Genomic DNA, 115,343 nt, shown 5'->3' with positions numbered 1-115,343 from the left:
ATTGGTGATAACTTGATAGTGAAAGTCCGCTTCAGACTTGGCAGTAGGAAATAGTAGATATATTTTAATCGTTTAGACCAACATTAGTTAAATACCTGACTCAGACTACTCGCATAGAAGAGGAAAAAGCTTAGTATCAAATTCAGGATGCTTATGGGAATATGGAATTTAAATATAGGAAAAAAGGCAAGTGACCTTGTTCCGCTTGTCCTAGGCATAACATAACATATAAAGAAACAGTAAGATTTTAGGAGGTGATTGTGTTTGCTTAACGATAAACAAGTAAACATTCATAACTATGGATCTTTCTTTCAGCCAACTGGCTATGCAAAATTAAATCGGTCATTAATATTGGAAATGGTGAAACAAGGGGCAAATATTCGGTTTACACCTTGTGTAAATGAGAGGGAGCCGGTGTCCATGGATCCAGCCGAAGTGACATTGTTAAAAAGTCTTTCCCATCGACCTTTACTGGAGAACCATCTTGTTTTGTATAACTTTATTCCAAGTTATTTAACAAAAGATCCAAATCACTTTAGTATTGGTTTGACAATGTTTGAGTGTAATAGAATCCCAGTGGATTGGACCCATGCATGCAATCAAATGGATGAAATCTGGGTTCCATCAACCTTTAATTATCATACCTTTATTCAAAGCGGGGTTCAGCCTCACAAGCTTAAAGTAATGCCTTTGGGAGTCGACACGAACACCTATCGGCCAGGTGCTCCACCTTTATATATTAACGGTAAACGCAGCTTTTCCTTTTTAATTATGAGTTCATCTGGGTGGGATGCACGCAAAGGATACGATGTACTGCTGCAGGCATTTGCTGAAGAGTTTAGGGAAGAAGAGGATGTTAGCTTAATCATCAAAATCCGCGCAAGCAGCCAAGAAGAGATTCGTCAGCAGCAGGAGAGGGTAAATCAATTTGTTCACCAAATAGCAGGTAGAAAAAGAGATTCAATTATATTTCTTTCTACAACCGATGATTGGAGTGAAGAGAGATTAGCACAGTTATATAACAGTGTGAATTGCTATGTTCTGCCTACTCGCGGAGAAGGGTGGAGCATGACAGTGATGGAAGCGATGGCAACAGGTCTTCCTGTCATTACTACTAATTGGTCAGCTCATCTTGATTTTATTAATCATACTAATGGCTATCTTATCGATGTAAAAGGCTATCAAAAGCTAAATACCGATCTTTCATGGGCAGAGCCAAATAAAGACCACTTAAGGTCTTTAATGAGACATGTCTATATGAATCAAAATGAAGCTGGATATAAGGGACAGCTTGCGAGAGATACCGTGTTAAATAGCTACACATGGTCTAAAAGTGCTGAAAGAATGATGGACAGGTTTCGAGAAATAATTATTTAATCATTTCGCAACGATGGAAAATGGAGAGATGATCGTGCAAATTGTCTGGAAAGGATCAGTTTATGATCATTCAGGTTATAGTAGAGCTACTAGGGAATATCTTCTAGCGCTACATTCAAATGGAATCGATGTAAAGCTTGATTTAATTAACAATGGATTTCAATTAGAACTCCCTATAGATCAAAGCATTTTGTTTAGACAATTAATTGAAAAGCCGAATGCTATCGGAAATCAAGTATATATCTTACATCAGCCCCCTGATTCATGGAGTCGGATGCCTGGAATAACTATTGGCTTCACTTATTGGGAAACATCAAAAATTCCTGATCATTGGATAAGCAAGTGTAATGAAATGGATGCTGTTTTTGTTTCAAGTGAACATAATGTTCAGGTCATGCGCCAAGCTGGAATAAGAGTTCCAGTATTTAAAATAAGACCATGTTTATCTCCTCAAATCTTACATTCTTTTTCTAGTCAAATTCCATTTTACATTCATCAGCTCCCTTCATTTCGTTTTTTATCTATTTTTACATGGATTGAAAGGAAAGGGTATGATTTATTGCTCAAAGCCTATTTCGAGGAATTTTCATCAAATGAAGATGTAGTGCTTATTATTAAAACTGGCGCACATAATAACCAAAAGATTGAAGAACTGGTCTCGGCGGAAAGCAGAAAATATAACGATCCTGGAAGATATTATATTGACTTGTCCATTAGAAATGAATTCGAAATGGAAGGTTTATATAATCATTGCAGTGCTTTCGTTCTTCCGAGCCGTGGGGAAGGAATTGGTTACCCAATGCTTGAAGCTGGTAAACGGGGTCTCCCGGTCATTGCGACAGCATGGGGAGGTCAGCTTGACTTTCTTTACGAACAAAACAGTTATTTAGTTCCCTATCACTTCGTTCCGGTAATGCCACAACCTCATTATCACGGCTATAGAAATGATCAGTTATGGGCAGAAGCTTCTGTTGAACATTTGAAGCAAGGGATGAGGAACATCTATGTAAATTATAAAGATGCAGCTAATAGAGGCAATAAATTAAAAAGCTTCATTGACCATACATTTACCTTTGACCTGGCTGCAAAGGATTTAACATATGCTTTAAATCAATTGACTGGTGGAAGGTTTCATGAGGGTTTAAATAAAATAAACTCGTATCACGAAAACGAATTTAGAGTGATGGAAAAAATTTACCAGTTATGTCGATGCGAGTACTCTGAATTCATTAATGGGTTATATAAGGAATTATTATTACGTTCGCCAAACCCAATTGAACTTGAGCATTATCGAAATCTATTATTCTCTGGCGTTAGCAAATTATCTATAATAGGAGCCATTTTACAAAGTGAAGAATGTAGTCGGCATTTCAACCAGCCTCTCAATGCTCTAATTAGATCTAATCAAACGATTATTGAAGTTTTAAGAACATTAAACGATTACGATGATACGATTTTTGTCAAATGCCTATACCGAGAATTGCTATTTCGTGAACCTGATGAAGAAGGAATGCAAGGCTTTTTAAATCTACTGATTCAAGGCGGAAGCAGGATGTCTGTTATTGCATCTATTCTGACATCTCCTGAATGTACAGCACTTTTACTAATGTAAATCCGACTTGAAAGTAATAAGCAAAATCTTTTATGTGTTTTTCAATCAATAATTTATTTTGTACATTTTTATTTCTCTGGGGTGGTTGAGTTGAGAATCATTCAAAAGTTATATGATATTTACCAAAAAGATGGACCAGATTTTGTTACTAGTTTATACAGAGAGTTGCTACTTCGGGAAGCGAATTCCATTGAAATCGAACATTATCAGAATCTTTTCATGTCTGGCTACAGCAAAATCTCCCTTATCCAATCTATCCTGCAAAGTAATGAATGTATGCAGTATTACAATCACCCGCCTGCCATTCTCGCCAGACAAAACCAAACAGTCGCTGGAATTTTAAGAACGTTCTTTCAATCGAATGAAACTTTATTTGTTCAGAGCCTTTACAGAGAATTGTTATATCGTGAACCTGATATAGGAGGGTTGTATGGATTTGTAGGAATGCTTAAGAAACGAGGCAGTCGGTTTACAGTTTTAGGAGATATATTAACATCTGAGGAATGCATGTTACTTCTAAGTTCACCTAATCCTCCTTGGAAAGGTGAGTTCGAAGATATTGTAAGCTGCATTATTCCAAGCTTTAATCAAGTTGATTTAGTCAAACAATGCGTAAACACTTTAAAATCGATGACCACAAAAACTTCTTACGAGATTATCGTCGTGGATGATGGAAGTACCATGCATATTCAACAGCAGCTGTTGGAATGGGGATCACAGGAAAATATTAAAGTCATATTAAAAAACCAAAACCAGGGTTTTAGCTGCACAGTCAATCAAGGAATTAGAAACGCTAGAGGTAAACATATCGCTCTCGTTAATAATGATATTATTTTTCATCAACCTGATTGGTTAGAGAAAATGCTAAGTACTATAAAAAGCTCACCAGAAATTGGTGTTGTTGGTGCACGCTTGCTTTATCCAAATCAAACCATTCAGCATGGAGGAATGGGCGCAGATCTTTACCATCGATACGTGGGATTAGCCGCAGATTACGCACCTGCCCTTGCCGTTAATGATGTTCATGCTGTCACAGGTGCCTTATTTCTAATTAAACAGGATGCCATTGCAGATTTAGGCCTTTTCTCTGAAGATTTTTTTACTGGTTTTGAGGATGTAGAATTTTGCTTCAGAGCAAGATTAAAAGGATGGAGGGTGGTTTACTGCGGCCCAGCAGCAGCTATTCATTTAGAAGGTCAAACAAGAGGAGGACATCAAAAAATTAAATACTACATGCTTAAGGATTTTGAAGCCGGTAAACAATTTGATTTGAAATGGAGGGGTTATTATCACATCCTTAAATCATAGAGAAATTGTATACGTCCTTGAAGCTAATGGTGTTTCAGGAGGAGTTAAGAATGTATTTGAACATATAAATCATTTACATGATTTGGGTTACCGGGTGCATTTGTTTTCATTAGATAATCACCCGCGATGGTTTCCGCTAAAGGTGCAGACAAGGAGATTTAAAAACTATCAGAAAATGCTGCAGCAGCTTAAGCTAATGGATGCGATAAAAGTTGCGACTTGGTGGAATACACTAGACACCGTGGTTGCTAGCTGCGATCCGTTTCAAAATGGACGGGGCATCCCATTTTACCTTGTACAAGATATTGAAGAGAGCTATTACCCACATTCACCAGAAATGAGGGCAAGAGTTCTTCAAACCTACCAGAAAAATATTCATTATATAACGGTAGCAGACTGGACAACTCAACAATTGGCGCAGCGTTTTCAAAAACAGGCTGCGAATGTTTCAATCGCTATTGATCATGATGTCTTCAGACCAAATAGAACGCACGATTATGATCCGCTTCGCATTTTGGCATGCAGTAGAAAAAGTCAACATTTAAAAGGCTTTCATGTAACCGCCGAGGCTGTACAAAAGGTTCATCAAATGTTAAACAGCGTATCTTTAGTTACATTCGGATTAGAACAGCCTAATATTCCCCATATCCCTTTACTGCATTTTTCTGTCCCTGATGATCGAACAGTCGCTTATCTTTACGCGAATTGTGGCGTTTTTGTCCAAACCTCTTTCCATGAAGGATTCGGTATGCCCATCCTCGAGGCAATGGCATGCGGTGCACCTGTGGTTACTACGAGAGCGAATGGAAATGAAGAATTTTGTATAGATGGGCATAACTGTTTAATGGTGAATAGTGGAGATGCTGATGGTGTAGCAAATGCAATTTATAGAGTACTAACAGATCGAGAACTGGCAAATTATCTTGCTGCAAATGCTATACAAACAGCACAAAAATATAACTGGCCGCGAGTAATGAGTAATCTAACTTCAGAGTTTAACAAATATTAAAGGAAACTTAATTCTGTTTGAACAAGCTCCTGGCATTGAAGTAATCTATTTGTTATTTCCGTTTTGTCTTTTCGATAATAAAGAAAGCCTTTATTTATCCAATTTAAAACTTCAATTAGAGCTTGTTCCCATTCTTCCCTTTGCTGCAAAAACCCATATTGTTTAGCGTTAACAACAAGATGAGTTAAATCTTCAATTCCCTCTACTTGTTTCATATATGACTGTAATTGCTGATCTCGGTGTAATCGAAAGCAGCTTAAAGGTTCTGAAATATAGGCTATGTTTCCTTTTGATAACAATAATATCCAAGAGGCCATATCTACACTGAAATGATATCTTCGTCCTCTTAACGTCCCAAAAGGCTCTTTTAAATCCTGTTTACGGAATAGTGGAGTTGTTGGTTCGCCTATATAATTATGGCAATTCATTAAAATTTGGTTTCCTATTTCAATTCCAGAAGCAATGGCATCTGTTTTGCTTATTTTTTGATTCAATTGCCCATCTGGAAGAGGCAATCCATATTCATTTATCAGGTTTCTATGAGAAGTAACTAGTGAAATTTCTTCATTGTGATCATTTAAAAAATAAGCCATCATTTTTTCTATCTTCTCTGGATAAAATAGATCATCATCCATTAAGTAATTAATGTACCTCCCATTTGCTTTCTCAAATAAGCTTAAGTTGTTATCCAAAGATCCGAGAGTGCGTGGATTGCGTACAAAGGTAATATTCGAATGAGCAGGTAAATATTTGGATAGCAAAAGGTTTTCTGTGTCATCATTTGAGCTATCATCGCCAACAAGAATTTCAATATTTGGATATGTTTGCTGCAAAGCGCTCGTTAAAGCTAATTCAAAATAATGTGGGCGGTTATATGTAGGAATTAAAATAGAAACGAGCGGATACCTTTCCTTGTTGTTTTCTTTCATTTATATCGCCCCTTTTTAATCATAATGCTAAAGCGTACATACTCTTTCAAAATATTAATAAATGAAAGTGAATGAAAATCAATGAATATATTTATAAATGATGCGAATAAAGAGGTGACTGCAAGTTGAATAACAAAAAAATATGCTTTATTTCTTGTGTGAATCATGCTGAAAAATACAATAGAGCATTACAATATATACATTCTCTAAAGATTCCAGAAGGCTATGAAATCGAAACAATTTCTATTGAGAATGCTTCAAGCTTGACATCAGGATACAATCAAGGGATGAAAAGAAGTGATGCAAAATATAAAGTATATCTGCATCAGGACACTTATATTCTTAATAATCATTTCATTCACGATATTATTTCGTTATTTAATAAATATCCTAAATTAGGAATGCTAGGAATGGTGGGAGCGAAGACGATTCCTAATGGTGTTTGGTGGAATAGTAAGCTCGTATATGGTGCGGTTTATTATACCCCTAAAGGCAAAAGTACAATAGGAACTTTAGCTAACCGCGCCGTCATAGAAGACTATGAGAAAGTTAAGGCGATTGATGGTTTAATCATGGTGACCCAGTACGATCTCGAATGGCGAGAAGAATTATTCCAAGGCTGGCATTTCTATGATGTTTCTCAAAGCTTAGAATTTGAAAAAGCGGGATATGATGTAGGAGTTCCAAGGCAAATACGTCCATGGTGTCTCCATGCAACAGGGACAGTAAACCTAAACGGTTACGAAGAAAACAGGATAATATTCGTTCAAAATTATGAAGGATATTTTTAGGGCTTAATATAGCTTATCCTTTACATTTGATAATTAAGTACAGAAGTACAAGCAAAAACTTAATTTTTTCATATTGTACATTAAGAAGGTGAGGTGATCCTATGTGTCTATGCAATAAAATTAATAAAATATATTCAGCTGATGGCAAGTATCATGGAAGACCAATGCAGATGACAAAAGTTGCTCCATCTCAAGTGATGATCAAGAAAACTCCTAATATGGCAACCAAGTATGGAAATAACAGATAAATAGACTTTGGAAAGCGATTGTCATCTCAATCGCTTCTTCCTAAAATAATTTATTGCCAGTTCCATTAGATGGTGGAATTACTAATAATATGAATTAATTTGTCAAGCCGCTTTTCAAATGTATGATCTTTTAATACTCGATTTCTGGCTTTAGCTGCCATACTTTGCCGCTCACTATCATTTTGCAAATAATAATCAATCTTTTTTAGAAGCTCATCATTACTTCTAAAAACTGCTATTTCCTCATCTTCAACGAAGTGGTTTGGTAAATCCTCTTTGAATTCAATCAATTGAAAGGCCTCACACGCGGCAACATCAAAGGTTCGATTGTTAATGCTTTTTCCTTTAATGCCAAGACGATTTTGATTATGTTTTAGGTTAAATGGACGGTGTGTATTTAAGGTGATTTTTGCGCAGTTATAAAAATCTGCTGCTATGGATGGTTTTACCCAGCCTTCATTTATGATTAGTTTTGGATTATGCTGATAATAATACAATGGTTTTTTCCAGTTTCCTACAACCCTAATAATGTATGGAGTGTTTTGTAAAAGGAATTGGATAGATTGTACCCGATCAGGATAAGGGTAGCCAACGATGCATAAATCGCTTTTTAATTTCTCTACCATCTCTTTAGGCATAAATATATCTGGTTCAGTGGCAAGCGGTAAATGGTAAGCGTGAGTGTGGCCGTTATTTCTATAAAAGTCAAGTGCTGCTGTATCGATGGTAAAAACAAAGTCGTAATGACGGGAAAGTTCAGCCGTTTGATCCATGAAATACGGGTCTTCTGTGAACCAAATCGCTGTCTTTATTTTATTTGCTTTTAGCCATTGGACCATGCTGACAGGCAGCTTAAAGCCTACCATTGTGATAGCAGCTTCAGGCATAAATGTTGTTGTCAGTAATTGTAATGAACGAAGTCCGTTTTTATTCTGAAAGTACCTTACTTCATGTTTTTTGCTTAACTCTTGTACTATCCATGCTTCAAAATGGTCGTAGATCCCATTATACCCTGAAGAAATAAAGAGGATTTTCATTGCATTCTCCTACAGATTGATAGAAATGTTATTCAAAGTCCCAATTCCATTTTTGATCTCATCACTATAGAAAAAGCCCTCAATCAAAACAAATTTTTCTCTTTTTGTCGTTGGAATTCGAATCTCGTTTTCAAATGTTAAGTTTTCACCAGGTTCTAATTTTTGGAGTCGGTTAGGCTTAAGCCAATGTTCCCCAGTTTTTTCTGCTTGTTCCTTCCAGTTATCATGGAAGTAATGCCATGCTTCGCTGTTCGTACCATCTATCATTAAAGCAGTATGTGTGACAGAACCGATTTTTCCGCCTAGCCGAACATCTTCAGGAGGCTTAATACGTATACAAACCATTGGAGTATTTAGCACAGAAGTACCTGTATTTTTGATTATCATATTGCCAATCACTGTCACTTCTTTGTCGTCCTCATCAATATCTGGGAGCATAACAGTGTAGCTGAACCATACACATGCCTCAGCAGTTTCCTTCGGCTTTTTTTTCAAAAACATATCGATCCCCCTTGCATATTCCGAAGATATCTTTACATTCTATGCATGAAATAAGATGAAATGTTTCGATTTATTTTTTCAATCAAAAAAGAGGAGCGGGAACTCCTCAGTTAACCAGCTGTATGAAATCAATTTCTTTTTAAATCCCTGTTGGTGTAGGTCCAGGTCCTGGAAACACTGTTGGACATTGAGGAGGGAAAGCCAATGGCGGACATACAAACGGCATATCAGGGCGTGGCTGACAGAAGTCTGCAGTAATTTCTAGTTTGACCATTGCCTCCATTTGAACGTTTTGGCATAGATTGATTGAGATATCAAGCTGCTGGAACTCGAATACTCCTGGAGTAATTCCAACTTGGCGGCAAATGATGTTTGCATCGCACTCAAAGTCAGTAATTTCACATTGAAGGAATGTACCTGGAGGTGCGCAAAGGAAGAACTTCTCAGATACAGCCCAAGCAATTGGATCAGAAGTACAGCTTAGACCAGCGGCGTTAGAAACTCGAACAACGATAAAGCCTTTTTTCAACACTTTTACCTTTTGAAGTGTAACAGTTGACCCATCAGGTAACTGGAATTGTCCACTCGCACGGCCTTCTGGCTGTGGGATCTCCTGGCAAAGAATGGCCCCAGGTGCTAACGGATCAATTGGATTTCCTTCTTCATCAGTAGGGAAGCATTCTACTGTCAGATTACCTCCTAGAAAAGCACATGGGTCACCTGCACCGCCTGGAGTAGGGGTTACGCCGCTTGGGCAATCAAATCCAATTTCAGGAAGAGAAGCAGGGCCGGTGAAGGCGATTAGTGGCACATCTGCTTGGCGAGTGACCCAGTCATAAACTTTATTTACTTTTATACATAAAGTTTCCTGGCCACCGCTTATTGATTTAAAATCCATGAAACAATCATCTCCTCAACTATTTTGTTAATAGGGCTGAGCCTACTGTATACTATGCGATTATCCTTGATCTGTGTTTAGGCTAGAGTGTATTTTTAGTTGTACATGTCGGGCGAAATTAGAGAAAGCAAATCTACGTACAGTTGACCCATACATAATATATTCCCTTCTTCTAGAGGTGTGATTTAAATTATCTATGAAATAAGCCTAATTCATTTAATGAAATCAGCTGTGAATCTCTAGTTTTTTGAACGTCAAACTTTTGATGAAAGGAGTATTCCTTCTATCCAGTTACACTTTTTCCCAGTAAGCATAGAATGAAAAAAAGAACTGGGCAAATGACTAAGGAGGAGAAACTGATGATTAGAAGGAATCAGTTTGAAAAGCTGACACATATACAGCTCCAACAGAAGGTAATTCATCTGGAATCTGAACTTTCCTTTTACCGAGCGGATAGTCAGACTAGAGATCGGAGGTATCTGGAACAAATCAATATGTTGAAAGGTGAAAATAAGCGGTTGAATTTAGAACTCTCTAAAATAACGAAAGCCGAAGGAACAAGTGATAAAGAAAGAGATGAATTAATAAATGATTATAATAAGCTTCTCATGGAAAATACAGCCTTGCAGCAAAGAATCACAATGCTTGAAAAAAATAATTTGTCCGAAGCGCATGAACAAATCCAACAGTATAAAGAAGAACTGAGGGAACGGGAGGAAGAATTGAACCAAAAAACTGAGGATTATGATCGGTTATTTAATCAATATGAAAAAATGGGCCATGACTTTCAGGGAATCAAGGAAAAACAGGAACAATTACAACAGAAAAACGTATCTTATCAACAGAAGATACCCCAATTGGAATTAGAAAAAATCGCTGCTCTTGAGTCTGCTAGTCATCTGCAAACGGAATTATCAGAAGCAAAATCCAAAATAAAAGAATTAGAATCACTGAAAATAGAAATGTTAAACCGTCTGGAGAACTATGTGAAAGATATGAGTAAATTAGAAGAAGCGAACAATCGGTATAATGAGGAAAAAATCACACTCCTAAATAAGATTGCTCATCTTGAAGAGGAAAATACTTCGATACATGAAAGTATTTCAAACATATCATCACAAAGGCAATCCGATGAAAAAAGACTAGAGAAAATCACTTCTAACTTAAATGAGGTTTTCGCAGAGACAAAGCAGTTAGTACGCATGACATCATCATTAAAACACCAATTGGAAGCAAAGACTATAGAACTTAGTCAAATAAGAAAAGAGAAGGAGATGCTCATGCAAGAAGTCAGTTTTCTTAAAGAAGAATATGATAAGTCTGAGGCTAAAAAGAATGAGTTAGAACACCAGATTGAAATCATGAGAAATGAATTGCTGAAAGCACAAAGTTCCTTATCGAAGCTTGAGAGATTTGAAACAGAGAAACTAAAGCTTAAAGAGGATTTAGAGTCAAAAATTGATGAATTTAATATGCTAACGGATCACTATCAGCGTGAGAAAGAATCGTACCTTAAAGTTCTTGAACACGTGCAAGATCAAGTAAATGTATATAAAGAAAGGTCTGAGCATTTCGATACCGAAAAAGGGTCTTGGTCAAAGCAAATTGATGAATTAAAAACTGAACTAAAAGAGACAAAAGCAACGATTGTGAAAATGGAAGAAATGGAACAGAATAATCTAAAGCTTACTGCAGAGCTTCAAGCGAAAGAGATTGAAATTTATAAAGCTAAGAAGGATGGAGAACGTGTACTCGCGCAGCAGCTAGAAAAATTCCAGGCAGAGATCGAACTTTATCGTTTGAAAATTAATCAGTACGAAAAAGACAGAGAAACTTGGGAAAAGCAAATGAAGCAAATGAAAGCTCAATTTAATGCTTTGGAATCTACTTTGGAGGAAAAAGAGAATTTTATTAAGCAATATATTAATCAGCCTATATCAAAATCAGCTCCTGAACACCGCCAGTCATACCAGCAAGTCGATTCAGCTAATCAAATGTATACACAAACTGAACAATCCGTGATAGATAAGAGCCACCCTAATCAGCAAAATAATTCCACACAGCAGTCAGATCAGATCCAACAACAGCAAGTTCAACAACAAGTCCAACAACAGGGCCAACAACAAGTCGATTGGTTTCAAAGAATGATGCAGCAGCAGCGTGGATACCAGCCCATTCCAAAAAGTCAAAGCGCCCAGCATGGTTCAATGGACTTTTTTACCTTACGTAATAAAACAACCCAGCCCACAGGAATGGGGAACTTCGGGAATCAAAGATAATTTGAAAAATTTAGACCTTCGTAATCCTGTTTTTAAAATAAAAAAAGCAGTTTATGAGGAAATGATATTACATTGTCAAGAAACACTGCCTTATGAAGCGTGCGGGTTACTATCAGGCATACAATCTAACGGCACAAAACTATGGAAAATAAAAAATGAATCTCTTAATTCTAACCGATTCTCTATGTCTAAAGAGTCAATTGAACTTACTTCAAAGAATGCAAATAAAATTGGTGAAAAGATTTCAGGTATATTTCACTCTCATCCAAGCTCACCTGCCTATCCATCTTCACATGATATTGGAAATACTCCTTATCCAGATTTAGCCTATTTAATTGTTTCTTTTTATAAAGGGAATGTAGAAGTCGGTTGTTTTCAAATAAATGATGGATTGGTAATCCCAATAAAATTAATCGTTGTGGATGAGTGAATGAAGACGGCGGGTCGAGCAGATCGCCGCTTCTTTTATTTATATCAGAGTTTTTCCTTGAAACAGAAAAATGGGTTTTAATCGAAACACGTCATATTTTTATGAAACATATAATTAAGAGTAAAGCACCTAAACATCCAGGAGGGAGAATTTTGATAAAAAAACAGGCAATAAAAATTCAAAAGAGATCTTTTGAATCTTACCAATCTCCGGAATCCATACCCTATATGGGAAATAAGATCAAGTCCAATACCATACCAGGTGGAGCGAATCCCATAAAACAGAAATATAAAAACGGTGGCTGTGGATGTGGAAGAAACCCAAAAAAGTCGTAGGACGAATGAATATTAGATATACCCAAGAAAAAGAAGCTACTCTATAATTTAGATAATAATTTTTATTAGTCGACCTTATTATGTAATTGCCTTTTTTGTAAACGAGCACATTATTCCAGTTGAATCGCTGATATAATGTGCTTGATTTTTTTACTGACGAACTAATTCAAATCCACTACCTACATATTGAAAATGGATTGTTGCGTATTGATAAACTCTATGCTCTATACCCTAAATGTCCTATAGTTATACTTCCTCCACTTTTACAAGTAACTAACTCTGTTATCAATTTGGCTTTGGTGTTTTTTTCAAAAGCATAGTAAAATAAAACAAAACAAGGAGGGAAACCAAATGAGCGAATGCAAATTAGATCATTCCCACGATGATGTAAAGGCTAAATACGAGCAGCAAATGAATTTTTTACCAAGTGATACAATCCACTTATTTGAGGACTTTTTTCAAAAGGAACATACTCAGGACATCTTAAATGAAGTTTTCCATCTATTAAAAAAGTACGATCTGTCATCAAATGAAGAAAAGGAAGAACGTATCAATCGTTTATATTTAGTATTAAAAAATGTATAAGAGATTTCTGCACCGCTGTGAGAATGTATGCAGCGGTGTTTTCTTATGTGTCAGTCTGATTCGAAGTTATGTACGAAGGTAAATCTGTATAGTGGAACAAAGCTGGTCATCATTCCATATGACTGATGCTTGTAATGATAGTTTTATTACCTGCATGAACAGGGATATTTAGAATAAATCGGTCTCCGAAACATATACTTGTACAAGAAAACGCATACATATTTTTACTCCATTAGAAATGAATGACTTATTTTAGGGGGAAATAAAATGCCAAAAACAATGTACAAGCTTGATTTAAGTAAACCAATGGAGGAGCAGATTCATCCTGGTCATAATAGATGGCATCCAGATATTCCGGCTGCCTTCTCTGTTGAACCTGGAACAGCTTTTCGAATGGAAGTTCAAGATTGGACGGACGGACAAATTAAAAATAATGATAGCCCAAATGATATTAGGGATGTGAATTTAGCACGAGTACATGTTTTGAGCGGTCCCGTTTATGTAAATGGCGTGGAACCAGGAGATCTTTTAGTAGTTGACATATTGGATATCGGCACATTTCAAGAATATGAATGGGGCTTTAACGGTATTTTTGCAAAAGAAAATGGCGGGAGCTTTTTAACAGACCATTATCCAGAAGCGGCAAAATCAATTTGGGATTTTGAAGGGATTTACACAACATCAAGACATGTACCGGGTGTAAAATTTGCTGGACTTATTCATCCTGGTTTAATTGGTGTTGCACCTTCACTTGAGCTTTTACAAAAATGGAATCAACGAGAAAATGAGCTAAAGATGTCAGATCCTGACCGGGTACCTCCACTTGCCAACACCCCTAACCCTGAAGCAGCAGTACTTGGCACCCTTAAAGGAGCCGAATTTGACCGAGTAGCAAAAGAGGGAGCAAGAACTGTTCCTCCAAGGGAAAATGGGGGAAATTGCGACATTAAAAATCTATCAAAAGGTTCAAGGATTTACTTCCCGGTTTTTGTTAAAGGCGCCAAACTTTCAGTAGGTGATCTTCATTTTTCACAGGGGGATGGGGAAATCACTTTTTGCGGTGGAATCGAGATGGCAGGATGGATAGACCTTAAGGTAGATGTCATTAAAGGGGGCATGGAAAAGTATAAAATTCAAGAAAATCCAGTATTCAAACCAGGTCCAGTTGATCCCCTTTATTCAGATTTCCTTGTATTTGAAGGAATATCAGTAGATGAAAAGGATGGAAAGCAGCATTATTTAGATGCTAATATCGCCTATAAAAGAGCCTGTTTAAATGCGATTGAATATTTAAAAACACTGGGTTATACAGGGGAGCAGGCATATATGTTATTAAGCACTGCTCCTGTTGAAGGACGAATTAATGGAATTGTCGATATTCCAAATGCATGCTGTACAGTTGCGATTCCAACACAAATATTTGATAAAGATATCATGCCGAAATAAATAGTTGGGAGGAGAGTTCTGATGCCCAGTTATACATTTTGCTGCCAAAATTGTGGTGATTTTACATTGGTTTTAAAAACAATGACTGGTAAAAAAGACCGGGCGGAATGTCCAGATTGTTTAGAAGAATCTACACGAGTGTATCTTCCGCCTAATCTTTTTTCTTACTCAAAAGAACTGCGAACCCGATTTGAAAAAGGAATAGAGCCACGCAGAATGACAAGGGAAGAATTGGGACCTAAGCAGAAAATAAAAAACAAATCAGCTAGCCGTCCTTGGCAAGTTGGAAATTGAAATAGTTTAAAGCGGCTGTTTAAACGGCCGTTTTTTACATATTATTTAAAAACTATTCAAAAGTAATTCCTATAACAATTGGGTTTTCTCACTGTGCGTTACCTAAGGTAATTTAAGTATCAAAAAAGCCATTTACAGCTAAAATTCGCAGGAAGAAAGAACTTTATAAAGGGCAGAAAATTCCTGTTTTACGTTTTATACATATTTCTTTTACAGTTGGGAAAATTATTTGTATCTTTAGGTTTAGGAGTTATTTAAATGGACAATAAAGTATTTATGCATATCAATCGATTATCTGGACGAGGTTCAGCAATTGATGTGCTGATGATTTGGATATCAAAAAGGATTCGTTTTGTATTTATATTTGTTTTGGTTTTCATGTGGTTTAGAAATGATTCCTACAAAAATGCTGCAAATAAAGCAGTATTGTCTATGGGAATTACATTGTTTATTCATACTTTAATTAAATGGTTTTATTTTAAACCACGTCCATTTGTAAAAAATCGTGTCGGTATACTTATTCCATCAAAAATAGATTCTACCTTTCCAAGTAAACATGCACTGCTAGTATTCGCTATTTCTACTTCTATCTTTCTTTATGACCGTTTCCTTGGTTCAATCATGTGGGTGCTATCAATATTGACGGGCTTCTCTCGTATTTGGGTAGGGCATCATTACCCATCTGATATAATCGGCAGTGCCTTTATTGCCTCCATAACCAGCATTATATTAGATAAAATCTCTCATTTAAATATTCATTTTATCCGTCAATAACATAATTCCTAATTGTATTTAATATGTGCGCACTGATTTTAATTCTATGTCTTCACCAAAAAATGCCCATCACAATGTGGGCATTTTTTGGTAAAGATTATTTATTTGTTAAAGACTTTAAATCAGGTCCTAATTCTTTCGCAAACTCTGCTAAAGCAAGATTGGTTTGTTTATCTCCATTTCTTCCCATTTGCATGCTATTCATAACCTTTTGAATAGGGCGCAACATATTGCTGCTTTGATTTCTTTTTAACCCATATGCAGCTGCACTAATTCCTAGACCTAATAAAGATGCCATGACAATACCTTTATTATTTTTTTTTCTGCCAAACATCTTCATCATGTTTTGCTTACTCATTGTATTGAAAAGCGCTGCTAGCCAGTTATTCATTTTCAAGCACTTCCTCTATAGAGAATTTAGAAGTGAATCTTTCACTTCCATTATCTAATATTTGCTTACAGGGGTTTGAAAATGCTGACATCTTTTTCAAAAGGACTTAATTTCATAAAACCAGCTGATAACTGCTTGAGACAAAAAATGTAATGAACAGACTCAAGCACATATAGGGAAAAAGATTTGGTACTATTTTTTCAGTCCATTAAAATATTGGTTATTATTTCTGAGGGTTCCTTTGAATAGATTTGAGAATGAAAATTTGCTACCTGAAGTTGATACCTATTTATTCCATCTTTATCTTGAAGAATGGAAAGGATTTGTTCACAAATATTTCCCTTGTTTAAATGAAACACAAGGCCAGCTTCCTTTAAATACTTTAAATTAATTTCCTCTTGACCAGGCAAAGCATCATAAATGAAAATAGGTTTCCGCTTAAAAAGACTTTCGCTATTTGTTACTCCTCCAGGTTTTGTTAAGATTGCATTTGCTTTTATAATTTTCATCATAAAAGACATAAATAACCATTCGTACAAGCGATAACGTTTATTTTTCTCTCTATTATTATAGCCAGAGTTTATATAAATGCTGTTGTATAACCTTGGAAATAAGTGAATCCATTTAAGGTAAATATGGGAAATGATTTTTTCTATTTTACCGTAACTAAAGCTTAAAATGGCGGTTTGGTCATGACGAGATGAAATTTGTAAAAAAGGCAGGAATAAAACAGTTTTCATTCGTTTTTCCATTTGACACCCCTACAGTTTAACTCAATCTTCAACAAATAAAATAATAGAACCAAATGGTACTTTTCCCATCTATTACTTATAAAAGTACCAGCATTCTTCCTGTATAATTTATCAGGAAGGAGGCATGACAATTGAACATATTATTCATTACTGTTTTAGTGTTTCTTCTTTATTATTTCTTTAAAAAAGGAAATAAAAACACGAAGGATGTCGTGATCAATAAATTGAAAATCAATGAAGAATTATCCAACGAACAACTTTCGAAATTAAATATTCTCCAGCTTTCTGATTTACACCTAGAAAATATTTCGATTTCTCCTAATGAACTTTATGAAAAATTAAAAGGTGAGCCTATTGATTTGATAGCACTTACCGGTGATTTTCTCGACCGAAAACGTACGATTCCGAAGCTAACCCCATATCTTGAAGTGTTGAATCAACTACAAGCCAAATATGGAATTTATGCTGTTTTAGGCAACCATGATTATGTCCTGCGTCAAAAGGATTTACAAAACTTAATTAAGACACTTGCTGCAAACAACTGCAAGGTTTTACAAAATGAAAATGACCTCATCTATGTACAGGGAACATGGGTTAATATCATTGGAATCGATGACTTTAGTACAAATCGAAGCAGCCTAGAAACTTCATATAAAGGAGTTACTTCAGGAACAAACTTAGTATTAACGCATGACCCAAATATTGTGCTGCACATGAAAAATTATCATTTTGATTATTTACTTGCCGGTCATTTCCACGGTGGACAAATTTGTTATCCCAAAGCCTATCACTTAGCCAAAATGGGAAAACTAGCCCGAATGAATATCATAAAGGGGTTTCATAAACAAGATGGAAAACCATTTTATATCAGTGAAGGGCTTGGTCAAACAGGTTTGAATATCCGTGTGGGGAGCCGTCCTGAAATCACCCTTCATGAGCTAACCTTAGTAATGGGCAAACAAAAAACTGTAAAAGCAATATAAAAGAAAAAGCTGTTTTTAACAGCTTTTTCTTTTTTTATAAAAAATTATCATAACAAAGAATTTTTCTCACTCCATGCCTGAACATATTTAGATAATTTATTTGTAGACATAAATAAATAGCTTGGATTATGGTGCTTAAGTACATCCCAGGCAGATGTTTTTTTGCTTGATAAAATCTCGATTGGCAAGAAAGCGAATCGTTTAAACCATTTATAGATAGGATGAGAAATGTCAATAATCTCAAATCCGAGTCTTTCACTGCCTTTGATTAACATGGTTATTCCAACGATCCCTTTGATCTTTTTAGAATGAGTATGATTTTGAATATAATTTTCTATTCCGGGTAAAGACATTTGAACGTACCTATAAATCATTTTTGCTTTTCTAATTTCACTGTTAATGTTTCTAAATTCCTTTAGCAGTCTTACATTGTGAAGATGAATCTTAACTAATGTATCATTTTTGTTTATCAATGTCCCATCTGAAAGAATAATTTTCCTGCCTTTATATTTTGTTAACCTCACTCTAAAAATGTTCCTCTCCTTACAAGAAGGGAATGTAAGACGAGTGCACTTCAAATAAAAAGGATCGATTATAAACCAAATGGAGATTAAGAAATCCCTCATGTTCCTATACTCCTTTTTCTTACCCATTTTTATATTATTTTTATCAAAAAAAGAAATCTTTACTTATGGTAATTTAGGCCTGAATTAGGTATCAAAAAAGATATTCAGCTATGTTGTTAATCACTTTTTTCTGTATAAAGTCGATAAGTAAACAAACTATAATTTTATAGGTTTAACAAATGAATGAAGTAAGTAAACAAGAATGGGGAGAGTTTATGGAATTCATTGAACGTTTGTTTGCTCAATATGGATATTTGGTGTTGTTATTCGGTCTGCCCTTGGAATTAATTGCTCTTCCGATACCTCCAGGAAACTCAACACTTGCATACACCGGATATTTAGCACACAAGAATGTTCTCGAACTTCTGCCATCTTTAGCAATGGCACATTCTGGAACGGTGCTCGGAGTATCAATAGCATATTGGATTGGAAACAAGCTGGGTATGCCACTTATCGAAAAATACGGAAAATGGCTATTCCTGAAACCAGAATATGTAAAGAAAACAAGAATAGCTTACGAGAAATATGGCAACAAAATGCTTTTATTTGGTTTCTTCTTGCCGGGAGTCAGGCAGTTTAACAGCTACTTTGCGGGCATTATTCAAGTTCCATATCGAACCTTTGCATTATATGCATATACAGGGGCATCCTTATGGGTTTCCATATTCATCGGTATCGGTTATGTGTTCGGTAATCAATGGCAGTTAGTTTTCACTTGGATAGAACATTTTATGAAGTTTATCTTAATCATATTATTTAGTATGTTAATTATTTTTCTCTTTTTAAAATGGCGTACTCAGGTGAAAAAGAGGTTGGACATTCAAAAAGGGAAATCGTAGGAAACTGTCAATGATTTATCCATTCCTTTTTGCAAGAATTTTATTATATTGAAGCGATGCTTTTTACATTACTCCTTTCAAATAATCTTTAAATTGGTGTGGGGAAGCATTTTTTTATCTACCTATTAAGTCTGGAGTTTTGAAAAATTTATATTTATTAATTTATGGATACTGAGGAATGTATCCTTAATAAAAACGGATCAAGTAATTTTTATGAAAAAATTAATAAACAAAAGACCTGTGTTTACCATTATGAAATCTAGGAAACGCTCAGTTTTAGTGTGGATTTTTTTCGTTTTACAATTTTTTTGTAGCTATTAAAATATTATTTTAACTATCTATTTTTTGTGGTATGATGGATCTATAAAGTGTTATTAACTTATATATATAGAAAACTGACATAAATGTAAGGGAAGTGTCTGAATTGAAGGAATCTCATCAGCCGATTTTTGATTTAGCAATTCGCACAGCCGATATGCTGGTTAAAATGTTCGGTTCCCGTTGTGAGGTAGCTGTTCATGATTTTGCTGATCTAAAGAAATCACTCATTCATATTGCTGGGAATGTGACAGGGAGAGAAATCGGATCTCCTATAACAGACCTTGTCCTAAATGAATTGGCAAAACAGAAAAGAGATATAGAAGATATTCCTAATTATAAAACGCAATCGAAGAAAGGGAATATCATGAAATCGGCTACTATTTTCCTGCGTGATCAGGAAAGCAAAGTAATTGGCGCATTATGTATAAATTACGATATCAGCCTCCTCATGCAATTCGGCGGAGAAATTGAAGAATTTATCAATTTTGATGAGCAGCAGGCAAAATCAGAAAGCTTCTTTACCTCTGTTCAGGATGTGACACATGAAATGGTGGAACAAGTTCTCCATGGCTTTAAAAAAGCACCTTCATTAATGAGTTTAGATGAGAAGGTGGAATGTGTTCGTCAGCTTGAAGAGAAGGGGACATTCCTTATAAAGGGAGCGACTGAATATGTCGCATCCGTACTAGGTGTCTCCAAGTTTACCGTATACAATTATTTGCAAAAAATTAGGACGATGAATGAGTTCCAGACAGAAGAGCTAGCTGAGCATAAGTAATTCTCATCCATTCAATTATAAATAAAGGAGCTTATGAAATGAAATATAGATCAGCTTTTGACATCATTGGACCCGTTATGATCGGTCCTTCCAGTTCTCATACAGCAGGTGCGGCGAGGATTGGACGTGTTGCCAGAACATTATTTAACCGTTTGCCGAAGAAAGCAGTGATTTCTTTATATGGATCTTTTGCAAAAACGTATAAAGGACATGGAACAGATGTGGCTATCGTCGGCGGGTTATTAGATTTTGATACATTTGATGAGCGTATCCCCACTTCGCTTCAGCTTGCAGAGGAAGCAGGAATGGAAGTTGTTTTTCAAGTAGAAGATACAGTGACAGAACATCCGAATACGGTTCGCATTAATTTATATGATGACAAAGGTGATTTAGAGGTGGTTGGAATTTCGATTGGCGGTGGAACGATTGAAATAACAGAGCTAAACTCCTTTGAATTGAAATTATCTGGTGAACATCCAGCGATTCTTGTTGTTCATAATGATCAGTTTGGTGTGATTTCAGCTGTTACGCAAATATTAGCGAATCATGAAATTAATATTGGGCATATGGAAGTTTCCAGAAAAGAAAAAGGAAAAATGGCATTAATGGTCATTGAAGTCGACCAAAAGATCGACCAAGAGATCATGAAAGAAATCGAAAAGCTGCCAAATGTAACGCAGACGATTAGAATGGTTGACTAAGAAAAGCGGAGGCGGCTCGTTCACCCCCGACAAGCATAAGACGAACTGGTTGGAAGGTTGTTCTTTAACCTTCTAGCCAGTTTGGCTTATGACCTCGAGGGGGTAGCCGCCAAAGCTAAACAATCCGAAAAGCGGAGGCGGCTTGCCCAGGGGCGACAAGCATAAGTCGAATCGGCAGGAAGGCTGCTCTTTAGCCTTCTTGCCGAGTTGGCTTATGACCTCGAGCCCCTAGCCGCCAAAGCTAGACAATTCTCTAACTCCAAAGTAATACAATCTTATCTTTTAAAAAAGTAAGTTGTGAATTTTTAACTAAAATGAAAGCAGCCAAGAATTAGGGGTGAAATCATGTTATTCAGAAACGTAGCGGAGCTTGTTGAACTTGCAGAAAGTAAACAAGTGAAAATAGCAGAAATTATGATTCAGCAGGAAATGGAAGTGACAGGTCTTTCAAGAGAAGAGATCATCGCTAAGATGGATCGAAACTTAACTGTGATGGAACAAGCGGTAGAGCGAGGATTGAACGGTGTGACTTCTGTTTCTGGTTTAACAGGGGGAGATGCAGTCCTTCTGCAGAAATATATTCAAAGTGGAAAAGCTTTATCCGGAAATATCCTATTGGATGCGGTAAGCAAAGCGGTTGCAACGAATGAAGTGAATGCTGCCATGGGAACAATCTGTGCAACACCAACTGCTGGTTCAGCTGGAGTTGTTCCTGGTACATTATTTGCCGTGAAAGAAGTATTAAACCCTACAAGAATGGAAATGATTGAATTTTTATTCACGTCCGCAGCCTTTGGATTTGTTGTAGCGAATAATGCGTCCATTTCGGGAGCTGCTGGCGGTTGTCAGGCTGAAGTGGGATCTGCAAGCGGAATGGCTGCTGCTTCGATTGTTGAGCTGGCTGGCGGGACACCTCGCCAAGCGGCTGAAGCGATGGCGATTACATTGAAAAATATGCTAGGTCTTGTTTGTGACCCTGTTGCTGGATTAGTGGAAGTGCCTTGTGTAAAAAGAAATGCTATGGGTGCTTCTAATGCGATGACGGCTGCCGATATGGCTTTAGCAGGAATTACAAGCCGAATCCCATGTGATGAAGTTATACATGCGATGTTCCTTATTGGGCAATCCATGCCATCAGCACTTAGGGAGACCGCAGAAGGTGGACTTGCTGCCACACCTACCGGAAGAAGGTTGGAAGCTGAAATTTTTGGAAAGAAAAATTAGTAGGATATTCAATGCCTAGGTCCTGATTAATAATAGGATTTAGGCTTTTTCTTTCTTAGTAGTCAGCAATTAATACTTCCAAAAATTTCATTGAACATTATAAAAAGTGTAAATAAATATACACAGATTCCTTATAGGAACAATGATAATATAAAATTACCAAAAAAATAGGGAGCGATTTTTATGGAGGAGATACTAAAGCAAATATTATCTGGGATGAATGAAATGAAGCAAGAAATAGCTGAAATCGGCAAAAACATTAAAACAGTTGAACATAGGCTGGACCGCTTAGAAAAAATGGACAGCATTGAACATAGAGTAGAAGTGAATCAAATTGACTTGACTGATATTAAAGAGATTTTGGAGAAAATGGATTCATTTCAAACAGATGTACTTAAGGACTTTTTCCAAATATTTAAAGGCAATTCATTTAATAAAGTCCTTCAAGAAGAATTAGGTTTAATCAATCAGCGATTAGATGCCCAATTAACGAAAATTGCAAAAAACGAAGAAGCAATCTTAATGATTGAAGGGAAAAATAATAAAGTGAGCTAAGCTATGCACAATCATCAGGCGCTTATATGGCGCTTTTTTTATTTTCCTAGAAAGGAACCTGTGTATTAAGGTAATAAATTTCTGATATAGAATTCAAGAGCTATAACTAGAAGTAACCCTTCTGAATTGCAGGAAGGGTCACTTATTATACTCTCTGTACCAATCAACAAATTCGGATAAACCTTTATCAATCGATGTTTGAGGATAAAACCCCACATCGGTTTGCAAATCGGATATATCAGCATAAGTTTCTTTTACGTCACCTGGCTGCATGGGCGCAAATTCTATTTTTGCCTTTTTGCCGGTTAAGTTCTCTAAAGTATGGATGAAATCCATTAATTTAACCGGTTGATTGTTGCCGATATTATATATTTTATATGGGGCATAGCTTGAGCTTGGAATTGGATTTTGCCTATCCCAATGTTCGTTATATTTTGGAGGGTGATCAAGCAAAAGGATTATGCCATTGACTATATCGTCTATATAAGTAAAATCTCTTCGCATTTCTCCATTATTAAACACCTTTATTGTTTTCTCCTCTATAATATTTTTCGTAAACGAATAATAAGCCATATCAGGTCTGCCCCAAGGACCATAGACCGTAAAGAACCGAAGCCCCGTGGTTGGTATATTAAATAGATGGCTATAAGTATGAGCCATTAATTCATTGGCTTTTTTTGTGGCAGCATATAAACTTACTGGATGATCAACGGAGTCATTAGAAGAAAACGGAATATTCCTATTAGCTCCATAAACGGAACTGGATGAAGCATATATCAAGTGTTCTACACTATAATGTCTGCATGCTTCCAAAATATTCATAAACCCAACCAGATTTGAGTCAATATAGGAATGCGGGTTCTCGAGGCTGTAGCGTACCCCAGCTTGTGCTGCCAAATTTACAACTATTTTAATATTTTTAGTTTTAAAAATTTCATTTACCTTTTCTCTATTTGTCAAATCTATCTTGTGAAATTCAAAGTCTGTGTTAGTTTCTAGCAGTTTCACCCGGTCTAGCTTTAAACGAACATTATAGTATTCATTTAGATTATCAACACCAATAACATGATAACCAAGAGTTAACATATGCTTTGATAAGTGGTACCCAATGAAGCCTGCTGCTCCGGTTACTAAGATATTCATTGTGTTTCTTCCAATTCTTCTTTATTGTTTTCATTCACTAGATTCATCACTTGTATTTTTTCAATGAACCTTCGACGGAATCGACTCTTCATGTTTCTGCTCCTTTAAAAGGGAATGTAGGTTTAAGCTTCCATATTTTATATTCAATAGATCACAAGATGTATATGCGTCAGCCTACCAGACATCAGGTTGGGCAAGTATATTTGTGCTCCACATAAAATCTGCCATGGCTGCGGTTGTATATATTGCTTCCAGTGATGACCCTTACGAGTTAAAAATTCCTTTTAGCCCAAGCTATCTAGTTAAATCGTGCATAATTTATTTGGAAAGGACCAGAAAATTTTCTGATTTTGAACGAAAGGAGAAGATTTTTTTGCCTACTGCTATGCATTTAAATTTAAGAGTTGATCCAACTCAATATATTCCACAGATTCGGCAAGTTCCTGGCTATGAATACATTCATTTAATCCGCCTGCCTGAGTATATCGTAGATAATTCTCTTCTGAATGAGAAGGTTCATTATTTAAATGAAATTTCCTCCCCAAAAGAATATGTAAATAAGAATAATATATCCCTTTTACATGCTCACCATGGCCAATTTGGCATATTGCTGCTCCCTTTTAAAGAAAGGACAAATCTCCCATTAGTAACAAGCATTAGGGGAAGAGATGCAACCCTGGCAAACCAGCCTGCAAATTATTATGAGAATATGAAATTGCTTTTTGATCATGGCGAACGTTTTTTTCCAGTTTGTAATTATCTTGCCGATAAAATTAGTTTATGGGGATGTCCCGCTGAAAAAATAAGAATTTTATACGGCGGTGTGGACCTTAATCAATTTAAATACCGTCCCCCGGTGCTAGAAGGCTCACAAAACATTTTATCAATAGGAAGATTTGTCGAAAAAAAGGGTCACCACATCTTAATGCAAGCATTTCAAAAAATAAAGGATAAATTTCCAAATGCCACGCTCACCATTATTGGAAGAGGAGAGCTTAATGGTTACCTTAAAACATTATCTAATCAGCTAAATTTGGGGGATTCTTTTCGGCTGGTAAATTATCTCCATAAAGACAAAGTGCATGACCATATGGCCAGTGCCGATCTTTTTTGTGCCGCAAGTCTGGAAGCCTCTAATGGTGATGTGGAAGGGATTCCTAATACAATCAAAGAAGCTATGGCAACAGGGGTACCAGTTATCTCTACTTTTCATGCTGGAATCCCTGAATTGGTCACACATAATGAAGATGGAATCTTGGTCAAGGAAAACAATGTGAATGAGCTGGCAGAGGCAATTGAATTTATGCTGAATAACAGACAACTGTGGAAAGAATACACAATCAGAGCCCGAAATAAAATTGAACAGAAATTTGACCAAAATAAGCAGCTGCTTCAGCAGGCGAAGTATTATGACGAACTGTTATATGGGAGTTAAGCCTTGGGAATGGCATACAGGAGAAAAATGTTTTCTTAGAATAAACATCACTGCTGCAAATGGGAACGGCATTAAATGACGAAAAACATTTATTGTTGTAACAAGATGAGTATAAGGGCTATCAAATGCTGTTATCCCTGCAATTAACAGCTTTAAAATGCATATCTAATTAATTTGTCCTATACAAATATAGTTTATAAACATAATTTATAAAAGATTCATGATACTTCAAAGGAGGAGTACTATGGAAAACTTACAAATCGTCCCATGGGAAGTTGATGAATTTGTGCACGAATTTTTTATTCCAGACTATATTACTGAACTAGCAAATGATGTTCTTCAATCATACGACTTTTCCGTTCAAAGCATGGAGGTGGTTACTACTAAGCCGGATAAAGGTGGAGCCATCTGGAAATTAGAAACGAGTTTTGGACCAAAAAGTTTAAAATTACTTCATCGAAGACCAACTAGAAGCCTATTTAGTTTAGGAGCACAGGAATATTTAGTTGATGTACAAAATGCAAGGGTACCGCCAATAATAAAAACAAAGGAGGGTGCTCCGTATGTTGAGACAGGAGGAAAGCTATGGTTCGTAGCTGAGTGGATTTTTCCATTGGAGCCTGTTACAAAAGATTTGGAAGGAGCTAAACAGCTTTGCAGCGCCCTCGGAGAATTCCACCGATTAAGCAAAGGCTATGTTCCACCTCAAGGAGCAGAAATTGCATCTAGACTATATAAATGGCCAAAAAGCTATGAAAAAGTATTAAACAAAATGGACTGGTTTCGAAATATTGGCAAAGCATATGAAGAAATGCCAGCAAGTCCATATTTACTGAATGTAATAGATGTATTCGAAGAACAGGCAAGAAATAGTTTTGAAAGATTGAATCAATCAAGCTACTGGGAGCTTGCACAGCAAGGAAATGAATACTGGGGATTAGTTCATCAAGATTACGGATGGTCAAATGGGCAGATGGGTCCTAATGGCATGTGGATTATTGATTTGGACGGTGTTGCATATGATCTGCCAATTCGTGATTTAACAAAACTGATTACTGGTACGATGGCGGACTTATACAATTGGGATGCAACTTGGATTAGAGAGATGATTAAGGCATACAATGAGGAAAATCCAATTTCATCGAAACTATATGATATCCTGTTGATTGAATTATCCCTTCCGAATGAATTTTACAAGAATATTAAAGAGGTAGTATATGAACCTGAATTATTTCTGGATGATACTGCTTCAGCCTTAATTCAAACGATTGTAGATACCGACCAGTCAAAGTGGCCTGTATTAGAAGAACTTAAAGACGATTGGAAGGGAGTAAATGAAGAGTGAAAGTTTTAATGATTTGTACCGAAAAGCTTCCGGTTCCGCCGATAATGGGCGGTGCAATCCAAACCTATATATCCGGCATTCTGCCTCACTTAAGTAAAGTTCACGATATTAGTGTTTTAGGAGTAAATGATGCATCGCTCCCTGATCAAGAAACAGTAAATGGCATCCATTATGTTCGTGTACCAGGAAAAATATTTGAAGTATATCGAGAAGAGGTCATCCGCTATCTAGAAACGAATCATTTTGATCTCATCCATATATTTAACCGTCCTCTATTAGTCTTGCCTGTTAGACAAGCGTCACCTCATTCAAGAATAACCCTAAGCATGCATAATGATATGTTCAATCAGGAAAAAATCAATCCCGAAGAGGCAAAATCAGCTTTGAATGAAGTCTCTAAAATCGCAACTGTCAGTGAATATATCGGAGATGTCATTCGAACGTTATATCCTGAGGCTTCGCCAAAGATTAGTACAATTTATTCTGGCGTAGATAGCAGCCGGTTTTTACCTGGAAGTCATCCTAAGATGCAAAAAATACGGAGTGATATTCGCAAAGCTCATGGCTTAGAAAACAAGACGGTCATTTTATTTGCTGGGAGGCTTTCAAATAATAAAGGAGTAGATAGGCTAATTAGGGCTATTCCAAATCTTTCAAGGAAATTTAATGATTTAGCCTTAGTGATAGTTGGCAGTAAATGGTTTAGTCAAGATGGTATTTCCGACTATATTGCCTATGTAAAATCATTAGCAAAGAAACTGCCGATACCCGTTATAACAACAGGTTTTGTTGCACCAGATGAAATTCAAAACTGGTTTGCTGCAGCTGATATTTTTGTATGTACATCCATTTGGCAAGAACCATTGGCAAGGGTGCATTATGAAGCTATGGCTGCTGGTCTGCCTATTGTGACAACTGCAAGAGGAGGAAATCCCGAAGTAATACTTTCTGGAGAGAATGGTTTAGTTGTGGAAAATCCAGAGGATCCTGGCTGCTTTGAAGAAAAAATTGCAGAAATATTGTCAAATAAGTCACTGATGAGGAGAATGGGGGAAAGAGGGAGAGAGCTTGCCGTTTCTATTTACAAGTATGATAGAGTTGCTTCCGAGGTTCTTGAAATTTGGGACCAATCCATGCAAATGCCAGCCGTTCATGTATCTCAGGAAGAAGCAGGTAAGACTGCTGAGGTACCTATTACGTTTGAAATACAGAACAAATTTGAACATCAAGGAGAACAAGAAATTGACAATGATAAGTTAGCTAGCTTCTTGGATAGCAAGCCTGAAATTGTGATGTCCAGTGAATCCGCTGATAAACAATCTTCTGCTCCTCACAGTAAACAGTACGATAAATCAGATATATATGATGAAAAAAATGAAGAATTATTGTTATACAGGTTATTAATGAGAAGATTGGGAAAGAGAGAAAAAGACCTTGCTACCGAGGTTCCAGAAATTAGAAAGCAATTAATACAATTGTTATCTAACGATGTACTAGAGGAGGATGCAGGAAAGACCTCAGAAGTTCCGACTATGAATGAGGTGCATGATATAGTTGAAAATCAAGAAGAACAAAAATTCGACAACGATACATTAGCTAGCTGGCAAGAAAGTAAGTCGGAAAATGAGGAGCCTATTGAATCCGCAAGTAAACAATCTGACGCCCCTCAAACTAAATTGAACAATAAACTCCATAATATTTTTGGCGGAAAAATTATAGATATTTTGTCAAACGAGCCATTAATGAAGAAAGTGGAGGAAAAAGGTAGAGTAATTGCATCCGAGGTAATTGTAATTTGGGAGGAATTTTTACAAACAATATCTAATTATGTAGTTCAGGAAAATACGGATAAAACGGCTAAAGCCCCAAATATGAACACCACACAAAACAATTTTGAGAATCAAAAAGAACAAGAAAATGAAATACCGAGTGAATATTCTAATAAACAATCAAAAGTCCCTCAAACAAATCTGCATAATAAACTCCACACAAAATCTCATATTGCTTCCCAAAGAAAGGGATTCTCTAGAAAAGACCGTTATCGAGGGGATAACTCATACTCAGTAATGAAAGGCCGCTACCGAGATGAAGAAAGTTATTCAGTAATGAGAGGCCGCTACGTTGCTGCCGACAAACACCAGGAGAAAGATAAATGATTGGATCATCATCCGGGATTACTAATCAAACAGAAGAAAGAGGGCAATTTGGCGGTTTAAGCATCCAATAGATTATATAAAACTCCATGCCCATTAGGGTAAAGGAGTTTTTTATTTCACGCTTTCGGGTAGTAAGTTCCCGTTGGCAGAAGAATGCCTGATTTAGGAATCGAAATCTAGCGTGTATCAGGTTTTCTGTATATAAATAAAATTGTTATTTATGCACAGTTGTTAGGCATTTAACGTAGCGGTAAAGATCCCCTTGCATATAAAAGATTAAGGAAAAAATAGGGAGGCAGTTTATGAACATTCGAAAAGCCATCATTCCTGCCGCAGGCCTTGGGACCCGCTTTTTGCCTGCAACGAAAGCTCAGCCAAAGGAAATGCTGCCGATTATTGATAAACCGACGATACAATATGTTGTAGAGGAAGCGGTTGCTTCAGGAATAAAGGAGATTGCTATCATAATAGGGCGTGGGGAAAAATCAATTGAGGATCACTTTGATAAATCATATGAAATGGAACAAGTGCTATTAAAGAAAAAGCAATTCGAATTATTGGAAGAAATCCAGAGAATATCTAACATGGCAAATATCTATTATATCCGCCAAAAGGAGCCAAAGGGTCTAGGAGATGCGATTCTATGCGCAAAAAGCTTGATTGGCAATGAACCCTTTGCGGTCCTGTTAGGGGATGACATAATGATGTCTGAAATACCTTGTCTGAAACAAATTATTAATGTTTACGAATACTACAATTCCTCAGTAGTATCTGTTCAAGATGTCCCGGCGAAGGATGTAAGTAAATATGGGATTATCAAGCCAAAAGGCAATCAAATTGAGCCGAATCTATTCTGCATTGATTCATTAGTAGAGAAGCCAAGTATAGAACAGGCCCCTTCAAGATATGCCATTATGGGTCGCTACGTGTTAAGGCCCGAAATATTTGACATTCTCGAAAGCCTTCCTAATGGACATGGAAATGAACTGCAGCTGACAGATGCCATTCATGAATTAAATAAACACCAGGCTGTATACGCTTATCATTTTGAAGGGACCCGCTATGATATTGGAGGAAAAATAGGGTTTATTAAAGCAACGCTTGATTTTGCTTTGCAAAGAAGCGATACAAGGGAACCAGTGCTTGAGTATTTAAAGAATATAAATCAAAAAGAAAATTATCTAAATAAAGAAAGAGAGCTTGAATAAGATGAATGTAGCCATTTTAGGTACAGGTTATGTTGGTCTGTCTACAGGTGTATGTTTATCGGAAATTGGCCACCATGTTGTATGTATTGATCTGGATGAACAAAAAATTACTAATCTCATTCAAGGGATCTCTCCTATCTATGAACCTGGCCTTGATGATTTACTTATTAAAAATATTGAAGTTGGTAGATTGAAATTTACAACATCACATCGGGATGGGCTAAAAGGTGCTGAAATCATTATCATTGCTGTTGGGACACCGCAAAAAAATGATGGGGGAGCTGATTTATCGTATCTTAAGCAAGCGGCGAATGATATTTCAATTCATTTAGAACAGAGTGCTATTGTTGTATTAAAGAGCACAGTGCCAGTTGGTACCAATGAATATATTAAAAGCATTTTAGATGAACGCTGCAGCAAACAGGCAGCCGTTGAGATCATTTCAAATCCGGAATTTCTCAGGCAAGGTTCTGCCATAGAGGATACCATGAAAGCTGACCGAATAATTATTGGCTATGAAAATAGAGAGGCCGCAAATAAAATATTAGAGATGTATCGACCATTGAATGTTCCAATTATCCTAACTAGCATCAGAAGTGCGGAAATGATTAAATATGCTTCCAATTCATTTTTAGCGACAAAGATTAGCTTTATTAATGAAGTTGCAAATTTATGTGAAGCAGTGGGAGCGGATATTACTGCGGTTGCTGAAGGGATGGGGAAAGATAAAAGGATAGGAGACGCTTTTCTTCGTCCAGGAATTGGATATGGTGGATCTTGTTTTCCAAAGGATGTTAAAGCTTTGCTTCATACTGCCGATTTACATGGAGTCCGCTTCTCTTTGCTAAAGGAGACTATTGCTATTAATGATCTACAGCAGGAAACCCTTGTCAGGAAAGCGGTGAAACGGTTTGGAGACTTAAAAGGGAAAAAAATTGCACTGCTTGGCCTTGCTTTTAAGCCGGAGACCGATGATATGCGGGAAGCGCCTTCTATTAAAATTTCGCATCTATTAACTAATCTTGGTGCAGAAGTAGCTGCTTATGATCCTGTTGCAAAGGAAAATGCGAGAAAGATATTAGGGGATACCATCACGTATTCCAGTTCAATCAATGAAGCTGCTTTAAATTCCGACGCTGTTTTTATTATCACAGAATGGAATGAGATTAAAAACCTGGACATGGCAAACCTGCTGAAGAATATGAGGCATCCAATCATTTTTGATGGAAGAAATTGTTTAGATGAAGAAAAAATAAGAGCATGTGAAGAAATAGAATATTATCCGATAGGAAGACCGTCTATATTGATAGAAAAATAAATGTATAGAAGTGGCTGGTCATTGCGTTTATATGCATGCTATTTCCTGATGGAGGAAGCAGTAAATGATAAAATAAAAAGAAAAGAAGTTGAATGAACACCTGTTGATTTTTAAACGAGTCAGCAGGTATTTTAATGTTTAAAATAAATTATTTAATTTTCTGAAAACTAATTGACTTTTACCTGTTTACACGGTATCTTTGTTTTAAATATATATATGACATATAAAAGGTATAACGTCTAATAAACGTTATATATAAATATAATAATTTTAATAAGGATTATTAGGAGGTGAAGGCATTGTCGGATGTTGTTTTTTTAAATCAACTAACAGAACAGGAAAAATACAGACATTTTTTAATGCGGATTGAGGCAGGTGAAAAAATTGAAGCTGATGATTGGATGCCAGATGAATATCGCTCTACACTAATCAAACTAATCTCCATGCATGGAATTAGTGAGATCATGGGGGCACTACCTGAAAAAGAGTGGGTGCCAAAAGCGCCTTCATTAAAAAGAAAGCTAGGCATTATGGCTAAAGTGCAGGATGAAATGGGGCATGGCCAGCTATTGCTTCGAGTGGCTGAGGACTTAATGAAGCCTTTAGGGAAAACACGTGAAGATATTATGGGAGATTTATTTAGCGGCCGTCTGAAATTTCATAATGTATTCCATATGGAGGCGCCCACCTGGGGAGACGCGGGACTAATTGGATGGCTTGTTGATGGGGCAGCAATTATTTCACAAACAAATATGCTAAATGCTTCTTACGGTCCTTATGCACGTGCATTAAAAAGAATTTGTGCTGAAGAAGTCTTTCATGCCCAGCATGGAGAGGCCATTATTATGGCATTGGCAGAAGGCACAAATGAACAGCGCACAATGGTTCAAGAGGCAGTCAATCGTTGGTGGGAAGCGCTTCTTATGTTTTTTGGTCCTGCAGATGCATCAACAACTGGGACATCTAAGCAGGATATTACAATTAAATACCGGATTCGAACAAAAACAAACGAACAGCTTAGACAGGACTTCTTTTCAAAATATATTCCAAGGGTGTTATCGCTAGGGCTGACCTTGCCGGATGAAACGCTTCATTTTGATCAGGAGCAAGCACTTTGGGTATATAAACAGCCGGATTGGAATCGCTTTAAAGAGATCATAAAAAATAATGGACCGAAATCAAAGGAACGTTTGGAGCTCCGCAAGACGGCATATATTGAAAATCAGTGGGTACGTGAGGCTTTGAACATGGCTAAATAAACACGTTTAAAAAGGAGTGAACCTTTTGGGCAGTGAAGGATTTTATCAGGAATTCGAAGTTTTTAGCAAGCGATCAGATACCTCTCCTCTTCAATATCAATTTTCTCTGCTGGCACCAAACAGTGAACTTGCCCTGATTTTGGCACAGGAGAATTTTATGAGGAGAGAACCAGTAGCTGATATTTGGGTCGTAAAACGTTCAGATATCCGCAAGATGAATTGGGAGGAAAAGCAAACATTGCAACGGCTTGATAATAAGGATTATCGAAATACAAAAGGGTATGGCTATTTAAAGAAAAAATGGCGGCAATACGAACAGGGAATGCTTGATGAGAAAGAAATTCTTTCATGGGGAGAGGAGGAAAAAAGTGAAAATGGTTGATGGAAAGCCAATGGATCAAGCATATCAATCGGCGTTACTTTCACTCCTTTACCAGCTGGCAGATGATGATTTCATCCTTGCTTATCGCGGATCAGAATGGCTAGGCCTTGCCCCCCATATTGAGGAAGATGTTGCTTTCTCTTCCATAAGTCAGGATTCAATGGGCCATGCAGCGATGTTTTATCAGCTTCTAAGTGATCTTGGGGAAGGCGACGTAAATCATCTCGCACATGCTCGTCCAGCTTCGGTTCGAAAGAATGCTATTTTGCTAGAAATGGTGAATGGACCAGGTCATTATTTATCAAAACCGCGCTATGATTGGGCTTTTGCGGTAGTCAGAAATTATTTCTACGTCCAAGCGAAAAAAATTCGGATGGAATCATTGAAAAACTCTTCTTATGTGCCGCTGGCAAATACAGCGCTGAAGGTGAATATGGAGCTATATTATCATCTTTTGCATTGGAAAACATGGTTTGGGCAATTAATGCAGGCTGGGGGAGAAGCAAGAAAGAGGCTGGAGGATGCTATTAAGCGAGTATATGCTGATTTTGAAGGGGTACTGTCATTAGGTTCTTTGAGTAAAGACCTAGCAGCATTCAAAATAATTGAATCGGAGGACATTCTAAAAGAAAAATGGAAGCTATCTATGAAGCCAGTCTTCGATTCTGTTCATCTTTCCATGCCAGACCGGTTTGGGATGCAAAGCGGAGACGGACGAAAAGGAGAGCATACAAAGGACCTGGAGGATGCTTTAATGACTCTTAGCGAAGTATATCAAATCGATCCCGCTGCAACCTGGTAGGAAAAAAGAGGAGGATGTTCCGGTAAAAATTGCAAAGGATTGATGCAGGATGCTTCGTGAGAGAGAAAATAGTGTAATGGAAGCGCTTAAGCAAGTTAAAGATCCAGAAATTGATTCGATATCAATCATTGATTTAGGAATGGTCGAAAAAGTAGAAGTATTTGAAGACTCTGTTTTAATTGAGCTTTTACCAACGTTTATGGGCTGTCCCGCGTTGGATATTATCCAAAGGAATGTAGTCAATTCTGTAGCTGAATTGAATTTTTTTAAACAAATCAAAGTACAATTTATTTATCATCCACCTTGGACATCGGATCGAGTTTCTGATGAAGGAAGATTGCGATTAAAAGAGTTTGGGATTGCCCCGCCTCCAACGCGAATAACTGAAACTGGCGAATGGCACGTGGATTGCCCTTATTGTGAATCTACCTATACGACGATAGAAAATATCTTTGGTCCTACTGCATGCCGAAGCATTCTATACTGCAGGACGTGCAAAAATCCTTTTGAAGCGATGAAACCTGTCTCAACGATGATGTAGAACTATGATTTGTAAAATAGTAAGAGGTAATTGCAAAAATAAATGATTAATTGCAAAAAAGTAAGAGGCATTTGCAAAAATAAATGATTAATTGCAAACAATATAGGTAATTGCAAAAATAAATGATTAATTGCAAAAAAATAAGAGGCATTTGCAAAAATAAATGATTATTTGCAAAAAAATAAGAGGCATTTGCAAAATAAATGATTAATTGCAAAAAAGTAAGAGGCATTTGCAAAAATAAGTGATTAATTGCAAAAAAGTAAGAGGCATTTGCAAAAATAAATGATTATTTGCAAAAAAATAAGAGGCATTTGCAAAAATAAATGATTATTTGCAAACAAGTATAGGAAATTGCAAAAATAATAGATTACTTGAAAAAAAACTAAAAAATCGAGAGGAAGTTGTCCGTATGGTAAAACTGATCGCTCTATACAAGCATCCTGAAAATAAAGAGGCATTTGATAAGCATTATTTTGAAACTCATGGTCCATTGACAGCAAAAATCCCGGGTCTTCGAAAAATGGAGGTTACTAGAATTGTTGGCAGTCCTATGGGGGGCGAAGGCAAATATTATTTAATGTGCGAAATGTTTTATGACAGTCATGAAGCATTGCAAACAGCAATGAGAACAGACGAAGGGAAAGCATCTGGAAAAGATGCAATGAAATTTGCGGGAGATCTCATCACGCTAATGATTGGTGAGGAAGTGAATGAATAACAGCTATGAATGTATTGAAGCTTCCATCCATGGGAAGCTCGGTCTCATCACTTTGAATCGTCCGAAAGTGCTAAATGCCATCAATCGTCAGATGGTATCTGAAATTCTTTCTGCAATGGAAGACTTCGAAGAGAATGATCAAATACGTGTGATCGTCTTAAGCGGAAATGGAAGGGCATTTGCTGCAGGTGCTGATATTGATGAAATGGCAAGCGATGATGCAATCAATTTTGAGCTTCGTAATCAATTCAAGGATTGGGATCGTCTTGCGATGATCAAGAAACCGATTATTGGTGCTGTACAAGGGTTTGCTCTTGGAGGCGGCTTTGAACTAGCCCTTTGCTGTGATCTGCTTTTAGCTGCTGATGACGCTGAATTTGGTTTCCCTGAGGTGAACCTAGGCGTTATGCCTGGTGCGGGAGGAACACAGCGATTAACAAAGCTGGTCGGTAAAACAAAAGCAATGGAATGGCTTTTTACCGGTAAAAGAATTAGTGCACGCGAAGCGCTCCAATTTGGCATTATCAATCGCCATGTCTCTAAAGAAGTCCTTATGGAAGAAACGCTGAAGTTTGCAACGGAAATTGCCAATCAGGCGCCATTATCCATCCGGCTTATTAAGGAATCCGTCCTTAAAGCAGTTGATGTATCGTTAGATGAAGGGATGCACTTTGAACGTAAAAATTTCTATCTATTATTCTCGACAGAGGATCAAAAAGAAGGAATGAGAGCTTTCCAAGAGAAAAGAAACCCTAATTTTAAAGGAAAATAGAGGGGGTGTACATACAAGCGATGTTTGAAACGGTTAAATATGAAGTGAATAAACAGGTCGCCTGGATAACGTTAAACAGACCAGAGAAGTTGAATGCTTTCACAGAGCAATTGAATAAAGAATTGCAGCATGCGGTAAAACAGGCAAACAGAGATACAGCCGTGCGCTGTTTAGTGATTACTGGAGAAGGTCGGGCGTTCTGTTCTGGAGAGGATCTTAGCGGGGTTAAGGAAGACATGGATCACGGTGATGTTTTGAGGAGAAGATACAATCCAATGGTGATGGAGCTTCACAAATGTGAGAAACCAGTAATAGCAGCTGTAAATGGAGTTGCCGCTGGTGCAGGAATGAGTCTAGCCTTAGCATGCGATTTCCGGCTTTTATCAGAAAAAGCCAGCTTTATCGAGGCATTCATTCATGTCGGCCTCGTACCTGATGCAGGGAATCTTTATTATCTGCCAAAGTTAATCGGACACGCAAAATCATTAGAATTAGCCGTTTTAGGTGAAAAAATCTCTGCACAAACAGCACAGGAACTAGGTCTTGCAACAAAGGTTATTCCGCTTGATCGATGGACAGAAGAGGTAACAGTATTTGCAGAAAAACTGGCAGCAATGCCGACAATAGCCATTGGGCTGATTAAGAAAAATTTGAAGGCGAGCTGGGGCCATTCCCTTGAAGAAAGTCTGGAAATGGATGCGCAGGCACAGCGGATTGCTGGACTAACAGCAGATCATAAAGAAGGTGTGCAAGCTTTTATCGAAAAAAGAAAGCCTGTATTTACTGGTAAATAAACTGTACGAAACGAGCACAATGGGATTTAGTGCTCGTCTCTTTATTTTGAATCATGATAGGGGTGAAATCTTTGAAAAATGTTGTTGTTATTGGTTCGGGTGTCATGGGAAGAGGGATTGCCTATGTGAGTGCTGCAGGCGGTTTTCTAACAACATTAATCGATATTAATGAAAATCAGCTGAAGCATGCTGAAAAAGAGGTCAATGCTATTTTTGAAAAAGGAGTTTTGCGAAAGAAGCTTACACTTGAATCAATGGAGGAGGCAAAAAGCAGGCTTCACTATTCGATAAGCCTTTCGCAAAATGTAAAGGAAGCGGATTTAGTCATTGAAGCAGTTCCTGAAGTAATGGAAATTAAAAAGAATATTTTTGAGGTCATCGACCAGCATGCAAAAGCCCAATGTGTTTTTGCAACAAACACCTCAACGATGAGCCCAACGGAAATAGGTTCCTTTACAAAAAGACCTGATAAGGTCATTGCTATGCATTTTTTTAACCCTGTGCATAAAATGCCGCTTGTAGAAATTATTAAGGGATTGGAGACGAGTGAGGAAACTGCGTTATTCATTAAACGAGCTGCGGAACAAATGGGAAAAGAAACAGTAGTAATTAATGAATTTCCTGGCTTTGTTACAAGCCGGATTAGTGCGCTCGTTGGAAATGAGGCTTTCTATATGCTCCAGGAAGGTGTAGGTACTCCAGAGGAGATTGATAAAGCAATTAAGCTTGGATTGAACTATCCGATGGGACCATTTGAGCTTGGAGACCTTGTTGGTCTCGATACTAGACTAAATAATTTAAATTATCTCCATGCAAAGCTAGGAGAGAAATATCGTCCAGCTCCTCTTCTTGAGCAATATGTTAAAGCTGGCAGGCTTGGCCGGAAATCTGGCAGGGGTGTTTATGATTATCGGAGCAAGGAGGATTGAAGATGGCAGAAGAGGTTGTCTTTGTTGATGCAGTAAGGACACCTATTGGACGCTACAATGGGATGTTAAAAAGTGTTCGTCCGGATGACTTAGGTGCAATCGTAATTAAAGCATTGTTAGAAAGGAATCCAGAAATCAAGCCAGCTGAGATTGAAGAAGTGATTCTTGGAAATGCGAATCAAGCAGGCGAGGATAACCGCAATGTTGCACGCATGTCTGCTCTCCTCGCCGGTCTTCCGGTAGAAATTGGCGGTTCGACCGTCAATCGCCTTTGCGGTTCAGGCTTAGATGCAGTTAATTATGCCGCAAGAGCAATTCTTGCTGGAGAAGGAGAAATATTTATAGCCGGCGGCACAGAGAGTATGACTCGTGCACCGTTTGTGATGGCAAAGCCACAGATGGAATATCCGAGAGGAAACATGGAGTTATATGACACGACGATCGGCTGGCGTTTTACAAACGAAAGCTTACGTACGGTCTATGGGGCAGAAAGCATGCCAGAGACAGCAGAAAATGTGGCTAAGGAGTATGCAGTTTCCCGCGAGGAACAGGATCGGTTTGCTTTAGAAAGCCAACAGCGAGCAAGAGTAGCAATTCAAAATGGTTTATTTAAAGAAGAAATCTCTCCAGTAACGTATAAAGATCGGAAGGGGAACGAATGTATAGCAGAAAAGGATGAACATCCCCGTCCAGAAACAACGTTTGAAAAACTGTCGCAGCTTAAGCCGATTTTTCCGAATGGGACGATTACAGCAGGGAATTCCTCTGGAGTGAATGACGGGGCATCCGCTTTATTATTGATGTCTTCCAAAAAGGCAGAGCAGCTTGGTTTAAAGCCATTAGCGAAATATGTAGTTTCTGCAGCTGCTGGTGTTCATCCATCTGTCATGGGAATAGGTCCAGTTATTTCAACGAAAAAAGCATTAAAGCGTGCAGGGCTCAGCATAAGTGATATCGATTTAATTGAACTGAATGAAGCATTTGCTGCACAATCAATCGCATGTATGAAGCTCCTTCATTTAGATCCTGATAAAGTAAATGTCAATGGCGGGGCTATTGCATTTGGGCATCCGTTAGGGGCAAGCGGAGCGAGGATTTTAACTACCTTATTATTTGAAATGAAAAGAAGAAATGCAAGATTTGGACTTGCCACGATGTGTGTAGGTGTAGGACAAGGAATATCGACAATTGTAGAAAGTGTATAGCATGCTTACCTGTATGGGGATATATTTCTTTATCTATCGTTATTTCGGAAAAATATTTTTGGAAAATAAAGAAATCATTTAGTAGAATAGTGGTATAACGTATTTTTTCCGAACAAGTTTGTAAATGAAATGAGGATGAGTCCAAGTTGAATACAAGATCAATGATTTTTACTTTATATGGAGATTATATTTCCCATTATGGAAGCAAAATCTGGATAGGAAGCTTAATTAGACTGTTAAGTGAATTTGGCCATAATGATCAGTCTGTCAGAGCAGCTATTTCAAGAATGAATAAGCAGGGATGGGTTCAGTCTGAGAAGATTGGCAATAAAAGCTACTATTCATTGACAGATCGTGGACAAAGAAGAATTGATGAGGCAGGAAAGCGAATATTTAAATTAATGCCTGAAAAATGGGATGGCAAGTGGAGAATATTCATGTACAACATTCCAGAGGAAATTCGGAATGTTAGGGATGAGCTGAGAAAAGAGCTTGTTTGGAGCGGGTTCGGCACACTTTCCAACAGCTGCTGGATTTCCGCAAATGACTTGGAAAAACAAGTGTTTGATCTAATTGATAAATATGAGATTGGTGATTACGTCGACTTTTTTATTTCTAAATATGCCGGGCCGCATGAAAATATCCGCTTAGTCGAAAAGAGCTGGAACTTAGAAGAAATCAATGCGAAATATCAGGACTTCATTTCTAAATACAGCCAAAACTACATTATTGATAAAAATAAAATCCAAAAAGGCAATAAAACGGATGCGGAATGCTTTGTTGAACGAACGAAGCTTGTCCATGAATATCGTAAATTCCTCTTTGTTGATCCAGGACTTCCAGAAGAACTGCTTCCGGAGAAATGGCTGGGCAGCCATGCTGCATCTTTATTCAGCGATTATTACAAAGAATTGGCGGAACCAGCTTCTCGCTTTTTTGAAAGTGTGTTTCAAGAAGGAAATGAACTGAAGAATAAAGATGAGGAGTATAATGTATTAACCCACCCCTTTATTGTCGACTAAAGCGGTGCCAGACATCGAATAAAATGACTAAGCGGGAGGCATGGAGATGAATTCTTTAACAAACCTATTAAAAATAAATTATCCCATCATTCAAGGGGGAATGGGGAATATTAGCAATGCCATTTTAACTGCAGCTGTGTCGGAAGCTGGGGGACTTGGTACAATTGGCGCTGGAACTATGACACCAGCTGAGGTGGAAGAAATCATTAAGGAAACAATAAAAAGGACTGATAGGCCATTTGCACTCAATGTGGCTCTTACAGTTTCTCCGTATGTACGTGAAATACTTTCTCTTGTGAAAAAATATACGATTCCCATCGTATCTCTTTCTGCTGGAAATCCCGCCCCTTTTATACCAAAGCTGCATGAACAAGGTGCAAAAGTATTAACTGTCTGTGCTTCAGTCAAGCAAGCAAAAAAAGCTGAAGCTGCTGGATCAGATGTGATAGTTGCAGAAGGATATGAGGCTGCCGGTATCAATTCTGCACTCGAAACGACTACACTTGTACTAATCCCGCAGATCGTTGAGGCGGTTAACATACCAGTCGTTGCAGCTGGCGGAATTGGAGATGGGAAAGGGGTTGCCTCCATGCTAGCTCTAGGTGCAAGCGGAGTTCAGATGGGGACGAGATTCATTGCTACGAAAGAAGCTCCTTTTCACGATAAGTATAAGCAAAAAATAATCGAAGCTTCTGATCACAGTACGTTAATAGTAGGGCGGTCTGTAGGAAGAATCCGAAGAGTTTTGGGGACAGATTATGCAAGGAAACTATTAAGCTATGAGGAAAAAGGAATTTCTCTTGATGATTTTAATAGACTTACCTCTGAAGAATTCCACCGAGTGGGTGCACTGGATGGAAAGGAAGGAGAAGGTTTTATGAATGGAGGGCAAATTGCCGGATTAATTACAGATATTCCGACTGTCCAGCAACTAATGGATAGGATGATCAATGATGCAAAGAAGCAGCTTGAACATGCATTTCTACTATTTAAATAGATATCAATTGGAAGCATATAGATTAATTTCTGTATGCTTTTCTTCTTGCTATCATACAATTACCATAGTAATCTAAAAATATAAAATTTTTAGAATATTATTGACCTTCCCTTCTTAAAGGTGTTAATATAACGTTATAAATACGTTATCCATAGTATTTATCATATAAATTAGTAGATAATCATCTCATTCAACATGTTCTCATTTACATAAGGAGTTCACACTATCGTCATTTGATAGTGTTTTATTTAAAAATATAAGGGGGTTTATAAGAGTGAAAAGATCTTTAAAAGCATTCTCTTATGTACTGGCAGCAGGTTTGCTTGTTTTAAGCGGCTGTGGGAAAGAGGCTGCAAACGAGCCGGCGAATGAACCGGCAGCAAAACAGGAAGAAAATAAAACATATAAAGTGGGAATTACTCAATTTGTTGAGCATCCTTCTTTAGATGCAGCAACAGAAGGATTTAAAAAAGCAATGGAAGAATCCGGGTTTAAAGAAGGAGAAAATGTTGAGTATGACTTCCAAAATGCTCAAGCAGATATGAATAACACCCAAACTATTGCAAATAACTTCGCTGGCGACAAGGTCGACCTAATTTTTGCGAATGCTACTCCAAGTGCGGTAAGTGCCTTAAATGCTACAAAAGATATTCCAATCGTATTTACGTCCGTTACTGATCCAATTGGAGCGGGACTTGTAGAGGCGCTTGATAAGCCAGGGGATAACATTACAGGTACGACAGATAATCACCCTGATGGAACAGAAAAAACAATTAATTTTATTGTTGAGGAAGCAGGTGCAAAGACGATTGGCGTAATCTATAACGCAGGTGAGCAAAACTCCGAAGTACAAGTTGCTCAAGTAAAGGAACTGGCAGCTAAATTCGGTGCTTCAGTTGAAGAGGCATCGATCTCATCTTCAGCAGAGGTAAAACAAGGGGCGGAGTCGCTAGTTGACCGTGTAGATGCCATTTATGTTCCTACAGACAACACAGTAGTATCCGCCTTAGAGTCAGTTATTGCAGTTGCAAATAGTGAAAAAATTCCTCTATTCGTTGGCGAGCTTGATTCGATGAAACGCGGAGCGATTGCTGCGAGCGGATTTGATTACTTTGATCTTGGCTATCAAACAGGGAAAATGGCAGCTGATATCTTAAAAGGAACTAAGAAGCCTTCTGAAATTCCAGTGGAGCTTCCAAGCAGCCTAACTTTAATGATTAATAAGAAAGCTGCAGAGGCACAGGGGCTAGAGGTGAAACAGGAGTGGGAAAACATTGCGGAATTTTATGAAGCCGAATAATAAAGGGTGTGATTCTTAATGCCTACAGCTATCTTTGGTGCCTTTGAATCTGGAATAATTTATGCCATCATGGCTCTTGGCGTGTATTTATCTTTTCGTGTGCTTGATTTTCCTGATTTAACGGTAGACGGCAGTTTTGTTACCGGTGCTGCTGTTTCGGCGACAATGATTGTCAGTGGTGTTAATCCATTTATTGCAACATTAGTCGCATTAGCTGCTGGCTTCATTGCTGGCTGTATTACGGGAGTTCTTCATACGTTTGGCAAAATAAATGCTCTCCTCTCAGGGATTTTAATGATGATTGCTTTGTATTCTATCAATCTCCGGATAATGGGGAAATCAAATGTGCCCTTATTGAATACAGATACAGCAATGACGAGCATGAGTGATGCTTCTAGTAAAATCGGATTGGATTCTTTCTTTAATGGCATATTTTCTGCTATTGGTCTTGGTGACAGTTTGCCAAGGACATGGGGAATTTTAATTTTTATGATTGTAGTCACGTTTGCTATTAAGTTTCTTTCAGATAAGTTTTTACAAACAGAGATAGGGCTTGCAATCAGGGCAACAGGCGACAATAAAAGAATGATACGCAGCCTGTCGGCTAACACAAATTTAACGGTCATTCTTGGTCTTGGCCTCTCTAATGCAATGGTAGCCTTTTCCGGCTCCCTCATTGCTCAGCAAGGAGGATTTGCCGATGTCGGAATGGGAATAGGGATGATCATCATAGGGCTTGCTTCAGTTATTATTGGAGAGGCACTTTTCGGCACAAAAACGATCGCAAGAACGACATTGGCTGTAATCGGAGGAGCAATCATTTACCGGATTGTTGTCACATTAGCCCTTAGAGTGGACTTTCTTGAACCTGGCGATATGAAGCTTATCACTGCTACGATTGTTATTTTAGCGTTAATTATGCCAAAATTCATTGATGCTTCAAAAGAGAAAAAACGAAAGGCAAAAAGAAAGGCAGAACATATGGTACTCAGCCAAATCCCATCTGAAAGAAAGGGGGAGGCCGATGCTGGAATTAAAACAGATTCATAAAGTGTTTAATGAGGGGACACCAGATGAGAAAATTGCCTTGGACCGGATCAATTTAACGCTGAATGAAGGGGATTTTGTTACGGTCATTGGCAGTAATGGTGCTGGAAAGTCGACGTTAATGAATATGATTTCTGGCGTTATGACTCCTGATGTTGGAACCGTTTTGATCGATGGTCAGAACGTAACTCCTATATCTGAATATAAAAGGGCTAAACTCATAGGCCGAGTGTTTCAAGACCCGATGGCTGGCACAGCTCCCAGCATGACCATTGAAGAGAATCTAGCGATGGCTTATTCAAGAAATAAGTCACGCAGTTTAAGAAAAGGGGTAACGAAAAAACGGAAAGAGTACTTTCAGGAAGTACTGGCAACTCTTCATCTAGGTTTGGAAAACCGTTTAACAGCAAAAGTTGGCTTATTATCTGGAGGGGAGAGACAGGCGCTTTCATTGCTCATGGCAACCTTTACAGAGCCCTCCATTCTCTTATTGGATGAGCACACAGCTGCTCTTGATCCGGCACGCGCAGAGCTAATTACGAATTTAACGAAAGAAATAGTGGAGAAATTTAATTTAACGACTTTGATGGTTACACATAATATGCAGCAGGCATTAGATCTCGGCAATCGGCTAATTATGATGGATAAGGGACAAATCATCCTTGAAGTGGATGAAAACCAAAAAGGAAGTTTGACGATCGAACAGCTATTATACGAGTTTCAAAGAATTAGAGGCGCTAAAATGGCAAGTGATCGCGCGCTATTATCTTAAAATTCAAAGGGATTAATTAGGCATTTGCAGCTAGTTAATCCTTTTTATTATGGAATTTATCTACGTAATAGAATGAATTTTTAAAGTTTTTACAATTTATTGACTATTTATTAAACGAAATGATATTATATCGTTAATAATACGTCATACATATATAGTGATACTCCTTTAATGGCTGTTAAAATCATGCAGTTTATTATTGTCTAGGGGGGAATGAACATGAGGCAACGACTGAAGATTGGAGATCATGCAACAGTGGAGATAATTGTTACGCCAGATATGTTTGCTCAGTTTGAAGGGGTAATTGTTCATCGGGTTTTTTCAACTGTATCAATGGTCTATCATATGGAGTGGGCTTCAAGAAAAATCATTCTTCCAATCCTAGAGGAACACGAGGAGGGAATGGGTGCAGCAGTATCTGTGAAGCATCTAGCCCCCTCGCCTGAAGGCTCACGTGTAACCATAACTGCAACGGTATCTGGTCTGGAAGAATATACAGTGATGACAAATGTTTCAGTTAAACAAGGAGAAAAGCTTATCGGGTCTGGAGAAGTGAAGCAAGTCATTCTTCCGAAAAGCAAGATTGCCAGTTTAGTTGCAAAATCAGATGAGTGCTGATTATTTGGCAAGATCTTTACTTTTTTAAAGGATGTAAGCGTTATCAAAACTTTAGGAGGCGCAATGGATATGAATATGTTTTCGAAAATAAGAGAGCATGAACAAGTTGTTTTTTGTAATGATGAATCTACTGGTTTGAAAGCAATTATAGCGATTCATAGTACAAGACTAGGCCCTGCTCTTGGAGGCTGCAGAATGCTTCCTTATGCAAGCGAGAGTGAAGCACTTGAGGATGTTCTTCGCCTGTCAAAAGGAATGACCTATAAATGTGCAGCGGCAGATGTTGATTTCGGCGGCGGGAAAGCTGTTATTATTGGCGATCCAAGGAAGGATAAAACACCTGAACTTTTCCGGGCTTTTGGGCAATTTGTGGAATCTTTGAATGGACGGTTCTACACAGGTACAGATATGGGGACATCTCCAGAAGATTTTGTGCATGCATTAAAGGAAACAAACTGTATAGTCGGTGTTGACGAAGTGTATGGAGGAAGCGGGGATTCATCGATTCCAACTGCTCAAGGTGTTATTTATGGGCTGCAGGCAACAAGTAAAGCGCTGACAGGTTCAGATAATTTAGCTGGGAAAAGCTATTCTATTCAAGGGCTCGGCAAGGTTGGAGCAAAAGTTGCAGATAGGCTGCTGGAAGAAGGCGCAGACCTTTATGTGACAGATATTAACCAGCAGGCAATAGATAGGCTGCTATCCAAAGCAAAAACATTAGGAGCTGGTGTAAAAATAGTAAATAAAGAAGAAATCTATCAGGCGAATGCAGATATATTTATTCCTTGTGCAATGGGCGGAATTATAAATAATGAAACGATTGAACAATTGAGGGTGAAGGCTGTTGTTGGCTCAGCGAATAACCAGCTTTTGGAGCTTCACCATGGGCTATCCTTGAAAGAAAAGGGGATTCTATACGCACCTGATTATATTGTAAATGCTGGTGGTTTAATTCAAGTAGCAGATGAGCTTTATACACCAAATAAGGAAAGGGTTCTCCAGAAAACAAAAGCCATTTATAATTCACTCCTTAATATTTATGAATTCGCGGAAAGCAAGGGGATAACAACAATCGAAGCTGCCAATCAATTTTGTGAAAATCGAATAGAGGCCCGATCACGCAGGAATAGCTTTTTTTCTCATATGAAGCGACCGAAATGGGCAGTAAGAACGTAATTTTTTCTAATAAAAACAACATTACTACAATAGTAAACTGTTAATCTTAGGAATAAAAAAGAGAAGGGTGAGAAAATGGATAATCAGTTTCCGATCCAGCAAATCATGGATCCAAACGGAATAATTGTTTCACCTGATTATAAGGAAAAAATCACTGCAGATCTCGCTAAAAACTTTTATAGGCAACTCGTAAGAATCCGGATGTTTGACCGTAAGGCAATTAGTTTACAGCGTCAGGGGAGAATTGGCACTTACGCACCTTTCGAAGGACAAGAGGCTTCTCAAGTAGGGAGTGCCCTTGCATTGCAATCATCCGATTGGATGTTTCCTACTTATCGGGAACATGGAGCCGCTTTCGTATTTGGCCATTCTTTGCGAAATATACTTCTTTTTTGGAACGGCCGAAATGAAGGCTGTATCCCGCCAGCTGGAAAAAAGATATTTCCGCCAGGTATTCCAATTGCAACGCAAATTCCTCATGCGGCTGGAGCAGCATTAGCGGAAAAGTTGAGAGGTACAAAAAATGCCGTAATTGCTTACTTTGGAGATGGAGCAACATCGGAGGGAGATTTTCATGAGGGGCTAAATTTTGCCAGTGTCTGTAAAGCACCTGTTGTCTTTTTCAATCAAAATAATCAATATGCCATTTCAGTTCCAATTGAAAAGCAGATGAACTCAAAGACAATTGCTCAAAAAGCAATAGCCTATGATATTCCTGGAATTAGAATTGATGGAAATGATGTATTTGCGGTTTATTTTGAAACATTAAAAGCGTTGGAACGTGCAAGGTGCGGCAATGGCCCGACATTAATTGAAGCACTTACCTGGAGGTATGGTGCGCACACAACAGCAGATGATCCAGCAAAATATCGGGATCAGGCAGCAAGCAATAACCGCAGAATGGAAACAGATCCGATCTTGCGGCTAGAAAGATGGCTGAAAAATGAAGGGATTTATGAGGAGGGTTGGGTTCGTGCTATCGAAGCGGATGCAGCAGCGGAAATAGATGAAGCAATTGCTGAAATGGAAGCCTTTCCCCCTGCAAATCCAGCAGATATTTTTGATCATGTATTTGCTGAACCGACTTGGCAGATAAGTGAACAAAAAGAGGAGTACCTCAGATTAATAGGGGGTGTAAGCACTTGAGTACAGCAGTTAGAACAAAAACGATGACGCTGATCCAAGCCATTAATGATGGTCTTGACATAATGCTTGCAGATCGCAAAGAAGTTGTATTGATGGGGGAGGACATCGGAAAAAATGGCGGCGTTTTTCGTGCAACAGATGGGCTGCAGGAAAAATATGGGGAGTCGAGGGTGATGGATACGCCATTAAGTGAGGCAGGCTTTGTTGGAGCAGGGATTGGCATGGCGGTTAGTGGGTTCCTTCCAGTAATTGAAATACAATTTTTAGGTTTTATTTACCCTGCCTATGAACAAATTATGACACATGCCACACGGTTAAGGATGCGCACGATGGGACATTACACTGTTCCGATGGTAATTCGAGCTCCATATGGAGCTGGTGTGAGGGCACCAGAAATTCATTGTGATAGTACGGAAGCCATTTTTACGCATATGCCGGGCATTAAAGTAGTTTGCCCCTCAAGTCCTTATGATGCAAAAGGATTGCTTATTGCAGCTATCGAAGATCCTGATCCAGTTTTATTTTTAGAGCCGATGCGCTCATATCGTTCAGCTAGAGAGGAAGTGCCTGAAGGTAAATACATGATTGAAATTGGCAAAGGGAAAAAACTGATAGAAGGTGATGACGTCACGGTTATATCATGGGGAGCCATGATGCCAATCGCATTAAGGGCAGCAGAAGACATGAAGGCAGAGGGAGTTCAATGTGAGGTCATTGACTTGCGCACACTTTTCCCAATTGATAGAGATATCATTGCTGAATCCGTCCAAAAAACGGGCAGGACCGTGATCGTTCATGAAGCCCACGCAACAGGCGGAATTGGGAATGATGTGTTAGCCATCATTAATGATACATCATTTTTATACCAAAAGGCACCAGCCGAGCGGGTAACCGGATTTGATGCCCCAGTTCCTTATTTTGGTTTTGAGGATCACTATTTGCCGAATGAAAAAAGAATTAAACATGCAATAAGAAAAGTGATGATGTTTTAGAGGAGGGAAGCAATGGAAATAAAACTTCATGACATTGGTGAAGGGATGACAGAGGCAGAGATTATTTGTTATTTAGTGAAGCCAGGAGATTTCGTTCAAGCAGATGATCCGCTTCTGGAAGTGCAAACAGACAAGATGACTGCTGAAATCCCTTCCCCAAGGGCGGGGATTATTCGAGAATTTAAAGTAAAACCAGGACAAACGGTACCCGTTGGGACGACACTCTTATTATTGAATGATAGTGAAGAGGATATGAACAGGAGTAATCAAAATCAGTCTAGTCAATCTGCCATTGAGAAAAAAGTTCAGTTAGCTTTTACTGGAAAAAAGCCAACATCCAAACAAATTTTAGCTTCACCTTTTACGAGAAAAATTGCTCGTGAAAATGGCATCGATATAGAGACCGTAAAAGGATCAGGTCCCAGCGGACGAATTACTGATGAGGATATTTATAAGTTCATTTCTGCTCTGCAGGAAACAGCAATTGCTCCACCAATAAATTCAGATGTGCCCCCAACTAAAGCCTCTTTGAAGAATAAAACGATCCCATTTAGGGGGAGAAGAAAGCAGATCGCCCAAAAAATGGTTCAGTCCATGTACACGATTCCTCATTGTACCCATTTTGAAGAAGTAGATGTGACAAGTCTTCTTCAATTTTGCAGTGAGCTAAAGAAATGTAACCAAAACATATCAATTACTGCTTTTTTCTTAAAAGCACTGTCCATTTGCTTAAAGGAGTATCCAATATTTAATGCGGTTCTCGATGAAGATAATGAAGTGATCCAGCTCCTGCATGAGCATCATATTGGCGTAGCGATTGATATGGATGAAGGATTAATCGTTCCTGTAATAAAGAATGTCGAACAGAAATCAATCCGTACCATTCATTCGGAAATGAAACAGCTTACAGAAAGGGCATTGGAAAATACATTAGCAATAAAGGATATTTCAGGAGGGACTTTTACAATCAGCAATGTCGGTCCACTTGGAGGAAGCTTTGGTGCTACACCGATCATCCAGCATCCAGAAGTTGCATTAGTTTCCTTTCATAAAACAAAAAAAATGCCAGTTGTTACAGATGACGATCAAATAGTCATACGCTCAATGATGAATCTTTCTATGTCTTTTGATCACAGAGTGGCAGACGGGGCAACTGCCGTTCGGTTCACAAACCGTTTTGCTGCACTGATTCAAGAGCCAAAATTGCTTTTGCTGGAGATGGTGTAATATGGTTGTTGGCGAACTTGCACATGAACGAGATCTTATGATTATCGGAGGAGGTCCAGGCGGCTATCATGCGGCCATTCGGGCGGCACAGCTTGGTCAAACAGTTACACTCATTGAAAAAGAGGCTCTTGGCGGTGTTTGCTTAAATAAAGGGTGCATTCCTTCGAAGGTTTTTACAGAGGGAGCGGCTAAGTTAGCATCTCTTCGAAAAGCAGACCAATTTGGAATTGAAAGTGAATCCATCCATTTTAATTTAAAAAAGCTTCAAGCACATAAAGTAAAAATGATTCACCAGCTTCGCAAAAGTATTGCCTCTTTATGTAAAGCGAATAAAGTGGAACTGCTAAACGGATCTGCCTTCTTTCTTTCAGAAGACCGGATTGGTGTTGAAAATGGGGATCAATATGACGTTTATCGATTTAAGCATGCGATTATCGCAACAGGGGGTTCTCCTACAGTCAATGCAAAAGTAGAAATTGATCATGAACGGATTTTAAATATATGGTCAATGACAAATCTTGAAATGATTCCTGAAAAGCTAGTTATTTTCGGCAGTGATTATATCGCTCTTGAAATAGCGATGGCTTATCACACTTTTGGCTCTCAGGTAACGTTATTAATTGAGCAGGAAGACTTATTGTTTGACTACTCGATCAATCGTGAGCTAAAGCGAGTGTTTAAGAAAAATGGGATTAATATAATTAGAAATGCAGTGATTTCTGCAGTGTCTGCTGACGAAAATCACGTTTCGATCCATCTAGAAAAAGAAGAAATACTCACTTGTACCCATATGTTTGTTTCCAAAGGACAGACTCCAAACGTTGAAAACTTAGGTATTAACCGGATGGGTATTGAAATGACAGAAAGCGGGTTCATTCAAGTAAATAAGCAATGCCAGACTTCAATGCCAGCGATTTATGCCATAGGAGATGTGACAGAGGGTCCTGCTTTAGCAGCAAAAGCGATCCGGCAAGGAAAAGCAGCGGCAGAAGCTATTGCGGGTATTTCCACTGAAGTTGACTTTCGTTTTCTACCGATAGCCGTCCATACATTGCCCCCAATTGCGAGTGTTGGTCTAACTGAACAGGAAGCGTATGAGCAAGGATATCAGGTTAATACTGGTCAATTTTCACTTACATCGAATGGGTTTGCTGCCTTAAGGGGAGAAAGGGATGGATTCATTAAAGTAATAACGGACAAGGAGAGTCATCTAATTCTTGGTATGCATATGATAGGATATGGAGCGATTGAGCTAATAACAAGCGGCGTTTTTACCTTGGAAATGGCTGCACGTGATGAAGATTGGCTGTTCCCAGCTTACCCGCATCCGAGTATAAATGAGAGTATGCTAGAAGCGGTTGAAGCTATTAAAAAGCAGAGCATTCATATTATGCCAGAAAAAGAGAGATTTCCCGTTTAATATAACGATATTTTCCCTTTAACGCAGATAAGCATCATAGCTTTAACTCAAACTCTTGAGAACGTTTACACGCTTCATATATTATTAATATAGTTCAGAATATTATTAATTTTTAAAATAGGAGGAATGAACATGCAAGAAGAAATGGCTTCTAAACAACTAAAGGTAGAGGAATTTTTCCCTGTAAAAGAGGTGGATTATTTAGAAATTTACTCTGGGAATGCTAGACAGTCCTGTCATTTTTATTGCTCAGCTTTTGGATTTAAGCCAGTCGCTTACTCAGGTCTTGAAACAGGGAATAGAGAGACAGTTTCTTATGTCCTTCAACAAAGGAAAATTCGTTTAGTCATTACTGGTTCCTTAAATGATAGCAGTAGAGTAGCTGAGTTTGTGAAGAAGCATGGGGATGGGGTAAAAGATATTGCCCTAACAGTTGATAATGTAGAAAAGGCTTATCAAGAAGCGGTTTCAAGAGGGGCCATTGAAATCTTGCCGCCATTTGAATTAAAGGATGAGCAAGGAACTGTTAAGAAAGCTGTCATCGGTACATATGGTGACACAATTCATACATTAGTTGAGAGAAATGACTACAAAGGGGTATTCATGCCTGGGTATGAGCCGCTGGAAATGAATGTTCCATTCGAAGATGCGGGTTTTATCGGGATTGACCATGTAGTCGGAAATGTGGAAAGAATGGAAGAATGGGTCAATTATTATGCGAATGTCATGGGCTTTAAAGAAATGAAACACTTCACGGACAAGGATATTACGACTGAATACTCTGCACTCATGTCAAAGGTTATGCACAATGGCGGCAGAATAAAGTTCCCGATTAATGAGCCTGCTGAAGGCAAGCGAAAATCGCAAATTGAGGAATATCTAGAATACTATAATGGTCCTGGTGTTCAGCATTTAGCGATTCTTACAGAAGATATTGTAAAAACAGTAAGCATCCTTCGAAAAAATGGCGTTGAATTTTTAAGTACTCCATCTACTTATTATGATGCTTTAGCAGAGCGTGTTGGAGAGATAGATGAAGAAATTGACAAAATTAAAGAGTTAAGTATTTTAGTTGACCGTGATGATGAAGGCTATCTGCTGCAAATCTTCACAAAGCCAATTGTTGACCGCCCAACACTATTTATTGAAATCATCCAGCGCAAAGGTGCTAGAGGCTTCGGTGAAGGAAATTTTAAAGCGTTATTTGAATCTATTGAACGTGAGCAAGAAAGAAGAGGAAATCTATAATAGAAGCGGACTCCCTTTTTAAAAAGGGAGTTTTGCAAATAAAATAGGACTTTCGCAAAAATAGTATAGATTATGCAAATAAACAGGGAATTTTGCAAATAAAGTAGGGGGTTTGCAAAAATAAATCAGATTTTGCAAATAAACAGGAAATTTCGCAAAAATAAATTGGGTTTTGCAAATAAAAATAAGGTTCCGTAAAAAATTGAGGTGTTTTAGATGGCAAACATTCAAACAAGACGTGCAATAGAAGGAATTGTCTCCTATCCTCTGGGAGATTCTCCGGAAGATATAAAAGAAAAATATCATCTTAGAACAGTGAGGAAAATGTCTGACAATGAGAATGTATATGGTTGCTCAAATCAAGTGAAGGATGCCATTACGCATAATTTGCATCAACTATCCTTATATCCTGATGGAACGACGTCAGGACTAATAAAAAAATTAACGGCATTTTACCAGCTTAGGCAAGAACAATTTTTAATCGGAAATGGATCAGAAGAGATTATTCGTCTACTGACAAGAGCCTATATAAATCCTAGTGATGAAGCAATCATGGCTTCGATGACATTTCCTCGATATGAGACGAATGTTGTTATTGAAGGTGGAATTGCCATTACTGTCCCTATGTTAAATGGCACTCATGATTTAATCGAAATGTATAACATGATTACTGAGAAAACAAAGATGATTTTTATCTGTAACCCGAATAATCCGACAGGGACGATCGTAGGGAAAGAGGAACTTTTCCGATTTATTAAAAATATTCCGCACCATATTCTAATTATATTAGATGAAGCTTATTACGAATATGTAAGCTCAAATGATTACCTTGAATCCGTTCCACTATTAAATAGTCACCCAAATCTAGTTATTTTAAGAACTTTCTCAAAAATTTATGGTTTAGCCAGTCTTCGTATCGGCTATGGGATCATGCACCCAGCGATTGTGAAGGAGCTGCACAAGGTGAAGGAGGTTTTTAATGTAAATCAGCTAGCTCAAGCGGCTGCTGAAACTGCTCTTGATGATCAGGAATTCATTAAAGACTGTGCGGTGAAAAATGCATTGGAGAGAGCGTTTGTTTGTGAACAATTGGATGAGTTGGGATTTGGTTATTTTCCATCTGAAACGAATTTTGTTTATGTCTACGCACATCAGCCTGTTGCCGAAAAGCTTCTAACTAACGGCATCGTTGTCAGGCAAATGAAGCTTTCAGGATCTGCTGATGCCTTTCGGATTACACTCGGTACACGTGCAGATAACGAATTTTTCATAAAAACGCTTAACGAAATAATTAGAGAGAAGGCGGTGTAAACATTGGAAATCACTCCGGGTAATCTGGAATGGAAAGATTCCTATAAATTGCTGGTTGGGTCCATTTTACCCAGACCGATTGCATTTGTGACGACAATGGATAAGATGGGGATCGTAAATGCAGCACCATTTAGTTTTTTTACTGCTATTTGTGCAGATCCGATGCTCATTTGCTTTTCGCCAATGAGAAGGGGAACAGACGGAAAGAAAAAGGATACGCTTGCCAATATTGAGGAAATGAAGGAATTTGTCATTAATATAGTCAGTGAAGATTGGATCGAGAAAATGAATATATGTGCGACGGAATTTACTGCAGAAACAGATGAATTAGAAATCGCAGGATTGGAAAAGGTAAGCAGTCAAATAGTAAAGCCGCCGCGGGTAAAAGAATCAAAAGTTCATCTGGAATGTACCCTCTATCAACTGCTTCATTTTGGAGAGCATGCAGGTGCAGGAAGTCTTGTCATTGGTAAAGTAGAGCATGTCCATGTTGCAGAAGAGCTATATGAGAAAGGCAGAATTAATACAGATAAACTAAAGCCTGTCGGACGTATGGCTGGACAAATGTATACGAAGCCGTTGGGTGATGTTTTTGAATTAATCCGAAAAACAAACCCGAGGTGAGACGATGAAATTTGTAACCTTTCAAAAGAAGGATGGATCGATAAGAGCTGGATGGATTGAAAATGATCACTTTGTCGTTGATATGCATGAAGCTTCAAACGGTTTATTACCGAAAGACATCCTTTCATTTCTAGAAAACCATTCCTTTTTCATGAAGTATCTCTCAGGTGAACGGAAGTCTCTATCTGCAAATAAAGGAGTATATTTGTTTAATGAGGTTGAATTAAAAGCGCCACTGCCAAATCCGAAAAGTTTTCGCGATTTTTATGCTTTTGAAGAGCATGTGAAAACAGCAAGAGAAAACCGTGGACTTGATATGATCCCTGAATGGTATGAAATCCCTGTGTTTTATTTTTCTAATCACTTAGCGATTAAAGGACCAAACGAAAGGGTTACTCGGCCGGAAAATTGTGAATGTCTTGATTATGAATTGGAAATTGCTTGTGTAATTGGAAAAGAGGGCATGGATATTAAAGCAGAGAATGCAGATGAACATATTTTTGGTTATTGCATCCTAAATGACTGGAGTGCAAGAGATTTACAAAAGAAGGAAATGAAGGTTGGTCTCGGACCTGCAAAAGGGAAAGATTTTGCTACCTCCATAGGACCATTTATAGTAACGAAGGATGAATTGGAGAAATATCGGGTCGAGAATGGCTATGATTTAACTATGAGGGCGAGAGTTAATGGTGTCTTGTTATCAGAAGGAAATATGAAGGAAATCTATTATTCTTTTGGAGAAATGATCGAACGGGCTTCAAAAGGGGTTACTTTGTATCCAGGAGAAATCATTGGATCCGGGACCGTTGGGAGCGGGTGTATATTGGAGCTTGGAATTGATGTTCATCGCTGGTTGATGCCAGGGGATGTAGTGGAATTAGAAATTACAGCTCTTGGAAAATTGACTAATACAATCATTAGTGAGTGAGGTGGGGAGATGTTTTATCGACAAATGGGGAGAATTCCGCATAAACGTCATACGGTGTTTAAAAAAAATGATGGCAGTTTATTCAGAGAACAGGTGATGGGAACGAAAGGTTTCTCGGGAACACAATCGATTCTTTACCATCACCATATGCCAACAGAGGTAGTAAGAACATCACTAATTGGAAAGTACTTACCGGAATATGAGGAGCAAGGTCCATTAAAGCACAGACATCTGATGACAAACAATATTGAGAAGTATGGCGATGCACTTAATGCCAGACAGTATCTATTAGGGAATGAAGATTTACTAATAGGGACAGGAAATATAACCGAACCAATGACTAGCTTTTATCGAAATGGCGACGGCGATGAAATGATCTATATTCATTACGGGAACGGGAAGATTGAAACAATGTTTGGAACGATTTCTTATCGGCCTGGCGATTATGTAATTATCCCGATTGGAACGATCTATCGGTTCATTCCAGATAATAGCGAAAAAACAAAGGCTTTATTTATTGAATCTTTTAGTCAAATAACGACTCCTAGAAGATACCGTAATGAGTATGGGCAATTACTCGAGCATAGTCCATTCTGCGAACGAGATATTCGCGGTCCAGAGATACTAGAAACATTTGATGAAAAAGGAGAATATGAAGTCATTACAAAAACAAGAGGATATCTTCATTCACACATACTAAATCACCATCCTCTCGATGTAGAAGGCTGGGACGGGTATTTATATCCATGGGTATTTAATATTGAAGATTTTGAACCAATTACGGGAAGGGTTCATCAGCCGCCACCGGTTCATCAAACATTTGAAGGTCATAATTTTGTTGTTTGTTCATTTGTGCCTAGATTGTTTGATTACCATCCAGATGCGATCCCTGCACCTTATACCCATAGCAATGTGAATAGTGATGAACTTCTTTACTATGTTGAAGGGAATTTTATGAGCAGGAAAGGGGTAAATATTGAATCCATTACGTTGCATCCAAGCGGAATCCCTCATGGACCGCACCCAGGGACTACGGAAGCGAGCATCGGAAAGAAGGAAACGCTTGAGCTTGCAGTTATGATTGATACATTCAGACCATTGAAAGTCGTCAAGCAGGCAATAGCAATTGAGGATGAAAAGTATATGTTTACATGGGTTTAATTATCAAAAAATGCCTGCGAGATAACGTTTAAAACGTGTATCCCCAGGCATTTTTTTATGAAATAGTATAACATTATTAAAATTAGAGAACTGTCTAGCGCAAGCAGCTTCCTCTTTTCTTATTCGTTATGCCACAATGTAGCAAGCGTACCCTCACCGGAATGTGCAGCAATAGTGGAGCTTATTTCACCGATAAAAATATCTAGTTTAGGGAACAGAGCTTTTATTTCATTCCCTAGCTCTTTCGCTTTTTCATGGACATTCCCGTGTAAGATTTGCACTTGTGAAATTGAATGTTTTTTATATGAATCGCCAAGTAATTCAAGCATGCGTTTGACTGCTTTTTTCTCTGATCGTACCTTTTCGAAAAGTTCAAATTCCCCATGATTGTTAATTCTGATAATTGGCTTTATATTTAAAAGGCTGCCTAATAAATAGGCGGTACCTGACATTCTTCCGCCTTTGTAAAATTGATCCAGGCTTCCTAGTAAAAAATAGTTTTCTGATTTAACAGCATCCTCTTGGAGGAAGCTTGCGATTTCTTTACTAGACATACCCTTTTCAGCAAGATCCATCCCTTTATTCATTAAGGTTGTTATTGCATAGGACATTGACTTGGAATCGACAGCTTCAACGGGGAAATCTGCGAGCGCAGCTCCAGAAAGACAGCTATTAATGGTTCCGCTTAGTTTACTAGAAATATGAACGGCAACAGCAGTATCATAGTTTTCCTTTAATTGTTCAAACAGCTCAGCAAAGCGTCCAGCAGATGGCTGGGAGGTCTTCGGGATTTCCTTTGCTGAAACAATTCTTTTATATAATTGATCTGTACTTAAATCGATTCCATCTTCAAAGGTTTCGTCTCCGAATGTGATTGATAATGGAATTACATACACATCAGGGTTTTTTTTCAAATCATCTGTAATATAGGCAGTACTGTCAGTAATCCAGGCAATCTTTTTTGCAGTCATAAATTAGTTAGTCCTTTATAAATATTTACCCGCTTAAAGGTTAGCCAATAAGAGAAATATTACTATTTTCTCATAGTTATAATTAAAAATTTTATCAATTTACGGGCTTTTTTTATTATACACTATTGTAATCGGTTGCACGAGTTTTATTAAATGTTCAAAAATTGGTCACAAATGCCTACATATAAATAGAAGCCCCCTGCTAAGCAGAGAGCTTCTATTTATGATTATTTAGATAGCTGCTGAGACCATTCCTCCACATTCCAAACCTTTGTGACCCAGTCTTCATAAAAATCAGGTTCGTGACAAACTAAGACAACAGTCCCTTTATACGCTTTTAATGCACGTTTCAATTCTTCCTTTGCGACGACATCAAGGTGGTTAGTTGGCTCATCGAATAAGAGCCAGTTGCTTTCATTCATAAGGAGTTTACATAGTCTAACCTTCGCTTGTTCTCCACCGCTTAATTGGTTTAATGGGCGGGAGATATGTTCATTTTTCAGACCACATTTAGCTAAAGCCGCACGGACTTGATGCTGATCCATTGATGGAAATTCATTCCATACATCATCGATTGGGGTGATATTCTCAGCTTTTACTTCTTGTTCAAAATAAGAAGGGAAGAGGAAGTCACCTCGTTCAACTTTTCCGCTCATTGGGTTGATTTTTCCGAGCATGGTTTTGAGTAGTGTCGATTTTCCGACACCATTGCAGCCAACAATGGCAATTTTTTCTCCACGTTCAATTGTAATGGACATTTTTGGCAATAACGCATGTGTATAACCAATTTCAAAGTCCGTACCTTCGAACACATAACGGCTGCTGCCCCGTGACTCTTTAAATTCAAAAGAAGGTTTCATGGCTGTTTCAGGACGGTCAATTCTTTCCATGCGATCAAGCTGCTTCTGGCGGCTTTTTGCCCGTCCAGTTGTTGAGTAGCGTGCCTTATTTTTTGCGATAAAATCTTCTTGTTTTTTTATAAAATCCTGCTGTTTTTCATACGCATTGATATGCTGATTTTTATTGATCTCCGCTAATTCAAGGAACTTATCGTAGCTAGCGGTATAGCGTGTAAGCTTCGAAAATTCCAAATGAAAGATCGTATTGGAAACTTGATTCATAAATTCTGTATCATGGGAAATAAGCACAAATGCATACGGATATTCTTTTAGATAATTTGATAGCCAGCGAATATGCTCGACGTCTAAATAGTTTGTCGGCTCATCTAGCAGCAGCACTTGAGGCTGTTCTAGCAGCAGCTTTGCAAGTAATACCTTCGTACGCTGTCCGCCGCTTAGGGCGGAAACATCACGGTCAAGTCCAATTGCATCTAAGCCAAGTCCGCGTGCAGCTTCTTCAATTTTAATATCAAGAGAGTAGAACCCGCCTGCATCCAAGCGATCCTGGATTTTTCCCATTTCATCCAGCAGTTCTTCTAACTCTTCAGGCGTTGCATCGCCCATCTTAGATGTAACCTCATTAAGTGCTTTCTCCTGCTCAAAAAGGGGAAGGAAAGCATCCTTAAGTACATCCCGCATAGTTTTGCCAGGTGTTAAAACGGTATGCTGATCTAAATAGCCATAATGAACACTCGGTGTCCATTCAACACGTCCAGAATCATGGATCAGCTGACCGGTAATAATATTCATCAAAGTTGATTTTCCAACTCCATTTGCTCCAACAAGCCCAACATGATCTTCTGCTAAAAGACGGAAGGAAACATCTTTAAACAATGTCCGATCACCAAAAGTATGGCTCAAATTTTCTACGTTTAATAAGCTCATTATAATATCCTCAACTTTCAAAAGTAATCCATTTTTACATCATACAAGATTTTTATAAATTCGACTAGACTTTCAGCGGGAGGGAAGAGGAAAAAGTAATGGAAAAAAGGCAAAGGTGAAAAAGCGTGCACCTTTGGCTGTACCAGTAATTTTAGTGACTTTTATGCCGATGCCATAGTTGAGTAAAAGAAATTACGTGCCTATATCTTCCGGGGAAGTGAAGGGTAGAGTTCAAAAAAGAATCTATGAACCAAATTTTTTTAAAAATTAACTACTATAGGCAAAAAAATTTAGAATAAGCAAAAAAGGCATCCATTATTATAAACGGATGCCTTTCTATATGAATCTATTACTTTACTTCTTGTGGAACCTTGAGTCCTAAACCTTCTGCAATACGAGTGCCATATTCAGGATCTGCTTTGTAGAAGTGCTGGATTTGACGAAGCTTAATCTCCTCTAGTTCAACAGGCTTCATTGCTGCAACAATGTTGGCAACTAAGCGAGTACGTTCCTCTTCAGACATTAAGCGGTAAAGGTCTCCAGGCTGAGTGTAATGATCATTATGATCATATGCAACATTTTCAGCAATTCCTGTAACTGGGAATGCTGCTTGCTTGTGCTCAGTTACTTCAGTGGGTCCTCCAAAGCTGTTTGGTTCATAGTACACAGAACCGCCGCCGTTGTTATCGAAGCGCATTTGTCCATCACGCTGGTAGTTCTTCACTTCATTTCTTGGACGATTTATTGGCAATGCTTGGTGGTTTGCTCCAACACGGTAACGATGTGCATCATGATAAGCGAATAGACGCCCTTGCAGCATTTTATCTGGTGAAACATCAATTCCCGGAACTAGAGTACCAGGTGAGAATGTTGCTTGTTCCACTTCTGCAAAATAGTTTTCTGGATTTTTATTTAATACCATCTTACCTACTTCAATTAATGGATAATCTTTATGTGACCAAATCTTTGTTACATCAAATGGATCAAAGCGGTAAGTGTTTGCATCCTCTAGCGGCATGATTTGCACTTTCAACGTCCAAGATGGATAATCACCATTTTCAATTGCGTTAAATAAATCCTCTGTATGGTAATCAGGATTTTCCCCAGCAAGTTTTGCAGCAAGGTTTACATCCATGTTCTTCACACCTTGATCAGCAATAAAGTGATATTTCACCCAAACGCCATCGCCGTCTTTGTTTGTCCATTTAAATGTGTGGCTTCCATATCCATTCATATGTCTTAGTGTTGCAGGGATACCGCGGTCTCCCATTAAGTATGTTACTTGATGAAGGGATTCAGGTGATAAACTCCAGAAATCCCAAACAGCAGTAGGGTTCTTCAAATGAGTCTTTGGATCTCTTTTTTGAGTATGAATGAAATCAGGGAATTTAATTGCATCGCGAATGAAGAAAATCGGTGTGTTGTTTCCAACAAGGTCATAATTTCCTTCTTCTGTATAAAACTTCACAGCAAATCCACGTGGATCGCGTACAGTATCTGCTGAGCCAAGTTCACCAGCAACTGTAGAGAAACGGATAAACATAGGTGTACGTTTGCCTACTTCTGATAAAAAGTCTGCTTTTGTATATTTCGTCAGATCATTTGTTACTTCAAAATATCCGTGTGCACCTGCTCCTTTAGCATGAACAACACGTTCTGGAACGCGCTCGCGGTTGAAATGTGCTAATTTTTCAAGTAAATGTACATCTTGAATTAATGTAGGCCCTCTAGAACCAGCAGTCATTGAGTTTTGATTGTCTCCAACTGGCGCACCCCAGCTTGTAGTTAGATTGTTGTTATTTGTCATTTCATATTCACCTCATATAAATTAAGTTGATTATTACCTCTTGGATACAATGATAACACTTCTCAACAAAAAATCAATACTTATTTATAATTAATATAAATAAAAAATAAATATAACAAAATAATTTATAAAATAACATACTTGAGATAGAGGATGTCCTATTTATGGCAACAGTATATTTATATGAAGAAGTTAGGAAATAAGAACAGATGAAAAAATTTAAAATTTAAATTTATTGAATATCTTGACTTTTATAATTATTGAAATAAAATAGAGGTTGATTCAGAAAATATAAATAGCAGCACATCACTTTCTTATCCAGAGAGACTGAGGGACAGGCCCAATGAAGTCTCGGCAGCAGGTTCTTATATGAACACTGTGCCAATTCCTGCAGATGCTATATGTATCTGAAAGATGAGAATGAGATGGTTTCGTAAAAAGAAGCCTTCTTTTTTTCATTGAGGATGAGAAAAAGGAGGTTTTTTCGTTCAATTACTAACTAATTACTTTTTATTAAAATGAGCAAACTAGGAAATGCAGCTATAAAATTTTACCGTCTATTCTGTCCATGAGATATGTACAAAGTTAAAAATTATGTTAAAGTATAATCTAAGAATCCTTTACATAACAAGGTTGCAGATGTCCTCTCTGGAAGTACAACTGTATACAGTAAGGTGACAATTAGTGTGAAAATATCTAACTGGGGGATTTAATAATGACAAGTAAAACTTTAGATGCATTTTTAAATGAGAATCTAGAAGATTTAAGAGGCAAAGGGTTATACAATGTGATTGACCCGCTTGAAAGCCCGAATGGTCCAGTGATTAAAATAAATGGAAAAGAATTAATTAATCTTTCTTCCAATAACTATTTAGGTTTAGCAACAGATGAACGATTGAAAAAAGCAGCAACTGAAGCAATTAACAAATATGGGGTTGGTGCTGGAGCTGTTCGTACAATTAATGGGACATTAGATATTCATATTAAACTTGAAGAAAAATTAGCTGAGTTTAAACACACAGAGGCTGCAATTGCCTATCAATCAGGGTTCAACTGTAATATGGCTGCGATTTCAGCTGTAATGGATAAAAATGATGCGATCCTTTCAGATGAATTAAATCATGCTTCAATTATTGATGGCTGCCGTTTATCAAAAGCAAAAATAATTCGTGTTAACCATTCTGACATGGAAGATTTAAGAGCGAAAGCAAAGGAAGCAAAAGAATCAGGTCTTTATAATAAAATCATGGTTATCACGGATGGGGTTTTCTCAATGGACGGTGATATCGCAAAGCTTCCTGAAATTGTGGAAATCGCTGAGGAATTTGACCTTATTACGTACGTAGATGATGCACACGGATCAGGTGTTTTAGGTGATGGTGCTGGTACAGTTAAGCATTTTGGATTATCTGATAAAATTGATTTTCAAATCGGAACACTTTCAAAAGCAATTGGCGTTGTTGGCGGTTACGTGGCTGGGAAGCGCGAACTCATTGATTGGCTAAAAGTTCGCAGCAGACCTTTCCTTTTCTCTACTTCATTAACACCTGCTGATGTTGTAGCGAGTACAAAGGCAATCGAATTATTAATGGAAAGCACAGAATTAAATGAGAAGCTATGGGATAATGCAAACTATTTAAAAACAGGCCTAAAGAAATTAGGGTTTGATATCGGGAACAGTGAAACACCAATTACACCTTGTATTATCGGTGATGAAGTAAAAACACAGGAATTCAGTAAAAAGTTGAATGAAGAAGGTGTTTATGCGAAGTCAATCGTGTTTCCAACTGTACCAAGAGGAACAGGCAGAGTAAGGAATATGCCTTCTGCAGCTCATACAAAGGAAATGCTTGATCAAGCAATTGCAATTTACGAAAAGGTTGGAAAGGAAATGGGCATTATCTAATAAATGGCCAGTTCTTAGATAGAGAACACTTTCGAAAAGGGAAGAGATGGAGGCAATCAATGAAAAAAATCTTTATTACAGGTGCACTAGGGCAAATTGGGTCTGAATTAACTGTTAAGCTCAGAGATATTTATGGTACTGATAATGTAATTGCAACTGATATTAGAAAAAATGAATCAGAAGCTGCACAGTCGGGTCCTTTTGAAGTAGTTGATGTAACTGACTCAAAAACGATGATTGAAGTAGCGAAGAAATACAATGTCGATACAGTTATTCATATGGCCGCACTGCTTTCAGCTACTGCAGAGGCAAATCCAGTATTCGCTTGGAATCTGAATATGGGCGGACTCATGAATGCATTAGAAACTGCAAGGGAATTAAACTGTAAGTTTTTTACACCTAGCTCAATTGGAGCGTTCGGTCCTTCTACACTAAAGGATTATACGCCACAGGATACCATTCAGCGGCCGACAACAATGTACGGGGTAAACAAAGTAGCTGGTGAGCTGCTATCTGATTATTACTATCATAAGTTTGGTGTAGATACGAGAGGATTAAGGTTTCCTGGCTTAATTTCCTATGTAACTCCTCCTGGAGGCGGAACGACGGATTATGCAGTAGAAATTTACTATGAAGCCATTAAAAATGGACGCTACACTTCTTATATCGATAAAGGAACATTTATGGATATGATGTATATGCCTGACGCATTAAATGCAATTGTCGAATTAATGGAAGCTGATGCATCTAAATTAGTACACAGAAATTCATTTAATGTAACGGCAATGAGTTTTGATCCAGAAGAAATTGCAGCGGAAATCCGCAAGCATATCCCAAGCTTTGAAATGAGCTATAACGTTGATCCTGTTCGTCAAAAAATTGCTGATAGCTGGCCAAATTCAATTGATGCTAGTGCAGCCAAGGAAGAGTGGGGCTTTAAAGCAGAATTTGACTTAGCGAAAATGACAGCAGATATGTTAGAGAAACTAGGGAAGTAAAATGGAAGGGACAGCTAGGATTAGCTGTTCTTTTTATATCTACTCCCTTATTGATTGAATGCAAGTCGTAATCTTTATTTGCAACGGTTCTGGAGTAGTTTCTAAAAAGATCATAAATAATAATTGGAAGGAAGAGGAAGCAATGGATTTTGAAACAGTTATGCAAGAATTAGAAGCCCTTGGGAAGGAACGAACGAAAAGAATTTACCTATCAAATGGGGCGCACGAGCCGCTTTTTGGAGTGGCTACAGGTGCAATGAAACCAATTGCAAAGAAAATAAAAAGAAATCAATCTTTAGCTGAAGAGCTTTATGCCACAGGTAACTATGATGCCATGTACTTTGCAGGAATAATCGCAGACCCAGCGGAAATGAATGAATCGGATTTTGATCGCTGGATGGATGGAGCGTATTTTTACATGCTGTCCGATTATGTAGTGGCAGTAACTTTATCAGAGTCAGATATTGCACAAAACGTTTCAGATAAATGGATTGCAAGCAGTGATGAGCTGAGAATGTCAGCTGGCTGGAGCTGCTATTGCTGGCTTTTAGGGAATCGCAAGGACAATGAATTTTCTGAAGATAAGATTTCTAGTATGCTTGATATGGTGAAAAATTCGATTCACAATTCGCCAGAACGAACGAAATCCGCTATGAATAATTTTCTGTACACCGTGGGGATTTCCTATTTGCCGCTACATGAAAAGACAGTCGAGACTGCAAAGGAAGTTGGCATAGTTGAAGTTAAACGTGAAAATAAAAAGAGCAGCTTCCTAAACTCTTATGAAAGTATTCAAAAAGAAATTGAAAGAGGGAAGCTTGGTTTTAAACGCAAATATGTAAGATGCTAAAATTGGCTTGCTTTCATAATTTAAACTGTACCTCCTAAATATTAAAATCCAATTATTCTTTATCTTTGGAAAATGGATCTTCGCTTTTGTCTACTACAAAAAGGCTATTGGCGGAGCCAGTAGAGTCTAATTTTAAAGCCCTTGATAACTCCAAATGGTGGTATCAAGGGCTTTAAATCTTTATTCTCCATCTCGAATAAACCACCATATATACAGAAACGCGGGTACTAAGGTACAAGAGTTCGGGGTTAAAGTCTTCCTTTGCTACTCAATCTGTTCTTATTGTAACTGAGTGTTTGACTGGGATAGATTTTTTTGATTATTTGCACTTTGTCCGCCGCTCATATTGGATAGCTGAGGAATCATATTTTGTAGTTGACCTCCCCGTCCGGTCATCATACTATATGCGGCAGCCCCGATTCCGATGGATGCAATAATTGGCAGTATTTGAATGTTATTTCTCATATATAATCACCTCTGCCTGATTGTTTTGCTCGATGAGCATTTATAGAATTTGTTATTTCCTATTTAAAATTTCATGTACTTCTTGGAGTAAACGGCAGTAACATTCACGAATAATAAAAGCCCTCAGCTATTATAATGGAATGCATTTTGTCATAGAATAAGTTTACAAATAAAACAGCTATTTGAAAAATAATGGCGGTAATTTAATATGACCAAAGAATTAGTTCACTTAAATTGATGGGGTGATTACAAGTTGCCTGTGTTGTATATTAGAGAAACGAGTTTGTACTATCATGTACAGGGTAGTGGGATTCCGATTGTTTTTATTCATCCTCCATTACTTACAAGTGCAAATTTTATTTATCAAGCGGAAGAGTTGTCTAAGAAATATAAAATTATTACTTTTGATATCAGAGGACATGGCAGGAGCGGGTTTTCGAAAGATCCTATTACATACCCCCTAATTGTTGAAGATATCATATTCCTTTTGGATTATTTAGGAATAGATAAGGCGTTTATTTGTGGTTATTCAACAGGTGGTTCTATTGTGTTAGAATATTTGCTTAATCATTCTTGTAGGGCATTAGGCGGCATTATTATTAGCGGGATGTCAGAAGTGGACGATTTGATTTTAAAGCAGAGAATATCTTTAGCGGTAAAAATTGCCAAAACAAAAACAATGCCTATACTGTCATTTGCGATTACATGGGGTAATTCTAATAGTAGAAGCATTTTTAGGAAGATGTACAAAGAAGCATTACATGGGTATGCAGAGAATATCCAGCAATATTACCGTTATAGCTTACAATACAATTGTACTGCAAAACTTCATAATATTGATTTACCCGTCTTACTTGTCTATGGGATGAAAGATAAATCTTTTCATAAATATGCTCGGATTTTACATGAAAAGCTACCAAATAATAAATTATTGTTCATAGAAAAAGAAAAACATCAAATTCCTACTAAGGCAGCATCTAAATTAAATGAAGTGATTAATAAATTTATTAAGGATTTATTCGAGATATGAAAAAGTAAAAGCTATTTTGAAAGTTTTAGATCCAGAATATAACAATGAAAACAAATATGATTTTAGACTTAAAAAGACTTCACCTGCAAAAAATATGTTTCAAATCAACAATTATATACTTTTTGTTTGAGTCCCAGTTATCTCGTTGTTTGATATTGTTATCGACAGATATACAGATTATTTAGAATATGGATACATGATGTGGTGGGTTACATTGGGTTTCTTTTTATGAAAGTCAATTCTGCTGTAATTGGTTCTTTAAGGAAAAAGCTATGATTCAAGCAGACCTATGGAGGATAAAATGAGAATTGAATGGTGGATATTGTTATTGGTAAACACAGTGGCAACAGGAATTCTTTTCTTCATTCCGAAAAATAAAATTCGACTTGCAATAGTCGCTTTTTTGTTTAAACAGCTGATTACTTTTCTAATAGGCTTGGTGGTTGTAGAGTTGGGGCTGCTTGAATATCCCGTTCGTTTATTTGCTTCTATTAATCGGACGAGCTTCACTTTTGAATACTATGCTTTTCCAGTCGTATGTGCTGCCTTTAATGTATGGTATCCAATTGGTCGAAGTACTCTAATTCAGTTGAGTTATTATGCTGGATATAGCTCTGTAATAACTATTATTGAAATCATTATCGAGAAATACACCGATCTTATCAAATATATCCATTGGGATTGGTATACTACTTGGATTACAATATGTCTTTCATTTTTGATATCCCGTTTATTTTGTATCTGGTTTTTCGCTAAGGGCACTAATTAAATTTATTTAAATACACTAAAAAAGGAAGGGATTGTAACCTAACAATCATTTCCTTTTTGTTTTAGCAACTCAATTAATTTGTATAAGTAATGTGCTCCACGAAGCTGTTGTTCAATTTGATAATCCATATATGCCAGTGTGTCCATCGTGATCTTTCTCGCCTCGGTGATGCTTTGCTGGTTGATTTTTTCCATTACATCTCTTACAACATCAAGTAAGTAAACGGATGATTGGACGGTACGAATGATTAATAGACGGCGTATATCTTCATGATTATACCTCCGATAGCCGCTTTCAGGGTCTCTGTTAGGTGTTATTAATCCTTCTTTTTCCCAATGCCTAAGAGTTGTAGCTGGAACCTCTATTTCTTGTTCCACTTCACCGATCGTATACCATTTTTTGCTTCTCTTCTCTAAAAAACTTTCCATATTATCGGGCTTCAATATTTCCAATGCTTTTACCGCTTGCTGCTTTCGCTGAAAAAGTTCAGCTTGATTTTTATTTACTACCCATAAGGCTTCTGTAAATTTATTTTTTTGAATCATAGGCATAATTTTTTTAACGGCTGCCATCCCGAATCCGGGATACATTGCTCGAATGCATTGGAAATAAGCCTCATGTTCTTCTGTATATGTTCGATAGCCATTTGGCTTTCGCTTAGCCGGTGGGACAATCCCCCATTCTTCATAATGACGTAAAGCACTTGTTCCTACATCTAATTTTCTGGCAATATCGATGGGTCTTAGTTCCATTTGAACCTCCGAACATCATATTATTAGTGAAAGCTTAAATTAAAACATTATAGCTCCATGACGGGTTTAAATGTTTGAAACTTCATCATAATAGTAACAAAATATAAAAAACCTTGCACTTGCATAAATGTTGTATGCTTGATTTAGAAGATGAAAAGGAGGAGTTACGTTTGAACGATGTAATAATTGTAAAAGGTGCAAGAGAAAATAATTTAAAAGATCTGTCTGTCTCTATTCCAAAAAATAAACTCATTGTCTTAACAGGTCCATCAGGCTCAGGAAAATCTACGCTAGCGATGGATACATTATTCAAGGAATGCCAGAGACAGTATTTAGAATCGATGGGATTGCAGGGGATAAATAAGCCGAAAGTTGATTCGATTAGCGGACTTTCTCCAGCAATCAGTATCAATCAAGAAATAACAAATAGAAATCCACGTTCGACTGTGGGCACGGTTACAGATATGTACACCAGTTTACGGATGATTTTTGAAAAGCTGGGAAAGAGACAATGCCAAGTTTGCTCTCATGAGATGGAGCCAACATATAATTCAGAGGAAATTGAAAAGGAAGAAGGCAGTTTTAAAGAATACATTTACTGTCCTAACTGTAACAATCGAATGGAAAGATTGACTAGGACTCACTTTTCTTACAATACGACAGAAGGAGCTTGTCCTACTTGTAAAGGTTTGGGCGAGGCACTGAGCATTCATCATGAATCTGTGTTTCACCAGCAACTTTCTATTGACGAGGGAGCGATTGATTTATGGAAAGGACGTTATGGAGAATATCAGGCAGCTGTTGTAAAAGCTGCAATGTTATATTATGGTGTTCCAATTGAAGACGGGCTGCCATTGCAAGAATATGGTCCTGAACAAAAAGCAATTCTGTATTATGGTGTTGAAAGTGATCAAGTGAAAGAGTTTTTTCCTCATATAAAGCCGCCTAAGACAGTAGATAAAGGGAAATTTGAGGGTGTATTAACTGGGATGTGGAGGAGATTCACGGAAAAGTCAGGCTCATCGGCTGAAGCAGAAGAGTATTTTTATTCTCAAATTTGCCCCGATTGTCATGGAGAACGATTAAATGAAATAAGCAGAAGTGTGACTGTTGAGAATATGACTATTCCAATGCTAGTGAATAATTCTTTAGAGGAAATGCTCAACTGGGCTCACAATTTGGAAAGAGTAATACAAAAAGAAAGCTATTTGCTAGTTGAGACTTTTATCTTGGATATCCTAACGAAACTTACTAGAATTATAAAAATTGGATTAGGCTACTTAACATTGGATCGTCAAGTAATTACACTATCCGGAGGGGAAGCCCAAAGACTAAGGTTAGCCGCACTTCTTGATTCTGCATTAACAGGTGTCCTTTACATCATGGATGAGCCGACAGTTGGTTTGCATCCAAAGGATACACTAGGTCTAGTAAGTGTATTGAAGAGGCTAAGGGATTTAGGGAATACTGTTTTACTTATAGAGCATGATGTAGATGTTATGAAAGAAGCAGATTACATTATCGATATTGGTCCAGAAGCAGGTAGTCTAGGCGGAATGGTAGTTGGACAAGGTACGCTGGAAGAGTTGGTCAATCAGCAAAATTCTGTGACTGGGAAATATTTGCGTGAAGAAGAAGGAATGAAGAAAATATACCGATTAGGGACTGGACAGGGAATTACCGTTCATCATGCATCTGTTCATAATTTAAAGGAAATAACGGTAACATTTCCTATTGGTTGTCTAACAGCTGTAACAGGTGTATCTGGTTCAGGAAAATCCTCACTTGTTTTTGATGTATTAGCAAAGGGAAATGATAAAATTCATGAAGGTTTTGATCGAGTTACAGGGCTGGATTATTTTAATCAGATGATTATTGTCGGTCAATCTCCGCTAAGCAGGATGAAACGGTCCAATATTGCTACATATATAGATGTATTTACACATATACGAAATATTTATGCTAAAGGTAAAGCAGCGAAAGAAAAAGGGCTAACAGCAAAGCATTTTTCTTTTAATACAGTCGGGGGACGCTGTGAAAATTGCCAAGGGCTGGGTTTTGTAACAACAAATATGCTATTCTTCCCAGATTTAGAGGTTGTTTGTCCAGTATGCCTAGGAAATCGATTTCAGAAAGATGTGCTGACTGCAAAATATAATGGATACTCTATTAACGATATTCTAGAAAGCTCTGTTCTAGATTGTTTAAGTATTTTTAAAGATGAGAGAAAAGTAAAGGAAGTTCTCAATTTACTCGTTGAGATAGGCTTAGGTTACTTGAAGATGGGACAATCATTAACTACATTATCCGGTGGGGAAGGACAACGGCTTAAACTGGCAAAGGAATTATTAAAACAAGGACATAAGAGTTCACTATATTTATTGGATGAACCGACAACTGGATTACACCCAAATGATGTTGCCCAATTATTAAAATTATTAAATCGACTCGTAGATGCTGGAAACACCGTAATTATGGTGGAGCATAATAGTCAAATGATCAAAGGAGCTGATTGGATTATTGATTTAGGTCCAGAAGGCGGAGAAAAGGGTGGTCATATTATTGCTGAGGGAACACCTGATGCGATAATGGCAAATCTAAAATCTCATACTGGGATGTATTTGTAGCATCTATTTATAATATGAGAACCTAAAGATCAATCTGGTTGGTTTCCTTGTGAAGCACGTTATTTATCATCACGGGTAAGTCCCAGCCCTTAAGCGTTAAGTATAAATTAAGACTCTTCGGGTTTATGGAACTTAAAGAAGATGGAGTCACTTAAAGTCAAATTATAGAGCAAAAATATGATAGGATTTAATCATTTCATATTTTTGCTTTTTTGTTTGAAATTTGATTGCCAAATCCATTTAACCAATTTAAATTAAGATATTCTTAATACTTTTCTTTATATTTTCTAAAGTTTTGCTAGTTGCAGCCGGTAAAGTAAATCTAGATACTCCGGTTGTCAATTTCATACCTTCTTTTAAATTACACGATACAAGAGGAGCAAAATACAAAAAACGTCCAAAATGGCATTCATTTTTTTATCTCCTTATTAGGCTGATCCCGCTCTTCCTGCTTCTTTATTCCGCAGTAAGCTTGAGGACAGATCCCTCAAGCTTAAATAGAAATTGTCAATAAGCATGAATATGACTGCTAAGGGCTCAAGGACTGCAACATTTGCTGTCCTTTTATATAGTAATGTGAAAATGTTTTTCAAGAAACTTTATTTTTTCTTCCTCTGAAAGCTCCCATTTTTTCTTTTGCCCATTTTTCGTTTGCGTGACGGTTAAACCAGATAAGGTGATTCGTCCATCTGCAGTCGCAATTGTAACAATATCGCCATGGGTGAAAGTAGAATCTGGAGACGTTTGATTATATAGACATCCTTCTGCAAAATCTTCAATATTTTTAACAGCGGTTGTAAATCGATAGAGTGTCTTCCATTGATTTTCATCAAAACGCTGTAAATCCAATGAACCTTGCCCAGTTTGACTTACTCGATAAGTCCCGCTTACATCCGTCCGTTCTTCTCCTGTTAAAGGAACCGGCTGCCGTACAGAGTCCCCGAAACCAACGTCTACAAGGTAGGGTTGGTCTAAGTGAACAATAATTGCAGCATGTGTATCAGCTTTTGCCCACCCTTCAGGCTTTTTTACGGTGCAAGCTATGAGATGAGAACGATACCCTAAATTTGTTAAGAGCTGTTGGAATAGCCCGTTAAGCTCATAACAAAATCCTCCTCGCTCATTTCCCATAACTTTCTCATGAAAGCGGTCGATGATTAATTTAATTTCCACTTTACGTGTGACATCTAAATTTTCAAATGGAACTTTTTCCATATGATTTTTCTGGAGTTTTGCCAGATAATCTAATGTTAACTGCTCTTCCTTTTCAGCAGAAATGCGTTTTAAGTATGCCTGAACATCCATAAAAACACCTTCACTTTCTCGCAGATTAACGGGCTGTAATTTCCCAACTTCATAAATTGAGGGATCATAAAATCTATGCAGGGGACTTTTAACAGCCTGTATGTGCCTGACGATGGACAGGGTTTCCTAGTCTGGCTAAGGCCGCAGGACATGGCGCCCTGGGTGTGATTAGTTCAACTAACAATCAGCGGGGGTTAAGGAACCTCCCACTGATTGAAGTTTCACTTTTTCAAATAAATAAGTTTTTCCTGTCTTTCGGATACTTTTCCAATAATAGAAGCATATTGTAGCCCAGCATGATGTAATTGTTGTACATATTGATTTGCCTCTTCTTTGCTCATGGCAACAAGCAATCCACCTGATGTAATCGCATCGCAAAGAATATATTGTTCCTCTGGATTAACAATGCCATATTCAACGTCATCCGCAAGCCACTTATAGTTTGCTTTTGTGCCGCCAGGAATGACTCCTTTCACAGCAAGTTCATATGTACCTTCAAGAATAGGGATACGATTATAATCAATCTCAAGGCTTACACTACTTCCACGTGCCATTTCACTTCCATGACCCAGCAGACCAAATCCAGTTACATCGGTTACCGCATGGGGTGTATAGGAAGTCAAAATTTCAGCAGCGATTTTATTTAGGGAAGCCATTGTTTCGGTTACTTCTTTTTCTTGTACTAAGGTCACAACTCCACGTTTAATCCCGGTTGTCATGATTCCTACGCCAATCGGCTTTGTTAGGACAAGGACATCATCTGGCTTGGCACCAACATTTTTCCATACATGGTTTGGATGAACTATTCCTGTTACAGAAAGACCAAATTTAGGCTCTTGATCATCTATGGAATGCCCTCCTACCGTAATTGCACCGGCTTCTTTCACCTTATCTGCAGCACCTCTAAGGATCTCTGCTAATATATCTGGTCCCAGCTTTTTTACAGGATAACCAACAATATTTAGGACTGTTTTGGGCTGTCCTCCCATAGCATAGACATCACTAAGGGCATTTGCAGCGGCAATTTGGCCAAACATATATGGATCATCAACGATTGGAGTAAAATAATCGATTGTCTGTATTAATGCAATAGAATCTGTTAATTGATATACGCCAGCATCATCGCTTGTTTCATGGCCAACAAGCAATTCTGGAACTGGATCTTGTTTCGGCAGCAGTCGCAAAACTTGCGACAAGTCCTCAGGACCAATTTTGCAGCCTCAGCCAGCTTTTGTTGACAATGAAGTTAAACGAATTTTTTCTTGCTCACTCACTGAAACCACCTCCAACCATCAGTATACCTCTAATACTGAGTAAAATCACTTGATTGGATTGCAACATTTGTGGAAAAACTGCATTTATACTACAATAGAAGTGAAAAAATATGAATGTTTCGAGAATTTATACTTGGAGGTAATATGATATGAAAACCTACGAAGTTAAAGTCGAATTTTGTATGCAATGAAACTATGCTCCGAAAGCCGCGAGTTTCGCGGAAGAGTTATTCACACATTTTCGCACAAATATTAAGAAAATGGAATTAGTCCCTAGCTCTGGCGGGGTTTTCGAAGTCACTGTCAATGGAGAAAAAATTTTCTCCAAAGATGAAACAGGTTTATTTCCTAAAGCACAAGAAGTGATAAAAAAAATGGAGGCTTAGCCTTTTAACAAACCTTCTCTTTTATAAGAGAAGGTTTGTTTTATATAAAAATATTATGTAAACTAAGAATTCATTCAGACTTCCTTTAGCCCTAAGTCAAAAATGGTATATAATAAATTTGCAAGAAAAGGAGGGGGCAAGTTGAAGCAATTACTAAGAAATATACCTCCTGTTCATGAGCTTCAAAAGGATTCGCGTTTTATTCTTTTGATGGAGAGGAACGGGATTGATTCAATACATATGACAAATGAATTGAAAAAAGTAATTGATGACGTTCGTACTGAAATCATTAATGAAAAATGGCAAGGATCGGATCCAGGGAGTCAGCAATTTGTAGATTTGCTTTTTCAGCGTTTGGAGGAATATGTAGGAAAGCATTATAGCTATACGATTAAACGAGTAATTAATGCAACGGGGACTATTCTGCATACAAATCTTGGACGTGCTAGACTTAGTGAACGCGCTGTAAAACATGTGGTTGAAACAGCCTTTCACTATACCAATTTAGAGTATAAGCTTGAAGAAGGTGAACGAGGCTCAAGGCACAGTCATATTGAAGAACTGTTGAAAGAGCTAACAGGCGCCGAGGCAGCTATGGTTGTAAATAATAATGCGGCAGCAGTATATCTTATACTAAAAGCACTAGCAAATAACCGTCAAGTGATTGTATCACGAGGCCAGCTTGTAGAAATTGGCGGCTCTTTTCGAATCTCATCTATCATGGAAGAAAGTGGTGCACAACTTGTTGAAGTAGGTACAACAAATAAAACACATCTTGCAGATTATGATCGGGCGATTAATGAACAAACGGCGATGGTTTTAAAGGTTCATACAAGCAATTTTAAAGTGATTGGTTTTACAAAAACAGTAGAAACAGAGGATTTAGCATTGCTTGCGCGAGAACGGAATATTCTCTTTTACGAGGATTTAGGGAGCGGAGCACTTTTTAATTTTGAAGAGAAAGGAATTGGCGAAGAACCTGTAGTTAAGGAAGTGCTGCAAAAAGGTGCAGATCTTGTTTCATTTAGCGGGGATAAGCTGCTTGGCGGTCCTCAAGCAGGAATTATTGCGGGAAAGAAGGAATTAATCAATCGCTTAAAGCAGCATCAGCTGGCAAGGGTTTTACGAGTAGATAAAATGACACTTGCTGCACTGGAAGGGACATTAATAGATTATTTAAAAGGGGAAGCAGGGATGAAAGATATTCCTGTCATTAGAGATTTATTAACTTCAAAAGAAGAACTGAAAAGACGAACACAAAGCTTTATCGGCAAGCTTTTAAGCAGCACAGATCAATATGATGCAACTTTGAAGGAAAGCATTGGACAAGTAGGCGGAGGCACGATGCCAGATGTTGAGCTCCATACTTATGCTGCTGTTATTAAACATAAGAAAATGAGTGCTGATCAGCTTGCAAGGAAGCTTAGAATTGGGTTTACACCTGGAATCATTGTTAGAATCCATAAGGAAGAGGTTTTAATCGATTTAAGGACAGTAACGAAGGAAGAGGAAGTCCATCTTCTTCATTCATTAACTTTGATATAGATAAAGATAACAGCTGAAGCGCTAAGCGACAGCTGTTTTTTTTATACCTTACATATCATGACTGCTGTTATGTTTTTGTCTTGTATGATTGCGGTTTTTTACTTTTTTTGATCCGCTAAGTGGTTCTGGCTGACCAGAGTTATGCCCTTTTGGAGCATTTTTTCGCATATCTTTGCCATCATTCTTATTCATTTCTTCATCCCTCCTAATCAATAGGATGGGATGTAAAATAGAATTTATGCGGAATATTTTTTAATTGGACTGCACAATTTAATTGTACAAAATTAAGAAGGAGTGAATTAGTATGCCTTATCATAAAAACAAACAGCAAGCATTTCAAGCAGCCCAGCAGGGGGTGGAGGATGCGGAAGAATTGTACCATGAAATTATTAGGGATACAGCAAGCTATGGTCATCAGTTAAAGCATTTAAAGCAGGAAGTGAATGAAGCCTATGAGCAAATTGAAAATGCCCTAGAAGTGGCTTCTGAAACACAGCGAGCACAGCTTGAGAAATTTCAACAGGACTTAAGCATGATGGTTCAGGAAGTAAATGAGTTTCAATAATTGTATTAAATTGTGATTTGCAAATAACAGAGAAATTTGCAAAAAGAAACAAAAAAACATAAAAAACTGCAAAATTATACTTTATAGGGGTCCTGCCGACAAAACGCAGAAAACATACGCTGAGGTGTTTTATTGGTAGAACAAATTCCAATTTCTATACGTTAAGAAGAATATTAACGTATAAAACAACAAGAGCGTGACTTTCAATTTTGTAATAGGGGTACCGTCAGGAAAATGCGGATTTACAACGCTAAGCCTATTTTCAAGACGATTACCCCAGTTTTAACAACGTTAAGAAAGTTTTAGTGGTCTTAGAGAATCTAACGCAACCATTTTTTCAGAATTAAAACGGTACTCTCCTAGTAAATTGAAATGCTCCCAGCCTAAAAGAGACATATGATGTAACAAATCTACATTAAAATTACCTAACCTTTTTGGTATTCAACTGCTTTTGTCAGATGTAGGGTATTCCAGACACTAATGGCATTGATAATTATGTTTAAAGCACTGGCTCTTTGCAATTGATGCTGTATGGTGCGTTCCCTAAGTTCTCCTTGTTTTCCGAAGAAAATAGCTCTTGCCAGTCCATTCATGGCTCTCTTTTATTCAATCCTTTTTGTATTTTTCTTCTTAATGATTCATCCGAAATATAATTCAAAATAAAGATCGTTTTTTCTATTCGGCCCATCTCACGTAAGGCTGTAGCCAAGCTGTTTTGTCTTGAATAAGAACCTAGTTTCCCCATAATAAGGGATGCTGAAACTTTTCTTTCCTTTATAAAATGAGCTAATCGCAAAACATCCTGATAATTTTCTTTAATGACCTTTGTATTTATTTGTCCACGTAAAATGGCTTCTAATTTTGGATATTCACTTGCTTTATCTATTGTAAATAATTTCGAGTCTGATAAATCCCTTATTCTTGGGGCAAATTTAAATCCTAATAAATGAGTCAGTCCGAATATTTGGTCTGTGTAACCAGCTGTGTCTGTATAATGCTCTTCTATGTTTAGATCCTTCTCATGTAGTAGATGAATGGCATCACCATTTTCCAAAGCTAATTGATGAAGGAGCTTAAATGTCATTCGATATTCTTTTAGAGTAAAAGTTACAAAGTCGTATTCATTTCGAATTTCTTTCAAATGATCGCAAAGTGTATTTTCTCTTTGAGGATAAAGACTAAGCGAAGATGGAGTAGAACCGATTTGTTTCGATATATAATGTATGACTGAATTTGGGATGCTTTTGATATGAGTGTATGGCCAACCGGGATACCGAAGAATGACCAATTGAACGGCGAACCCTAAACGGTTTTCTTCTCTCCTTCGCTTATTTATAATTTCTAAATCTCGTTTGGAAAAAGTGTAGTAGCTTCCTAGCACCCACTCATCTTCAGAAAAGGTTAAACAAGACTGACTTCACTCTATTCTTAACTTGTAATTATACAAATCAGTTAACTATAGGAGATATGGTTATTAAGATCAGGACAAATTGTGGATCGTGCATTAATTTACATGAATCTTTGCGAAAACCACTTAAGCTTTTGCTGCCGTTTGCTATGCATATACAAAGTTTAATATTTCAAGGAGAGCAGCATAGATTAAAATTTATAGAAGCATCTATAAAAATTAAAATAGAAGAATTTAAAAAAATTATAGATAATCCAACGCACTCAACCTCAATAAGCAAACAGTGGTTTAATATAACATCACTGATTTATGGAGAAGCAATACTGACCTCACAATATATTAATAAAATACAATGTAATCAAGGGGAAATTACCTGGGATAAATACATTGAAATTGTATAAGAGAAGGAAAGATAATCTCATAGCAAAATTCACTGATTCAAGTAGTTTATAAAAATGCAAAAATAATAATATCAAAAACGGAACACTCCTTATCATGATTATAGAATTCACTATATGCATGATAAGGGGTGCTTTTACTAGGAACCCGTGCTTTTATTGATAACCTATATGATTTACTAATTTTGAATAATTTGTGAATTTTCTGTATTTTAATTGTTATAATTATCCAAAAATGATAAATTGTGTAAAATAGGAAGGCGAGGTGTTCATTTTTTATTAGAGTAACTTATTTAAATTTGTTTAGACATACATATTCAGTCATAAAAAATAAAAAAAATAATTAACAGTAGGAGGAATGATTTGTGAAAGTAAAGAATAGAATAAATTATTTAATAGGTACCATTATTTTCACTCTCTGTTTTGTTTCCATTACAAATTTTCCTGCATCGGCTGAATCTATTACAAATGAACAAGAAACTGAAGTTTATAAAATAATTCAGGATTATTACGATGTTGATGAAACTGAAGCTAAAAGATTATACGAAGAAGCGCAAAAGGCACAAGAATTTTACGAATTTGATTCTAATGGAAACCTTTACTTTGATGAAGAAGGCGCGTTAAGTAATGGAGTAGACGAGGCATTAGTAGAAGAGATTACAGCTGTATTGGGTTCGGGAGACGAGATAAATAGTTTAGCTGCGTCTTGTAAAGGGCTAACCCTGTGGGACCCAAATAATTCACGAGCTTATTTTGATTCTTGTGGTACTGATGAATTAGTAATCGCTTTAGCTGGAGTAGGTACTCTACTTGCAATAGTCGGTATAATTGCTGCGCTTCAGCGTATGCCAGTAGTTTCTGCTTTTTATGAAATAGCAGCTCTTTTAATTGGATACGGAGCAACTGTATTAGCTGTAAGAAATAAAGGATGTGGAGTATTTATTTATTGGACGGGTCCTAATACGGGCATCCATAGTCAAACGATTGGATGTTCATAAGTAATAAACTAATTTTAATAATTATTATCCAAATTAACATGAAAAGGAGGTTACAACCAATGCCTAGAAGACAACTTTTGATAACAAACTTGGTTCTGTTAATATTAATTGTTAGCATCCTTGTATGGGGCTTTTTTGAAAGAAACGATTCCTTTTTTACCTTGTTTGGAATTAGCTTCATAATCATTGGTGTTATAAACTTCCTATTTTGTGTTACACACTTTAAAGAGAAAAAAAAAAGAGTAGCTTGTGTATATTTCATAATAGCTTTATCTTTTTGGCTACTATCCCTTGTTTATTTTAGCCTTTAGTTAAATTTACGCAATATGTAGGCATTAGTTTCGAAATAAGATAAAGCACCTTTAGCAGTTATCTATGCTAGAACTCGACAAAGTAAAATCTAGTTTGGGATTATGGCATTAGCTCGGCTTCGCGTTAATGGTCATGAATTTAAGAAAACTCACGCCCAACCACTAATGAAATAGGAAAATTTCTCATAAAAAAATAGAGAAAGGTGAATTTGCATTGGCACGAGCTATTTTCTTTGGGAAACATGGGTAACTTAGAGAAAGAGCATTTCAAGATCAATTACAGCGTGCCAGTGCTTTAAACCTCATTATCAATGCTATTAGTATTTGGAATACCGTGTATCTATCACAAGCAATTGAACATTTGAAAACGACAGGTAAATATAAAGAGGAATTACTACCTCATATATCTCCTTTGGGATGGGAACACATAAACTTTCTAGGAGAATATTCATTTATACCTGAGAATTTGAACTCGATACATGCCCTACGTCCACTTTGGATATAAAAAACCCTGATTTTTCTGCTTAGCGTAGAAAAATCAGGGTTTTCCTTCTAAAAAGTTCGTTAGCGTATACTATCTGCGTTTTGTCGGCAGGACCCCTTATAAAAAACAAGTGTTAAAAAGCCCGGCATGTAATTGTCGGGTTCTTTTAATTATCCTTCCTAAAAATAGGGAAGCAGAAATCTATCCACCTCCCAATCCAGTTTATTGGTTTTTCTTCCTTTTCTTGTTGTTTTGCTTTTGTGCTTCTGTTAGTGGCTCATTGGCAAATTCCTCGTTAAAACCGGCACCCATTCCTTGCCCTTTTGCAACATTCATACCGGGAATAATGTGATTTGCTTTTCTCTTTTTTGCCATTTTTAATCACCTCCATGTATAAGTTTGTCTTTTAATGGAGGAATTATGTAGTGTTTCCAGTATAAAAAATAGCTTTATTATTATTTTCCTAGGATAATTTTTCAAAAGAAGCGAATGAAAATCATTATCAATAAATCCACTCAAACTCACCTTTTTAATAAAAAAAGATAAAAACTTTCTTTTAATATAAGTTATTCTTATCGAAACCAATAACTTTCTTGTTATTTACATATAAAGAAGGTTGTATTAAGATAAGAATTGTGAGAAAAGTTAGGATAGATGAAAATTCCAACTTTTCGACAACTTCCTATATTTATTTAATTGTAAAATTGTAAAAGGGGGATATACCCATGGCAAAAAATGATGTATTTAATGCCCGTAAGTCATTTGAATTAGACGGGAAGCGTTATAACTATTACCATTTAAGCTCTCTTGAAGAGGCTGGAGTAGGAAATGTTTCAAAATTACCTTATTCTATTAAAGTATTACTAGAATCTGTATTACGCCAATATGACGGACGTGTGATTACGAAAGAACATGTTGAAAACTTGGCAAAATGGGGAACAAGTGAAGTGAAGGAAGTTGATGTTCCATTCAAGCCTTCACGTGTTATCCTACAGGACTTTACAGGTGTTCCTGCAGTAGTTGATTTAGCATCTTTACGTAAAGCAATGGCAGATATGGGTGGAGATCCAGACAAAATCAACCCGCTTAAGCCAGTTGATCTTGTTATTGACCACTCTGTACAAGTGGATAAATTTGGTACTGCAGAAGCACTAGATTTGAATATGGAGCTTGAATTTGAGCGTAACGCGGAACGTTATCAATTCTTGAGCTGGGCGCAAAAAGCATTCGATAATTATCGCGCTGTTCCTCCAGCAACAGGAATCGTTCACCAAGTGAACTTAGAGTATCTTGCAAATGTCGTCCATGCACTTGAAAATGAAGATGGCGAATTTGAAGCATTCCCTGATACATTAGTTGGTACGGATTCTCATACAACAATGATTAATGGAATTGGTGTACTTGGATGGGGTGTAGGCGGAATCGAAGCGGAAGCAGGAATGCTTGGACAGCCTTCATACTTCCCAGTGCCTGAAGTTGTAGGGGTTAAACTTACAGGAGAGCTTCCAGATGGTACAACAGCTACTGACCTTGCGTTAAAAGTAACACAAGTGCTTCGTGCTCATGGTGTTGTTGGTAAATTTGTTGAGTTCTATGGTCCAGGTGTGCCAGCGCTGCCACTTGCTGATCGTGCAACGATTGCAAACATGGCTCCAGAATATGGTGCTACATGTGGGTTCTTCCCTGTTGATGCGGAAGCACTTGAATATATGCGCTTAACTGGACGTTCGGAAGAACAAATTAAAGTAGTTGAAACATACAGCAAAGAAAACGGATTATTCTTCGATCCGTCATTAGAGCCTGTATATACGAATGTTGTTGAAATTAATCTTGCTGAAATTGAAGCAAATCTATCTGGACCAAAGCGCCCTCAAGATTTAATTCCACTTTCAGCAATGAAGAAAGAATTCAATCAAGCGATTACGGCTCCTCAAGGAAACCAGGGATTTGGTTTAGATGAGAAGGAAATTAATAAAGAGGTAACAGTTAAATTCAACAATGGTGAAACAACACAAATGAAAACAGGTGCCGTTGCAATAGCTGCGATTACAAGCTGTACGAACACTTCTAATCCATATGTATTAGTTGGGGCAGGCTTAGTTGCGAAAAAAGCTGTTGAGCTTGGCATGGAAGTGCCTAAGTTTGTAAAAACATCTTTAGCACCTGGATCTAAGGTAGTAACTGGATACTTGCGTGATTCTGGTTTACTTCCATACCTTGATCAATTAGGATTTAACCTTGTTGGATATGGCTGTACGACATGTATCGGTAACTCTGGTCCATTAAAAGAGGAGATTGAAAAAGCTGTTGCAGAGAGCGATCTTCTTGTTACATCCGTTCTTTCAGGGAACCGTAACTTTGAAGGACGTATCCACCCGCTTGTTAAAGCGAACTACTTGGCATCACCGCCGCTTGTGGTTGCTTATGCACTTGCAGGAACAGTTGATATCGATCTTCAAAATGAAGCAATCGGTAAAGATAAAGATGGAAAAGATGTATTCTTTAAGGATATTTGGCCAACATCTGCTGAAATCAATGAAGTAGTGAAACGTACAGTTACACCTGATTTATTCCGTTCAGAATACGAAAATGTATTTGGCGACAATGCCCTTTGGAACAAAATCCAAACAAGCAATGAACCGCTATACACATTTGATGAAACATCAACTTATATCCAGAACCCGCCGTTCTTTGAAGGCTTAAAGCCTGATCCAGACGAAGTAAAACCTTTAAATGGTTTACGTGTTGTTGGTAAATTCGGTGATTCTGTAACAACTGACCATATTTCTCCTGCTGGTGCAATCGGTAAAGATACGCCTGCTGGAAAATATTTACGTGAAAATGGTGTTGAGGTTCGTGACTTTAACTCTTACGGATCTCGTCGTGGAAACCATGAGGTGATGATGCGTGGAACATTCGCTAACATCCGTATCCGCAACCAAATTGCACCTGGCACAGAAGGCGGCTTTACAACTTACTGGCCAACTGGTGAAGTTACTTCTATTTATGATGCTTGCATGAAGTACAAAGAAGATGGTACAGGTCTTGTTGTTCTTGCTGGTAAGGATTATGGAATGGGCTCTTCACGTGACTGGGCTGCAAAAGGAACAAACCTATTAGGCATCAAGACTGTAATTGCTGAAAGCTATGAGCGTATTCACCGTTCAAACCTTGTATTAATGGGTGTTCTTCCACTTCAATTCAAGGATGGTGAAAGTGCTGAAACTTTAGGTTTAACAGGTAAAGAAACAATCGATGTTCAAGTCGATGAAAATGTGAGACCTCGTGATCTCGTACAAGTAACGGCAACAGATGAAGATGGAAACAAGAAAACATTTGAAGTGCTTGTTCGTTTCGATTCTGAAGTTGAAATTGATTACTACCGTCATGGAGGAATCCTGCAAATGGTTCTTCGTGAGAAGCTAGCTAACTAAATTGTTATGAAGCATGTGATTTCAGAAATGAAATTGCATGCTTTTTTATTTGAAGAATTGTCACATTTACCATGTAAAACACATAGGAAAACATCTTATTATTTATTTGTGTCTGGGTTACAATAACTCTATAAGGTTAAAAAGGTGTGGAATAGCATGATGAAAAAAGTAATAGCTATCGTTTTTTTATGCGGCTTAATGACGGTCGCAATTGTCCAGGCAATGGAAAAGAATACAAAGCAAGAGCAAGGAGTTGAATCAATTCAGACAAGTAAACTCCCTGGTCTAGAGGTAGGATTAAAGGCACCGGACTTTGAATTAAAGAATTTAGCGGGTGATACGGTAAGACTTTCAGATTTCAAAGGACAAAAGATTATGTTAAATTTCTGGGCAACATGGTGCCCCCCATGTAAAAAAGAAATGCCGGATATGCAAAAATTTTATGAACTTACAAAGAATGATGTCGTTATTCTTGCAGTAAATATTGATCCTGAGGCTGATGTAGAAGGCTTTGCAAAGAAGATGAACGTTCATTTCCCAATCCTTTTAGATGAAAAAGATAAAGTAAGTTCCATGTACAAAATACTGACAATTCCAACTACCTTTTTTATCGATGAGGAAGGAATCATTCAGCATAAGCATTTAAGTGCAATGACAATCGAAATGATGAAGGAATATTCGGGTTTTTAAGGCATAAAGCATCAGTATATCGCTGATGTTTTTTATTTTCAGCAAAACTAATAAATTTTCAAAAAGTTGTAATAATTACAAAGTTTTTTGTGAATAATAACTGTTAATATAGGAATAAAGGAAGGTGAAATAACAATGAGAAAACCTAGAAAACGTTCATTCGCCGATCTTGTTTTAGAAAATAAACGACAAATTTTAAAAGATCAAGCTGCTATGGATAGAATTGAGGCACGGTTAGAACAAAAGCGATTAACAAAAGCTGAATAACATTATTTACAAGAAATGAAACCCTCCTCAAGTGGAAATATTAATATTATTGAGGAGGGATATTTTTATGGGAAATCCAAAAAGAGATGCAAGAAAATTTAATCCAAACCATATTGGTACCCAACCAAGAGGATATGGAGGAAATAACGGCAAGAAAATGCAAAGTAATACAGGCGGAGTACCGCAAGTAATGCAAACAAAAGGTGAATAAAGATACGATCCTTATTGCCACCGTTTTCTTTTACGGTGGTTTTTATATGAAAACAACCACTATTTTCCGTTGATATTTTTGCTCTTAATTCACAAACTAAATTCGTATGACAACAACAATTTTAGGAGGAATAGGAGTATGGCGTATAATAATAAACCCAAACCAGATGATCGCAGTGACAATGTCGAGAAATTAGAAACGATGGTTCAAAATACAATTGAAAATATAAATAAAGCGGAAGAAACACTAGCATTTTCAAATGCAGAGGATCGAGCTAGAGTTGAAGCAAAAAATGAGCGCAGGAAGGAAAGTATTGATGCAATGCGCTCAGAAATTGAGGATGAATCTCAGGCGCGTCAAAATGGATACAATCAATAACAACAAATGAAATAAGTAGGAGACCTGTTCCAGATGGACAGGTCTTTTCCTATAAAGAATAAAGATAAATATGATATGATAGGTATGGAATTTGATAAGAAGAAGTGTGAGAATATGGAAAAGCAAAGACAAAATCATACAATTATAGAAAAATGGAAGCAATGGGAGCAGGAATTCGTTCAAAATAAGTACATAAAGAATGAAGCGGAATTATTATCAGCAATCAAATCATTAGATGAGGATTCAGATCCAAAGCTTGCCTCTGAACTATTAACAATTGCTTCCTTATCGAGAATGAATAAATTTAAGCAGGATTCATTGAGCTTGGCATGGCTCAAGAAAGCGAATCAATTAAATGAAAATAATGAAAGAGCAGCAGAAGTATTAGGCCAATTTGAATGGAAGAAGAAGGAGGGAGCACTAGATGCACTTGTGTTTCCTCCATTAAGAGAAACTGATAATCGGCAAGCAAAGAAAAAAACATCCGAGCAATTTTTGTTCATTTGCCAACAATTCCTTGATCATGCAGACGCAGAGAGGGACCAATTGCAATTGGGGATGGAAAATGCCAAAAAAAGAAGTGAACTTAACTTACAGCAACTGCATGAAAAAATGATTCTTCTATTGGAAGAAGTTATAGAAGAAACAGCATTGCTCTTAAAAGCATCAGAAGAGTATGATCAATCAATAGCGGGTGTATTCTATACCTCTACTTATTATAGTGATATGAAGAAACATTTAGATCGCATTGAAATGCTGAAAAAAGAGTGGGCAAACATTTTCTGTAAAGAGAAAGAAGATACAGTAGTAAAAATGACTCCACTTGAAGAGTTAGAGAATATGATTGGACTTGTCCATGTAAAAAAGAGAGTAAATGATTATTATCGCTTTCTATCCTACCAAAAGGAACGTAAAGCACTTGGATTTCAAGTAAAGGATGAAATGAGCTTAAACATGGTCATAACTGGGAATCCAGGGACAGGGAAAACAACAATTGCTCGTTTACTAGCAAAAATTTATCATGAGCTCGGAGTTCTTCCTCGTGAAGAAGTGATTGAAGCAGACCGTTCACAGCTTGTAGGTTCATTTGTAGGCCAAACGGAAGAAAATGTTCGTGCGATAGTTGAAAAATCTATTGGTGGAGTGCTATTTATCGATGAAGCATACAGCCTAAAAAGAGAGGGACAAACAGGAAATGATTATGGGCAAACGGCAATAGATTCACTCGTTTCATTAATGACTGGACCAGAATATGGCGGCAAGTTTGCGGTGATTTTGGCGGGCTATCCTGATGAGATGAGACAATTTTTAGATGCCAATCCTGGTCTAAGAAGCCGCTTTCCACAATCAAACCAAATTCAGCTTCCTGATTATTCGAATGCCGAACTCATTGGGATCGCAGAGAAACTTGCAAAAGAAAATGATTATGTGATGACAGATGATGCAAAGCAGGAGCTTGAAAAAAGAATGGATAAGGAACGTGTGGATGAAACGTTTGGCAATGCACGGACAGTTCAAGATCTGGTCTTAGGGGCAATTTTTAAAAAGGGTTCACAATTTTCAAAGGACAAGCATATTTTGACATATACATTGCTTGAAAAAGAGGATTTTGAAGAAAGTGAACAAGAGATGCAAAGGAATCCACGAGAACAATTAGAACAGTTAATTGGACTTGAATCAATTAAGAATGAAGTGAATATCCTCATTTCTTTTGTGCAAATGCAGCAAATGAGGCGCGAAAAAGGATTGCCAGTCGTTCCTATCCAGCTCCATTCTGTATTTACAGGCAACCCTGGAACAGGAAAGACAACAGTTGCTAAAATATTTGCGGAGCTGCTGAAGGAATGCGGAATGCTGAAAAGAGGGCATTTAGTCGTTACTAGCCGAGCAAATTTTGTTGCTGGTTATGTCGGACAAACAGCGATAAAAACAAAAAAAATGATTCGAGAAGCACTAGGCGGAGTCCTTTTTATTGATGAGGCTTATTCGCTGCTTTCTGCTGCACATGGGGATTTTGGTAAGGAAGTCGTAAACACGCTTGTTGATGAAATGACGAAGCATAATGAAAACTTAGTTGTTATTTTGGCAGGTTATCCAAAGGAAATGGATGAATTACTCAAAAGTAATCCAGGGTTAAAATCAAGATTTAAAAAGTTTTTCCATTTTGGTGATTATTCCAATGAAGAGCTGCTGCAAATCATCATTAATTATGCTTCTCACTTTCAATATCAATTAACATCAGAAGCACGGGCTTATTTAAAAGCTTCATTAAGTAATATAACAATAAACGGGAATGGCAGATTCGCAACAAATGTAACGGATGAGGCCATTCAGTCACAGGCTCTAAGATTAATGTCAGAAGAAAAGGAAAATCATACATTAGAAAAAGTGAATGATCTAGAAAAAGCAGATTTTGAAACTGCAATTTTTAGAATAGGAAAAGGGGAATAGGCATGTTCGTTTCAACAAGGGAAATTGAAGTCAGATATGCAGAGACAGATCAAATGGGTGTTGTGTATCATGCTAATTATCTAATCTGGATGGAGTTAGGACGCACTAAGCTTATTAAGGATTTAGGCTTTAATTATGCAGAATTAGAAAAGGATGGAATTCTATCACCTGTAATGGATATCCAAGCATCCTATAAAAAACCGCTCCTTTATGGGCAAAAGGCGATTGTGAAAACATGGATTGATGAGTATGATGGCTTACGCGTCAATTATGGGTATGAAATATTTAATGAAGATGGAGATTTAGCTGTTACTGGTCTTACCAAACATGTTTGTGTGAAAAAGGATTCTTTCCGACCGCTTTCCATTAGAAAAAAATATCCTGAATGGCATGAAGCATATGAAAAGGCAAAGAAACAACCGGTAGAAGCTAATTAATTTTTTGGATCGTTTACGTTAGATCTTCTTTATGATGATTGGTGGTGCAGGCATTGGCATTTGGATTAAAAAAGAAAGATATCCAAGAATGGAAAACTAAAATTGATCAAGGGGAAATTGCCTTTTTAACACATTATTGGCTAGATGACCGCTTTCCAGGATATAAAACTGTGACTAAAGTTGGCTGCAGCGATATGAATCGCCTGATTGAATGGGGGAGGAAACATCATTTGCGGCCCGAATGGATACATAAGCGGAAGGACGGCTATTCCCATTTTGATTTAATTGGAGAACATCAAGCGGAAATATTGGAAGCAGAAGGACTTGAAGAACATATTTGGGAAGAAATAAAGAGTTAGCAGTTAATAAGCGGAGAATTTCCGGCTAATGTATATAGTGGAAGCATTTGAAGCAGATATAAGCGGAGATATTCCGGTTATTTGCTCTAATTCAGACAAAATCCTATGATTTGGATAATATAACCGGAAAAATTCCCCTTATTTTTAAGGAAATATCGGTATTTCCCAATTTAAACGGAAAATCTCCGTTTATTTTTCAAATACCGTAAAATCAATATTCAATTTCTAACAGAAACAATTGGCATACCGTTAAAAAAAACTGCGATTTTAATGTAAAACCGCAGTTTTTTGTGAAAAATAGCCGTATTGATTCATTGAACAAGCCCATATGTACGAAATAAAATCTGTCAGTGAAAGTAGGCAGTTAGACTTTTCCATATTTGATTGTGAGCAGATGCTTATCACTCATATTTAAATTCTGGCTCTTGCGCTTTTTCATTAAATTCAACATATAGATTATGGTTATCAAAATACCACATATCTTTTTGCTCAATATAATAGGTAATCCCATCTTTTGTTGTTGATATGCCAGCATCATGCGGTTCTTCATTAGAAACGCCTAATGAAAATCCTTGCTGAACAGTGCTATGACCGCCATAACGTGCAAAAAATCGAACATAGTCACCTGCATTCAGCCCCATTTCCTCTTTATACCAGTTTGCAGCTTGATCATTAATTATTATTTTCATTATAAATTCCTCCTTTAAACAGCTCTATTTCATATTCCATCTGCTGCACTTATTTTCTGTTCTTATATGAAAAATAAATCACTGCATTCTAATTAATACCCTTAATTAATAAATGGAATCAATCCACTCAGGATCATAAGCCAATTAAATACAATATGCCAAATTACTGCGGGAAAAATGCTGCCTGAACGAATCGTTATACCCGCATAAAAGATGCCGCCAATTGCAAAGCTAAGGCAAATTGGAATAGTGTACCCAAGTATTAAGTGTGATAGGCCAAAGGCTAATCCCGAAAAAAGCAACGCTGCTTTTTCACCAGCAAGATTGACCATGCTAGTTAGTATGATTCCTCTCCAAAGTATTTCTTCCAATATCCCATTAATGATCGAAAAGGAAAACAGGAATAGCAGAAATGGGAGACTAAAACTAGGATTTGCTTTTACGATAAAGGGCATGAAAATCGCTATATTTACACTAATGGCAATGAGCAAAAATCCCTTAATAGAAATGGAGTGAAAACCATTCCAAATAAATGGGAATGATATTTTAGCTTGCCAATTCGGACATTCCCAATAAAAAATCGGCTTTTCACTAAATTTCTTTGCAACATAAAACATGAATAAGATAGGAAATAACATTAAACAACGACTAAGAACCATTAAGATGTTTACATGATAAGGGAGGCTATCTATTAGACGATCCCCAAAAAGAAAAAAGAGATAGCCGATGATATAGGCTGTTAAAACCCATAAAAATACACGTTTTTGTTTTGCAAAAATGGCCAAATAAAGAATACATGCAAGCAGAAGGGCAAAAGCAACAATGAAGTGTTTATATTGAACAGTGACAGTAATGATAATAAATAACAAGAGCTGTAAATAAGGTAAAATCATGTTTTGTTTTACGGATATCATCATTGTGTTCACCCTTTCAATTTGCTATCAAGTCATTTTACCACTTTTAACCTCATTTTTCTTATTTTAGCACTTATTAATAGTAGAATGTATGAATGAGAGAAAGAGCAAGACTGCTTTCTCTTGCTCTTTTTTTGGTACATATTTTATTTAATAGGTTTTAAAATGCTTAATCAATTCTCTTAATTCAAATGTTAGCTTATGCAACTTCTCAGAAATGGCCATTACCTCATGAACTGATTGCTCCTGTTCTTTTGTCATACTTGTCACTTCTTGAACTCCTGCAGAAGTTTGCTCAGAGACGGCAATGACACTATCAACCGAGCTTGTAATCGACTGACTGCTGGATGATAGGATGGTACTTGCTCCTGCTATTTCATCAATTTCTTTTATAAAATGCTCAATAAATTGAATCATATTGTCATAGCTATTTGCTGTATTCTTCACCATTTCTGCACCATGGACAGCGGATTCTCTGCCAAGATCAATATTTTTTAAAGCTTCTGAAGAATCCCCTTGAATATCTGTAATTAACGCTGATATTTTTTCTACAGAATCACTGCTTTGCTCAGCGAGCTTTTTGACTTCTTGTGCAACTACAGCAAACCCCCGGCCTTGTTCGCCAGCTCTTGCAGCTTCAATCGCAGCATTGAGTGAAAGTAAATTTGTTTGCTCAGCAACACCCTGAATGAATGTTGTAATTTCATTAATCGTTTGAAGTTTTTGATCCAGTTCTTTCATAATAGTGGTTGATCCAATCGATTGGGCGACGATTCGGTTTATTTCATTTCTCATGTTTTCCGTTGCTTTTTGACCTTCAGCAGTTACTGCCTTCGTTTCTTGAGCTTGTTCTACTATTTTACTTATTCGTTCCGACATTGAGCGGACGGCTTTATCATTTTTTTCGACATGGGCAGATATATTTACCATATCTGTAGTAAGCTGTTCAGAGCCGCTTGCTACATCATCCATCGCTGAGCTTACAATTGTCGTCACTTGTGTGGAAACCCCAGCTTGGTTATTTAATACTTTAGAATCTTTTTCAACTTCAACGATTAAATCATTCATTTTACTAGCCATGTTTCTTAAACTATCAATCATATGATTAACTGAAATAAATAATGAACTGATTTCATCTTTTGATTTCACATCCATTTTCCTTGTTAAATCTCCATTGGCAACGCCTTTTAAGAAATCAGAAAGCTTCTTTATTGGCTGAATAAAATATTTTGCAAAAAAGAGAGTAATCCCTATTGAAATGGCTAGCAGAATAAGGATAATGATGACTTGTGCTGATAATAATTTAGTAAAAATAGATTGCAATTTCTTGTCAGCATTCACAATTCGATTGCTCATATTCTGGGAAATTTGATTAGAGAAGGACTTGATTTCCTCCTGAGAAATGACAGAAAAAATCTCCCATCCTGTTTCTTCGTCCTTATCACTAACATATGTTACTTGATCAATGTCTAAATAAATATTTTTATCGTTTTTTTCTTTGAAAACAGGCAACGAGGAAATATTCTCATTTTTAAGTACAAGTTCTTTGTCCTTATATGCGAGAAGAGAACCTTCTTTGTCAGTTAAAATTACATAGCCAGTATTTCCAACCTTTGTATTTGCGATCGATGCGGTCAGTTTCTCAAGAGATAGGTCAACTCCTAGTACGCCATATAATTCATCATTCTTAAACAATGGCAAGCTAACAGTGACGAGATAATTATTTGTTCCAGCATCAAGATAAGCATCGGTAATAATAAATTGTTCTTTTTCTGCTGTCTTTGCAGGTGAGTACCATGGTCTAGACGTTGGATCATAATCAGGAGGCAAAGGGTAGTCGGCAGGATAAATCGTAAATTTCTTTTCTTCTGTCCCTAAATACATATTAGTGATTAACTCATTTTGTACAGCAATTTTTTCAAATAATGCTGCAAGAGCTGCTGGATCGTTTGAATACACTTCATTAAAATTTGAAACGGTAGCTAAATCACTTTTTGCTCTCGAAATAACCTCATTTATGGAAGCTTTCACATTTTTTGTCTCATGGTAGGTCAAAGTGCCTGCATAATGCTCAGCAAATCCATTTACATCTCTCATTGCATCTGCAGCTAAACCGTTAGTTAGCTCCTTTCCATTCTTTGAGAAGAGAGAAACGGATACATAAGTAAACCCCGAACTTACTGCTAAAATAAGCACCATTGTCGATAACACACCGACGATTAATTTAATCTTTAGTGACAATTGCTTTCCCCCCTAAAACCTATATGAAGCATTTCTATCTTACTTAATTATAATCTATAGGTAAGAGGTACTATTTTGAATTTTCGAAAGTTGTGTAACAATTATAAGTTTCCTAACATATGCTGTTGAATTTCTTCATATTTTGTTTTGGCATTTTCCAAGCCGAATTCGTCTGCATCCTGAAGGGGCACGACCAGGTAATTTCGTATACGTTTAATTTTTGAAACATATGTAGGGTAAAAGGCAGGGGCATTTAATGAAATTTTTACACCATCATTATCTAAGGTCTTTGTCACCTCAACCGTTGCCATGCCTCCGATATCTTTATAATTATTATTTTGTCCTGAAAGGAAGTTTCCTAAGGAGTAAATAACTAGTGTCTTGTGTCCATCCGCAGCTTTCCTCCATTCCATCGGCTGCAGCACATGCGGGTGGTGACCGAAAATAACATGGACACCTTCATCAGCAAGGAATTGAGCCAATTCTTTCTGTTCCGCAGTTGGAAAACGCTGATACTCATTACCCCAATGAATGCTCATTACTATAATATCCGCTTCCTGTTTGGCGCGAGTTATTTCTTCTTTCATTGCTTTTTGATCAATTAAATTTACAAGAAACTCTTTCCCTTTAGGAACGGGAATGCCGTTTGTTCCATATGTGTAGGATAAATAGGCAACTCTGATCCCATTTGATTCCAGAACTTGTAGTTTTTGCTTTTCATTAGCGTTCTTATATGTACCGACATGCGGCAAACGGATTGTATCCAGATAATGAAGGGAAGCAAGAAGCCCCTTTTCTCCTTTATCCAAAGAATGATTATTGGCTGTCGAGACAATGTCCACACCTGCATCTTTTAATGCGTCCCCAATCTCTTGGGGGCTATTAAATAATGGATAGCTGGATATTCCAATTTCTTTCCCTCCTAAAATTGTTTCCTGGTTGGCAAGCAGAAGATCTGGCTGATGGAGGGTTTGTTTTATATGCTGAAACATAGGGGTGAAATCATAACCATCAGCTGTTTTTGCATCATTATAAACCCAATCATGTATTAGAATATCGCCGATTGCACCAAGAGTAATCGTTTGACTGTAAGATTTTGCTTCAACAAATGTTTGTCTTGGCTGATGTGATTGAATGGGCTGGAAGACAAACTCACTTTTCTTTGAGTCTTTATACATATTTAGAATGAGAAGGGAGGATAGTGTAATTAATGCCGTACAGAATAAGATAGAGAATAAGAATGATAGCTTCCTTTTCATGACGTACTCCTTAGAATAATGTTTACGTTTAATATAATATAAAATCAGGAATTATTCTCTAATAATATGAAGATAAAAAAATAAGCGGCGCCATAAGGTGCTGCTTATTTCAAAGAAACTATAAATTTTTGTGAATGGGTAATACAATCTTAAAAGTTGAACCCTTTCCTAGTTCGCTTGTTATGAATATTTGACCTGAATGTTCTTCAATAATTTTCTTGCAGATCGGGAGTCCAATGCCCGTTCCAGAATTCTTTGTCGTATAAAATGGGGTAAATAGATGGTTTAATGTTGCATTTGTCATTCCACATCCATTGTCTGTTATATAAATGCAGACAGCGGATAAATCCTCTATTTCTAATAAGATATCAATTTTTCCAGGAATTTTTTCTTTGTCTTCTATAATTGCATCAATAGCGTTTTTTAAGAGATTTACGAATACTTGTTTCAATTGCGCTCCATCTGCAAATACAGAAGGAATATGATCTGGAAGCTGTATGTTCAGGTTGATGTTATGAAACAATGCTTCACTTTCATATAATAAGCCGATCTCATGAATAATTTTTAGCAAAGAAATTTCCTCTTTTTTATTCTTTTGTGGTTTTGCAGCATTTAAATACTCAAAGATGAGATTATTTGCCCTGTCTAATTCATCGAGTGCGATATCTATATATTGTTCCTTCCCGCTATCAATTAAATATGGTCGAAGCAGCTGGAGAAAGCCTTTTACAGATGTTAATGGGTTCCTGATTTCATGAGCAATCCCAGCAGCAAGTGCGTTAATATTCTCTAAATACTGCGGATAAATGGATGTTTCGAGCAATTTTTCCGAATCAATGATCATGTTGTTATCTTTCTCAAGGAACTGTTTGTTTGAATCTTTCATAATGAATCATCCTTACTATGATTATTTCTTAAAAAGCAATGGCAACTGACAAGAATTTTTTTCTTAATCTAAACTATGACGAAAAAAATCAAATTATGTTCAGTAATGTAATATTTTCTATGTAAGGAATGAAATAAGAAGATATAAGACTTTCTGACTATATTATACTAAATATTATTAAGTTATCAATAACGAACGATAATTACTTTTAATTCGAACGTCAAAATAATCACAAAATTGTAATAAAGGGAATAAGACAAAAGAAAAACAGCAGAGAACACTGCTGTTTACAAAGGATATTTAATATTCTATAACCATTTTATTTTTGGCTCTGTTTTATTGATAATTCGTTGAATATTTGACCGATGCCGATAAATGACAAAAGTGGACATGATCAAGACAACGATAATAAGCGGGATATCCCATATAATTAGCGAATAAATGACTGCAACAATTGCTGCAAGCATGGATGATAATGATACGTATTTTGTGATATATAAACAAATGAAAAATACAGCTAACATAATGATAAACATTGGAAATGCGTATCCTAGCAGTACTCCGCCTGAAGTGGCTACAGCTTTTCCTCCCTTGAAGCCAGCAAAAATCGGGTACATATGACCGATGACTGCAAAAATACCTGGAATTAGCTTATGCATGTCCTCCGAACCAATGATAAATGGAAGCAATACAGCAATGGTTCCTTTTAAAATATCTGCTATCGTAACCACTAATCCAGCTTTTTTTCCGAGTACTCTAAAAGAGTTTGTTCCGCCTAAATTTCCGCTGCCATGCTCACGAATGTCCACTCCATGAAAAAGTTTTCCAATAATTAAACCGGAGGGGATAGAGCCGAGTAAATATGCTAATACAATGATTATTCCGTTTGTTACCATGTAAACTCTCCTTCAATCTTTAAGTACGGTGCCTATATTGTACCATGAGGAAAATAAAAAATACTATGTACAATCGTAATGAAATCACCCAGAATAAATTTATTATTAGGAAATGGAAAAAAAGAAACTTTTATTTATCCAATTTCGTTATCATTAAAGGGTATTTCACCTTCCAAATTTCTGCATTTTTCGATACGATAGGTTTAAGGAGGAAATATACAATGGCTCGTGTTGAATATCATAAACAAAAATCGCATTCAATGGGGTGGATTATTACTGGCCTATTTATTGCATTTTTGTTAATTATTACAAGTATCACTTTATTGCTTTATCCATTTGCTTCCTCAGAGAAGGAAGTTTATTTTCAGGGGGAAAATCCTATTTTATTCGAAGGAAAACAGGCTGGAAATGCAATTGTTGATAATGAAAGCGTCTATATTCCATATACTTTCCTTAAGGAGTATATTGATGACACAATCACCTTTGATGAAAAATCTAATTCTATTATTTTGACAACAAAAAACAAGGTTATACAAATGCCATCTGATTCACTAACTTATTATGTGAATGAAGAACCTGTTCAATTACATTTTTCCATTTTTAAAGTGAGTAATGGGGAAAAGTATATTGCCCTTGAACCTTTATTGGCCTATTATCCTATCGAGTACTCGATTACGCCAGAAACGAATGCTATTTGGGTGAAAAAGGATGGCGAGACAATCGTTCACGGTCATGTGACAGATAAAAAGACAAACGAGGAGAAATTACGCTTACGAATGGATGCTACTTTACAATCTCCTTATTCGGCTGTAACTGTGCCAGATGAAAAGCTCTTTATAGAAGGGGAAAAGGAAGATTACTATTTTGTTAGAAAAGAAAATGGAATGGCAGGGTATCTAAAAAAAGATTTTGTTGAAAAAGAGGATCTTGTTCAAAAAGTTTCAATCCAACGTGAAAAAGTGGAAGTGAATGTTCCGAAAATAGATGGACCCATTCATCTCACTTGGGAAGCCGTTTATACGAAAAATCCAGATCCTGCGAAGATGCCTAAAATGCCTGGAGTTAACGTAATTTCACCTACATGGTTTGAATTAGGTGATAGCAGTGGGGCGATAAAGAATTTAGGTTCTCTTGATTTTTCCACATGGGCGCAGAAGCAGGGTTATCAGGTATGGGGACTATTTTCTAATGCGTTTGACCCCAAGCTAACCCATGAGGCATTTAAAGACTTTGAAACAAGACAGAAGATGATTAGACAACTCCTGCATTACAGTCAAATTTATCATTTAAACGGAATTAATCTTGATATAGAAAATGTAAATCCTGATGATGGTCCGCTGATTACCCAATTTGTACGTGAAGCTGTTCCTTATTTCCATGAAGCAGGTCTTGTCGTTTCAATGGATGTTACATTTATTGCAAGTGGAAATTGGTCTGCTTTTTATGAAAGAGATAAGCTTGCAAGTCTTGTAGACTATATGATTGTTATGGCATATGACGAGCATTGGGGATCCTCTCCAGTTGCTGGAAGTGTTGCCAGTCTTCCATGGGTAGAGGCTAACTTGCAAAAGCTGCTGGAAGTCGTTCCAAATGATCGCTTAGTATTGGGCGTTCCGCTATATGCAAGACTCTGGGCCGAAAAGGATAATGGCGAGGTTTCATCAAAAGCTCTATCGATGAGCAAAGTACAGGAGTGGCTGACGGAAAATGGATTAACGCCTGTATATGATGAAGCAAGCGGGCAAAACTATGCGGAGCTATATTCCGAAACAGAACAAATAACGTATAAAATTTGGCTCGAAGATGAATTGTCTTTAAGCAAACGTGCTGAATTGGCAATGAAATATGATCTGGCAGGTGTGGCCAGCTGGTCAAGGTTTTTTGCGGATGAATCCGCATGGACGGCACTTTCTTTAAAAGAAGGTCAAGTGACAAAGAAGTAAGTTAAAAAAGCTAGGGGTTTTTATTTACCCCTAGCTTTTCTTAAGTCCATCTATGTTTATATTCCAACATGAATATGACTAAATGTTTTTACATCAAATAAACCAAGATCCGTGATTTTAAGCTCTGGTATTACGGGCAGGGCTAAAAAGGAGAGAGTAATAAACGGATTAAATTCAAAAGTACACCCAATTTTAATTAATGCCTGATTTAATTCCTTTATTCGTTCATATATTTCTATTGACGGCATATCTGACATAAGACCTGAAATGGATAGCGGAAGGGAGGCAAGAAGTTCTCCGTTCTGAACGACAGCTAAGCCGCCTTTCATTTCCGAAGTATGAGCAATTGCTTCTATAAGGTCTTCATCTGAAGAACCAGCAGCAACGATATTATGTGAATCATGAGCAACAGTTGAAGCAATGCCCCCATTTTTAATGCCAAGTCCTTTAATAATTCCCAAACCGATATTTCCAGTCATTTTGTGCCGCTCGATTACAGCAATTTTTAATAAATCTTTCTCTAAATTATATTGAAATAGACCTTTATAAGTATCGACTTCCTCAACAAGATGCTTTGTTACAATCATGTTTGGCAAGATTTGAATGATATTTGCCATTCTTCCATTGACTATTTTAATTTGAAGCTGTTCACTTGAAGGCAGTTTTATTTTCACACTATCCATAATTGATGGAGCGGGTGCTATTTTAGAGATAGGAGAATTTATTACTTTTCCGTTTTTCGCAACGAGCTTACCAGATTTATAAACTTGATCGATTTCAATAAGATGGAGATCGTTAACTAGTAGGAAGTCAGCTTCATATCCGGGAGCAATGGCACCTTTAGACTTTAGACCAAAACATTCTGCTGCATTTAATGTGGCCATTTGAATCGCCAGTATGGGATCTAGCCCTTCGTTTATTGCCAGCCTAATATTATAGTCGATGCTGCCTTGGTCAATTAGTTCATCTAAATGCTTGTCATCCGTTACAAATAAACAGCGCCTAGCATTGCTTTCATTCACAGCCTTCAAGAGGGTGATTAAATCCTTTGCAGCAGAACCTTCTCGGAGCATGACATACATCCCTTTTCGAAGGCGTTCCAATGCCTCTTCAGCCGTTACACATTCATGGTCTGTCCGAATGCCGGCTGCCATATAAACATTAATTCCATCTGCATCTATACCCGCAGCATGGCCATCAATATGTTTGTCTATTGAACAGGCATCAAACAGCTTAAGGAGCATGTTTTCATCATTTTGCATAACAGAGGGGTAATCCATTACTTCCCCAAGTCCGATCACACGCGGATGGCTATAAAAAGGTGCTAAATCTGTATAGTCAAGGGTTGCTCCTGCATTTTCAAATGGAGTGGCAGGAACACAGGAGGGCAGCTTTATTAAAACTTCCAGAGGGATTCCTTCAGATGCATTCAGCATGTATTCAATGCCATTTTTTCCACTAACATTGGCAATTTCATGTGGATCAGCAATGATTGTTGTTACACCATGGGGGAGGACAACATTGGCAAATTCGGAAGGGGTAACCATTGCTGATTCAATATGCACATGGCCATCAATAAAACCCGGGATGATGTATTTTCCATCAGCATCAATCGTTTCATAGCCTTCAAACTGCCCTATCCCAGCAATAAAACCATCTACTATTGCGATATCATCTTCTAAAATTTCTCTTGTAAAAACATTGACGATCTTTGCATTTTTAATAACTAAATCAGCGGGAGCTCTTTTTGCTGCAGCAGCAACTCTTCTTTTAAGCATATCAATTGTGAGCTTCAATTGCTTTTCCCTCTTTCTTATATTTTTTCTATATATACTTCCATGATTCCGCCGCAAATTCCTCCATCCTCGTAGAAAAGCCCTTTTGTCAGATCGACAATATGTTTAACTGGATTACAGGATTGGATGACATCGATTGCCTTCTCAATGACTTCTGCTTCTCCACAGCCGCCGCCGATTGTCCCTTCAATTCTTCCCGATTGAAAAATAATCATCTTGCTGCCGGTTTTTCGGGGAGTCGAGCCTTTTGTTCGGATAATCGTTGCTAAAGCTGCGTTCTCACCGGCAGCTTTAATCTCCATCGTTCTTTTGATTATGTGAAGCTGTTCCATTTAATTGCCCCCTCACGAAACCCCAATTTCGTATATTTGCGGATCATCAAGCTTAGTGAGGAACCAGATGATTGATTTTTCAACTTTAAAATTTCTGCCAGAATACTTATTGCGATTTCTTCTGGTGTTTGTGCACCAATATCAAGTCCGACTGGTGTAAACAACTGATCAAAGCTTTCATTCGGAAAATCACCTTTTAATTGCTCAAAGACACCGGAAATTCGACGTCTGCTGCCAATCATTCCGATGTAGGCAGGTTTTTCTTTCCGATTCAGCAGTTCCTGCAAACTTAAAACATCGTATTTATGTCCTCTTGTCAGAAGAAGAATATAGGTTTGTGCTGTTATCTCGGTCTTCTTGAAAAAATGAAGGAACGACTGGCAGATAACTTCATCAACATGAGGAAATCGATCCCTGTTTGCAAAATCCTCTCGATCGTCAATGACAGTAACATAGAATCCGAGCATTTTCCCGATTCTTGCGACAGGCTCACAAACATGACCAGCACCTGCAATTATTAAATGGATCGGGACTGGAAAATATTCGGCGAAACATTCAACTAGTGAACCATTCCAGGTAAAAGTAAACGTGCCTGAGCGTTTTTTTCTTACTAGTTTTTCTGCATGATTCATGATCATTTGCTGTAAAGAAATGGGCGAGGGAGAATCGGCATAAAATTCTCCCATAGGCAATAAAAGTGCTTTAAAACCAATCAGCTCGTGCATGTCACAGTCAGTAATCGTAAGCAGAAAGATTTCTTTGCGCTGTTTTATTGATTCAGATAGTTTTATGAATAAGCTGTCGTTCATCATTTTTTCACCTTGAAGGTTGAGTATTTTGTTTTTTCAAGTCTTTTAGTGCGGTGAAGATTCTTTCCGGGGTTGCTGGCAGATGATAAATTCTAGCACCGACAGCGTCATAAATAGCAGACATAATGGCTGGAATGATTGGTATCATCACTACTTCTCCAATTCCTTTTGCACCGAAAGGACCCGTTTGTTCTTCATCCTCTACAGGGAAGGTTTCAATAAGGGGAGTCTCTCGAATAGTGGGAATAATGTAATCAGTAAAGTTTCTAGTTTTATGGAAGCCGTCTTCGATGATTACGTCTTCATAAAGTGTGTAGCCTATTCCCATAACAGCGCCTCCTTCAGCCTGACCTTCTAAACCTTGAGGATTAATCACTTTTCCAGCATCAGGGATGGAAACAACCCGAAGAACATCTGTTTCACCAGTTAAAGTATCAACCTCGACCATCACAACATGAGTTAAATAGCCGTACAAGTGGTGGGGAGCTCCGCCGGAACCTTTTATTTCTGCCTTCTCCTTTGGGAGGAGGAAATGTCCTTCTACTCTGGTTGATTTATGGTGGTTATACAGATATTCATAGATTGCTTCATATGTTAGATTTTGCTCCTTAGCAGATAAGCAGTCATGATTAACGATTACTTCAGATAAAGGAACTTGCAGAATTTCAGCAGCAGCATTTGTTAGAAGCTTGATCATATTCGGTGCGGCTGTGGCAACCGCTCTTCCGCCTGTATACGTGGAGCGGGAAGCAGTTACGGTCCCGCTATCAAGTGTTTTGGCGGTATCTCCTTGAATAATCTTGATTTTATTTATATCACAATTTAGTATTTCGGCAGCAACCTGTGCATAGGCAGTACTATTTCCGCCGCCAATTTCTTCACAGCTAACACCGACTAAAAATTTTCCATTAGGTAAAAGTTCAATGGAAGCTGCTCCATAGTCTGGCAGACCAATACCCATGCCGATCCCATGGAAGGAGGTTGCCAACGCAACTCCTCTTTTTTTCCAAGGCTCACTAGCTTCTTGTTTGTATTGGTTGCGATTCTTCCATAGGTCACAATTTTCCGCGACCTCGAGCGTTTTAAAGGTGCCGACACTTGTCTTTACGACATGCCCCATGCTTGAAATCTCTCCTTGGTGGTATACATTTTTTTTGCGAATTTCAACTGGGTCCATTTGAAGCTTTTCTGCAATCATATCCAGATGGGTTTCAATTCCAATGCAGACTTGATTGACGCCAAAGCCTCTGAATGCTCCAGAAATGCCGTTATTGGTATATACACAGAAACCTTCAAGATTCACATTTGGAATTTTGTATGGACCGCAGGAGTGTTCAATGGCTAGGGCAATCACAGCGCCGCCAAGAGAAGCATAGGCGCCTGTATCAGCGACCGCTCTTACTTCGTTTGCAAGCAAGGTTCCATCCTTTTTGGCTGCAGTTCTCATTTGTACCTTGAAAGGATGTCTTTTGATGCCTGCAATCACAGATTCTTCACGGCTTAAGTGGATTTTTACTGGTCTTCCGTTCGTATGCATCGCAAGGAGTGCCAGGTAAATTTGGACAGTAATTTCATCCTTTCCGCCAAAAGCACCGCCAATTGGACTGGAAATCACTCTTATGCGCTCAGGGTTATAAGCGAGTGCTCGAGCAATCTGCATCCGATCTCTATGTGCATATTGACCAGGGCAGCGGATTGTTATCAGCCCTTCATAATCCATCACACCCCATCCGCCTTCTGTTTCGATGAAGGCGTGCATTTGCCTAGGCGAATAGAATGTATTCTCAATTATGATATCCGCTTCTTTAAAAGCGTTTTCGGTGTTTCCATTTTTAATTTTCACATGGCTATGAATATTGCCGTCTGGATGTAACTTTGGTGCTGTATCAGACATTGCCTGTTCTGCATCTGTAACAGGTTCAAGCGGCTCATAATTTACTTCGATTAATCCCAGTGCTTGTTCAGCAATTTCCTGTGTTTCGGCTGCAACCAATGCAACAGCGTCACCTGTGCACCTGACAATATCGAAGGCAAGGACAGGCTGATCGGGAATGACGATGCCAAAGCCATTAAACCCTGGAATGTCCTCGTGTGTTAGAACACAAATGACTCCTGGAAGCTGCCGAGCCTTTTCTGTTTGTATCGAATGAATTTTAGCGTAAGGGTATTTTGCGCGAAGAACCTTGCCCCATACCATATTTTCAAAATGATAATCTGTCATATATTTTAATTCCCCGGTTACTTTTTCTGGTCCGTCCATCCGCTTGACTCGCTTGCCTACCCAATTTAATGATTGTTTCATTTACTTTCCCATCTCCTCATTAAGCGATAAAGACCTCTCGCAAGCAGTGCGCTTGCCATATCCCGCCGGTATTCAGCTGTAGCTCTCCCATCGGTAATCGGCATAACTTCCTTCCATGCAACCTTTGCAATATTTTCAATAATGTCTTCTGTTAAGGGATGTAAGGATAGGAGTGCTTCACATTTTTTTGCGCGGATAATGGTTGGTGCGACGGAGCCAAAAGCAATTTTTCCTCCTAAGCATTCGCGATCCTTAGCCATGCTAAGGATTATCGCAACATTCACAATTGAAATTGATTGAGCTTTACGCGGACCTAGCTTTTGGAAGATCCCAATTTCGTTTTCCGCTTGCTGTTGGATGATTATATTTGTGATCATTTCATTTTGTTTCATTACCGTTCGCCCTGGACCTGTAAAAAATTGATTGATTGGAATGAGTCTTTTGCTAGATAATGATTGAAGTTCAATAGCTGCATCCAAAACATACAGAGCCGGAATCGTATCACCTGCAGGGGATGCCGTTCCAATATTCCCGCCAATCGTGCCCATATTTTGCATTTGTACAGCTCCCACTTCACAAGCTGCTTCAACAAGTACATTCGCTTTCTTTTGTAAAAGAGAGGATTGGATGATATCTGTATGAGTGGTTAATGGACCGATATGTATCGCCCCATTTATTTCTTTAATATAGCGCAATTCCTTTAATCCTTTAATGTTAATCCAAGTTGCAGGGAGCCATTTTCCTTCCTTCATCCGCACAACTGCGTCAGTGCCGCCAGCTATTAAGCGATGAGCAGTTTTATTTTTTGATAGAATGTATAAGCAATCTTTAACAGTTTGGGGTGAGATAATATCCATTTCAGAAACTAGCATTTTTGTCCCTCCTTTTATTGTTCAAATCCAATGCTTTTTGATAATCGGATGGTGTGTTGATATTGAGGTTTATTAGTTCGTTATGAATGGGAACTTCGATAACGTTCGTATCATATTTTTGAACTAGATGGCGAAGCCCCATTGTTTCTTCGCTGATAGATAGTAGATCTTTCATGATTTTTGCAGAAAAAAGAATAGGGTGACCTCTTTTCCCGCTGAAAACGGGGACAGTAATCAAAGCGTTGTTTTGTTGAAGTGTGCTGATAAGCTGATGAATGATTGATTTGTCTGTTGGCTGATCAATGGCAGTAACTAAAACAGCTTCTGTTTCTTTTCTGACTCTTTGAAGTCCTGTCAATATTGAAGAGCATTTTCCGTTTAAATACTCGGTATTCATAATGGCTGTTACCGAGTAGCTGGCAGCGATCTGCATGAAGTGTTCCGATTTGTGGCCAGTTACAACAATGACTTGTGATAGATTAGAGGCATCTAATTCATGAAGCTGGTGTTCGAATAGTGACTTTCCTTTCCATGGGAGGAGACCTTTTGTGCTGCCCATTCGTGTGGATTGTCCAGCGGCTAAGAGAATGGCTGCAACTTTCATTAGATTGGTAAAGTTCCTTTTTCTATATTTTGTTTTTTTGCTGCAGTTTGGATGGCTTGAATAATTTTTGTGTAGCCTGTACAGCGGCAAAGATTTCCTCCAAGTGCGGTTTTAATTTCATCAATCGTTGGTACATGATCAATACGATTTAGAAATGCTCTTGAAGCGACGATAATTCCAGGGGTACAGTATCCGCATTGTGTGGCGCCTTCTTCTACAAAGGATTTCTGGATAATATCCATATTGGAAATGAAACCAATCCCTTCACAAGTTGTTATTTCTTCGTTTTCAACCTGACCAACTAGTACCAAGCAGGAACAGACAACCTCTCCATTTAGCAAGACAGAGCAGGACCCGCATTCGCCCTTCCCGCAGCACTCTTTACTCGCAGTCATCTGCAAATCCACCCGCAGTACATCCAATAATGTTTTTGCTGGGTGGCATGAGACTGAGTGGAGAGTACCATTTACAGTGAAATTTATTTTTTTCATCCTTTTTCCTCCTTGCTTATAAATAAATGATTCATAAAAAAATGTGCGAAATTGCGAGAAAACGTCGAACAGAAAACGGTTTTAGGTTACAGCATTTGACATATTTTCCGGTGAGGATTAGATAGAATAGTAGGTAATCTGCTAGAATGTTTCGTTCCTAGTATTTCGTTCTACTTCGGCGCCATTCTAAATATCCAATTCCGATACTGGTATGAAAAGTGGATTAATTTAATATAGTGATGAACAGGAGGCAAATATGTCTACTATTTCAACACATTTCCAGCACACCTTTAAAAAGGATCTTGCTTTTTTGTACAATCGTGTAAACCAAGAAATCTATGGTGTGGGTGTGAAAAAGCAGCGGATTGAAACATTTGATGACCGTGTCATTATTTTCGCTCAGCATAAACGTGTGCAGGCATTGCGAATGCTTAGCAAAAACTTTCACCACCTTACTATTTCGGTTGATTCAGCATTGATTGCTGAATTTAAATCTCTATTTAAGGGACAGATTGAAAGTACACTGAAATTAAAGGTAAAAACGATCTTAAAAGATTATGACCCTCTTACCGAAGAAGCGTGTACTATTATTTATTTTGCTGAATATACGTAAGAGAAAGAGTAAATTAGAGATTGATGTGCAGTGCGCATTTATCTTTAATCCCATATTGAAAGCGGTTACGCTAGCTTTTGTTGATCGAAAGTTAATTGAAACCGCAGCAATAGACCATTCTGCTTCAAGGATGTGCTCTATTGCTGCGGTTTTTTATATATAGTTCTATTCCAGTGCAGGAGGTGAGGGTTGATCATTGCGAATGGTTTTCATAGATAGGCTTAATAAAGAAAACTCGCCGATTGGCGAGACTTGAAAAGGCGAAGACGGAGGCGTAGTTGCACTTATACTTCATTCCTAAAATTTTCGACTGCGTCGAATATACTTCTCGCTGAAAATTTATTCTTTCTTAATGTACAAAGCAAAAACCAGGGGGGATGTCTTTGGAAAAGCTAAATTCTTGGAAAGTGGGTACATTAGGATTTCAGCATGTACTTGCCATGTATGCAGGTGCTGTAATCGTACCGTTAATTGTAGGTCCTGCGATCGGATTAAACGCCAAACAGCTTGCTTACCTAATATCTATTGATCTATTTACATGTGGGATTGCCACCTTGCTGCAGGTCATTGGCGGAAAACATTTTGGGATTAAGCTGCCTGTCATTCTAGGGTGCACGTTTACTGCTGTTGGACCAATGATTGCGATCGGGAACATGCAGGGGATAACGGCCATATATGGCGCGATCATTGCTTCAGGAATCATCGTTATGATTTTATCGCAGTTTATGAGTAAGATTATGCGATTTTTTCCGCCCATTGTTACTGGATCCGTTGTAGCGATCATTGGGGTGTCATTAATCCCTGTTGCAATGAATAACGCTGCAGGCGGCCAGGGAGATCCAAGCTTTGGAAGCTTAGAAAATCTGTTTTTAGCCACATTAACTCTAGTCTTGATTATTGTGATGAATCGATTTTTTAAAGGGTATATGCGTGCGATCTCGGTACTGCTTTCATTAATTGCAGGAACAGTTGTTGCCTATTTTATGGGGATTGTCAGTTTTGATGAGGTTTCTAATGCTTCGTGGTTCCATTTCGTGCAGCCTTTTTATTTCGGCTTTCCTACATTTAATGTGTCAGCTATTCTTACGATGACCCTTGTTGCCATTGTGAGCATGATCGAATCAACAGGCGTGTTTCTAGCTTTAGGGGATGTCTGTGAAAGAAAGCTAGATTCAAAGGATATTAAAAAAGGGCTGCGGGCAGAAGGCCTTGCGGTTGTTATTGGGGGAATATTTAATTCTTTTCCATATACATCATTCTCACAAAATGTTGGTCTTGTTGCGCTAACGAAGATAAAAACTAGAAATGTTGTTATTGCTGCGGGTGTCATTCTTATGATTCTTGGACTATTGCCAAAAGTGGCTGCCTTAACAACGATTATTCCGATGGCTGTATTGGGAGGAGCGATGATTCCGATGTTTGGCATGGTGATTTCGTCAGGCATTCGCATGCTTTCCAATGTCGATTTCAGTAAGAATGAAAATCTGCTCATTGTTGCATGCTCAATTGGAATCGGACTAGGTTCAGCCGTTGTCCCAGCTATTTTTGGAAATCTTCCAGAGAGCGTCCGTTTACTAGTTGAAAATGGGATTGTTGTAGGAAGTTTGACAGCAATTTTATTAAATCTGGTATTTAATTATAAAGAAATTAATAGTAGTAAGAGTGAGCAGCTTGAACAATTGAAAAATGATCATTCAATGGAGATCATTTGATATTTTAAAGTAGCCAATTATTTTAATAGATGGAGGTCATTATATGGATTTAATTTTAAAAAATGCAAATATCCCACAGGGGGATCGTCAAGTATTAACAAATATTCTCGTAAATGATGGAAAAATAGTTGGTTATTCAAATGACATTAGTTTTCTAAATGCAGAAAAAGTGATAGATATTGGCGGTAAGCTAGTTGTTCCTGGCTGTATCGATCCGCATACACACTTCATGGATCCTGGCTTTACCCATCGGGAAACGTTTGCGACAGGAAGCCGATCGGCTATTGCAGGCGGGCTGACGACGATTATTGATATGCCTTGCTGCAGCAAGCCTTCTGTTCGGGATGGGGAAAGCTTTCAAAAGAAAATTGGACCCATCCGTGATCAAGCATATGTGGACTATTGCTTTTGGGGCGGGATGACTGGAGAGGATGCGCGTGAAGGCTGGCTTGACAACGTTTACCCGCAAATAGATGAAGGGGTTGTTGCATTCAAAGTGTATATGACACCATCTGTCCCAACATTCCCTCGCGTTTCTGATGCAGAAATGCTGGAGATTTTTAAGGCTGTCTCCAAAACAGGCTTGCCGATCGGTGTTCACGCTGAAAACTATGATATTTGCACATTTAATTCAAAGAAACTAGAAAAAGAAGGCCGTTTTGATGGACCTGCATGGGCAGAAGCGCGCTCTACTCTTGCTGAAAAGGTGGCTATCGAATTAATCATTAGTTTTGCAGAAGCAACAGATGCACGTGTCCACGTTGTGCACATGACGACAAAGGAAGGTGCAGAGCTTGTTAAGGCAGCAAAAAAACGGGGAGTAAAGGTAACAGCTGAGACATGTCCGCACTATTTGGTGCTAAATGCAAAGGATTCGATGTCTGAACGGGGATCTTTTGCAAAAATTGCACCGCCATTACGCGGCAAGGAAGATAATGAGGCGCACTGGCAAGCCCTAGCAGACGGGACAATCGACTTTGTTGGAACCGATCATGCCCCTTATGAAATTGCTACGGAAAAAGATTTTCCAGGTGCAACAATTTGGAATACGTTCCCGGGCATCCCTGGTGTTGAAACGATGGTGCCGATTCTTGTAAGTGAGGGATTAAACAAAGGACGTTTATCACTATCAAGATTTGTTGAGGTAACGAGCCGAAATGCGGCAATCCACTATGGAATCTACCCGAAAAAGGGCTCTATGGAAATCGGAAGCGACGCGGATTTCACAGTGATTGACCTTGAAAAAGAATACGTAATCGACGAACAGAAAACAGAATCAATGGCAAAATATAACCCGCTGCACGGGATGAAGTTGAAAGGAAAGCCGGTTCAAACGATTATCCGCGGCAATGTCGTCTATGAAGATGGAAAAGGCGTCGTAGGGCAAGCGGGCTATGGCCAATATGTACCTCGCCAAAGCATTCAGCGTCTAGAAAGAACATTTAAGTATGAGAAATTTGAAGCAGCTAAGGTGGAAGCAAAGGAAATGGTTAAGCAGAATTAAGCAGAAATATGTTTAGTTTTGTCGAAACATCGATTTTTTAAAAATATCGTAGATAAATTTCGCGAATTCGTAGATATATTTCAAATTTCGCAGATAAATAGTTTCATTTCGCAGATAAAACTAGAAAGGATGATTTTTTAGTGGAGTTAAAAGGAAAAAAGCATTGTATTGTGGTTATTGATATGCTGAATGATTTTATTGACGAAAAGGGTGCGCTTTGCTGCAAAAATGGCGTGAAAATTGTGCCAAAAATAAGAGAACTTATTGATTTTGCATACGATAATCAAATTCAAGTTGTTCATGTACAGGAAGCACATCGAAAAAATGACCGCGATTTCCGGGTGAGACCCGTGCATGCAGTAAAAGGCACATGGGGCTCTGAATTTATTCCAGAGCTTACGCCGAATGAAGAGAAAGGAGATTATGTCGTCCAGAAAAGAAGACATAGTGCCTTCAGTTTTACAGATTTTGATCTATTTCTAAGAGAAGAAGAGATTGATACGGTGGTACTAACAGGGGTTTGGACAAATGTATGTGTAAGGAGCACGGCTTCAGATGCTCTATACCATGGCTATAATGTTATTTGCATTTCTGATGGAACCACTTCACAGGATGAGGATATGCATGTATCTGGCCTAAGAGATATTGATATTTTTGGTGATATTTTCACGACAGAGGAATATAAAGAAGCAGTGAAAAGTAAATTCTCCCAAGATGAACGGGTTGTCTAATTTCAAGCAAACAAGTGAGAGAAAAAAGCGGATATTAGTGGGGATTACTGGAGCAAGCGGATCAATCTATGGGTATACATTGGTCCGCGCCCTTCATCAATTAGATGTTGAGACGCATGTCATTGCGACGGAAATGGGAGAAAAAGTCATGCAATTTGAGTGCGGGATCGGGATGAAGGAGCTGAAAGAATATGCCACGATTCACAGCAATCAAAACTTGTTTGCTTCGGTAGCTAGCGGTTCTTATCTTACAGATGGAATGGTCATCGTCCCATGCTCCATGAATACGCTTGGAGCGATAGCAAATGGGGTGGGTGATACACTTCTAAGCAGATCAGCTAGCGTTGTTTTAAAAGAAAAGCGTGAATTCATTATCGTTCCACGTGAAGCACCCTTTAATCTCATTCATTTACGCAATATGACGAAATTAGCAGAAACGGGTGCCTGTATTATGCCAGCTTCTCCTGGTTTCTATCATAAGCCAACGGAAATATGGGAGCTAGCGAATTTCATGGTGGCACGTATTCTCGACATGCTTGGGATTGATCATCGTTTGCTTGAAAGATGGGGTGAAAAAGCATGAACGTTGTAACGATGAGAGCATTATTGGATGATTGGGAAAATAGAGGGATAGTATATCGAATAAAAAAAGAAGTAGACCCCCTATACGAACTAGGAGCGATTATCAATTCGAAAAAAGGGAAGCAGCCATTCCTCTTTGAAAAAATAAAAGGGTATCAATCACAAATGGCAGCTGGGCTAGGAGGAGACAGAGAGCTGCTTGCGGATAGCATGGGTATCCACTCTTCAGAACTGATTCCAAAAATTATTGATTCTATCGTGAATCCGATTCCAACGACTTTAAAGCAATCGGGACCTGTGCAGGAAAATTTAGTTACCGGAGATTTTGATTTAGCAGATCTTTTTCCGATTCCTTCTTACCATGCTGATGATTCAGGAGCCTATTATGTTTCCGGTATTCTTGTGGTTAAAGATATTACTGGACAGAAAAGGTATACATCGATTAGGAGAATGCAATATTTGGGCGGAAATCGGACAAATATCTTAATTACCTCTCCAGAATTAATGGAGCAATACGCTCATTATGAGAGACTAGGGCAGCCGATGGAAATAGCTGTTATGTTTGGAGTTGTGCCTGCTGTCGTATTAAGCTCTCAAATAAGCACACATCTCTACCATACGGATAAGCTTAATGTTGCAGGTGCTTTGCTTGGACAATCATTAGATGTAGTTCGCTGTAAAACAGTAGATTTGGATGTGCTTGCCGAAGCTGAAATTGTCTTTGAAGGGCATATGCTGCCACAAGAAAGAGAAATGGAAGGTCCATTTGGAGAATTAGCAGGTTATTATGGTACACGATCTCCACAGCCGGTCGTTGAAATATCAGCGGTAACTTATCGAAATCAAGCGATCAATCAAACGATTTTTCCATCCAGTTATGAAGAAAGGCTTCCGATGGCTCTTGTTCGTGAAGCAACCCTATTAAGCACTGTTCGGCAGGTTGTTCCGAATATTACGGGTGTACATATCCCCATGGGAGGTGTGGCCCGCTACCATGCTGTCATTCAGATAAAAAAGAAGTCTGAGGGCGATGGAAAGCAAGCGGCTCTAGCTGCATTCGCCAGCGATAAGGATTTAAAGCATGTGGTCGTTGTAAATGATGACGTGGATCTCTTTGATTCAGATGATGTGGAATGGGCGGTAGCCACGAGAGTACAGGCTTCAGAAGACATATTCATTGTTGCAGGTGCTAAAGGTTCACCGCTTGAATCGTCTCATAACTTGAGGGGAGTTTCTGACAAAATGGGGATTGATGCAACCTACCCGCTTGGCAAAGAAGAATTATTCCGAAGGACCTCCATTCCAGTAGAGATCAATCTGGAAGACTATTTATAGTGTCTTGTGTTTTTTAATAGGGAGTGAAAATGTATGAAGGCAATTGGCATGATCGAAACTAGAGGATTAATTGCTGCGATTGAAGCGCTTGATTCAATGGCAAAAGCGGCAAATGTCAGTTTAGTCGATTTAAAAAGAGTAGGATCAGGGCTTGTAACAGTCATTGTAGAAGGGGATGTAGCTGCTGTTTCAGCTGCTGTTGAAATTGGCAAAACAGCTCATAACAGAACCGGCGGGGAGCTTGTTTCATTCAATGTGATTCCTAGACCCCATTCAGAACTTAGCAAAATCCTTTAATGGTGGTGATTAAACGTTGTCCGATTTTATGAAAAGCATCGTCCAGGAAGTAATGAAACCACATCATAAACCAAAGGAGAATCCACTTTTTGGCGGAGAGACTCGCTTTATCTATTCAAAATCAGCAGCAGTAAATAAACCTCATCAGACACTTCCAGAAATGAACCGGCCAAACTATCAACAAAAAAACAGGCAGAAGAACTTATCCTTTATCGATGAAAAGTCAGGAGATCTAAGAGAAAAGAGCGGATCTATCGTTAATAATGAAAATGTGCCTCCTTCAAGTAGCTATAACAAAGATCCGTTAGCAAGACTCCAAACACTGTCACTCGTTCAAGGGAATCAGCCCATACTTCAACAGCAAAACCATTCATCCATTAGAAAAAATAATATTCAGGAAGAAAGTCAATTGATTGGGCATACACGGGATGGCATAAAAGCCTGGCTATATTCGAGCCCTCATCCAAAGATGCTGCAATATTTTCAGAGAGCCATTAAATCAAATGCAATCGGTGTTGTTACCTCTCAAAAATGCCAGGCAGGACAGCTTTTCATATTAAATGAACTATTAAGAGAGCACCCTGCTATGAAGTACTGTTTGTCATGGGACAAAGATAACAAGCACAGCTTTGTTCTCGAATTGTATGAAGATCATTTGGATCTTCTAAAGCAGGCACTTAAGACTTTGTTTCAGCGTCTCTCACAAAACTCATATAAGCAAGTACAGGTGTATCAGGCTCACTCACCAAGCCCTTGGCTAATGAAGCAATTAGATTTAAATTCACAAGTGGACGGTGTGGCTGTCCTTGAAGGGACAGAGTACTACTCAACTTTATTTCTGTTAGATCGGTTTTTAAAAAAATCACCGGATAAAAACATAAATTTTAAGATTGAAAGAAACTACTTATTACTGCACGGAAACTACGAAAACGTGAAAGAAGTATCGGAAGAATTACTAAAACAAGCCGAGCGTTTAAGCTAATTTGCATGTTGAAGGGCGGGAAAAAGATTGCAGGCACTTGGTTTAATTGAAACGGTTGGCTATTTAACAGCTGTTTCGGCCGCTGATGCTGCTGTTAAAGCAGCAGATGTAGAAATTGTCGGGATTGAGAAAGTAATTGGGGTGAGCGGCTATCTTGGAGTAACCGTTCATTTTAGCGGTGATGTAGCTGCTGTAAAATCAGCTGTTGATTCAGGAAGGGATGCAGCTGAACGAATTGGGAAGGTGATTTCCTCGCATGTCATTCCAAGGGCACATCAAGAGGTAGCTGGAAAGCTTTTGCCTCTATTTAAATTAGAAAAGAAGCTAGTCATTGAAGAATTACCGAATGATACAGGTTTAGAGGAAGATGAGGAATAATAAACAATTTAAGGGGGCTGCAAAATGGGTGAAGCACTAGGATTAATTGAAACAAAAGGGCTGGTAGGTGCTGTTGAAGCAGCAGATGCGATGGTAAAGGCAGCAAATGTGGAAATTTGTGGCTACGAAAAGGTTGGATTCGGACTTGTTACAGTAATGGTCAGAGGCGATGTTGGTGCAGTAAAAGCAGCAACAGATGCAGGAGCAGAAGCAGCAAGCCGTGTAGGTGAACTTGTATCTGTTCACGTTATTCCTAGACCGCATAGTGAAGTAGAAAGAGCCTTATTATCAAAAAAAGGTGAATAAGGATGGGTTCTGAAAAGCAGAGTGTACTGTTGGAGCATACTCTGCATGAACTTCTTGCTCACCGTTCGGGAAATAAAAAGCTGAAGATGACAGTTCTGGCTCTAATTACCACTCATCTGATTGGAATGGATTCAGGACTTTCTTTTTTAAGAGAGATTGATAGGGAGGAAGTAATTGTCCGTTTCAGTGCTGAAGAAGAGGTAACTGCACAGATGTCAATCGAGGAATTAATAAAGACCCTTCACAATGACAACTGGATGCCTCATCACTTGCTGTCGGAAAAGGTTCTCTCTCATACAGATGTTATCTTAATCCCTAATCTTTCTTTTTCTCTGGTGGCAGACATCCTTTCTTTTAATGAACAACGAATATTTGTCCGTCTGATTTTAACCGCCTTGTTAACAGGAAAAACGGTAATTGCTTTAAAAGCAGGTACAGATCCTTATCACCCGCTTTTGCGATTAAAAGGAATGGATAAAGGGTCAAACGGGTTAAAAAGAATGCTTTATAATCAAATGCTGCAATTGAAGGATATGGGGATTAACCTAATCGATGAAAACGAGAAATTATCAATTAAAAAAATAAAAAAAACGGTTATTAACGAGGAAACCATTCGTTATTTCCATCAGCAGAATATTAATAGATTTGTTATTTCAAAGGATATGATTATGACACCACTTGCCAGAGATAAAGCGAAAGAACTGAATATTACACTTGTGTTTGAATAAGGGGACGATGGAAATGCAAATGGGAGTTGTAGTCGGCCGGGTAACAGCAACAAAAAAAGATGAAAATTTAGTAGGAACAAAGCTTCTGATTACTCAGCCGATTGGAATAGATGGCAATGTGTTATCGAACCCCATAATTACAGTAGATACGGTAGGGGCTGGAATAGGAGAGCGAGTGATCTTTGTGTCAGGCAGCATGGCAGGCAGAGCCATAAAGAATAAAGAGGCGCCTATTGATGCAGCAATTATTGGCATTATAGATAGTTTAGAAGGAACGACGTTAGGAGGTTAAGGCTTATGGACGCACTAAAAGTTAAGAAAGCATTGCATTATCGCAAACTAATAGATGTATTACTAGATCCAAATCTTTACGCAGATATCGTACTACAGGGCGGTTATTTTATAAATGTCATTACTCGTGAAATTTATGAAGCAGATGTGGCAATCAAGGGTGAACATATTTTGATGGTTGGCAATGTGAAGGATTTGATTGGTCCGAAAACAATGGTTGAGGAAATCAAGGGCAAATTCGTCAGCCCGGGATTTATCGATTCGCATATGCATTTTGAGAGTGCAATGCTTACTTGCACTGAGTTTTCGAAGCTATCCATCCCGACTGGAACAACGACTTTAATTGGTGACCCGCATGAAATTGGAAATGTTCTTGGTGTTGCAGGCATGAAGGAAATGATTGAGGAAGCAAAAACGCTGCCGAACCGGATTCTCTTCACTGTTCCATGTGCAGTGCCTGATGCGCCGGGTCTTGAAACATCTGGGTATGATGTGACTGCAAAGGATATGAAGGATTTGCTAAACGACCCATATGTACAGGGAATCGGGGAGATTCAGAGTTTTAGTAATATCAAACCTGTTTATGAGCATGCACCTGAATTAATCGATGACCTTGTAGCTGCTGTAACTTATGCCAATGCAATCGGAAAAACAGTGGAAGGAAATGCACCAGGGTTATTTGGCCGTGAGCTAGCAGCACATATTATAAGCGGAGGTACGCATGTTTCCTGTCATGAAACGACAACAAAGGAAGAAACAGTTGAAAAGCTTAGGTATGGTGTAAGTGTTTTCATGCGCGAAGGTTCGTCACAGCGGAATATGGCTGAATGCATTCGTGCCATAACCGAGGAAGGGTTAGACTCCAGACGAGCTATTGTCGTTTCTGATGATATGGTTCCAGCGGATCTGATTAGAAATGGTCATATGAATGACATCATTCGCCGAACAATTGCTGAAGGAATGGATCCTGTTGAAGCCATCCAGATGGCGACGATCAATCCTGCGACGCATTTTGGATTCAAGGATGTAGGTGTGCTTGCTCCAGGAAAGCGTGCAGATATCGCGGTAATTAGCGATTTAAGAAATATGACGATTGACCAAGTATATTTAGCAGGGAAAAAAGCGGCAGAAAAAGGCGAATTAACTATGGAGATTCCCTCGTATACGTATCCTGAAAGTGTAAAGAAATCAGTAAAGCGCAAACATGTTAAGAAAGAGGAAATGATCATAAAAGCAAGCGGAAGCCGCGTGAAAGTGCGTGCGATTGAAGCCATTCCATTCCAAAACTTAACCGGCGGCGGTGAATTCACCTTAAATGTGAAAGATGGCATCATCCAGCCTTGTTTGAAGCAGGATGTGCTTCCACTACTTGTAATCGAGCGCCACGGAAGAACAGGGAAAATTGGCAAAACCTTTTTACAAGGCTTTGACTTGAAAAGCGGAGCCATTGCCGAAAGTATTGCCCATGATACACATAATATCATTGTAACGGGAACGAATTATGAGGATATGGTCACAGCGGTTAATCGGGTAATCGCAATGGATGGCGGAATTGCCATGATAAATGATGGAAAGGTCGTTGGGGATTTGCCGCTCCGTATTGGCGGATTAATGACAGATGAATTAACTGGAAAAGAAATGAGCGAGAAAATTGATGAACTATCAAGACTTGCTAAAGAGGTACTTGGCTGCGGAATGGAAGTTCCATTTATGCATCTATCCTTCTGGTCATTAGTTACAAGCCCAAAATGGAAAATTACTGATAGAGGCTTAATCGACGTGGATAAATTTGAGGTTATTCCGACGATTGTGTGATGAAAAATCTTATAAAATACTATTTATTTAGTAATTTAAGGTAGTTATCGAGCACTTATTTTTAATTATCTAGCAAACCTCGTAATTTAACTAGCACTTTTCAATTTTTATCGAGCAATTCTTGCATTTCCAGAAAAAAACTTTTGAGAGGAGATTTTCATGGGCGTCAAATTAGTTGATCTGACACAAGAAATCTATCATGGAATGCCTGTCTTTCCACTGCATCCAACTACTATGATTTTTCAAAATGTTTCGCATGAAGAAACGCTAGAAAAGATTGGATTCCCCTTCGCAACTAACAATTTAATCATCAATGAACACGGTCCCACCCACAGTGATGCTACATACGAATTTGACCCAAATGGAAAATATATTGATGAAATGCCGCTTGAATATTTTTATGGGCCTGCCGTATGTTTAGATCTTTCACATATTCCTGTTGACCGCTCCATTACAAGCCGTGATCTCGCAGCTGCCCTATCACAATCAGGCCAATTTATCGACAAGGGAGACATTGTTCTTCTCTATACTGGTCACTATAACCGCTCCTATGGAACTGATGAGTGGCTGACAACCTATACAGGGCTTGATTATCAAGCGGCTAAATGGCTTGCAGATAAGGGTGTCGTTAATATCGGGATTGATGCGCCTGCAATTGATCATCCGGATGACTCTAACTATTCAGGGCATCTTGTATGCAGGGAATATGGGATCACGAATACTGAGAATTTATGTAACCTCGATCAAATAGCTGGGATGCGGTTTCTTTATTTTGGTTTGCCCCTTCGGATTAGAAAAGGAACAGGATCTCCGATCAGAGCGGTTGCGGTGTTCATTGAATAAGAATTTGGCTGCTTGCCAAATTCTTATGACAGATTGCAAATAAAATCTATTTTACGCAAAAAAACCTGGTAGATTGCAAATAAAATTCATTTTACGCAAAAAACCTGGTAGCTTGCAAATAAAATTCATTTTATGCAAAAAAAACTGGTAGCTTGCAAATAAAATTCATTTTACGCAAAAAAATCTGGTAGCTTGCAAATAAAATTCAGTTTACGCAAAAAAACCTAGTAGCTTGCAAATAAAATTCAGTTTACGCAAAAAACCTGGTAACTTGCAAATAAAATTCAGTTTACGCAAAAAAACCTGGTAG

Annotated in this window: 110 protein-coding genes, 5 pseudogenes and 1 riboswitch; of the genes and pseudogenes, 83 read left to right on the top strand and 32 right to left on the bottom strand. The window is 37.9% G+C overall.

Translation table 11 applies throughout. The features are described from left to right. Positions 1–264 precede the first annotated feature (264 nt). From C1726_RS25565 to C1726_RS25550, 4 genes are all read left to right on the top strand, one after another. The gene (locus C1726_RS25565; protein WP_235822854.1) at positions 265–1,377 is read left to right on the top strand and encodes a glycosyltransferase family 4 protein; all 1,113 of its coding nucleotides are present in this window, start codon (positions 265–267) and stop codon (positions 1,375–1,377) included. A 34-nt stretch (positions 1,378–1,411) separates the two neighbouring features. Next, complete coding sequence (locus C1726_RS25560) at positions 1,412–2,989, top strand: DUF4214 domain-containing protein (RefSeq protein ID WP_235822853.1); 1,578 nt, start codon at positions 1,412–1,414, stop codon at positions 2,987–2,989. Between the two features lie 90 nt (positions 2,990–3,079). Further along, positions 3,080–4,297: a glycosyltransferase gene (locus C1726_RS25985; protein ID WP_142385113.1), complete on the top strand. Its 1,218-nt coding sequence runs from the start codon at positions 3,080–3,082 to the stop codon at positions 4,295–4,297. A 94-nt stretch (positions 4,298–4,391) separates the two neighbouring features. Beyond that, positions 4,392–5,306, top strand: coding sequence for a glycosyltransferase family 4 protein (locus C1726_RS25550; RefSeq protein ID WP_235822852.1), 915 nt, complete (start codon positions 4,392–4,394; stop codon positions 5,304–5,306). On the opposite strand, the gene C1726_RS25545 is transcribed toward C1726_RS25550, so the two are convergent. Further along, on the bottom strand, positions 5,303–6,235 hold the full coding sequence (locus C1726_RS25545; protein ID WP_102275726.1) for a glycosyltransferase family 2 protein: 933 nt from the start codon (positions 6,233–6,235) through the stop codon (positions 5,303–5,305). The two genes, C1726_RS25550 and C1726_RS25545, sit on opposite strands and share 4 nt — an antisense overlap. Before the next feature lie 125 nt (positions 6,236–6,360). Between C1726_RS25545 and C1726_RS25540 the strand changes: the two genes are divergently transcribed. Further along, positions 6,361–7,026 carry a glycosyltransferase family protein gene (locus tag C1726_RS25540; RefSeq protein ID WP_102275725.1) on the top strand — a complete coding sequence of 222 codons (666 nt, stop codon included), beginning with the start codon at positions 6,361–6,363 and terminating at the stop codon, positions 7,024–7,026. A 313-nt stretch (positions 7,027–7,339) separates the two neighbouring features. Here the strand turns inward: C1726_RS25540 and C1726_RS25535 are convergent, their stop codons facing one another. The 3 genes from C1726_RS25535 to C1726_RS25525 form a co-directional block, all read right to left on the bottom strand. Next, entirely contained in the window at positions 7,340–8,311 is a 972-nt protein-coding gene (locus C1726_RS25535; protein ID WP_102275724.1) for a CgeB family protein, read from the bottom strand. A 9-nt stretch (positions 8,312–8,320) separates the two neighbouring features. Further along, complete coding sequence (locus tag C1726_RS25530) at positions 8,321–8,812, bottom strand: hypothetical protein (protein ID WP_102275723.1); 492 nt, start codon at positions 8,810–8,812, stop codon at positions 8,321–8,323. A gap of 139 nt (positions 8,813–8,951) precedes the next feature. Continuing rightward, positions 8,952–9,710, bottom strand: a complete 759-nt coding sequence (locus C1726_RS25525) for a BMQ_0737 family morphogenetic spore coat protein (RefSeq protein WP_102275722.1) — start codon at positions 9,708–9,710, stop codon at positions 8,952–8,954. A 359-nt stretch (positions 9,711–10,069) separates the two neighbouring features. Here C1726_RS25525 and C1726_RS25520 point away from each other — a divergent pair, with 359 nt between their 5' ends. The 7 genes from C1726_RS25520 (at position 10,070) to C1726_RS25490 (ending at position 15,853) form a co-directional block, all read left to right on the top strand. After that, positions 10,070–11,989: a coiled-coil domain-containing protein gene (locus tag C1726_RS25520; protein ID WP_102275721.1), complete on the top strand. Its 1,920-nt coding sequence runs from the start codon at positions 10,070–10,072 to the stop codon at positions 11,987–11,989. Position 11,990: 1 nt separating this feature from the next. Further along, positions 11,991–12,419 (top strand): Mov34/MPN/PAD-1 family protein, encoded by a 429-nt coding sequence (locus C1726_RS25515; protein ID WP_180968303.1) that lies wholly within the window; start codon positions 11,991–11,993, stop codon positions 12,417–12,419. Between the two features lie 152 nt (positions 12,420–12,571). After that, positions 12,572–12,754, top strand: coding sequence for a hypothetical protein (locus C1726_RS25980; protein WP_142385112.1), 183 nt, complete (start codon positions 12,572–12,574; stop codon positions 12,752–12,754). 351 nt (positions 12,755–13,105) lie between these two features. Next, positions 13,106–13,339 carry a group-specific protein gene (locus C1726_RS25505; RefSeq protein WP_102275718.1) on the top strand — a complete coding sequence of 78 codons (234 nt, stop codon included), beginning with the start codon at positions 13,106–13,108 and terminating at the stop codon, positions 13,337–13,339. Positions 13,340–13,606: 267 nt separating this feature from the next. After that, positions 13,607–14,785, top strand: coding sequence for a formamidase (gene fmdA / locus C1726_RS25500; protein ID WP_102275717.1), 1,179 nt, complete (start codon positions 13,607–13,609; stop codon positions 14,783–14,785). 21 nt (positions 14,786–14,806) lie between these two features. Continuing rightward, entirely contained in the window at positions 14,807–15,079 is a 273-nt protein-coding gene (locus C1726_RS25495; RefSeq protein ID WP_102275716.1) for an FmdB family zinc ribbon protein, read from the top strand. A gap of 258 nt (positions 15,080–15,337) precedes the next feature. Then, positions 15,338–15,853: an undecaprenyl-diphosphatase gene (locus C1726_RS25490; protein ID WP_102275715.1), complete on the top strand. Its 516-nt coding sequence runs from the start codon at positions 15,338–15,340 to the stop codon at positions 15,851–15,853. Positions 15,854–15,950: 97 nt separating this feature from the next. Here the strand turns inward: C1726_RS25490 and C1726_RS25485 are convergent, their stop codons facing one another. Continuing rightward, positions 15,951–16,244: a hypothetical protein gene (locus tag C1726_RS25485; protein ID WP_102275714.1), complete on the bottom strand. Its 294-nt coding sequence runs from the start codon at positions 16,242–16,244 to the stop codon at positions 15,951–15,953. Positions 16,245–16,444: 200 nt separating this feature from the next. Beyond that, positions 16,445–16,996, bottom strand: coding sequence for a hypothetical protein (locus C1726_RS25480; RefSeq protein WP_102275713.1), 552 nt, complete (start codon positions 16,994–16,996; stop codon positions 16,445–16,447). Positions 16,997–17,127: 131 nt separating this feature from the next. On the opposite strand from C1726_RS25480, the gene C1726_RS25475 reads away from it, so the two are divergent. Further along, positions 17,128–17,979: a metallophosphoesterase gene (locus C1726_RS25475; RefSeq protein ID WP_102275712.1), complete on the top strand. Its 852-nt coding sequence runs from the start codon at positions 17,128–17,130 to the stop codon at positions 17,977–17,979. Between the two features lie 47 nt (positions 17,980–18,026). On the opposite strand, the gene C1726_RS25470 is transcribed toward C1726_RS25475, so the two are convergent. Further along, the gene (locus tag C1726_RS25470) at positions 18,027–18,605 is read right to left on the bottom strand and encodes a YkoP family protein (protein WP_102275711.1); all 579 of its coding nucleotides are present in this window, start codon (positions 18,603–18,605) and stop codon (positions 18,027–18,029) included. Positions 18,606–18,784: 179 nt separating this feature from the next. On the opposite strand from C1726_RS25470, the gene C1726_RS25465 reads away from it, so the two are divergent. From C1726_RS25465 to C1726_RS25445, 5 genes are all read left to right on the top strand, one after another. Then, positions 18,785–19,444, top strand: coding sequence for a DedA family protein (locus tag C1726_RS25465; protein ID WP_235822851.1), 660 nt, complete (start codon positions 18,785–18,787; stop codon positions 19,442–19,444). A 415-nt stretch (positions 19,445–19,859) separates the two neighbouring features. After that, a complete protein-coding gene (locus tag C1726_RS25460; RefSeq protein ID WP_235822850.1) occupies positions 19,860–20,543 on the top strand; it encodes a helix-turn-helix transcriptional regulator in 684 nt (227 codons plus the stop codon). Between the two features lie 38 nt (positions 20,544–20,581). Beyond that, positions 20,582–21,244: an L-serine ammonia-lyase, iron-sulfur-dependent subunit beta gene (gene sdaAB / locus C1726_RS25455; RefSeq protein WP_102275709.1), complete on the top strand. Its 663-nt coding sequence runs from the start codon at positions 20,582–20,584 to the stop codon at positions 21,242–21,244. 345 nt (positions 21,245–21,589) lie between these two features. Then, positions 21,590–22,468 carry an L-serine ammonia-lyase, iron-sulfur-dependent, subunit alpha gene (gene sdaAA / locus C1726_RS25450; protein WP_102275708.1) on the top strand — a complete coding sequence of 293 codons (879 nt, stop codon included), beginning with the start codon at positions 21,590–21,592 and terminating at the stop codon, positions 22,466–22,468. A 183-nt stretch (positions 22,469–22,651) separates the two neighbouring features. Continuing rightward, positions 22,652–23,023, top strand: coding sequence for a hypothetical protein (locus C1726_RS25445; RefSeq protein ID WP_102275707.1), 372 nt, complete (start codon positions 22,652–22,654; stop codon positions 23,021–23,023). A 138-nt stretch (positions 23,024–23,161) separates the two neighbouring features. Here C1726_RS25445 and C1726_RS25440 read toward each other — a convergent pair whose 3' ends face one another. Next, positions 23,162–24,166 carry an NAD-dependent epimerase gene (locus tag C1726_RS25440; RefSeq protein WP_102275706.1) on the bottom strand — a complete coding sequence of 335 codons (1,005 nt, stop codon included), beginning with the start codon at positions 24,164–24,166 and terminating at the stop codon, positions 23,162–23,164. 373 nt (positions 24,167–24,539) lie between these two features. On the opposite strand from C1726_RS25440, the gene C1726_RS25435 reads away from it, so the two are divergent. The 30 genes and pseudogenes from C1726_RS25435 (at position 24,540) to C1726_RS25290 (ending at position 56,022) form a co-directional block, all read left to right on the top strand. Further along, on the top strand, positions 24,540–25,601 hold the full coding sequence (locus C1726_RS25435) for a glycosyltransferase (protein WP_102275941.1): 1,062 nt from the start codon (positions 24,540–24,542) through the stop codon (positions 25,599–25,601). Between the two features lie 244 nt (positions 25,602–25,845). Next, positions 25,846–26,946: a CotS family spore coat protein gene (locus C1726_RS25430; protein WP_102275705.1), complete on the top strand. Its 1,101-nt coding sequence runs from the start codon at positions 25,846–25,848 to the stop codon at positions 26,944–26,946. Beyond that, a pseudogene (locus C1726_RS25425) lies at positions 26,943–28,133 on the top strand (glycosyltransferase family 4 protein); the annotation flags it as partial. The gene C1726_RS25430 and the pseudogene C1726_RS25425, both read left to right, overlap by 4 nt. A 1,271-nt stretch (positions 28,134–29,404) precedes the next feature. Continuing rightward, positions 29,405–30,310 (top strand): UTP--glucose-1-phosphate uridylyltransferase GalU, encoded by a 906-nt coding sequence (gene galU / locus C1726_RS25420; protein WP_102275704.1) that lies wholly within the window; start codon positions 29,405–29,407, stop codon positions 30,308–30,310. Position 30,311: 1 nt separating this feature from the next. Beyond that, positions 30,312–31,628: a UDP-glucose dehydrogenase family protein gene (locus C1726_RS25415; RefSeq protein WP_102275703.1), complete on the top strand. Its 1,317-nt coding sequence runs from the start codon at positions 30,312–30,314 to the stop codon at positions 31,626–31,628. Between the two features lie 359 nt (positions 31,629–31,987). After that, positions 31,988–32,887, top strand: coding sequence for a 1,2-phenylacetyl-CoA epoxidase subunit PaaA (gene paaA / locus C1726_RS25410; protein ID WP_407642082.1), 900 nt, complete (start codon positions 31,988–31,990; stop codon positions 32,885–32,887). Between the two features lie 25 nt (positions 32,888–32,912). After that, positions 32,913–33,269 carry a 1,2-phenylacetyl-CoA epoxidase subunit PaaB gene (gene paaB, locus C1726_RS25405; protein WP_102275701.1) on the top strand — a complete coding sequence of 119 codons (357 nt, stop codon included), beginning with the start codon at positions 32,913–32,915 and terminating at the stop codon, positions 33,267–33,269. After that, positions 33,262–34,071 carry a 1,2-phenylacetyl-CoA epoxidase subunit PaaC gene (paaC, locus tag C1726_RS25400; RefSeq protein WP_102275940.1) on the top strand — a complete coding sequence of 270 codons (810 nt, stop codon included), beginning with the start codon at positions 33,262–33,264 and terminating at the stop codon, positions 34,069–34,071. The genes paaB and paaC overlap by 8 nt, the downstream gene beginning before the upstream one ends. A 49-nt stretch (positions 34,072–34,120) precedes the next feature. Further along, positions 34,121–34,612, top strand: coding sequence for a 1,2-phenylacetyl-CoA epoxidase subunit PaaD (paaD, locus tag C1726_RS25395; protein ID WP_102275700.1), 492 nt, complete (start codon positions 34,121–34,123; stop codon positions 34,610–34,612). 412 nt (positions 34,613–35,024) lie between these two features. Then, positions 35,025–35,333, top strand: coding sequence for an EthD family reductase (locus tag C1726_RS25390; RefSeq protein WP_057764717.1), 309 nt, complete (start codon positions 35,025–35,027; stop codon positions 35,331–35,333). Further along, positions 35,326–36,105, top strand: coding sequence for an enoyl-CoA hydratase-related protein (locus C1726_RS25385; RefSeq protein WP_102275699.1), 780 nt, complete (start codon positions 35,326–35,328; stop codon positions 36,103–36,105). Before C1726_RS25390 ends, C1726_RS25385 begins: the two co-directional genes overlap by 8 nt. A 20-nt stretch (positions 36,106–36,125) precedes the next feature. Further along, positions 36,126–36,899 (top strand): enoyl-CoA hydratase-related protein, encoded by a 774-nt coding sequence (locus C1726_RS25380; protein ID WP_102275698.1) that lies wholly within the window; start codon positions 36,126–36,128, stop codon positions 36,897–36,899. Positions 36,900–36,970: 71 nt separating this feature from the next. Then, a complete protein-coding gene (locus tag C1726_RS25375; protein ID WP_407642068.1) occupies positions 36,971–37,828 on the top strand; it encodes a 3-hydroxyacyl-CoA dehydrogenase in 858 nt (285 codons plus the stop codon). Between the two features lie 2 nt (positions 37,829–37,830). Further along, positions 37,831–39,033, top strand: coding sequence for an acetyl-CoA C-acyltransferase (locus C1726_RS25370; protein ID WP_102275696.1), 1,203 nt, complete (start codon positions 37,831–37,833; stop codon positions 39,031–39,033). Positions 39,034–39,179: 146 nt separating this feature from the next. Next, positions 39,180–40,055, top strand: coding sequence for a phenylacetic acid degradation operon negative regulatory protein PaaX (paaX, locus tag C1726_RS25365; protein WP_102275695.1), 876 nt, complete (start codon positions 39,180–39,182; stop codon positions 40,053–40,055). A gap of 46 nt (positions 40,056–40,101) precedes the next feature. Continuing rightward, positions 40,102–41,052 carry an NAD(P)H-dependent flavin oxidoreductase gene (locus C1726_RS25360; RefSeq protein WP_102275694.1) on the top strand — a complete coding sequence of 317 codons (951 nt, stop codon included), beginning with the start codon at positions 40,102–40,104 and terminating at the stop codon, positions 41,050–41,052. A 274-nt stretch (positions 41,053–41,326) separates the two neighbouring features. Next, entirely contained in the window at positions 41,327–42,352 is a 1,026-nt protein-coding gene (locus C1726_RS25355; protein WP_102275693.1) for an ABC transporter substrate-binding protein, read from the top strand. Between the two features lie 18 nt (positions 42,353–42,370). Next, positions 42,371–43,402 carry an ABC transporter permease gene (locus tag C1726_RS25350; protein ID WP_102275692.1) on the top strand — a complete coding sequence of 344 codons (1,032 nt, stop codon included), beginning with the start codon at positions 42,371–42,373 and terminating at the stop codon, positions 43,400–43,402. Continuing rightward, positions 43,377–44,171 carry an ABC transporter ATP-binding protein gene (locus tag C1726_RS25345; protein WP_102275691.1) on the top strand — a complete coding sequence of 265 codons (795 nt, stop codon included), beginning with the start codon at positions 43,377–43,379 and terminating at the stop codon, positions 44,169–44,171. The genes C1726_RS25350 and C1726_RS25345 overlap by 26 nt, the downstream gene beginning before the upstream one ends. Before the next feature lie 219 nt (positions 44,172–44,390). Further along, complete coding sequence (locus tag C1726_RS25340; protein WP_102275690.1) at positions 44,391–44,789, top strand: thioesterase family protein; 399 nt, start codon at positions 44,391–44,393, stop codon at positions 44,787–44,789. Between the two features lie 69 nt (positions 44,790–44,858). Next, entirely contained in the window at positions 44,859–45,965 is a 1,107-nt protein-coding gene (locus C1726_RS25335; RefSeq protein ID WP_102275939.1) for a Leu/Phe/Val dehydrogenase, read from the top strand. A 75-nt stretch (positions 45,966–46,040) separates the two neighbouring features. After that, entirely contained in the window at positions 46,041–47,111 is a 1,071-nt protein-coding gene (gene pdhA / locus C1726_RS25330) for a pyruvate dehydrogenase (acetyl-transferring) E1 component subunit alpha (RefSeq protein WP_102275689.1), read from the top strand. Next, positions 47,108–48,103 carry an alpha-ketoacid dehydrogenase subunit beta gene (locus C1726_RS25325; RefSeq protein ID WP_102275688.1) on the top strand — a complete coding sequence of 332 codons (996 nt, stop codon included), beginning with the start codon at positions 47,108–47,110 and terminating at the stop codon, positions 48,101–48,103. The genes pdhA and C1726_RS25325 overlap by 4 nt, the downstream gene beginning before the upstream one ends. A gap of 12 nt (positions 48,104–48,115) precedes the next feature. Then, entirely contained in the window at positions 48,116–49,330 is a 1,215-nt protein-coding gene (locus C1726_RS25320) for a dihydrolipoamide acetyltransferase family protein (protein WP_102275687.1), read from the top strand. A 1-nt stretch (position 49,331) separates the two neighbouring features. Continuing rightward, positions 49,332–50,750, top strand: a complete 1,419-nt coding sequence (lpdA, locus tag C1726_RS25315) for a dihydrolipoyl dehydrogenase (RefSeq protein ID WP_102275686.1) — start codon at positions 49,332–49,334, stop codon at positions 50,748–50,750. A 132-nt stretch (positions 50,751–50,882) separates the two neighbouring features. Further along, positions 50,883–51,998, top strand: coding sequence for a 4-hydroxyphenylpyruvate dioxygenase (hppD, locus tag C1726_RS25310; RefSeq protein ID WP_102275685.1), 1,116 nt, complete (start codon positions 50,883–50,885; stop codon positions 51,996–51,998). 216 nt (positions 51,999–52,214) lie between these two features. Further along, complete coding sequence (gene hisC, locus C1726_RS25305) at positions 52,215–53,309, top strand: histidinol-phosphate transaminase (RefSeq protein ID WP_102275684.1); 1,095 nt, start codon at positions 52,215–52,217, stop codon at positions 53,307–53,309. 3 nt (positions 53,310–53,312) lie between these two features. Then, positions 53,313–53,933, top strand: a complete 621-nt coding sequence (locus C1726_RS25300) for a flavin reductase family protein (protein WP_102275683.1) — start codon at positions 53,313–53,315, stop codon at positions 53,931–53,933. Between the two features lie 4 nt (positions 53,934–53,937). Then, positions 53,938–54,861, top strand: coding sequence for a fumarylacetoacetate hydrolase family protein (locus C1726_RS25295; RefSeq protein ID WP_102275682.1), 924 nt, complete (start codon positions 53,938–53,940; stop codon positions 54,859–54,861). Between the two features lie 9 nt (positions 54,862–54,870). After that, positions 54,871–56,022 carry a homogentisate 1,2-dioxygenase gene (locus tag C1726_RS25290; RefSeq protein WP_102275681.1) on the top strand — a complete coding sequence of 384 codons (1,152 nt, stop codon included), beginning with the start codon at positions 54,871–54,873 and terminating at the stop codon, positions 56,020–56,022. Between the two features lie 119 nt (positions 56,023–56,141). Here the strand turns inward: C1726_RS25290 and C1726_RS25285 are convergent, their stop codons facing one another. From C1726_RS25285 to katA, 3 genes are all read right to left on the bottom strand, one after another. Further along, positions 56,142–56,993: a DegV family protein gene (locus tag C1726_RS25285; protein WP_102275680.1), complete on the bottom strand. Its 852-nt coding sequence runs from the start codon at positions 56,991–56,993 to the stop codon at positions 56,142–56,144. A 227-nt stretch (positions 56,994–57,220) separates the two neighbouring features. Then, entirely contained in the window at positions 57,221–58,777 is a 1,557-nt protein-coding gene (locus tag C1726_RS25280; RefSeq protein WP_102275679.1) for an ABC-F family ATP-binding cassette domain-containing protein, read from the bottom strand. Positions 58,778–59,126: 349 nt separating this feature from the next. Then, the gene (gene katA, locus C1726_RS25275; protein WP_102275678.1) at positions 59,127–60,584 is read right to left on the bottom strand and encodes a catalase KatA; all 1,458 of its coding nucleotides are present in this window, start codon (positions 60,582–60,584) and stop codon (positions 59,127–59,129) included. A 311-nt stretch (positions 60,585–60,895) separates the two neighbouring features. Then, positions 60,896–61,005, top strand: a riboswitch (SAM riboswitch). 294 nt (positions 61,006–61,299) lie between these two features. Here katA and C1726_RS25270 point away from each other — a divergent pair. The 3 genes from C1726_RS25270 (at position 61,300) to C1726_RS25260 (ending at position 64,338) form a co-directional block, all read left to right on the top strand. After that, complete coding sequence (locus C1726_RS25270; RefSeq protein ID WP_102275677.1) at positions 61,300–62,490, top strand: glycine C-acetyltransferase; 1,191 nt, start codon at positions 61,300–61,302, stop codon at positions 62,488–62,490. Between the two features lie 59 nt (positions 62,491–62,549). Next, entirely contained in the window at positions 62,550–63,488 is a 939-nt protein-coding gene (locus C1726_RS25265) for an L-threonine 3-dehydrogenase (RefSeq protein WP_102275676.1), read from the top strand. Between the two features lie 142 nt (positions 63,489–63,630). Further along, the gene (locus tag C1726_RS25260; protein ID WP_102275675.1) at positions 63,631–64,338 is read left to right on the top strand and encodes a DNA alkylation repair protein; all 708 of its coding nucleotides are present in this window, start codon (positions 63,631–63,633) and stop codon (positions 64,336–64,338) included. Positions 64,339–64,617: 279 nt separating this feature from the next. Here C1726_RS25260 and C1726_RS25255 read toward each other — a convergent pair whose 3' ends face one another. Beyond that, positions 64,618–64,803 carry a hypothetical protein gene (locus tag C1726_RS25255; RefSeq protein WP_102275674.1) on the bottom strand — a complete coding sequence of 62 codons (186 nt, stop codon included), beginning with the start codon at positions 64,801–64,803 and terminating at the stop codon, positions 64,618–64,620. 253 nt (positions 64,804–65,056) lie between these two features. Between C1726_RS25255 and C1726_RS25250 the strand changes: the two genes are divergently transcribed. Both C1726_RS25250 and C1726_RS25245 read left to right on the top strand, forming a co-directional pair. Next, complete coding sequence (locus C1726_RS25250) at positions 65,057–65,833, top strand: alpha/beta fold hydrolase (RefSeq protein ID WP_102275673.1); 777 nt, start codon at positions 65,057–65,059, stop codon at positions 65,831–65,833. 301 nt (positions 65,834–66,134) lie between these two features. After that, positions 66,135–66,602, top strand: coding sequence for a CBO0543 family protein (locus C1726_RS25245; protein ID WP_102275672.1), 468 nt, complete (start codon positions 66,135–66,137; stop codon positions 66,600–66,602). Positions 66,603–66,640: 38 nt separating this feature from the next. On the opposite strand, the gene C1726_RS25240 is transcribed toward C1726_RS25245, so the two are convergent. Beyond that, positions 66,641–67,354, bottom strand: a complete 714-nt coding sequence (locus C1726_RS25240) for a MerR family transcriptional regulator (protein ID WP_102275671.1) — start codon at positions 67,352–67,354, stop codon at positions 66,641–66,643. A gap of 170 nt (positions 67,355–67,524) precedes the next feature. Between C1726_RS25240 and C1726_RS25235 the strand changes: the two genes are divergently transcribed. Continuing rightward, positions 67,525–69,981, top strand: coding sequence for an ATP-binding cassette domain-containing protein (locus C1726_RS25235; protein WP_102275670.1), 2,457 nt, complete (start codon positions 67,525–67,527; stop codon positions 69,979–69,981). A gap of 564 nt (positions 69,982–70,545) precedes the next feature. On the opposite strand, the gene C1726_RS25230 is transcribed toward C1726_RS25235, so the two are convergent. Next, complete coding sequence (locus C1726_RS25230; protein WP_102275669.1) at positions 70,546–71,286, bottom strand: arylamine N-acetyltransferase family protein; 741 nt, start codon at positions 71,284–71,286, stop codon at positions 70,546–70,548. Between the two features lie 221 nt (positions 71,287–71,507). Next, a complete protein-coding gene (gene selD / locus C1726_RS25225; RefSeq protein WP_102275668.1) occupies positions 71,508–72,560 on the bottom strand; it encodes a selenide, water dikinase SelD in 1,053 nt (350 codons plus the stop codon). A gap of 203 nt (positions 72,561–72,763) precedes the next feature. Between selD and C1726_RS27025 the strand changes: the two are divergent. After that, positions 72,764–72,946 (top strand): annotated as a pseudogene (locus C1726_RS27025) (Rdx family protein); the annotation flags it as partial. A 141-nt stretch (positions 72,947–73,087) separates the two neighbouring features. Further along, positions 73,088–74,491, top strand: a complete 1,404-nt coding sequence (gene selA, locus C1726_RS25215; RefSeq protein ID WP_102275666.1) for an L-seryl-tRNA(Sec) selenium transferase — start codon at positions 73,088–73,090, stop codon at positions 74,489–74,491. A gap of 48 nt (positions 74,492–74,539) precedes the next feature. Here selA and C1726_RS25210 read toward each other — a convergent pair whose 3' ends face one another. After that, positions 74,540–74,683: a small acid-soluble spore protein P gene (locus C1726_RS25210; RefSeq protein WP_102275665.1), complete on the bottom strand. Its 144-nt coding sequence runs from the start codon at positions 74,681–74,683 to the stop codon at positions 74,540–74,542. Positions 74,684–74,795: 112 nt separating this feature from the next. Here C1726_RS25210 and C1726_RS25205 point away from each other — a divergent pair, with 112 nt between their 5' ends. Further along, on the top strand, positions 74,796–75,056 hold the full coding sequence (locus C1726_RS25205; RefSeq protein ID WP_102275664.1) for a hypothetical protein: 261 nt from the start codon (positions 74,796–74,798) through the stop codon (positions 75,054–75,056). Between the two features lie 291 nt (positions 75,057–75,347). On the opposite strand, the pseudogene C1726_RS25200 reads toward C1726_RS25205, so the two are convergent. Together C1726_RS25200 and C1726_RS27020 are read right to left on the bottom strand one after the other, a co-directional pair. After that, positions 75,348–76,098: pseudogene (locus C1726_RS25200) on the bottom strand (Tn3 family transposase); the annotation flags it as partial. A 39-nt stretch (positions 76,099–76,137) separates the two neighbouring features. After that, positions 76,138–76,437: pseudogene (locus tag C1726_RS27020) on the bottom strand (DUF4158 domain-containing protein); the annotation flags it as partial. Positions 76,438–76,523: 86 nt separating this feature from the next. Between C1726_RS27020 and C1726_RS25195 the strand changes: the two are divergent. The 3 genes and pseudogenes from C1726_RS25195 to C1726_RS25180 form a co-directional block, all read left to right on the top strand. Next, a complete protein-coding gene (locus C1726_RS25195) occupies positions 76,524–76,865 on the top strand; it encodes a hypothetical protein (protein WP_102275663.1) in 342 nt (113 codons plus the stop codon). Positions 76,866–77,227: 362 nt separating this feature from the next. Further along, entirely contained in the window at positions 77,228–77,860 is a 633-nt protein-coding gene (locus C1726_RS25190) for a hypothetical protein (protein WP_102275662.1), read from the top strand. Positions 77,861–78,343: 483 nt separating this feature from the next. Beyond that, positions 78,344–78,676 (top strand): annotated as a pseudogene (locus tag C1726_RS25180) (Tn3 family transposase); the annotation flags it as partial. 201 nt (positions 78,677–78,877) lie between these two features. Here C1726_RS25180 and sspO read toward each other — a convergent pair. Further along, complete coding sequence (sspO, locus tag C1726_RS25175) at positions 78,878–79,030, bottom strand: small acid-soluble spore protein O (protein ID WP_102275660.1); 153 nt, start codon at positions 79,028–79,030, stop codon at positions 78,878–78,880. Positions 79,031–79,380: 350 nt separating this feature from the next. Here sspO and acnA point away from each other — a divergent pair, with 350 nt between their 5' ends. From acnA to C1726_RS25135, 8 genes are all read left to right on the top strand, one after another. Next, positions 79,381–82,089: an aconitate hydratase AcnA gene (gene acnA, locus C1726_RS25170; RefSeq protein ID WP_102275659.1), complete on the top strand. Its 2,709-nt coding sequence runs from the start codon at positions 79,381–79,383 to the stop codon at positions 82,087–82,089. Positions 82,090–82,245: 156 nt separating this feature from the next. Then, entirely contained in the window at positions 82,246–82,779 is a 534-nt protein-coding gene (locus C1726_RS25165; protein WP_102275658.1) for a peroxiredoxin family protein, read from the top strand. Positions 82,780–82,914: 135 nt separating this feature from the next. Then, on the top strand, positions 82,915–83,046 hold the full coding sequence (locus tag C1726_RS25160) for an FbpB family small basic protein (protein ID WP_180968302.1): 132 nt from the start codon (positions 82,915–82,917) through the stop codon (positions 83,044–83,046). A gap of 67 nt (positions 83,047–83,113) precedes the next feature. Then, complete coding sequence (locus C1726_RS25155) at positions 83,114–83,257, top strand: acid-soluble spore protein N (protein ID WP_057764635.1); 144 nt, start codon at positions 83,114–83,116, stop codon at positions 83,255–83,257. 138 nt (positions 83,258–83,395) lie between these two features. Further along, positions 83,396–83,635 (top strand): small acid-soluble spore protein Tlp, encoded by a 240-nt coding sequence (gene tlp, locus C1726_RS25150; RefSeq protein ID WP_102275656.1) that lies wholly within the window; start codon positions 83,396–83,398, stop codon positions 83,633–83,635. A gap of 114 nt (positions 83,636–83,749) precedes the next feature. Then, entirely contained in the window at positions 83,750–86,086 is a 2,337-nt protein-coding gene (locus C1726_RS25145; protein WP_102275938.1) for an AAA family ATPase, read from the top strand. A 2-nt stretch (positions 86,087–86,088) separates the two neighbouring features. Next, positions 86,089–86,523 (top strand): acyl-CoA thioesterase, encoded by a 435-nt coding sequence (locus C1726_RS25140; protein WP_102275655.1) that lies wholly within the window; start codon positions 86,089–86,091, stop codon positions 86,521–86,523. 53 nt (positions 86,524–86,576) lie between these two features. Next, complete coding sequence (locus C1726_RS25135) at positions 86,577–86,882, top strand: hypothetical protein (protein ID WP_102275654.1); 306 nt, start codon at positions 86,577–86,579, stop codon at positions 86,880–86,882. 401 nt (positions 86,883–87,283) lie between these two features. Here C1726_RS25135 and C1726_RS25130 read toward each other — a convergent pair whose 3' ends face one another. The 6 genes from C1726_RS25130 to plsY form a co-directional block, all read right to left on the bottom strand. After that, a complete protein-coding gene (locus tag C1726_RS25130; RefSeq protein ID WP_102275653.1) occupies positions 87,284–87,571 on the bottom strand; it encodes a HesB/YadR/YfhF family protein in 288 nt (95 codons plus the stop codon). 101 nt (positions 87,572–87,672) lie between these two features. Next, complete coding sequence (locus C1726_RS25975; RefSeq protein ID WP_142385111.1) at positions 87,673–88,488, bottom strand: CPBP family intramembrane glutamic endopeptidase; 816 nt, start codon at positions 88,486–88,488, stop codon at positions 87,673–87,675. A 147-nt stretch (positions 88,489–88,635) separates the two neighbouring features. Next, positions 88,636–90,726 (bottom strand): methyl-accepting chemotaxis protein, encoded by a 2,091-nt coding sequence (locus tag C1726_RS25120; RefSeq protein ID WP_102275652.1) that lies wholly within the window; start codon positions 90,724–90,726, stop codon positions 88,636–88,638. Positions 90,727–90,827: 101 nt separating this feature from the next. Then, positions 90,828–91,985, bottom strand: a complete 1,158-nt coding sequence (locus C1726_RS25115; RefSeq protein WP_102275651.1) for a CapA family protein — start codon at positions 91,983–91,985, stop codon at positions 90,828–90,830. Between the two features lie 118 nt (positions 91,986–92,103). Then, entirely contained in the window at positions 92,104–92,871 is a 768-nt protein-coding gene (locus C1726_RS25110) for an ATP-binding protein (RefSeq protein WP_102275650.1), read from the bottom strand. 308 nt (positions 92,872–93,179) lie between these two features. After that, positions 93,180–93,767: a glycerol-3-phosphate 1-O-acyltransferase PlsY gene (gene plsY / locus C1726_RS25105; protein ID WP_102275649.1), complete on the bottom strand. Its 588-nt coding sequence runs from the start codon at positions 93,765–93,767 to the stop codon at positions 93,180–93,182. Positions 93,768–93,988: 221 nt separating this feature from the next. On the opposite strand from plsY, the gene C1726_RS25100 reads away from it, so the two are divergent. Then, positions 93,989–95,710, top strand: coding sequence for a glycosyl hydrolase family 18 protein (locus C1726_RS25100; RefSeq protein WP_102275648.1), 1,722 nt, complete (start codon positions 93,989–93,991; stop codon positions 95,708–95,710). Between the two features lie 56 nt (positions 95,711–95,766). Here the strand turns inward: C1726_RS25100 and ade (C1726_RS25095) are convergent, their stop codons facing one another. From ade (C1726_RS25095) to C1726_RS25065, 7 genes are read right to left on the bottom strand one after another with little or no spacing between them, the layout of a single operon-like run. Beyond that, on the bottom strand, positions 95,767–97,488 hold the full coding sequence (ade, locus tag C1726_RS25095; protein WP_180968329.1) for an adenine deaminase: 1,722 nt from the start codon (positions 97,486–97,488) through the stop codon (positions 95,767–95,769). A gap of 35 nt (positions 97,489–97,523) precedes the next feature. After that, the gene (locus C1726_RS25090) at positions 97,524–97,838 is read right to left on the bottom strand and encodes an XdhC family protein (protein WP_102275646.1); all 315 of its coding nucleotides are present in this window, start codon (positions 97,836–97,838) and stop codon (positions 97,524–97,526) included. Further along, entirely contained in the window at positions 97,820–98,647 is an 828-nt protein-coding gene (locus C1726_RS25085) for an XdhC family protein (RefSeq protein ID WP_102275645.1), read from the bottom strand. Before C1726_RS25085 ends, C1726_RS25090 begins: the two co-directional genes overlap by 19 nt. Before the next feature lie 7 nt (positions 98,648–98,654). Next, complete coding sequence (locus C1726_RS25080; RefSeq protein WP_102275644.1) at positions 98,655–100,949, bottom strand: xanthine dehydrogenase family protein molybdopterin-binding subunit; 2,295 nt, start codon at positions 100,947–100,949, stop codon at positions 98,655–98,657. Then, a complete protein-coding gene (locus tag C1726_RS25075) occupies positions 100,946–101,821 on the bottom strand; it encodes an FAD binding domain-containing protein (RefSeq protein WP_102275643.1) in 876 nt (291 codons plus the stop codon). The genes C1726_RS25080 and C1726_RS25075 overlap by 4 nt, the downstream gene beginning before the upstream one ends. Then, on the bottom strand, positions 101,808–102,425 hold the full coding sequence (locus C1726_RS25070; protein WP_102275642.1) for a nucleotidyltransferase family protein: 618 nt from the start codon (positions 102,423–102,425) through the stop codon (positions 101,808–101,810). The genes C1726_RS25075 and C1726_RS25070 overlap by 14 nt, the downstream gene beginning before the upstream one ends. Further along, complete coding sequence (locus tag C1726_RS25065) at positions 102,425–102,916, bottom strand: (2Fe-2S)-binding protein (RefSeq protein WP_102275641.1); 492 nt, start codon at positions 102,914–102,916, stop codon at positions 102,425–102,427. The genes C1726_RS25070 and C1726_RS25065 overlap by 1 nt, the downstream gene beginning before the upstream one ends. Before the next feature lie 256 nt (positions 102,917–103,172). On the opposite strand from C1726_RS25065, the gene C1726_RS25060 reads away from it, so the two are divergent. The 14 genes from C1726_RS25060 to C1726_RS24995 all read left to right on the top strand — a co-directional run bounded on the left by C1726_RS25060 (position 103,173) and on the right by C1726_RS24995 (position 115,033). Continuing rightward, on the top strand, positions 103,173–103,529 hold the full coding sequence (locus tag C1726_RS25060; RefSeq protein ID WP_102275640.1) for a Na-translocating system protein MpsC family protein: 357 nt from the start codon (positions 103,173–103,175) through the stop codon (positions 103,527–103,529). Between the two features lie 383 nt (positions 103,530–103,912). Further along, positions 103,913–105,241 carry a nucleobase:cation symporter-2 family protein gene (locus C1726_RS25055; RefSeq protein ID WP_102275639.1) on the top strand — a complete coding sequence of 443 codons (1,329 nt, stop codon included), beginning with the start codon at positions 103,913–103,915 and terminating at the stop codon, positions 105,239–105,241. A 43-nt stretch (positions 105,242–105,284) separates the two neighbouring features. Beyond that, on the top strand, positions 105,285–106,745 hold the full coding sequence (locus C1726_RS25050) for a dihydroorotase (RefSeq protein WP_102275638.1): 1,461 nt from the start codon (positions 105,285–105,287) through the stop codon (positions 106,743–106,745). Between the two features lie 140 nt (positions 106,746–106,885). Further along, positions 106,886–107,476, top strand: coding sequence for a cysteine hydrolase family protein (locus C1726_RS25045; RefSeq protein WP_102275637.1), 591 nt, complete (start codon positions 106,886–106,888; stop codon positions 107,474–107,476). Continuing rightward, the gene (locus tag C1726_RS25040) at positions 107,469–108,059 is read left to right on the top strand and encodes a UbiX family flavin prenyltransferase (protein WP_235822848.1); all 591 of its coding nucleotides are present in this window, start codon (positions 107,469–107,471) and stop codon (positions 108,057–108,059) included. The genes C1726_RS25045 and C1726_RS25040 overlap by 8 nt, the downstream gene beginning before the upstream one ends. Then, positions 108,056–109,393, top strand: a complete 1,338-nt coding sequence (locus tag C1726_RS25035) for a UbiD family decarboxylase (protein WP_102275636.1) — start codon at positions 108,056–108,058, stop codon at positions 109,391–109,393. The genes C1726_RS25040 and C1726_RS25035 overlap by 4 nt, the downstream gene beginning before the upstream one ends. Positions 109,394–109,426: 33 nt before the next feature. After that, positions 109,427–109,690: a BMC domain-containing protein gene (locus tag C1726_RS25030; protein ID WP_102275635.1), complete on the top strand. Its 264-nt coding sequence runs from the start codon at positions 109,427–109,429 to the stop codon at positions 109,688–109,690. 16 nt (positions 109,691–109,706) lie between these two features. Next, the gene (locus C1726_RS25025) at positions 109,707–110,672 is read left to right on the top strand and encodes a hypothetical protein (RefSeq protein WP_102275634.1); all 966 of its coding nucleotides are present in this window, start codon (positions 109,707–109,709) and stop codon (positions 110,670–110,672) included. A gap of 27 nt (positions 110,673–110,699) precedes the next feature. Beyond that, on the top strand, positions 110,700–111,050 hold the full coding sequence (locus C1726_RS25020) for a BMC domain-containing protein (protein WP_102275633.1): 351 nt from the start codon (positions 110,700–110,702) through the stop codon (positions 111,048–111,050). 24 nt (positions 111,051–111,074) lie between these two features. Then, positions 111,075–111,356 carry a BMC domain-containing protein gene (locus tag C1726_RS25015; RefSeq protein ID WP_102275632.1) on the top strand — a complete coding sequence of 94 codons (282 nt, stop codon included), beginning with the start codon at positions 111,075–111,077 and terminating at the stop codon, positions 111,354–111,356. Positions 111,357–111,358: 2 nt separating this feature from the next. After that, positions 111,359–112,084 carry a hypothetical protein gene (locus C1726_RS25010; protein ID WP_102275631.1) on the top strand — a complete coding sequence of 242 codons (726 nt, stop codon included), beginning with the start codon at positions 111,359–111,361 and terminating at the stop codon, positions 112,082–112,084. Positions 112,085–112,097: 13 nt separating this feature from the next. After that, complete coding sequence (locus C1726_RS25005) at positions 112,098–112,376, top strand: EutN/CcmL family microcompartment protein (RefSeq protein ID WP_053475957.1); 279 nt, start codon at positions 112,098–112,100, stop codon at positions 112,374–112,376. Between the two features lie 5 nt (positions 112,377–112,381). After that, positions 112,382–114,190 carry an adenine deaminase gene (ade, locus tag C1726_RS25000; protein WP_102275630.1) on the top strand — a complete coding sequence of 603 codons (1,809 nt, stop codon included), beginning with the start codon at positions 112,382–112,384 and terminating at the stop codon, positions 114,188–114,190. Positions 114,191–114,349: 159 nt separating this feature from the next. Then, entirely contained in the window at positions 114,350–115,033 is a 684-nt protein-coding gene (locus C1726_RS24995) for a cyclase family protein (RefSeq protein WP_102275629.1), read from the top strand. Positions 115,034–115,343: the final 310 nt, after the last annotated feature.

Source organism: Cytobacillus massiliigabonensis, assembly GCF_900199725.1.
Classification (GTDB): domain Bacteria; phylum Bacillota; class Bacilli; order Bacillales; family Cytobacillaceae; genus Cytobacillus; species Cytobacillus massiliigabonensis.
This window is presented reverse-complemented; position numbering and strand designations above follow the sequence as displayed.

What these genes read in the sequence shown, in the direction of transcription:
- C1726_RS25085 (WP_102275645.1), bottom strand. Translation starts at nt 98,647, where the DNA reads ATGAACGACAGCTTATTCATAAAACTATCTGAATCAATAAAACAGCGC.
- C1726_RS25265 (WP_102275676.1), top strand. Translation starts at nt 62,550, where the DNA reads ATGAAAAAAATCTTTATTACAGGTGCACTAGGGCAAATTGGGTCTGAA.
- C1726_RS25140 (WP_102275655.1), top strand. Translation starts at nt 86,089, where the DNA reads ATGTTCGTTTCAACAAGGGAAATTGAAGTCAGATATGCAGAGACAGAT.
- plsY (WP_102275649.1), bottom strand. Translation starts at nt 93,767, where the DNA reads ATGGTAACAAACGGAATAATCATTGTATTAGCATATTTACTCGGCTCT.
- C1726_RS25480 (WP_102275713.1), bottom strand. Translation starts at nt 16,996, where the DNA reads ATGGAAAAACGAATGAAAACTGTTTTATTCCTGCCTTTTTTACAAATT.
- C1726_RS25280 (WP_102275679.1), bottom strand. Translation starts at nt 58,777, where the DNA reads ATGAGCTTATTAAACGTAGAAAATTTGAGCCATACTTTTGGTGATCGG.
- lpdA (WP_102275686.1), top strand. Translation starts at nt 49,332, where the DNA reads ATGGTTGTTGGCGAACTTGCACATGAACGAGATCTTATGATTATCGGA.
- C1726_RS25050 (WP_102275638.1), top strand. Translation starts at nt 105,285, where the DNA reads ATGGATTTAATTTTAAAAAATGCAAATATCCCACAGGGGGATCGTCAA.
- C1726_RS25430 (WP_102275705.1), top strand. Translation starts at nt 25,846, where the DNA reads ATGGAAAACTTACAAATCGTCCCATGGGAAGTTGATGAATTTGTGCAC.
- C1726_RS25505 (WP_102275718.1), top strand. Translation starts at nt 13,106, where the DNA reads ATGAGCGAATGCAAATTAGATCATTCCCACGATGATGTAAAGGCTAAA.
- C1726_RS25345 (WP_102275691.1), top strand. Translation starts at nt 43,377, where the DNA reads ATGCTGGAATTAAAACAGATTCATAAAGTGTTTAATGAGGGGACACCA.
- C1726_RS25340 (WP_102275690.1), top strand. Translation starts at nt 44,391, where the DNA reads ATGAGGCAACGACTGAAGATTGGAGATCATGCAACAGTGGAGATAATT.
- C1726_RS25090 (WP_102275646.1), bottom strand. Translation starts at nt 97,838, where the DNA reads ATGGAACAGCTTCACATAATCAAAAGAACGATGGAGATTAAAGCTGCC.
- hppD (WP_102275685.1), top strand. Translation starts at nt 50,883, where the DNA reads ATGCAAGAAGAAATGGCTTCTAAACAACTAAAGGTAGAGGAATTTTTC.
- katA (WP_102275678.1), bottom strand. Translation starts at nt 60,584, where the DNA reads ATGACAAATAACAACAATCTAACTACAAGCTGGGGTGCGCCAGTTGGA.
- ade (WP_102275630.1), top strand. Translation starts at nt 112,382, where the DNA reads ATGGACGCACTAAAAGTTAAGAAAGCATTGCATTATCGCAAACTAATA.
- C1726_RS25535 (WP_102275724.1), bottom strand. Translation starts at nt 8,311, where the DNA reads ATGAAAATCCTCTTTATTTCTTCAGGGTATAATGGGATCTACGACCAT.
- C1726_RS25290 (WP_102275681.1), top strand. Translation starts at nt 54,871, where the DNA reads ATGTTTTATCGACAAATGGGGAGAATTCCGCATAAACGTCATACGGTG.
- C1726_RS25255 (WP_102275674.1), bottom strand. Translation starts at nt 64,803, where the DNA reads ATGAGAAATAACATTCAAATACTGCCAATTATTGCATCCATCGGAATC.
- C1726_RS25130 (WP_102275653.1), bottom strand. Translation starts at nt 87,571, where the DNA reads ATGAAAATAATAATTAATGATCAAGCTGCAAACTGGTATAAAGAGGAA.
- C1726_RS25285 (WP_102275680.1), bottom strand. Translation starts at nt 56,993, where the DNA reads ATGACTGCAAAAAAGATTGCCTGGATTACTGACAGTACTGCCTATATT.
- C1726_RS25100 (WP_102275648.1), top strand. Translation starts at nt 93,989, where the DNA reads ATGGCTCGTGTTGAATATCATAAACAAAAATCGCATTCAATGGGGTGG.
- C1726_RS25440 (WP_102275706.1), bottom strand. Translation starts at nt 24,166, where the DNA reads ATGAATATCTTAGTAACCGGAGCAGCAGGCTTCATTGGGTACCACTTA.
- C1726_RS25485 (WP_102275714.1), bottom strand. Translation starts at nt 16,244, where the DNA reads ATGAATAACTGGCTAGCAGCGCTTTTCAATACAATGAGTAAGCAAAAC.
- C1726_RS25035 (WP_102275636.1), top strand. Translation starts at nt 108,056, where the DNA reads ATGAACGTTGTAACGATGAGAGCATTATTGGATGATTGGGAAAATAGA.
- C1726_RS25065 (WP_102275641.1), bottom strand. Translation starts at nt 102,916, where the DNA reads ATGAAAAAAATAAATTTCACTGTAAATGGTACTCTCCACTCAGTCTCA.
- C1726_RS25470 (WP_102275711.1), bottom strand. Translation starts at nt 18,605, where the DNA reads ATGAGGGATTTCTTAATCTCCATTTGGTTTATAATCGATCCTTTTTAT.
- C1726_RS25160 (WP_180968302.1), top strand. Translation starts at nt 82,915, where the DNA reads ATGAGAAAACCTAGAAAACGTTCATTCGCCGATCTTGTTTTAGAAAAT.
- C1726_RS25350 (WP_102275692.1), top strand. Translation starts at nt 42,371, where the DNA reads ATGCCTACAGCTATCTTTGGTGCCTTTGAATCTGGAATAATTTATGCC.
- fmdA (WP_102275717.1), top strand. Translation starts at nt 13,607, where the DNA reads ATGCCAAAAACAATGTACAAGCTTGATTTAAGTAAACCAATGGAGGAG.
- C1726_RS25465 (WP_235822851.1), top strand. Translation starts at nt 18,785, where the DNA reads ATGAATGAAGTAAGTAAACAAGAATGGGGAGAGTTTATGGAATTCATT.
- C1726_RS25210 (WP_102275665.1), bottom strand. Translation starts at nt 74,683, where the DNA reads ATGAATAAGAATGATGGCAAAGATATGCGAAAAAATGCTCCAAAAGGG.
- C1726_RS25205 (WP_102275664.1), top strand. Translation starts at nt 74,796, where the DNA reads ATGCCTTATCATAAAAACAAACAGCAAGCATTTCAAGCAGCCCAGCAG.
- C1726_RS25240 (WP_102275671.1), bottom strand. Translation starts at nt 67,354, where the DNA reads ATGGAACTAAGACCCATCGATATTGCCAGAAAATTAGATGTAGGAACA.
- C1726_RS25490 (WP_102275715.1), top strand. Translation starts at nt 15,338, where the DNA reads ATGGACAATAAAGTATTTATGCATATCAATCGATTATCTGGACGAGGT.
- C1726_RS25360 (WP_102275694.1), top strand. Translation starts at nt 40,102, where the DNA reads ATGAATTCTTTAACAAACCTATTAAAAATAAATTATCCCATCATTCAA.
- paaC (WP_102275940.1), top strand. Translation starts at nt 33,262, where the DNA reads ATGGTTGATGGAAAGCCAATGGATCAAGCATATCAATCGGCGTTACTT.
- C1726_RS25390 (WP_057764717.1), top strand. Translation starts at nt 35,025, where the DNA reads ATGGTAAAACTGATCGCTCTATACAAGCATCCTGAAAATAAAGAGGCA.
- C1726_RS25260 (WP_102275675.1), top strand. Translation starts at nt 63,631, where the DNA reads ATGGATTTTGAAACAGTTATGCAAGAATTAGAAGCCCTTGGGAAGGAA.
- C1726_RS25370 (WP_102275696.1), top strand. Translation starts at nt 37,831, where the DNA reads ATGGCAGAAGAGGTTGTCTTTGTTGATGCAGTAAGGACACCTATTGGA.
- C1726_RS25445 (WP_102275707.1), top strand. Translation starts at nt 22,652, where the DNA reads ATGGAGGAGATACTAAAGCAAATATTATCTGGGATGAATGAAATGAAG.
- C1726_RS25075 (WP_102275643.1), bottom strand. Translation starts at nt 101,821, where the DNA reads ATGCTAGTTTCTGAAATGGATATTATCTCACCCCAAACTGTTAAAGAT.
- C1726_RS25145 (WP_102275938.1), top strand. Translation starts at nt 83,750, where the DNA reads ATGGAAAAGCAAAGACAAAATCATACAATTATAGAAAAATGGAAGCAA.
- C1726_RS25270 (WP_102275677.1), top strand. Translation starts at nt 61,300, where the DNA reads ATGACAAGTAAAACTTTAGATGCATTTTTAAATGAGAATCTAGAAGAT.
- tlp (WP_102275656.1), top strand. Translation starts at nt 83,396, where the DNA reads ATGGCGTATAATAATAAACCCAAACCAGATGATCGCAGTGACAATGTC.
- C1726_RS25010 (WP_102275631.1), top strand. Translation starts at nt 111,359, where the DNA reads ATGGGTTCTGAAAAGCAGAGTGTACTGTTGGAGCATACTCTGCATGAA.
- C1726_RS25385 (WP_102275699.1), top strand. Translation starts at nt 35,326, where the DNA reads ATGAATAACAGCTATGAATGTATTGAAGCTTCCATCCATGGGAAGCTC.
- C1726_RS25335 (WP_102275939.1), top strand. Translation starts at nt 44,859, where the DNA reads ATGAATATGTTTTCGAAAATAAGAGAGCATGAACAAGTTGTTTTTTGT.
- C1726_RS25115 (WP_102275651.1), bottom strand. Translation starts at nt 91,985, where the DNA reads ATGAAAAGGAAGCTATCATTCTTATTCTCTATCTTATTCTGTACGGCA.
- C1726_RS24995 (WP_102275629.1), top strand. Translation starts at nt 114,350, where the DNA reads ATGGGCGTCAAATTAGTTGATCTGACACAAGAAATCTATCATGGAATG.
- C1726_RS25525 (WP_102275722.1), bottom strand. Translation starts at nt 9,710, where the DNA reads ATGGATTTTAAATCAATAAGCGGTGGCCAGGAAACTTTATGTATAAAA.
- paaA (WP_407642082.1), top strand. Translation starts at nt 31,988, where the DNA reads ATGCGGATTGAGGCAGGTGAAAAAATTGAAGCTGATGATTGGATGCCA.
- C1726_RS25295 (WP_102275682.1), top strand. Translation starts at nt 53,938, where the DNA reads ATGAAATTTGTAACCTTTCAAAAGAAGGATGGATCGATAAGAGCTGGA.
- C1726_RS25530 (WP_102275723.1), bottom strand. Translation starts at nt 8,812, where the DNA reads ATGTTTTTGAAAAAAAAGCCGAAGGAAACTGCTGAGGCATGTGTATGG.
- C1726_RS25520 (WP_102275721.1), top strand. Translation starts at nt 10,070, where the DNA reads ATGATTAGAAGGAATCAGTTTGAAAAGCTGACACATATACAGCTCCAA.
- C1726_RS25015 (WP_102275632.1), top strand. Translation starts at nt 111,075, where the DNA reads ATGGGTGAAGCACTAGGATTAATTGAAACAAAAGGGCTGGTAGGTGCT.
- C1726_RS25495 (WP_102275716.1), top strand. Translation starts at nt 14,807, where the DNA reads ATGCCCAGTTATACATTTTGCTGCCAAAATTGTGGTGATTTTACATTG.
- C1726_RS25380 (WP_102275698.1), top strand. Translation starts at nt 36,126, where the DNA reads ATGTTTGAAACGGTTAAATATGAAGTGAATAAACAGGTCGCCTGGATA.
- galU (WP_102275704.1), top strand. Translation starts at nt 29,405, where the DNA reads ATGAACATTCGAAAAGCCATCATTCCTGCCGCAGGCCTTGGGACCCGC.
- paaD (WP_102275700.1), top strand. Translation starts at nt 34,121, where the DNA reads ATGCTTCGTGAGAGAGAAAATAGTGTAATGGAAGCGCTTAAGCAAGTT.
- C1726_RS25415 (WP_102275703.1), top strand. Translation starts at nt 30,312, where the DNA reads ATGAATGTAGCCATTTTAGGTACAGGTTATGTTGGTCTGTCTACAGGT.
- C1726_RS25195 (WP_102275663.1), top strand. Translation starts at nt 76,524, where the DNA reads ATGGTTATTAAGATCAGGACAAATTGTGGATCGTGCATTAATTTACAT.
- sdaAB (WP_102275709.1), top strand. Translation starts at nt 20,582, where the DNA reads ATGAAATATAGATCAGCTTTTGACATCATTGGACCCGTTATGATCGGT.
- C1726_RS25005 (WP_053475957.1), top strand. Translation starts at nt 112,098, where the DNA reads ATGCAAATGGGAGTTGTAGTCGGCCGGGTAACAGCAACAAAAAAAGAT.
- C1726_RS25070 (WP_102275642.1), bottom strand. Translation starts at nt 102,425, where the DNA reads ATGAAAGTTGCAGCCATTCTCTTAGCCGCTGGACAATCCACACGAATG.
- hisC (WP_102275684.1), top strand. Translation starts at nt 52,215, where the DNA reads ATGGCAAACATTCAAACAAGACGTGCAATAGAAGGAATTGTCTCCTAT.
- pdhA (WP_102275689.1), top strand. Translation starts at nt 46,041, where the DNA reads ATGGATAATCAGTTTCCGATCCAGCAAATCATGGATCCAAACGGAATA.
- C1726_RS25080 (WP_102275644.1), bottom strand. Translation starts at nt 100,949, where the DNA reads ATGAAACAATCATTAAATTGGGTAGGCAAGCGAGTCAAGCGGATGGAC.
- acnA (WP_102275659.1), top strand. Translation starts at nt 79,381, where the DNA reads ATGGCAAAAAATGATGTATTTAATGCCCGTAAGTCATTTGAATTAGAC.
- C1726_RS25975 (WP_142385111.1), bottom strand. Translation starts at nt 88,488, where the DNA reads ATGATGATATCCGTAAAACAAAACATGATTTTACCTTATTTACAGCTC.
- sspO (WP_102275660.1), bottom strand. Translation starts at nt 79,030, where the DNA reads ATGGCAAAAAAGAGAAAAGCAAATCACATTATTCCCGGTATGAATGTT.
- C1726_RS25320 (WP_102275687.1), top strand. Translation starts at nt 48,116, where the DNA reads ATGGAAATAAAACTTCATGACATTGGTGAAGGGATGACAGAGGCAGAG.
- ade (WP_180968329.1), bottom strand. Translation starts at nt 97,488, where the DNA reads ATGCTTAAAAGAAGAGTTGCTGCTGCAGCAAAAAGAGCTCCCGCTGAT.
- C1726_RS25230 (WP_102275669.1), bottom strand. Translation starts at nt 71,286, where the DNA reads ATGGATGTTCAGGCATACTTAAAACGCATTTCTGCTGAAAAGGAAGAG.
- C1726_RS25030 (WP_102275635.1), top strand. Translation starts at nt 109,427, where the DNA reads ATGAAGGCAATTGGCATGATCGAAACTAGAGGATTAATTGCTGCGATT.
- C1726_RS25545 (WP_102275726.1), bottom strand. Translation starts at nt 6,235, where the DNA reads ATGAAAGAAAACAACAAGGAAAGGTATCCGCTCGTTTCTATTTTAATT.
- C1726_RS25060 (WP_102275640.1), top strand. Translation starts at nt 103,173, where the DNA reads ATGTCTACTATTTCAACACATTTCCAGCACACCTTTAAAAAGGATCTT.
- C1726_RS25165 (WP_102275658.1), top strand. Translation starts at nt 82,246, where the DNA reads ATGATGAAAAAAGTAATAGCTATCGTTTTTTTATGCGGCTTAATGACG.
- sdaAA (WP_102275708.1), top strand. Translation starts at nt 21,590, where the DNA reads ATGTTATTCAGAAACGTAGCGGAGCTTGTTGAACTTGCAGAAAGTAAA.
- C1726_RS25110 (WP_102275650.1), bottom strand. Translation starts at nt 92,871, where the DNA reads ATGAAAGATTCAAACAAACAGTTCCTTGAGAAAGATAACAACATGATC.
- C1726_RS25155 (WP_057764635.1), top strand. Translation starts at nt 83,114, where the DNA reads ATGGGAAATCCAAAAAGAGATGCAAGAAAATTTAATCCAAACCATATT.
- C1726_RS25245 (WP_102275672.1), top strand. Translation starts at nt 66,135, where the DNA reads ATGAGAATTGAATGGTGGATATTGTTATTGGTAAACACAGTGGCAACA.